The organism is Bifidobacterium apri (genome assembly GCF_009299485.1).
GTDB classification, from domain to species: domain Bacteria; phylum Actinomycetota; class Actinomycetes; order Actinomycetales; family Bifidobacteriaceae; genus Bifidobacterium; species Bifidobacterium apri.
Genome location: NZ_WBSO01000013.1, coordinates 1 through 85,714, shown reverse-complemented (window position 1 = coordinate 85,714; position 85,714 = coordinate 1). Strand labels below are relative to the sequence as shown.

The 85,714-nt window shown below is 59.1% G+C and carries 72 protein-coding genes, 1 tRNA gene and 1 pseudogene; 16 read left to right on the top strand and 58 right to left on the bottom strand.

Annotated elements, in window-relative coordinates:
- Positions 1 to 264: 264 nt before the first annotated feature.
- Positions 265 to 426: a hypothetical protein gene (locus DSM100238_RS09370; protein WP_167511105.1), complete on the bottom strand. Its 162-nt coding sequence runs from the start codon at positions 424 to 426 to the stop codon at positions 265 to 267.
- A gap of 91 nt (positions 427 to 517) precedes the next feature.
- Here DSM100238_RS09370 and DSM100238_RS07720 point away from each other — a divergent pair, with 91 nt between their 5' ends.
- From DSM100238_RS07720 to DSM100238_RS07690, 7 genes are all read left to right on the top strand, one after another.
- Positions 518 to 1,954 carry a UTP--glucose-1-phosphate uridylyltransferase gene (locus tag DSM100238_RS07720; protein ID WP_152356088.1) on the top strand — a complete coding sequence of 479 codons (1,437 nt, stop codon included), beginning with the start codon at positions 518 to 520 and terminating at the stop codon, positions 1,952 to 1,954.
- Between the two features lie 128 nt (positions 1,955 to 2,082).
- Complete coding sequence (locus DSM100238_RS07715) at positions 2,083 to 4,005, top strand: helix-turn-helix transcriptional regulator (protein ID WP_152356087.1); 1,923 nt, start codon at positions 2,083 to 2,085, stop codon at positions 4,003 to 4,005.
- A gap of 42 nt (positions 4,006 to 4,047) precedes the next feature.
- Positions 4,048 to 4,365 carry a hypothetical protein gene (locus DSM100238_RS07710; protein WP_152356086.1) on the top strand — a complete coding sequence of 106 codons (318 nt, stop codon included), beginning with the start codon at positions 4,048 to 4,050 and terminating at the stop codon, positions 4,363 to 4,365.
- A gap of 39 nt (positions 4,366 to 4,404) precedes the next feature.
- Positions 4,405 to 7,005: a DEAD/DEAH box helicase gene (locus DSM100238_RS07705; protein ID WP_152356085.1), complete on the top strand. Its 2,601-nt coding sequence runs from the start codon at positions 4,405 to 4,407 to the stop codon at positions 7,003 to 7,005.
- Positions 7,006 to 7,143: 138 nt separating this feature from the next.
- Positions 7,144 to 7,491, top strand: coding sequence for an RNA polymerase-binding protein RbpA (locus tag DSM100238_RS07700; RefSeq protein ID WP_152356084.1), 348 nt, complete (start codon positions 7,144 to 7,146; stop codon positions 7,489 to 7,491).
- Between the two features lie 228 nt (positions 7,492 to 7,719).
- A complete protein-coding gene (locus DSM100238_RS07695; protein ID WP_152356083.1) occupies positions 7,720 to 8,448 on the top strand; it encodes an HAD hydrolase-like protein in 729 nt (242 codons plus the stop codon).
- 489 nt (positions 8,449 to 8,937) lie between these two features.
- A complete protein-coding gene (locus DSM100238_RS07690) occupies positions 8,938 to 9,303 on the top strand; it encodes a hypothetical protein (RefSeq protein WP_152356082.1) in 366 nt (121 codons plus the stop codon).
- 66 nt (positions 9,304 to 9,369) lie between these two features.
- On the opposite strand, the gene DSM100238_RS07685 is transcribed toward DSM100238_RS07690, so the two are convergent.
- From DSM100238_RS07685 to DSM100238_RS07555, 26 genes are all read right to left on the bottom strand, one after another.
- Positions 9,370 to 9,963, bottom strand: coding sequence for a hypothetical protein (locus DSM100238_RS07685; RefSeq protein ID WP_152356081.1), 594 nt, complete (start codon positions 9,961 to 9,963; stop codon positions 9,370 to 9,372).
- Positions 9,964 to 10,068: 105 nt separating this feature from the next.
- A complete protein-coding gene (locus DSM100238_RS07680; RefSeq protein ID WP_152356094.1) occupies positions 10,069 to 10,710 on the bottom strand; it encodes a MerR family transcriptional regulator in 642 nt (213 codons plus the stop codon).
- A gap of 138 nt (positions 10,711 to 10,848) precedes the next feature.
- Positions 10,849 to 11,283, bottom strand: coding sequence for an FHA domain-containing protein (locus DSM100238_RS07675; RefSeq protein WP_152356080.1), 435 nt, complete (start codon positions 11,281 to 11,283; stop codon positions 10,849 to 10,851).
- A gap of 5 nt (positions 11,284 to 11,288) precedes the next feature.
- Positions 11,289 to 12,110: a DUF881 domain-containing protein gene (locus tag DSM100238_RS07670; RefSeq protein WP_152356079.1), complete on the bottom strand. Its 822-nt coding sequence runs from the start codon at positions 12,108 to 12,110 to the stop codon at positions 11,289 to 11,291.
- Positions 12,111 to 12,115: 5 nt separating this feature from the next.
- The gene (locus DSM100238_RS07665) at positions 12,116 to 12,448 is read right to left on the bottom strand and encodes a DUF1290 domain-containing protein (protein WP_015450554.1); all 333 of its coding nucleotides are present in this window, start codon (positions 12,446 to 12,448) and stop codon (positions 12,116 to 12,118) included.
- Entirely contained in the window at positions 12,448 to 13,437 is a 990-nt protein-coding gene (locus tag DSM100238_RS07660) for a DUF881 domain-containing protein (RefSeq protein ID WP_152356078.1), read from the bottom strand. Before DSM100238_RS07660 ends, DSM100238_RS07665 begins: the two co-directional genes overlap by 1 nt.
- Before the next feature lie 5 nt (positions 13,438 to 13,442).
- A complete protein-coding gene (locus DSM100238_RS07655) occupies positions 13,443 to 14,063 on the bottom strand; it encodes a CDP-alcohol phosphatidyltransferase family protein (protein WP_152356077.1) in 621 nt (206 codons plus the stop codon).
- Between the two features lie 14 nt (positions 14,064 to 14,077).
- Entirely contained in the window at positions 14,078 to 14,929 is an 852-nt protein-coding gene (hisG, locus tag DSM100238_RS07650) for an ATP phosphoribosyltransferase (RefSeq protein WP_152356076.1), read from the bottom strand.
- 42 nt (positions 14,930 to 14,971) lie between these two features.
- Positions 14,972 to 15,235: a phosphoribosyl-ATP diphosphatase gene (locus DSM100238_RS07645; protein ID WP_152356075.1), complete on the bottom strand. Its 264-nt coding sequence runs from the start codon at positions 15,233 to 15,235 to the stop codon at positions 14,972 to 14,974.
- Positions 15,236 to 15,282: 47 nt separating this feature from the next.
- On the bottom strand, positions 15,283 to 15,948 hold the full coding sequence (rpe, locus tag DSM100238_RS07640) for a ribulose-phosphate 3-epimerase (RefSeq protein WP_152356074.1): 666 nt from the start codon (positions 15,946 to 15,948) through the stop codon (positions 15,283 to 15,285).
- A gap of 79 nt (positions 15,949 to 16,027) precedes the next feature.
- Positions 16,028 to 16,927 (bottom strand): prolipoprotein diacylglyceryl transferase, encoded by a 900-nt coding sequence (gene lgt / locus DSM100238_RS07635; protein WP_152356073.1) that lies wholly within the window; start codon positions 16,925 to 16,927, stop codon positions 16,028 to 16,030.
- 245 nt (positions 16,928 to 17,172) lie between these two features.
- Complete coding sequence (gene trpA, locus DSM100238_RS07630; protein ID WP_167511104.1) at positions 17,173 to 18,045, bottom strand: tryptophan synthase subunit alpha; 873 nt, start codon at positions 18,043 to 18,045, stop codon at positions 17,173 to 17,175.
- 2 nt (positions 18,046 to 18,047) lie between these two features.
- Positions 18,048 to 20,141 carry a tryptophan synthase subunit beta gene (trpB, locus tag DSM100238_RS07625; RefSeq protein WP_152356071.1) on the bottom strand — a complete coding sequence of 698 codons (2,094 nt, stop codon included), beginning with the start codon at positions 20,139 to 20,141 and terminating at the stop codon, positions 18,048 to 18,050.
- Between the two features lie 104 nt (positions 20,142 to 20,245).
- Positions 20,246 to 21,832: a chorismate-binding protein gene (locus DSM100238_RS07620; protein WP_152356070.1), complete on the bottom strand. Its 1,587-nt coding sequence runs from the start codon at positions 21,830 to 21,832 to the stop codon at positions 20,246 to 20,248.
- Positions 21,829 to 22,251: a phosphoribosyl-AMP cyclohydrolase gene (hisI, locus tag DSM100238_RS07615; RefSeq protein ID WP_152356069.1), complete on the bottom strand. Its 423-nt coding sequence runs from the start codon at positions 22,249 to 22,251 to the stop codon at positions 21,829 to 21,831. The genes DSM100238_RS07620 and hisI overlap by 4 nt, the downstream gene beginning before the upstream one ends.
- 204 nt (positions 22,252 to 22,455) lie before the next feature.
- The gene (gene hisF, locus DSM100238_RS07610; RefSeq protein ID WP_152356068.1) at positions 22,456 to 23,226 is read right to left on the bottom strand and encodes an imidazole glycerol phosphate synthase subunit HisF; all 771 of its coding nucleotides are present in this window, start codon (positions 23,224 to 23,226) and stop codon (positions 22,456 to 22,458) included.
- A gap of 117 nt (positions 23,227 to 23,343) precedes the next feature.
- Positions 23,344 to 24,540, bottom strand: coding sequence for a dual-specificity RNA methyltransferase RlmN (gene rlmN, locus DSM100238_RS07605; protein WP_152356067.1), 1,197 nt, complete (start codon positions 24,538 to 24,540; stop codon positions 23,344 to 23,346).
- A 102-nt stretch (positions 24,541 to 24,642) separates the two neighbouring features.
- Complete coding sequence (locus tag DSM100238_RS07600; RefSeq protein WP_152356066.1) at positions 24,643 to 25,626, bottom strand: phosphatidate cytidylyltransferase; 984 nt, start codon at positions 25,624 to 25,626, stop codon at positions 24,643 to 24,645.
- 86 nt (positions 25,627 to 25,712) lie between these two features.
- Positions 25,713 to 26,267 (bottom strand): ribosome recycling factor, encoded by a 555-nt coding sequence (frr, locus tag DSM100238_RS07595; protein WP_152356065.1) that lies wholly within the window; start codon positions 26,265 to 26,267, stop codon positions 25,713 to 25,715.
- A 91-nt stretch (positions 26,268 to 26,358) separates the two neighbouring features.
- On the bottom strand, positions 26,359 to 27,099 hold the full coding sequence (gene pyrH, locus DSM100238_RS07590; protein ID WP_152356064.1) for a UMP kinase: 741 nt from the start codon (positions 27,097 to 27,099) through the stop codon (positions 26,359 to 26,361).
- A 207-nt stretch (positions 27,100 to 27,306) separates the two neighbouring features.
- Positions 27,307 to 28,185, bottom strand: a complete 879-nt coding sequence (gene tsf / locus DSM100238_RS07585; protein ID WP_152356063.1) for a translation elongation factor Ts — start codon at positions 28,183 to 28,185, stop codon at positions 27,307 to 27,309.
- A gap of 85 nt (positions 28,186 to 28,270) precedes the next feature.
- Complete coding sequence (gene rpsB, locus DSM100238_RS07580) at positions 28,271 to 29,086, bottom strand: 30S ribosomal protein S2 (protein ID WP_152356062.1); 816 nt, start codon at positions 29,084 to 29,086, stop codon at positions 28,271 to 28,273.
- A 232-nt stretch (positions 29,087 to 29,318) separates the two neighbouring features.
- Positions 29,319 to 29,801, bottom strand: coding sequence for a peptide deformylase (locus DSM100238_RS07570; RefSeq protein WP_152356061.1), 483 nt, complete (start codon positions 29,799 to 29,801; stop codon positions 29,319 to 29,321).
- A gap of 3 nt (positions 29,802 to 29,804) precedes the next feature.
- Positions 29,805 to 31,820 carry an AMP-dependent synthetase/ligase gene (locus DSM100238_RS07565; protein ID WP_152356060.1) on the bottom strand — a complete coding sequence of 672 codons (2,016 nt, stop codon included), beginning with the start codon at positions 31,818 to 31,820 and terminating at the stop codon, positions 29,805 to 29,807.
- Between the two features lie 53 nt (positions 31,821 to 31,873).
- Positions 31,874 to 32,380, bottom strand: a complete 507-nt coding sequence (locus DSM100238_RS07560; RefSeq protein WP_152356059.1) for a hypothetical protein — start codon at positions 32,378 to 32,380, stop codon at positions 31,874 to 31,876.
- Positions 32,381 to 32,509: 129 nt separating this feature from the next.
- Positions 32,510 to 33,631: a GuaB3 family IMP dehydrogenase-related protein gene (locus DSM100238_RS07555; RefSeq protein WP_152356058.1), complete on the bottom strand. Its 1,122-nt coding sequence runs from the start codon at positions 33,629 to 33,631 to the stop codon at positions 32,510 to 32,512.
- A 154-nt stretch (positions 33,632 to 33,785) separates the two neighbouring features.
- On the opposite strand from DSM100238_RS07555, the gene DSM100238_RS07550 reads away from it, so the two are divergent.
- On the top strand, positions 33,786 to 35,003 hold the full coding sequence (locus DSM100238_RS07550) for an NADP-dependent isocitrate dehydrogenase (RefSeq protein ID WP_152356057.1): 1,218 nt from the start codon (positions 33,786 to 33,788) through the stop codon (positions 35,001 to 35,003).
- Between the two features lie 87 nt (positions 35,004 to 35,090).
- Complete coding sequence (locus tag DSM100238_RS07545) at positions 35,091 to 36,572, top strand: substrate-binding domain-containing protein (protein WP_240812405.1); 1,482 nt, start codon at positions 35,091 to 35,093, stop codon at positions 36,570 to 36,572.
- Between the two features lie 178 nt (positions 36,573 to 36,750).
- Here the strand turns inward: DSM100238_RS07545 and DSM100238_RS07540 are convergent, their stop codons facing one another.
- The 7 genes from DSM100238_RS07540 to DSM100238_RS07510 form a co-directional block, all read right to left on the bottom strand.
- Positions 36,751 to 37,146: a M23 family metallopeptidase gene (locus tag DSM100238_RS07540; protein WP_240812404.1), complete on the bottom strand. Its 396-nt coding sequence runs from the start codon at positions 37,144 to 37,146 to the stop codon at positions 36,751 to 36,753.
- Positions 37,147 to 37,720: 574 nt separating this feature from the next.
- Positions 37,721 to 38,185 (bottom strand): tripartite tricarboxylate transporter TctB family protein, encoded by a 465-nt coding sequence (locus DSM100238_RS07535; RefSeq protein ID WP_152356055.1) that lies wholly within the window; start codon positions 38,183 to 38,185, stop codon positions 37,721 to 37,723.
- Between the two features lie 158 nt (positions 38,186 to 38,343).
- Positions 38,344 to 39,870 carry a glutamate synthase subunit beta gene (locus tag DSM100238_RS07530; protein WP_152356054.1) on the bottom strand — a complete coding sequence of 509 codons (1,527 nt, stop codon included), beginning with the start codon at positions 39,868 to 39,870 and terminating at the stop codon, positions 38,344 to 38,346.
- 1 nt (position 39,871) lies between these two features.
- On the bottom strand, positions 39,872 to 44,443 hold the full coding sequence (gene gltB / locus DSM100238_RS07525; RefSeq protein ID WP_152356053.1) for a glutamate synthase large subunit: 4,572 nt from the start codon (positions 44,441 to 44,443) through the stop codon (positions 39,872 to 39,874).
- Between the two features lie 269 nt (positions 44,444 to 44,712).
- Complete coding sequence (locus DSM100238_RS07520; RefSeq protein ID WP_152356052.1) at positions 44,713 to 45,264, bottom strand: hypothetical protein; 552 nt, start codon at positions 45,262 to 45,264, stop codon at positions 44,713 to 44,715.
- 272 nt (positions 45,265 to 45,536) lie between these two features.
- The gene (locus DSM100238_RS07515; protein WP_152356051.1) at positions 45,537 to 46,019 is read right to left on the bottom strand and encodes a flavodoxin; all 483 of its coding nucleotides are present in this window, start codon (positions 46,017 to 46,019) and stop codon (positions 45,537 to 45,539) included.
- A gap of 99 nt (positions 46,020 to 46,118) precedes the next feature.
- Complete coding sequence (locus tag DSM100238_RS07510) at positions 46,119 to 46,874, bottom strand: carboxymuconolactone decarboxylase family protein (protein WP_152356050.1); 756 nt, start codon at positions 46,872 to 46,874, stop codon at positions 46,119 to 46,121.
- Positions 46,875 to 47,459: 585 nt separating this feature from the next.
- Here DSM100238_RS07510 and DSM100238_RS07500 point away from each other — a divergent pair.
- Entirely contained in the window at positions 47,460 to 48,446 is a 987-nt protein-coding gene (locus DSM100238_RS07500) for a YdcF family protein (RefSeq protein ID WP_240812403.1), read from the top strand.
- Positions 48,447 to 48,528: 82 nt separating this feature from the next.
- Here DSM100238_RS07500 and DSM100238_RS07495 read toward each other — a convergent pair whose 3' ends face one another.
- Positions 48,529 to 51,177 (bottom strand): excinuclease ABC subunit UvrA, encoded by a 2,649-nt coding sequence (locus DSM100238_RS07495; RefSeq protein ID WP_376831021.1) that lies wholly within the window; start codon positions 51,175 to 51,177, stop codon positions 48,529 to 48,531.
- A gap of 177 nt (positions 51,178 to 51,354) precedes the next feature.
- Here DSM100238_RS07495 and DSM100238_RS07490 point away from each other — a divergent pair, with 177 nt between their 5' ends.
- Complete coding sequence (locus DSM100238_RS07490) at positions 51,355 to 51,990, top strand: endonuclease III domain-containing protein (RefSeq protein WP_152356049.1); 636 nt, start codon at positions 51,355 to 51,357, stop codon at positions 51,988 to 51,990.
- Positions 51,991 to 52,073: 83 nt separating this feature from the next.
- On the opposite strand, the gene hemW is transcribed toward DSM100238_RS07490, so the two are convergent.
- Entirely contained in the window at positions 52,074 to 53,417 is a 1,344-nt protein-coding gene (gene hemW / locus DSM100238_RS07485) for a radical SAM family heme chaperone HemW (protein WP_152356048.1), read from the bottom strand.
- A gap of 101 nt (positions 53,418 to 53,518) precedes the next feature.
- On the bottom strand, positions 53,519 to 55,399 hold the full coding sequence (gene lepA / locus DSM100238_RS07480) for a translation elongation factor 4 (RefSeq protein WP_152356047.1): 1,881 nt from the start codon (positions 55,397 to 55,399) through the stop codon (positions 53,519 to 53,521).
- Positions 55,400 to 55,637: 238 nt separating this feature from the next.
- Here lepA and rpsT point away from each other — a divergent pair, with 238 nt between their 5' ends.
- Entirely contained in the window at positions 55,638 to 55,898 is a 261-nt protein-coding gene (gene rpsT / locus DSM100238_RS07475; protein ID WP_015450517.1) for a 30S ribosomal protein S20, read from the top strand.
- Positions 55,899 to 56,006: 108 nt separating this feature from the next.
- On the opposite strand, the gene DSM100238_RS07470 is transcribed toward rpsT, so the two are convergent.
- From DSM100238_RS07470 to DSM100238_RS07460, 3 genes are all read right to left on the bottom strand, one after another.
- Positions 56,007 to 56,771 carry a trimeric intracellular cation channel family protein gene (locus DSM100238_RS07470; RefSeq protein ID WP_152356046.1) on the bottom strand — a complete coding sequence of 255 codons (765 nt, stop codon included), beginning with the start codon at positions 56,769 to 56,771 and terminating at the stop codon, positions 56,007 to 56,009.
- A gap of 167 nt (positions 56,772 to 56,938) precedes the next feature.
- Positions 56,939 to 58,066, bottom strand: a complete 1,128-nt coding sequence (locus tag DSM100238_RS07465) for a branched-chain amino acid aminotransferase (RefSeq protein ID WP_015450515.1) — start codon at positions 58,064 to 58,066, stop codon at positions 56,939 to 56,941.
- 224 nt (positions 58,067 to 58,290) lie between these two features.
- Positions 58,291 to 58,935, bottom strand: a complete 645-nt coding sequence (locus DSM100238_RS07460; protein ID WP_152356045.1) for a 50S ribosomal protein L25/general stress protein Ctc — start codon at positions 58,933 to 58,935, stop codon at positions 58,291 to 58,293.
- Positions 58,936 to 59,247: 312 nt separating this feature from the next.
- Here DSM100238_RS07460 and DSM100238_RS07455 point away from each other — a divergent pair, with 312 nt between their 5' ends.
- The gene (locus DSM100238_RS07455) at positions 59,248 to 60,255 is read left to right on the top strand and encodes an alpha/beta hydrolase (protein WP_152356044.1); all 1,008 of its coding nucleotides are present in this window, start codon (positions 59,248 to 59,250) and stop codon (positions 60,253 to 60,255) included.
- 903 nt (positions 60,256 to 61,158) lie between these two features.
- Here the strand turns inward: DSM100238_RS07455 and DSM100238_RS07450 are convergent.
- From DSM100238_RS07450 to DSM100238_RS07440, 3 genes are read right to left on the bottom strand one after another with little or no spacing between them, the layout of a single operon-like run.
- Positions 61,159 to 62,568, bottom strand: a complete 1,410-nt coding sequence (locus tag DSM100238_RS07450; RefSeq protein WP_152356043.1) for an NAD(P)(+) transhydrogenase (Re/Si-specific) subunit beta — start codon at positions 62,566 to 62,568, stop codon at positions 61,159 to 61,161.
- The gene (locus DSM100238_RS07445; protein WP_152356042.1) at positions 62,565 to 62,894 is read right to left on the bottom strand and encodes an NAD(P) transhydrogenase subunit alpha part 2; all 330 of its coding nucleotides are present in this window, start codon (positions 62,892 to 62,894) and stop codon (positions 62,565 to 62,567) included. The genes DSM100238_RS07450 and DSM100238_RS07445 overlap by 4 nt, the downstream gene beginning before the upstream one ends.
- A 4-nt stretch (positions 62,895 to 62,898) precedes the next feature.
- Positions 62,899 to 64,056 carry an NAD(P) transhydrogenase subunit alpha gene (locus DSM100238_RS07440; protein ID WP_152356041.1) on the bottom strand — a complete coding sequence of 386 codons (1,158 nt, stop codon included), beginning with the start codon at positions 64,054 to 64,056 and terminating at the stop codon, positions 62,899 to 62,901.
- 231 nt (positions 64,057 to 64,287) lie between these two features.
- Between DSM100238_RS07440 and DSM100238_RS07435 the strand changes: the two genes are divergently transcribed.
- Entirely contained in the window at positions 64,288 to 66,297 is a 2,010-nt protein-coding gene (locus DSM100238_RS07435; RefSeq protein ID WP_376831023.1) for an AMP-dependent synthetase/ligase, read from the top strand.
- Between the two features lie 182 nt (positions 66,298 to 66,479).
- Here DSM100238_RS07435 and era read toward each other — a convergent pair whose 3' ends face one another.
- The 6 genes from era to DSM100238_RS07405 form a co-directional block, all read right to left on the bottom strand.
- A complete protein-coding gene (era, locus tag DSM100238_RS07430; RefSeq protein ID WP_152356039.1) occupies positions 66,480 to 67,478 on the bottom strand; it encodes a GTPase Era in 999 nt (332 codons plus the stop codon).
- Positions 67,475 to 68,956 (bottom strand): hemolysin family protein, encoded by a 1,482-nt coding sequence (locus DSM100238_RS07425; protein WP_152356038.1) that lies wholly within the window; start codon positions 68,954 to 68,956, stop codon positions 67,475 to 67,477. Before DSM100238_RS07425 ends, era begins: the two co-directional genes overlap by 4 nt.
- Before the next feature lie 74 nt (positions 68,957 to 69,030).
- Entirely contained in the window at positions 69,031 to 69,597 is a 567-nt protein-coding gene (gene ybeY, locus DSM100238_RS07420; protein ID WP_152356037.1) for an rRNA maturation RNase YbeY, read from the bottom strand.
- Positions 69,594 to 70,823, bottom strand: a complete 1,230-nt coding sequence (locus DSM100238_RS07415; RefSeq protein ID WP_240812401.1) for a PhoH family protein — start codon at positions 70,821 to 70,823, stop codon at positions 69,594 to 69,596. Before DSM100238_RS07415 ends, ybeY begins: the two co-directional genes overlap by 4 nt.
- A 10-nt stretch (positions 70,824 to 70,833) precedes the next feature.
- Positions 70,834 to 71,172, bottom strand: coding sequence for a histidine triad nucleotide-binding protein (locus DSM100238_RS07410; protein ID WP_152356036.1), 339 nt, complete (start codon positions 71,170 to 71,172; stop codon positions 70,834 to 70,836).
- 465 nt (positions 71,173 to 71,637) lie between these two features.
- Positions 71,638 to 71,725 (bottom strand) — tRNA-Leu (locus DSM100238_RS07405).
- 179 nt (positions 71,726 to 71,904) lie between these two features.
- On the opposite strand from DSM100238_RS07405, the gene DSM100238_RS07400 reads away from it, so the two are divergent.
- Positions 71,905 to 72,702 carry a 16S rRNA (uracil(1498)-N(3))-methyltransferase gene (locus DSM100238_RS07400; RefSeq protein WP_152356035.1) on the top strand — a complete coding sequence of 266 codons (798 nt, stop codon included), beginning with the start codon at positions 71,905 to 71,907 and terminating at the stop codon, positions 72,700 to 72,702.
- A gap of 109 nt (positions 72,703 to 72,811) precedes the next feature.
- Positions 72,812 to 73,684 carry a TrmH family RNA methyltransferase gene (locus DSM100238_RS07395; protein ID WP_152356034.1) on the top strand — a complete coding sequence of 291 codons (873 nt, stop codon included), beginning with the start codon at positions 72,812 to 72,814 and terminating at the stop codon, positions 73,682 to 73,684.
- A gap of 108 nt (positions 73,685 to 73,792) precedes the next feature.
- On the opposite strand, the gene DSM100238_RS07390 is transcribed toward DSM100238_RS07395, so the two are convergent.
- The 9 genes and pseudogenes from DSM100238_RS07390 to pulA all read right to left on the bottom strand — a co-directional run.
- Positions 73,793 to 74,407, bottom strand: a complete 615-nt coding sequence (locus tag DSM100238_RS07390) for a metal-sulfur cluster assembly factor (RefSeq protein ID WP_152356090.1) — start codon at positions 74,405 to 74,407, stop codon at positions 73,793 to 73,795.
- Positions 74,408 to 74,423: 16 nt separating this feature from the next.
- A complete protein-coding gene (sufU, locus tag DSM100238_RS07385) occupies positions 74,424 to 75,020 on the bottom strand; it encodes a Fe-S cluster assembly sulfur transfer protein SufU (protein ID WP_152356033.1) in 597 nt (198 codons plus the stop codon).
- Positions 75,021 to 75,150: 130 nt separating this feature from the next.
- Positions 75,151 to 76,428, bottom strand: coding sequence for a cysteine desulfurase (locus DSM100238_RS07380; protein WP_152356032.1), 1,278 nt, complete (start codon positions 76,426 to 76,428; stop codon positions 75,151 to 75,153).
- Positions 76,429 to 76,450: 22 nt separating this feature from the next.
- Positions 76,451 to 77,230, bottom strand: coding sequence for a Fe-S cluster assembly ATPase SufC (sufC, locus tag DSM100238_RS07375; protein WP_015450498.1), 780 nt, complete (start codon positions 77,228 to 77,230; stop codon positions 76,451 to 76,453).
- A gap of 1 nt (position 77,231) precedes the next feature.
- Positions 77,232 to 78,491 carry a Fe-S cluster assembly protein SufD gene (gene sufD / locus DSM100238_RS07370; protein ID WP_152356089.1) on the bottom strand — a complete coding sequence of 420 codons (1,260 nt, stop codon included), beginning with the start codon at positions 78,489 to 78,491 and terminating at the stop codon, positions 77,232 to 77,234.
- A 27-nt stretch (positions 78,492 to 78,518) separates the two neighbouring features.
- Positions 78,519 to 79,973, bottom strand: a complete 1,455-nt coding sequence (gene sufB, locus DSM100238_RS07365; protein WP_051616785.1) for a Fe-S cluster assembly protein SufB — start codon at positions 79,971 to 79,973, stop codon at positions 78,519 to 78,521.
- Between the two features lie 249 nt (positions 79,974 to 80,222).
- A complete protein-coding gene (locus DSM100238_RS07360) occupies positions 80,223 to 81,890 on the bottom strand; it encodes a CTP synthase (protein WP_152356031.1) in 1,668 nt (555 codons plus the stop codon).
- A 142-nt stretch (positions 81,891 to 82,032) separates the two neighbouring features.
- Positions 82,033 to 83,562: an alpha-amylase gene (locus DSM100238_RS07355; protein ID WP_152356030.1), complete on the bottom strand. Its 1,530-nt coding sequence runs from the start codon at positions 83,560 to 83,562 to the stop codon at positions 82,033 to 82,035.
- Positions 83,563 to 83,767: 205 nt separating this feature from the next.
- Positions 83,768 to 85,579: pseudogene (gene pulA / locus DSM100238_RS07350) on the bottom strand (type I pullulanase); the annotation flags it as partial.
- Positions 85,580 to 85,714 lie beyond the last annotated feature (135 nt).

The following is an 85,714-nucleotide window of genomic DNA, read 5'->3' as shown; positions in this document are numbered from 1 at the left end:
CGGCGGAGGCGTGGGACGAGCAGATGGAACGACTCGCCGCCCAGGGCGCACCCGTCCCCGGGTACCCCGTACAATCAACCACAACCCACAACACGAGGCAGTGTTGCACTCCAAACTAGAAAACGGGATTGTCTGCCGGATAGGTGCCGGATGCTAGGCTTCGTACAGAGCGGTGCCGCCCGCACTGTCGTGCGCTGTATGCCGGACAGGTTGTCTGTCGGTATCCTGACGACCGGCTGCGTCGCATGTCGTCAGGGCAGCTGTTCAGCCGGTCTGGTCAGTGGCGATTCCATCGTCATCGCTTTGGAAAGAGGCATGCGGATTGCTTTTTTGACCAAAGCGATGACATGACGATATAATCGCGCAGTTGACGATCGGCGTTTCGTCTGCAGCACGCGCATATATGCGTGAAACAGATTCATCCACGAATCCTTCACCTGTATCCGGGTGGCAATGCGCGGACGCCGTTGATATGGGGACTACACTTATGAGCAGTCATGGAAGAAAGGGTTATGACATGACGGCAAACGAACATGCTGAGCATTGCGCGCAAGTGATGCGGGACCATGGCATGAGCGAGATGTCCATCGCACAGTTCGGTCATCTGTACGATGTATGGGCGCAAGGCACCGAAACGACATGGATCCGTGAACACGATGTCGAGCCGTTGCTCGATGTCCCCAGCTTCCATGATATCTACCAGACCATCGACCACGGGAAAGCCGTGCAGGCGTTCGGCAAAACGGCCTTCATCAAGCTCAACGGCGGCTTGGGGACATCGATGGGTCTGTCCTGCGCCAAATCGCTGCTTCCTGTACGCCGGCACAAGGCACGGCAGATGCGCTTCCTGGATATCATCATCGGTCAGGTGCTGACCGCACGAGAGCGGCTGGGTGTGTCATTGCCGCTGACCTTCATGAATTCTTTCCGCACGTCGGCGGATACCTTGCGTGTCCTTGAGTCGAATCCACGGTTCCACCAGGATGACATCCCCGTCGAAATCATGCAGCATCAGGAGCCCAAAATCGATATTGCCACCGGCGAGCCAGTCCGGTATCCCCAACGTCCTGAGCTGGAGTGGTGCCCTCCCGGGCATGGCGATCTGTTCTCCACGCTATGGGAGTCAGGATTGCTTGATACGTTGTGGGATAAGGGCATGAGATATCTGTTCATTTCGAATTCGGATAATCTCGGTGCCCGTCCGTCGCGTACGCTGGCGCAATATTTCGAAAATACCGGTGCTCCGTTCATGGCCGAGGTCGCGGTGCGAACCGAGGCGGATCGCAAAGGCGGTCATCTGGTGCGCAGCCGTGAGACAGGCCGGCTGATGTTGCGCGAGATGAGCCAAGTTCATCCTGACGACCGTATTCATGCGCAGGATATCAGCAGGCATCCGTACTTCAATACGAACAGCATCTGGATCCGCATTGATGCGCTGCGCGACCTGCTCGCGAGCCACGATGGGGTGTTGCCGCTGCCGGTTATCATCAACAAGAAGACGGTTGACCCCACCGATCCTGCAAGCACGCCTGTGGTACAGCTGGAGACGGCGATGGGCGCGGCGATTTCCCTGTTTGATGACGCGATTTGCGTTCAAGTGGACCGTATGCGCTTCCTTCCAGTGAAAACCACCGACGATCTGTTCATTATGCGGTCGGATAGGTTCCACCTTACGGACCAGTTCGAAATGGAAGACGGCAACTATATCTTCCCCAATGTGGAACTTGATCCGCGGTACTACAAGAATATCGATGACTTCAACGAGCGTTTCCCGTATGGTGTGCCTTCTTTGGCGGCCGCGAACTCGGTTCGCATCCAAGGGGATTGGACCTTCGGACAGAATGTGTCGTTCTTCGGCGACGCGGTGCTGCCCGACCAAGGTCGGCCCAGTTATGTGCCGAACGGCGAATTCGTAGGCCCGCAGGGCATTGAGCCTGACGAATGGCTCGGATGATTATACCGCAGGCAAGAATTATCTCTTTTTTCGAGAAATGACCCACAGGAACACAAAAAACCTCTAATATAGAGGAAAGGTGCTTTCCAGCACAGATACTCGAAAACTGTAACGATACGTGAGGACTAATGGCAGAGGGTAGCAACGGGAGACGGCGTTTTTCCGACAAATGGGGCAAGCACGAGCTTGATGTGTTAGCCGTATTGTCATCAGCCTTCCCCCAATGGCTCACTTCGCGCCAGATCGCGCAACGCGTGAAGGCGTATGCGGACTCGTATGGAGAACTGGCTGATCAGGCGGCGAAAGCGGCTTTCGCCAAACAGTTCCAGCGTGACCGCGCCAAACTCGCCGCCATGGGCATCGCCATCGAATCGCGGCAGCCTGAGTATTCGTCAAAATCCGAAGGTCAGGATTTCGCTTCATATCGCTTGCAACTCGGAGACGAACCGCGTGTCCGGTTGCATTTTGAGGCGGATGATCTTCCTGTACTTGCCGCGGCGAATTACCTTGCGCGTTCCATGTCTATTTCATCCAGCGCATCCGATCAGCCGGTCCAGCACACATCGCGTACCGCGCCGCGTGTCCCTCAGACACCGGTTCCTGGTCTCGGCTTGGATTCCATCGCTCCGGGGCTGGGAACCCAGACTTTGCCTGAATCCTTGGTGAAGGTCATCGATTCCCGACGCTTCGCCGCGACTGTGGATGTCGATGGCGAGCGTATCAACGTCGCCTATACGGATTCTGATGATTTGGCCATGTACGTGCTTGAGCATCCCGGCGCATATATCGTCAGTCCGCAAGAGGCTGTCGATGCGTTCAACCGCAGATTGACCGCGGCTACGAAGTTCGAACTTGCCGATTCCGCTCAGAATTCCGAGAGCTTGGAAGTCAACGCCCCTTCGATCAGCCGGCAGGTGCATGAGCCGGGCGACCCGGAAAGCATCAAGGCTCGTCAGAAGAAGATCGGTCCGTCGTTCCAGACGGGCAGTGAGGTCGATCGCAGGTTGAGGCTTATGCTCTTCCTTTCGGCGCATCTTGGCGAGGAGTTCTCGCTGGCGGAATTGGCGGAGCGTTTCATCGGCAAACCCAAGTCTGATGATGAATTGAACAAATACGTCAATATCATCCATAAGGACATCAATACGCTGACCACGGTGTCCGATGACGGTGAGATGGCAGGAAGCCAGTTCTTTGATATCGATTGGCCGCTATTGGACAGCGAGGGGATTGTGTCTGCAACGAATTCCCTTGGCTTGGAGCGTCTTGCCGGCATTTCGCAGCAGTATCTGAGCATGCTGACGGCATCGGTGAGTTATCTGGCCCATTCGTCTCTGCTTCCCGATCAGCAGCGTGATCAGGCGCAGTCGCTGTACTCGCGGTTGCGTCAGCATGTCAAGCCGGGGCAGACTCCATGGCTGAGCCTGACGGGATATGAGCTTGAGCCGCGTGCATTCACTGTAGTGAAGCGTGCGATTTCCACGGATTCCCTGCTTGACATGGAATACACGGACGGTGCGGGCAGGACCCGCCGTAAGCTTGTGGCACCTGCGAAGATTTTCGTGGATGAGGGCGTGTATTACGTCGCTGTGTGGACGGACGTCGCTTCCGCCGCTCCTCACGATGAATCGAAGTTCGTCCAGAAGGATGTCACGATCAACAAGGCGAACGGTCTGCCAAGAGTGTGGCAGGTACTGCGTTTGGCTCGCATTGAGCATGCCGAACTCGTCAAACCGACCAAAAAGCTCGACATCCCGGATGTGCCGGTGAGTGAATTGCGCAAGTGGAGCTTTGATAACGGCACCCAGACCGTGTTTATCACCGATCAGCCTGATTTGCCGTTCACCAAGCGGCTTCCGGGGGCTACGGTAGAGCCTTGTGGCAGCGGTCAGAAGGTCAGGTTGATTGTCTCTTCCGACTCCTGGTTCGTTGCGTTCTGCATCGCTCATGCGCGTCATATCACCGCGGTCGCTCCGGAGACCTTGCGTTCGATGATTAAGGCCCGTGCGGAGCGTGAATTGAGCGTGGACAAACGCGAAGACGACGCTGACTGATAGGCTGGGAAGCTGTCCGTATCCGGTTGACAGGAGGTTTCCATGCAATGGTGGGTTGTTTGGGTTGTGCTTGTCTTGGCATTGCTGGTGTCGACGGGTGTGGGCGTGTGGTATGCGGTACGGCGCGGTTTGGCTGCGTTGCATATGATTTCCTCGCTTGGGGATGCCGTGGGCAGACGGTTTGCCGAGGTGGACGAATCTGCTGATGAATCGCAACCAGAACAGGCGTCGTTCACGGTTCCGCTCCAACATTCCATCGACCGGTACAGTGCTGCGCACGCTCAGGTGATGAAGCGTGAAGCACGCAAGCGGGTACGGCATGAGGCCATTTGGCGCCGTTGGAGTGCGTTCAACGAATAGCGCATCATTTGATTAGTGTTGACATGGGGGAGAGAAGGCATGTCTCGACATTCGCATCACGCTGCGCGTGGACGTGAATCAGATACCGGTCGCAGCGGCAGGGGTATGGAGGATTCCCCATCGGCGCGTTACCAACGGTTCAGGCAGGGGCAGCAGTACAGGAAATCTGCCGTCGCCCGGTTTGCGTCGTCCTTGCCGTTCGATCTTGATTCTTTCCAGATTCAAGCATGTGAAGCTTTGGAATCGGGGGACAACGTTCTCGTTGCTGCGCCTACCGGGGCGGGCAAGACGGTTGTTGCCGATTTCGCCATGTATTTGGCGCACGAGCATCATGTGAAGGCGTTCTATACCACGCCGATCAAAGCGTTGAGCAACCAGAAGTATCATGACTTGTCTGCGATATACGGGCCGGATCGTGTTGGGCTGCTGACAGGGGATACGTCCATCAACGCAGAGGCGGATATTGTGGTGATGACCACCGAGGTGTTGCGGAATATGCTGTATGAGCATTCGAACACCGTGCTTGCGCTGCAATACGTGATTCTTGACGAGGTCCATTATCTTGCTGACCGTTTCCGTGGACCGGTGTGGGAGGAAGTCATCATCCACCTGCCGAAATCGGTTCGCATCGTCGGATTGTCCGCAACGGTGTCGAATGTCGAGGATTTCTCTGCATGGATTTCCTCCGTGCGCGGCTCCACTCAGCTTGTCGTCTCCGAGCATCGGCCGGTGCCTCTTGAACAGCATGTGATGGTGCAAGCCAACGAGCACACGGAACCCGAACTGATTGATCTGTATCGGCGTGACGGCGACGGAGAAGCCACCACTCGGCTGAATCCGCAGCTGTCTAGACGCATCGATCAGCTGGATCATCAAGCGGCGCGAAAGCGTCCTTCGCGGGGCAGGCATCACGGCCGGCATACTGGCGCAGGCGCCGGACGTTCGCCGTATGACGTCGAACGGTTCACTCCACGGCGTGCCGCGGTGATTGACGAGTTGAATTATCTCGGTATGCTTCCGGGGATTTATTTCATTTTTTCGCGCAACGGCTGTGACCAGGCAGTCGAACAGTGCATCAACGCCGGCCTTGAACTTACGACCGATGATGAGGCGATGCGCATCCGTGAAATCGTCGATGAAATGGTCGAAGGTCAGATGAGTCGGGATGATCTCAAGGCATTGCGATTCTCGCGCTTCCGCTTCGCGCTGGAGGAGGGGTTCGCCTCACATCATGCGGGCATGATCGCCTTGTTCAGACAGATAGTCGAACGATTGTTCGAAGAGGGGCTCGTCAAAGTGGTGTTCGCCACGGAGACCCTCGCGCTTGGTATCAATATGCCGGCACGAAGCGTCATCGTCGAAAAACTCGAGAAGTATGACGGCACAGGACATGTGATGTTGACGCCCGGCGAGTTCACACAACTTACTGGGCGTGCTGGTCGTCGTGGCATCGATACGATCGGCCATGCGGTGATTGTCGATCATAGGGGGTTCATCCCGGCGACCGCTGCCGCCTTGTCCAGCAAGCGCGTATACCCGCTGCATTCAAGCTTCAAACCGACCTTCAACATGGCTGTGAATCTCCTGTACTCCAGCAGCTATGAGACGGCGCGCAAGACGCTCGACCAGTCATTCGCGCAATGGGAGGCGAATGAGTCGGCATGGCAGCTCGAATCCCAAATACACACGCTCGAACATGCCTTGGAAGGGTATGAACAGGCGGCGTACTGCGATCGGGGAGATTTCACCCAATTTATGCTGCTGCGTATGAAGCTCAGCGATCTGCAGAAAAACGGAAGACGCGAACTCAAGCATCGCTCGTTCATCTCCCAAGAAGCGCGGAGTCATGCGTTCCGTGATTTGGACAGGCAAATCGCCGAAGTAAAATGGGAACAACAGCATCACCCGTGCGCCGCATGCCCTGATCTGCAGGAGCATCTCAGATGGGGGCACCGGTGGATGAGGGAACGTCGTGAACTCGACCGTGTACAGCGGCGATATGACTCACGGACGGGATCGGTTGCCAGACAGTTCGACCGCATCTGTGACATTCTCGTCGAACTCGGGTATCTCGAACGGCATCAGTCAGATCAAGGAACCGACATTGATTTGACCGCCGGCGGGCGTTTGTTGCGCCAGTTGTATAGCGAACAAGATCTCGTCCTCGCTCAGGCGATTCGCACCGGGCTGCTTGACACCTTGACGCCGCAGCAGCTTGCCGCCGCGTTGTCGGGGCTTGTGTATGAGTCGCGCAGGACCGAGGGTGGAGAGCCTCGTCGGTATCCTGGTGGGTCCACTGGCCCTGTCGCTCACGTGTGCTCGCAATTGCGGGCGATGAGCATGCGTATCAATGCGTTGCGTGAGGATTATGGTCTTGAGCGATTGCCGGATGTCGATTTCGGGATCGTCGATGTCGTGTATGCGTGGGCGGAAGGCGAGCCCTTGGCTGTCATCCTTCACGATGTGGATCTTACCGGAGGCGATTTTGTGCGTAACATGAAACGGCTTGCCGATATGTTGCAGCAGATAGCGTCCGCGCTTCCCGGTGTTCCCGAATACGAGGGCCCATTGTCCACGCGGGCGCATGCCGCCCAGTTGATGATCAACAGGGGAGTGGTGGCGTACTCGGGCGTGGACTGAGTCCAGGAACCGCGGTTTTCGGCTCGGTGCCTTGCATGATTGAGACCACGCAAGGCACCGCGTTCGGGGAATATACGGTGAGTCCGGGCTGTTAGGTAATTTGGATAGTTGATAAACACCTAGGAGGAATGGATCGACATGGCGGAACGCAGTCTGCGCGGTATGAGTATCGGAGCCAAATCACTGGAATCAGACGACAACGTGGATTTTGCAGCCCGTACTGACGTCGCGTATGTGTGCCCGAACGGCCATCGTACGATTGTTCCGTTCGCCGAAGGTGCGGAGATTCCGAAGGAATGGGAATGCCGTTGCGGTCAGATCGCCCATCGTGAGGGTGATTCGGACGCTGAAGCGGACGAAATCAATAAGCCGACGCGCACCCATTGGGACATGCTGATGGAACGTCGTACCGAAGACGAACTTAAGGAACTGCTGGAGAAACGCTTGCAGATGCATCGTGACGGGTGGATCCCGGACTACGAGTAAAGCTGTCGGCTTGCCTGCTGTAGACTTGCCTGTCAGACGTCTACGGTCAACAGTCTGTGCTGAAGTGCCGTGCCATGGAGATCTACCGTGGCACGGCACTTCGCGTATTCGGCACAGATTGGCGCTGACACGCCAAGGTCAGGCATACAAGGCATAATACCAAGTGGGGAGAGGCGTTGTGAAAACGTTTTCCTTTGTCAGCTTCGGAGCATTCGGAGAGAGGACCGTATGACCGTATTGCATTCGCCGCGGCGCATTGTGCTGCTTGACCTTGATGGTACGTTAACTAAATCTGATCCGGGCATCATCGCATGCGTGATCAAGGCGTTCGAGGCGCTTGGCCGTCCCGTTCCCGACGAGGCTGAACTTCACCGGTTCATCGGGCCGGCGATCATCGAGTCGATGCAGCGTAACCATATCCCGGATGACCAGTTGGCCAAGGCCGTTGAGATTTACCGTGATTACTACAACAACAAGGCGGTGTTTGACGATCCGAATCAGCCCGGGAACAAGGTGCCGGGGAAGTTGTACAACACCGTGTATCCGGGTATTCCTGAACAATTGCAAGCGTTGAGAGCCGATGGGTACGTCTTGGCGGTCACGACGTGCAAACCGGAATATCAGGCCAAGCCGATCTGTGAGCATTTCGGTCTCGATAAGATGGTCGATGCGGTGTATGGCGCGAGCAAAGACAATTCCAGGCTCGACAAGGACCAGGTCATCCGGTATGCGTTTGACAATATGGGATTCAACGTTGTACAAGGTGATCGTGCACTGATGGTCGGCGACCGTTGGACGGATGTCGAGGGTGCCAAAGCCTGCGGGCTGGATTGCCTCGGTTGCGGATGGGGATACGCAGAACCGGGCGAACTTGCCCAACACGGTTCGTATCGGATCATCGATCACGTCGATGAACTGCGCGATGCCGTAGAAGATTATTTCAAACCCGGCAAATAGTTGAATTCGCGATCGAAATCTCACGATCGGAAACATTTCGAACAGAACACACATTCGCCCGGATGCCGACAGCTATGCATCCGGGCGAATACGGTATTTGCATGAATGGAACAGGATATCAGGATATTCGGTGCGTGAACCGTTGTTCTCAGTGCAACAGACGACTGCTGTCAGTTGTCCGATAATGTACGTTATGTCAGAATAACAATGACGCCTCTCCCCAAACCGCAATCGTATGGCTCGCCGTACAGTCCGAGGCAGCGCCGCAACACAACCTCACAACACCACATGCAACTATGCGGAGCCCGTGCAACACAGATGCAATTCCAACCATGACGGTCTTCGCCGTATCATGAATGCAGGTGCCAACGCCAGACCATGTGTCTCATATGCCATGATGATGCTCGCCGCATGGGTCGGTTCGGCACAGCACAACGATGTTGGATGACGCGTTGAGAGGTTGATATGGTTTGGTCTCCGCTGGCAATCATGGCGTTGGCATTGGATGCCGGTTATCTGGTGTATGCCATTGCCGTACCCGTGATCCATTATCGGATGCACGACGGAGGCAGGTGGATCTTCTTCAGTGTCCTGCTCTTCCTGCTTGGCGTATGGACCGCATATGGAACCGTGGCATCCCTGCTACCGCAACGCCCTGGCGTGAGTCTGCCCTTGTTCCGCTCGTTCGGTGAACTGTGGGTGTTGTATTGCTTCGTAGGCGGGTCGTTCAGACGATTCAGGAACCGCGGTTGTTTCCCTGATGTCGCACGCGCGTTGATGATATCGGCATACGCGATCAGTGCAATATGTCTCCTGTTGTTCATGCCTGGCTGGTGGATGACCATGCGGTTATGAGCCGAGTGTGGCGATTACCGGGTGGCTTGACCAGCGCTATCCCAGTCCCCCTCTACCGTGGTCTTGCTATGCCAGGTCGCTATCGTCCTTTGCCGTCATGACAGCACGGCGGGTGTCCTCGTTCTCTTGGGCTGTGCCGGTCTGTCCTGCTTGCTCGATATGATCCGGTTTCTTGTCAGCTGCCGGTTTCACCCGGGTGGCTTCGGATTTCGCCGCGCGCGATGCCTGCCGATACATGAACCACAGCTCCAAGGCGATGAGCACAATCAGGATCGCCCCGGAGATTCCTTCGACGCTGTCATACCAGGACAGCATGGTCTTGTCGATGCCGTCAGCTGCTTCGGCCTCCACCACGTATGGAGCCATGGCGAGCATCAGCGAGACAAAATGCAGCGCAATGATGGACTTGCTGACCGGACGAGCGGCCGGCTGAACGGCATCACCGGTATCGTCGGTATCACTGGTATCATCACCTGTTGGCGCCGTGTCGTGTAATGCCCTGCTGTCGAGTGCTGCGGCATGCGCAGCATCCATCGAATGGCCCGACGGATCCTGTGTGTGGGCGTGAGATTCCCGCGAATCCATGGTCAACACCATGACAATCACAGTGACGCAGCACACCAAGGCGAGCAGCCAGAGCATCAGCGGAAGAAAAGACATCAGAACAGGACTCCTTACAGCAACTCATATCGGAACGACGACGGAACGACGACGGAACGGTGATCAAACAACAACAATAGCGTGCCGTGCCATGAACCGAGCAGATCATACATGCACAAGGAACGGATCATAGTCCCCCATGTCGTTGTACGCACTACGTTCTTCATGCCTGAGTTCCAGTTTCTTGCGCATACGGGCCTGCGCAAGCTCTTCAAACGGACCTCCGCTCGGCATGTGCGAAGCGGTGACGGTGCCATCGGGGAACACATCGACATGGGGCTCATATTCGAGACGCTGCTCGATCCCATGCCACAGTGCAGTCACCGAAATGCCGAATACCGCCGTCCCGTTGCCCAGCACATCGCCGATCCTGTCCCCGTCCCTGCATTCGCGGACGTGCTCGCCGTCGCTGAGAATCGTCGTATGCTCCAATTGCGTCGTGCTTCTCTGCATGAGATATCCAATCGCAATGGTCACGTTCTGCAGGTTCACGCCTGCATCCAGCAGCCGTTTCGATACGGCGAGGATCAGCACATCCTTGAATGAGTACAGACGCCGCGAACCGGATCCATGCGAAGCTTTGATGGACGGCTCGACGATTTGTTTCCTCGCCCAATAATCCAGTTGACGGTAGGTGATGCCGGCGACTTTCGATGCGACAGTCCCCCGATACCCGCGTGTCGGCTGGTCGTCGTCAGGAAATGAAAACAGCTCCCCCTGGACGATCATGATGTCATCAGATGACATCGTAGCGTTCGACGCACGAGTACCACGATGGACGGCCATGTCACCTGTGCCTTTCTTGAATCTGTGCGTCGGCATGAGCCCAACCACAGGGTACAACAAGGCGTGATCGAGGAATCTTCGCCGATCACGCCCCCTGTCTCAGGCTTGCCCGGTGTTCCCGAAGAACACAAGCCTGAATTTTCCGATCATGATTTCGTCGCCGTTGTGCAACACTGCGTGATCGACACGTTGACGATTGACATACGTACCGTTGAGGCTTCCTGCATCGATGACTTCGAATGAACCCTGCGTCCTGCGGAATACGGCATGATGCCTCGAGACGGTGGAATCGTCGAGCAGGATGTCAGCATGCGGGTCGCGACCGACCGTCACTTCGTCCTCGTCAAGCAGATACCGCGAGCCTGATACAGCGCCTCGAGTGGAGATCAGCAGCGCTGTTCCGGGCGACAATTTGGTGATGGTATCAAGATCCTCCTGGGTCAGAGGACGGTCGCCGGTCGTGGTAATGGGTATCGTGATGGCAGGCATGCCAATGATGGTCGTTTCGCCTGCGCTTGGAATCGGATCAGTCATACTTGCTATTCTACAGTCTTTGCGTATTGATATTGGGGAACGTTGCGAATCTCGTTGATTTCGACCTTGTCTGATGAGGTGACTTTGACTTTCGCACCGTATTTCACACTGAGTCTGGAGCCGACTCCCCCGGCGATATTCACGGCATTCTGCAGGTTCTGCGGGTCGCCGATGGCCTTGACGGTGTATGGAGTGGTCAATGTCGTGCCGTCGCATATCAATCCTGTTTTCGTGTCGGCGAAATAGGTCGATGTCACGATTCTCACGGAGTTTATTGCCATGACTTCCGCGCCTGCGTTACGAAGCTCTTCGATCAGTTCGAACATGGTCGCGGCGTCGATGCGTTCTTTTGACCCCTTGCTGATGGTGATGACCACGCCTTTGCCCTGTGCCGCCAAGCGACCTGAGAGCAGGCCGCTGGTCTCTTCGTTCTGCTTGGCGATGCGTTCCGCTTCTGCCTGCTTATCCGCTGCTTGTTGCAGTGCGGTGAGCTGGGCGGTCAGTTCGCTTTTGCGCTGTTCGAGATTCTGGACTTGGGAACTGGTCTCGGTGATGAGTCTGGTGAGTTCGTCCTCGCTCATCGTCTCGTACATCGATGTGGTGTTGTTCAACTGGATGGCGTAGCTGAATCCGAGCAGCGCGCACAACAGCAGGACGAGCAGACTGGTCATGAACCGGGTCCGTGCCGCGTTCGCTTGTAGCGAACGCTTTGGTTTCTTCCGCACGACGGGGAACGATCCCGTCTCGGTATGGTCGTTCGCGCTGTCCGCGACACGCTGACGATGGACGCGGCTGAGCAGATCCTGCGGCTCCTTCTTATGACTCATATCGGTTATGCCTTGAAAACGAACCGGCGTATCGCGGACACGTTGGAGAAGATCCGGATACCGAGGACGACGATGACAGCGGTCTGGAGCTGAGAACCGACACCGAGCTGGTTGCCCAACAAGACGAGCAGCGTGGCCGTCAGCACGTTGGAAATGAACGAAATCACAAACACCTTATCGGAGAAGGTGCGCTCGAAATACGCCCGAGCGGCGCCGAGCAACGCATCAAGCGCCGCAACGACCATAATCGGCAGATACGGCTGCAATACCACCGGTATATCGGGTTTCACGAAGATACCGATGACCACGCCAATGATCAGCCCCAATACTGCAGCCATTAGTCCGCCCTTTCCGCGTAGCTGATATCACTTGAGTTCGCCGCTTCCAGTGTAATCGACTTTGATGTACTGATTTGCGGGTAGATTCCCGCCGCTTTCAACGTCGCATACAAGGATTGCTGACTGCTCTCCCCCACAGCGGCCGCCAATGCGTTCCTATCCCCTATTGCTTGGATTTTATAGGGATTCTGTACCTGATTGACACCCACGAGAATCGTTTGCCCTGCGGTGCGCACCGATGTCTGCACGCCCAGACGATAGCCGTTGATCGCGATGGCTTCCGCGCCCGCCTGCCACAGGATTTGGATGAATACCTGCAAATCGGCGTCGGTGACGACACGGATATTCGAACTGCTCTCACGCGGCAACGATCCGGAGTTGGTATCGCTGTTTGCTGCGATAGGATTCGCGATGGTCAATGTAATGCCCGGGCCGGTCACCGGAATGGTGCCGTTCGCCATCTCGTCGTATGTCAGTGTGCTGTCTTTGGTGGTGTTGGCCAGTTTCTTGGACTGGTTTTCGACCTTCACACGCAACGATGAGACATCGCTGTTCAGCGTGTTGAGGTGTTTGGTCTGCTGCGTGAGCTCTTTGGCCAGACTGCTACGTATCTCCTTTCGGGGATCGGTATGCAGAATCTGCACGATGATACTGCCGGAGAAACCTACGGCGATGCAGATGATGAATACGATGACGCGTGTCAGCCAGATGTGCAATGCCGATTTCGGGCGTTTGTCCAGTCGTGAATCAATGAACATCGGATCCATCGGGCGGTTCGTCAAATCGTCGATCAGACGAAGCGAATCATCCTCCAGCTGGGGGCGCCGACGTCTCGGTGTGATGGGCATATCTGGTGCAGACGCCGCGTGGTGAGCGCCTAATGAAGACGCAGATGCGGAAAATACCGCACGCGTGCGCACAGGCGCCGTCTCCTTCGGTACAGGAATGGAGTCCGGCGCCTTGGACGCTTCGTGCAGTGCATCTGCCATGGTGGTCACTGTCCGTTGTCGTTACGAATCAGTTCCAGACCCTGATGCGCGTAAATAACGCCCGCGAGCCAGTACAATGCGATACCCCAGATGCATATCGCCAGGGCGATCAGATGCAGTGTCAGTGTCGCTGGATTGCGCCAGATATCGGCGAAAATCAGCAACACAATCGCCGTCATCAGCAGCGCCGTGCCGGTTTTGCCCACGAAATGAACCGGCAGCGGTCCATATCCGTGTTGGGCCAGCATGACGATGAGAACGCCCATGAGCAGATCGCGTAAGCCGACCACGATCAGCACCCACCATGGAATGACGTGCGCGATGCCGAGTGCGAGGATGCTGCAGAAAATCAGCAGTCGGTCGGCGATGGGGTCGAGAATCTGTCCAAGCTTGCTCACTTGGTTGAACTTCCTCGCGATCACCCCGTCAAGACCGTCAGACATAGCCGACAAGGCGATGACAATCAGCGCGACGACCATCTCGTGCTTGGAAACCAAGACGGCGATCACCGGAATCGATATGATCCTTAGGACGCTGATGCCATTGGGCACGGTGAAAATCACGTCACGTGCCTCGGGGCTGTACTGTTCTCTCGACGTAGTGGAATGCGTGTGCGTACCAGTCATATACACCGGGGAATTCAGATACGTGACGCCTGGAGCGCGGTGACGATGATACCGCGAGCACCGACCTCATAGAGCCGATCCATCAACTGGTTGACCTTCTCGCGCGGCACCATCACACGCACCGCAGACCACTGCTTGTCATGCAGCGGCGAGATGGTCGGGCTTTCGAAGCCAGGCGTGACCTCGACGGCGGCAGCGACCTTCGAAACCGGGATGTCATAGTCCATGAGCACGTACCGTTGGGCGGTCAACACGCCTTGGAGGCGACGGCCCAGGATGGTCAGGCGCTCGTCGTCGTCCGCAACGCGTGGGGAGCGGATGAGAATGGCTTCCGACTGCAGGATCGGGTCTGCGAATACCCTCAGACCGGCATTGCGCAGGGTCGTTCCCGTGGATACGACATCGGCGATCAGGTCGGCGACGCCCAGTTGCACGGAGGATTCGACGGCGCCGTCAAGATGGATGATATCGGCGTGGATTCCACGTGCTTTGAGATAATCATCCACCAATTTGTCATAGGAGCTGGCGACACGCTTGCCGTCGATGTCTTCGAGACGGTTGATGGCCGAATCCGCAGGGGCTGCGAACCTGAAGGTGGAAGCGCCGAATCCGAGCGGCATATGTTCCACGGCTTCGGTGCCTGAATTCAGCAGCAGGTCGCGACCGGTGATGCCGACGTCAATGGTTCCGCGGCCGACATACACGGCGATGTCCAACGGGCGAAGATAGAACAGTTCGATGTCGTTATCAGGATCTTCGACAACCAGCTGCCGTGAGTTGCTGCGCAGACGATACCCCGCCTCCGCGAGCATGTTCCAAGCCGGTTCCGACAGCATGCCTTTGTTCGGCACGGCAATCCTTAACATGGTTTTCCTCCCTATACGCTGAGCTTCCCTCAGACAGGACACTCACAGGTTCTTGTAGATATCTTCCAGCGTGATGCCACGGTCGATCATCATGACCTGCAGATGGTAGATCAGCTGGCTCATTTCCTCAGCGGTGCGCTCTGCGCCCTCATATTCCGCCGCAATCCATGTTTCGCCGGCTTCTTCGACGATTTTCTTGCCGATGAAATGTGCGCCCTTGTCAAGCTCTCCGACGGTGAGCGACCCTGCAGGACGGGTCTGGGCTTTCTCGCTGAGCTCCTTGAACAGTGATTCGAAGGTCTTCACTTGTTTGTCTCCCTGTATTGTCTGTTATGCCACGCAAATATGACCGGTTACGCCCGGTATGCCGCCTGGGCCTTGTCTCGGATCGCCTCGATTGCGGCGGCGGGATCCTCTGCGCCGTATACGGCGGAGCCTGCGACCAGCACGTCGGCACCGGCATCGGCGACGATGTGCGCGGTCTTGGGGCTGACTCCCCCGTCGACCTGTATATGGGTGTCCAGACCGCGGCGGGTGATCTCATCGCGCAGACGGCGCACCTTGCCCATCTGGTTGTCGAGGAACTTCTGCCCGCCGAAGCCAGGTTCGACGGTCATGATCAGCACCATGTCGAATTCGTCGAGAATATCGAAAATCGGCTCGACCGGCTCGGCGGGGCGAACGGCGAAGCAGGCCTTGCAGCCCATGTCCCGCAGCTGGCGGGCAAGACGCACCGGTGCATGAGTGGCTCCCATATGGAAGCTGACGGACGCCGCGCCGAGTTTCGCATACTCCGGAGCCCAGCGATCCGGGTCCTCGATCATCAGATGCACATCGACCGGAAGGTCCGTGACCTCGCAGATACGCTTGACGATCGGTTCGCCGAGCGTGAGATTCGGCACAAAATGGTGATCCATCACATCGACGTGGACGAGATCGGCATTGCTGATCGCTTTGAGGTCACGCTCGAGATTGCAAAAATCGGCGGACAGGATGCTTGGTGCGATTTGAATACTCATAGTACCCATTCTATGGAATACGGCTGACGATGACGAACCGGGAACCGGAAGGTGGACGCGGCATGCCATCCCCGATTGCTCATGCTCGGATCGCGCTGGCTTCGAGCTCGGTCTGGGTTCTCAGGCGTTCCGCAAGCAGTGCGTTGTCTTTTCCACGCCGTTGCAGGATGACGAACGCGATGGCACCGAGGACGAATACCACCATCGAAACCCACACGTTGATTCTCACGCCGAGGAACTCATGGGCGAAATCGATGCGCAACGATTCGATCCATGTGCGCCCGGCGGTGTACCACATGACGTACATGGCGAAGAGCGATCCGCATTTCAGGGTCGTATACGCCTTATGGCCGATCCACACGATGAGCGCGGCTCCGATAAGATTCCAGATCATCTCGTAGAGGAAGGTCGGGTGGAACAGTGTGCCTGTCGGGCAGGTCGAGCCGTCGTAGCATTGCTCCGTGCTGCCGATCGCCGTGCCGGATGTATTGAGCTTCAACCCCCACGGCAGTGTGGTCGGAGCGCCATACAGCTCCTGATTGAACCAGTTGCCAAGACGCCCGATCGCTTGCGCGACCAGAAGACCGGGGGCTACACAATCGGCGAGCAACGCCATCGGGTAGTGCTTGTGGCGGCACCATGCCCAGGCTGCCAGGGCGCCGAAGGCGACGCCTCCCCAGATACCCAGTCCTCCGTTCCAGATGCGGAACATCTCGACCCAATCGCCATGCGGGCCGAAGAACCGTTCGGGCGTGGTGATGATGTGATAGACACGAGCGCCGATGATGCCTGCCGGCACGGCGCACAGGGTGATGTCGAGTATTTGGTCGAAGGTGCCGCCGGCGTGTCGCCACCGGTTTGTGGTGATCCATACCGCGCATACGATGCCTGCGAGAATGCACAGCGCATAGCAGTGGATGGTGACCGGGCCGATGGTGAATTGGGATATCGACGGGGACGGGATATAAGCCAGTGTCATGATTCCTTGATGGTAGTAGACGATGGCGATAACGCGGCGAAGCGTCGGATGCTTCGGCTGGATCTGGGCGGCCGGCGCATCTGTTCATCAGAACAAACTTACTGTTATGCAGTAGTATAAAACAGCAATACAGTGGTCGACGTGGACGGCGATCTCCATCCGCGACGGCGCGAATATGGCAAGGCCCTGCCACCATATGCTGATGACAGGGCCTTGTACTGGCCTGGACGGCGAGCCGGAACGCCTCAGCGTCTTGCGCCGTGGATGCCTTCCGCGAGTTCTTCGGTCTTGGCGGCCAGAGCGGCAAGACCTTCATCCTGCGGCTTCGGCTTACGTGCGGAATCGTCAAGCAGGGTATGCACCAGTGCCGAGCCGACGATCACACCATCCGCGTACCTTCCGACGTTCGCACCCTGCTCAGGGGTGGACACACCGATGCCAACGCAGACATTCTGCGCACCGGCCTCGCGTGTACGGGCGACCAGACGCTCAGGGGACGCGGACATGGTCTCACGTTCGCCGGTGACGCCCATCCTTGAAGCGGCATATACGAAGCCGCGTGCATTCGCCGCGACGATGCGCAACCGCTCATCAGAGGTGTCAGGAGACACCAGGAAGATGCGGTCCAGACCGTGACGATCAGACGCCTCAATCCACTCGCCTGCCTCGTCGGGAATCAAATCAGGCGTGATGATACCGGCGCCGCCGGCATTCTCGAAATCGGTTGCGAACCGTTCGACGCCGTAATGGAAAATGAGATTCCAATAGCTCATAATCAGCGGAACGCCACCCGCATTCGCCACCGTCTCCACCGCTTTGAATACATCGGCAATGCGTTCACCGTTGTCGATGGCGATCTTCGACGCCGCCTGGATGACCGGACCATCCATCACCGGGTCGGAATACGGCAAACCGATTTCCACAGCGTTGACGCCATGGCGCACCATCGTGTCGAATGCCTTGAGTGAGTATTCAGGATCCGGAAAACCATACGGCAGGTACCCGATGAATGCGGGCTCATTGCGCTGCTTGAAGGCATCGAACAGCGCACGCGTCTTGCTGGGCTTGTGGCTGATGCCAAGAGGCTGTCCTGAAGGGGTTGCTACGGGGTTGGTCATTGTCACTCTCCATCTACGCTTGTGCCGTGTGCGCCGTTTGCTTCCAGCGCTTTGCTTTGTTCGTCGGTCAGATAGCCGAACCATTTGCCTGCGGTGGCCACGTCCTTGTCTCCGCGTCCGGAGATATTGATCACAATCACCGGATCGGTATATCCCTTCGCTTTGAGATCGGCAGCCGCCTTGTACGCGCCTGCCACGGCGTGGGAGCTTTCGATGGCAGGGATGATGCCTTCGGTCTCGCACAGGTCCTTGAAGGCGCTCATCGCCTCATCATCGGTCGCATACGAGTACTGCACACGGCCGATATCCTTGAGCCACGCGTGCTCAGGGCCGACGGACGCATAATCAAGTCCCGCAGAAATCGAATACGTGTTCTTCGTCTGGCCTTCAGAATCTTCAAGCAGATAGGATTCAGCGCCTTGGAACAGACCGAGTTCGGCGGCACCCGGGGTCAGACGCACAGCATGCTCGCCTGATTCGATGCCATGCCCGCCGGCTTCGAAACCGTACAGATTGACACGGGAATCGTCGAGGAAGGCGTTCATGATGCCGATGGCGTTGGAACCGCCGCCGACGCAGGCGCAAATCGCATCAGGATGATCGATGCCGTAGATATCCTTGAGCTGCTCCTTGGCTTCTTCGCCGATGATCTTCTGGAAGTCACGCACGATGCTCGGGAACGGGTGCGGACCGCAGACCGTACCGAGCAGGTAATGGGTCGTCTCCACGTTGGTCACCCAATCGCGCAGCGCCTCGTTGATCGCGTCCTTGAGAATACGCGAGCCTTGCGTCACTTCGACGACTTCAGCGCCCAGCAGCCGCATACGGGCGACGTTCAACGCCTGACGCCGGGCATCGATCTGCCCCATGTAGATGCGGCATTTGAGGCCGAGCAATGCGCAGACCGTGGCGGTCGCGACACCATGCTGGCCGGCGCCGGTCTCGGCGATCACGCGCGTCTTGCCCATACGCTTGACCAGAAGGGCCTGTCCCAGCGCGTTGTTGATCTTATGGGCTCCGGTGTGGTTGAGATCCTCACGCTTCAGGAAAACGCGGGCGTTCAAACCGGTTTTGTCGTTCAGCCGCTCTGCGAAACGCGGCGCCTCGGTGAGTTTGGAGGGGCGGCCGACATACTGTTCGTTGAGCCGTTTGAGCTCTGCTTGGAACGACGGATCCGCTTTCGCTTCGTTGTAGACGCGCTCAAGCTCGTCCAACGCTCCGATCAACGCCTCCGGAACGAATCGGCCGCCGTACTTACCGAAGTACGGGCCCTGATGCTGTGACAATGGTGTGGATTCTGAGGCTTTCACGCGTTCTCCTGTCTGTATCAGCCTACGCACCGCCGCGGTATGGTCGTCAGCGGTTGCGACACCTTCACCGACCAGCACCGCATCGGCGCCGGCCCGCGCGTAATCCTCAAGTTCGACACTGCCGAACACGCCGGATTCCGCGACTTTGATCACGCTGTCAGGCAAATTGCCGGCAAGTTCCGTGTACTTGCTGACATCCACCTGAAGATTCTTGAGATTGCGGGCATTGATGCCGATGACCTTCGCCCCTGCTTGACGCGCACGGTCGATTTCCTCACGCGTATGGGTTTCGACCAGCGCCGTCATCCCCAGCTCATGGGTCAGAGCGAGCAACTGGGCGAGACGATCGTCATCAAGCGCCGCGACAATCAGCAGCACCAGATCGGCTCCATGCGCCCTGGCCTCCCAAATCTGGTAGGCATCGGTGATGAAATCCTTACGCAAGACCGGAATATGCACCGCTGAACGAACACGGTCGAGATCATCAAGACTGCCAAGGAAACGACGCCCCTCGGTCAGGACGGAGATGGCGCTGGCTCCCCCGGCTTCGTATTCGCGTGCGAGCGCTGCAGGATCGGGGATATCAGCAAGATGGCCCTTCGACGGCGAAGCGCGTTTGATTTCCGCAATCACCGGGATCGCGTTCGCGCGTTTGAGCCACTGCGTCGCATCGAGCGCCGGCGTCTGTGCCGCTGCGATTCGCTTCAGCTCGTCGAGCGGTGTCTGTTGCGCTCGTATATGCATGTCTTCCGTGGCTCCCGCCACGAGCTCGTCAAGTACTGACATTGTTCCTCCAAAAGTTGTACCGACAAAACTACCGGTATTGTCGTGCAGTTTCATACGGATTCTCGAATGCCGGCGTATGGGTGCGGCCGGCTGCGAACCGGCGGTCATGCCTCCGCATGGTGTGGATCCTCGGGTTGAAGGGAGCGCAATTGTGCGGCGATCTGGATCGCCTCGACACTCGCCTCGGCTTTGTTGCGCGTCTCCTGCCATTCATTGGCGGGTACGGAATCCAGTACGATGCCGGCTCCCGCCTGCACCGAGGCCTGATGGTCGCGGATGAACGCCGTACGGATGGTAATCGCCATATCCATGTTGCCGCTGAAATCGAAATATCCCGCGGTTCCACCGTAAATGCCGCGGTCTGCGGGTTCCAGCTGGTCGATGATATCGATGGCTTTGGGCTTTGGCGCTCCTGAGAGTGTGCCTGCCGGGAATGCCGAGGTGAACACGTCGAATACGGTTTTATCCGGGCTGACGGTACCGGTGACCGTCGAGCAGATATGCATGATGTGGCTGAAGCGTTTGATATCCATCAGGGAGACGACTTCCACACTGTCCGGGACGCATACGCGGCTCAAATCGTTGCGTGACAGATCGACCAGCATGATGTGCTCGCTGCGTTCCTTCGGATCAGCCAGCAGCTCCTGTTCCAGACGCGCGTCTTCCTCCGGGGTGGCCCCGCGTGGACGAGACCCGGCGATCGGGAAGGTCATCGCATGGCCGTTGTCCACTTTGATGAGCGTTTCCGGACTGGAGCCGATGACATTGAAGTCCCTGCCCTGTGCGTCCGTCAAAGCGAAGAAATACATGTACGGGCTTGGATTGAGTGTGCGCAATACACGGTAGACATCGATCGGATCGGCGGGTGAATCAATGTCAAGACGTTGCGAAATCACGACTTGGAACACATCCCCGTCGATGATGTGCTGCTTGGCCCGTTCGACCGCACGCTCATACTGCTCTTTAGGGGTGCGGAACCTCAGCTGTGGCTTGGGAACGCTCGGGTCGAGGATATTGACACGGGATTCGCCCTCCGCCGGGGTGGCTGCCTTGCGTTCCATGGTGTCAAGACGTTCGACAGCGCGATCGTATGCAAGATCGGCTCTCGCGGGGGAATCATCCATATTCACGGCGTTTGCGATCAGCCATACCGATCCGTTGACATGGTCGACGACGGCGATATCGGTGGCGAGAGCCAGAACCGTTTCCGGCTGCCCGGTTTCATCGGGTGCATTCGCGCTGAGTGTGGGTTCCCAGTGCCTGATGGCATCCCACCCGACCGTGCCGACCAGTCCGCTGGTCAGATTCGGCAATCCTTCGACATTGGGCGCTTTGAGCGCTCGCAGGGTGGCGTGAGCGACGTCAGCGACATCGCCGCTCGTGGGGATGCCTTTGGGAACAGTGCCGAGCCAGTTGGCTTTGCCATGGTCGGAACGCAGCTGTGCCATGGAATGTACGCCGATGAAGCTGTAACGGCTCCAAGATCCGCCGTATTCTGCGGATTCGAGGATAAACGTACCGCTTTTGCCTTCCGCAAGCCGCTCGTAGAATCCCACAGGCGTCAGCGAATCGGCGAGCAGTCTGCGTACGATGGGGATGACTCGGTACCCTTGATCAGCCAGTTCGTGGAATTGACGACGGTCCGGCCAGGTTTCGCCCCATCTGAGGTTGCTCACACTGCACGTGCTCATTGCTGCTCCTGTTCCTTTGTGCGATATCCGACCACCACCGGCAACGGACCGCCCTCCTCGAAGCATGACCGCTTGCCGGTATGGCATGCCGCTCCGACCTGATCGACCTCGACGAGGATTGCATCGCCGTCACAGTCGAGGCTCAATCCCTTGACATACTGGACATGACCCGACGTGTCTCCCTTGCGCCAGTATTCCTGTCGCGATCTTGACCAGAAGGTCACTCGCCCGGTGGTAAGTGTGCGCCGGAGGGCTTCATCGTTCATATAGCCGACCATCAGCACATCATGGGTGTCGTACTGTTGGATGACCGCAGCGACGAGTCCTTTGTCGTCACGTTTGAGCCTTGAGGCGATCCTTGGGTCGAGTACGGTGCTGTTATCGTATTGCGGCTGTGGATTATTGCCATTCGATGCCATGGGTTGTCGCTCCCTGTTTGTCTGCTTGTTGTTGGGATGTCCTGAGTGCCAAGCATCGGCGTGGGGATGACCCGTCCGCCGGTGCGGAAAGCGGGGTCTGCGAACCATGAGGACATGATCGGGGCCATATCTGGCTGCAGGGTGCGCGGCCATGACTTTGATGTGCCCGCATGTCCACGATGAATGCCGTGATGCCGAAGTGGGTCAGCGAACCGTATAGCCGGCTTTGCGCAGCTCGGCCTTGACCTCGCCGATGGTCATCTTCCCATAATGGAAGACTGACGCTGCGAGGACGGCGTCGGCACCTGCCGCGATCGCCGGAGGGAAATCCTCCGCCTTGCCCGCACCGCCGCTGGCGATGATCGGTATGGTGACTTGCGAACGCATTGCACGGATCATCTCAAGATCGAATCCGTTTTCGGTTCCATCAGCATCCATCGAGTTCAGCAGTACTTCGCCTGCTCCAAGTTCCTGGGCCCGGCGGGCCCACCAGAGCGCGTCGATACCGGTTGAATGCCGACCGCCCATGGTCGTCACTTCGAAGCCTGACTGGGTATGCTGCTCGCCGCGTTCACGACGAGCATCGACTGAAAGCACCAAGACCTGGCAGCCAAAACGCTGGGAAATATCGCTGATCAACGTCGGATTGTTGATGGCGGCGGTGTTCACGCTGACTTTGTCTGCACCGCACCGCAGCAACTGGTCGACATCGTCAACGGAGCGGACTCCCCCACCGACGGTGAGCGGAATGAACAATTGTTGTGCCGTCCTGTTGACGACATCAAACATGGTGCGGCGATGCCCCGTGGAAGCGGTGACATCAAGGAAGGTAAGCTCATCTGCGCCTTGGCGATAATACTCCGCCGCAAGCTCGACAGGATCGCCGGCATCGCGGAGGTTCTCGAAATGTACACCCTTGACCACACGACCTGCGTCGACGTCGAGGCACGGAATAACGCGAACCGCTAATGCCATGTGCGACTCCTTGTGTGAGGGTGAAGCTTGCCTACACGTCACACCATAGCTGTTGCCCTAGAGCAAATCCGCGGTCCGTCTCACCTAGTGGGCGTGGAACCGGATTTTGCTTGCTTGTCAAGCGGTCTTGCGGTATTTCGCCGAAAGTTGCCCGCATGCCCCGTCGATATCCTGTCCTCGAGTATCGCGCAACGTGGCGGTGATACCTGCACGGTGCAGGATATCAAGGAACTGACGCTCATCTTCCGGTTTCGACGCGGTCCACTTCGACCCCTCGATCGGGTTCAACGGAATGGGATTGACATGCGCCCAATCATCACCATAGTGGTTGAGCCGCTTCGCGAGCAGCCGTGCATGTTCCGCCTGATCGTTGATGCCGCGCATCAGCGCATACTCGATGCTGACCCGGCGTTTGGTCGCCAGGTAGTAGTCGTGGGCAGCATCAAGCACCTGGGTGGTGTTGAATCTGCGATTCATGGGCACGAGTTCGTCGCGCAGCGCATCGCTGGGGGCGTGCAGAGATACTGCGAGGCGCACGGGCAGCCCCTCTTGGGCGAGTTTGCGGATGCCTGGTACGACGCCGACCGTGGAGACGGTGATATTGCGCGCCGAGATGCCGAAACCTTCCGGCGGCATCGCGCTGATCTGTCGTACCGCGCTGATGACGGAACGGTAATTGCCCATGGGCTCGCCCATACCCATGAACACGACATTGCTCAGTCTGCACGGCCCGCCGGCGATTCCACCGTCGCGAGCCGTTTTCGCGGCGATGCGAACCTGCTCAAGGATCTCGCCGGTTGACATGTTGCGCGTCAGACCGAGCTGACCTGTGGCGCAGAAGGGGCAACCCATGCCGCAGCCGACCTGGCTGGAGATGCACAGGGTGGTTCTGCTGGGATACCGCATCAGCACGGATTCAATCATGGCTCCGTCGAACAGACGCCAGAGGGTTTTGATGGTTGTGCCGTCATCGGCGCTCTGATGGGTGACCTCGTGGATGAGTTCAGGGAAGAACGCCTCTTGTGCGGTCGCGCTGAGTTTCGATGGAAAATCCGTGAAGCTTGCAACATCGGTATCGTAATGTGCGAAATAGTGGTTTGCGAGTTGCTTGACGCGGAATTTGGGCATGCCGATTGCCTTCGCCGCTTGCTCACGCTCAGCGGCGTTCATGTCTACGAGGTGGATTGGCGGCTTGCCACGGCGGGCATGGTCCTTGGCGAGCACATCTTTGAAAGCGCCGGTGGTGCCTCCGGGCGTGATGCCGGTTTCCGGGGCCTGCTGTGTGGTGAGGTTGCCGTCATCGTGCGTGGTCAATTCATGCTCCTGTCTGCTTGTTTGACGGTCTGTCTGGATACCGTTATGCGGTGGTGATCATGGCCGGTGCTGGCCGACATGGCTGATGCTGCGGCGGGCGGATCACAAACCCGTAACGTAGAGCAGTGCCATCATGAACGGGGCGGTGAGCAGGATGGAATCGACGCGATCCATCACCCCGCCATGGCCCTTGAGCAGATGCCCCATATCCTTGATGCCGATATCACGTTTGAGCATCGATGCGCACAGGTCCCCGAACGTGCCCACGATACCCATAAGAATGCCCATGACAATCGGCACCCACCAGCGAGAAGCCCACAGGGACGGGTATGTGCATGCGAAGATGGCGAAGGCGCCTGCCATGGCGAACAGAATGGAGCCGAGCAGCCCTTCCACGGATTTCTTCGGCGAAATGCGTGGGGAAAGCTTGTGCTTGCCGAACCAGGCTCCGGCGAACAGACCGCCGGTATCGCTCAACGCGGGCAGGAACACGATCATGATGGCATGCGCGAAGGCATGCCCATGGAACGTCAGCGACAGCGCGATGAACGAGGCGATTAGCGGGATGTAGAGCACGGCGAATATGGAGACCGCCACACTGGTCAGACGGCTGTGCTGACCGGTTGCCGAAGCGTGGTTGAATGAGGATTCAAGCCGCGCGCCTGCGTTCGTCTGCGCAAGTTTCCGCTCGACTTCCATGCTCAGGCGATCGCCGAAGCTGAAATTCGCGGTCGCGCTCAGGGCGACGAGCACAATGGACAGCATAATGCACACCGCCATCGCTGAAACATGCCAAGGCGAATAGTAGGCCGCCAGCAGCGTGATGGTTGAACAGATCCAGAGCATCACCACGGGGATATGCATGCCGGCGATGGCGAAATCGACCCGCAACTCCCACAGGGCGAGCATCATGAACACGACGAGCAGCACCATGAACACATCCATGCTGATCGCCAGGCATGCGATGATGATGGCGATCAGCACGACGGCCGTGGCGATCGCCTGGGGCATATTGCGCCCCGTTTTCTTGTTGATTTCCTCTATCGTTTCGTCAGCGTTGCCGTCATGCTCTAAATGCTTGTCCATCATCGTCCCTTATCGGCCTACCATCGGAAAACGGGCCTCGACATACGCATGCACGGTATGATCGAGGCCCGCCATTTCATAGGTCCTCAGACCTCCATGATCTCCTTCTGCTTGGTTTCAAGCAGAGAGTCAAGTTCGTCCGTGAACTGCTTGGTGATTTTGTCGAGCTCTTTGAGCTGGCGGTCGCCGTCGTCCTCGCCCATGTCGCCGTCTTTGACGGACTTGTCGATGGTTTCCTTGGCCTTACGACGGATGTTGCGCACCGCGACCTTGCCGTCTTCGGCCTTGGCCTTGGCAATCTTCACATACTCCTTGCGGCGCTCCTCGGTCAGCTCGGGCATGGTGGCGTAAATCACGCTGCCTTCACGGCGCGGGCTCACACCGAGATCGGAATCGCGGATCGCTTTCTCGACGGCGTTGGCTTGGGAAGCATCGTAAGGGGTGACCGCCAAGGTGCGAGGCTCCGGAACACCGATGGTGGCGACGGCCTTGATAGGCGTTGGTACCCCGTAATACTCGACGGTCAGGCCGTTGAGCAGCGCCGGGTTCGCGCGGCCGGTACGGATACCGGTGAAGTTCTCTTTGGTGGCTTCGACGGACTTGCCCATCTGTTCCTTGGCTTGTTCGATGACTGTGGCCATGCTATCTCCTTTGGCGGGTTCCTGGTTGAACGACTGGTTGTTCTTCATTGTATCGTCATATGACGTCGAATCGGCACATGACGATACATGTTCAATCGACGAGTGTCGATTGTGCGGTCGACACGAGCGTGCCGAGTTGCTCGCCGAGCAGGGCTTTGGTCACGTTCCCCGGTTCTTCGAGCCCGAACACGCGAATCGGCTTGCGGTTGTCGCGTGCCATGGACAGTGCGGAAGCGTCCATCACCGCGAGGTTGTCGACGAGGGCGCGATTGTAGCTGAGTGTCGCGAAACGCTTGGCATTCTCGACCTTACGCGGATCGGCGGTGTATACGCCGTCCACGCCGTTCTTGCCCATCAGCACCTCGTCGCAATGGATTTCCAAGGACCGCTGGATGGACACCGTGTCGGTGGAGAAGTACGGCATACCCGCGCCTGCGCCGAAAATCACCACGCGGCCTTTTTCCAGATGCCTGATGGCTTTGAGCGGAATGTATGGCTCTGCCACTTGCCCCATGGTGATCGCCGTCTGCACGCGAGTGGCCTGGCCTTCCTGCTCAAGGAAATCCTGAAGCGCGAGGCAGTTCATCACCGTGCCAAGCATACCCATGTAGTCGCCACGGCTGCGGTCGATGCCGGCTTGCTGAAGTTCGGCGCCACGGAAGAAATTGCCGCCGCCGGTGACGATGGCCACCTGCACGCCCTGACGCACTGCGGGAACGATTTCCTGGGCGATACGACGCACCACCTTGGTGTCGATGCCGACCGCTCCCCCGCCGAACGCTTCGCCTGAAAGCTTGAGCAACACCCTGCGTGGCTTATCCGTGCCAGTCATATTTGGGCCTTTCTGTGCCGTCTTATCATTGCCGCCTATCCACTCTAGCGTCGATGAACGACAGACATGTGTATGGCAAGCTTTGGCGGACAGATATCAGATGTGATATGGAAAACCCGCCGTGCGTGCCACATGGCTGTGGTACACGGCGGGTTCGATTCAGCATCCGGGCATCAGATGATGCTCGGGACGGATGGTTGAGAGGACTCAGGCCTCTTCATCACCCTTGCCGACTTCGATGCGGGCGAACGCGATAGCCTTAGCGCCTGCTTCGTCGAAGAGCTTGCCGACGGTCTTGGAAGGATCCTTGACGTAATCCTGGTCCAGCAGCACAGCTTCCTTGTAGAAGGCGTTGAGACGGCCTTCGACGATCTTCGGGGCGATCTTGTCGATGACGGCCTGCGGCTTGCCCTTGGCTGCGAGTTCGTCTGAGGTCTTCTCGGTCGCAATACGGCGCTCGGACTCGAGCACGGTCGGATCGACGTCCTCACGGGTGAGCCAACGAGGGCTCATTGCGGAAATCTGCAGCGCAGCCTCGTGAGCGACCTTCTCGCCTGCCTCGTCCGTGGCGATCAGGGCCACGATGGACGGCGGCATCTCGGCGGACTTGCGGTGCGCGTAGATCTCGACATGCGGGCCGGCGATCTTGGCGAACTGACCGACCTTGACATGCTCGCCGAACAGCGCGGCTGCCTGCTCGATGTCCAGCTTGACATCGCCATCCGCTGTCTTCGCAGCAAGCACGTCGTCCACCGTGTTCGCGTCGGCGGCGATAGCCGCTTCGAGCACAGACTCGGCGAACTCGACGAACTTCGGGGTCTTCGCCACGAAATCGGTTTCGGAATTAATCTCAACGGCGTAGCCGACCTCACCGTCCGCGGTCTTGACGACCTTGGAAGCGATGGTGCCTTCCTGGGCCTTGCGGCCTTCACGCTTACCCGCGGCCGCGATGCCCTTGGCACGGATGATTTCCTTGGCGCGGGCGACATCGCCTTCGGCTTCGGTAAGAGCCTTCTTCACATCCATCATGCCGGCGCCGGTTTCTTCACGCACCTGCTTGATCAGAGCTGCAGTGATAGCTGCCATGTGTTGTCTCCTCTTGATTTTGAAGTGATACCCAGCGGCGGGAGATGGTTGGTCTCCCGCCGCCTAGGATAACAAATGCCGCGAATCAGGCCTCGGGCTCTTCGCTCTTGGCTTCTTCGGCCGGGGCAGCCGGGGCGTCCTTGGTCAGGAGCTCCTTCTCCCAAGCAGCCATCGGCTGCTCGGACTTGTCGTCTGCCTTGGCCGCCTTGCCGGAACGCTCGAGCAGGCCGTCAGCGACGGCGTCAGCCATCAGGCTGGTGAGCAGTTCGATGCCGCGGATGGCGTCATCGTTCGCCGGAATCGGGTAGTCGACCAGATCGGGGTCGGTGTTGGTGTCCACGATGGCAACCACCGGAATGCCCAGCTTGTGAGCTTCGGAGACGGCCAGCGCTTCCTTGTTGATGTCCACGACGAACAGCACCGAAGGGGTGCGGTTCATGTTGCGGATGCCGCCGAGCTGCTTCTCCAGCTTGTCCTTTTCGCGCTCAAGCAGCAGCAGTTCCTTCTTGGTCAGGCCGGAGCCGCGCACATCGGTGAAGTCCATCTCTTCGAGTTCCTTGAGACGGGCGACGCGCTTGGACACGGTCTGGAAGTTGGTGAGCATGCCGCCGAGCCAGCGCTCGGAGACATACGGCATACCGACGCGGGTCGCCTGGTTCTTGATGGCTTCCTGCGCCTGCTTCTTGGTGCCCACGAAAAGCACCGTGCCGTTGTGGGCGACGGTTTCCTTGATGAAGTCGTAGGCGGTGTCAATCAGATCAAGGGACTTGAACAGATTGATGATATGGATGCCGTTGCGCTCCATGAGGATGTACTGCTTCATCTTCGGGTTCCAACGGCGGGTCTGATGGCCGAAATGGAGACCGGCCTTCAGCATGTCGCTCATAGTAATCTGAGCCATGGTACTGCTACCTTTCATTGTCGGTTATTGCCTGGCCATGTGCCACCGCGTGCAACCTGATACCAGGCCGACCGACACGGGGCGTCGCGGACATGACGCGAATTATGCGCCGGTTAGGGAATTGATGCACCTCCGCCGCGCGACTGGCGAAGAAGCTGTGTGGCGCACGGGGCAAAATAATAGCACGGACCGGGGATTTCCCGGTCCGTGCCAACAACAGAGAGATATCAGCTCAGCGTTCTCCGCGCAACTGCCTCATAGCGGCTCTGCGTTCGCTTTTCTCCAGCCTGTCCAGATAGATATGACCGTCGAGGTGATCGGTCTCGTGCTGCAGCATTCTTCCCATGATGCCTTTGCCTTCAAGCACCACGGTGTTGCCATCGAGATCGATGCCGCGGACACGGGCGTAATCCGCGCGCCGCGTCTTGTACCACAGACCGGGCACGGACAGACACCCCTCATCCCCGTATTGTTCGCCCTGCTTGTCTTCGATCACCGGGTTGAGCACATATCCGACCTTGCCCTCGATATTGTATGAGAAGGCGCGCAGACCTACCCCGATCTGGTTTGCCGAAAGCCCGGCGCGGCCCGGATCGTCGACGGTGTCGAGCAGATCCTGGACCAGCCGTCGAATCGCCGGCGTGATGGTGGTGATTTCATCGCACGGGGTGCGCAGGATGGGGTCGGGAATCACTCGAATCTCACGGATTGCCAATTGTCACTTCTCCTCTGTCTTGGTGTTGTCCTCTGGTGTGTCGTCAGCTTCACTCTGCCGCTTGGCACGCAATTCGGACATATTCAACTTGGCTTGGTCAATGGCCTGCTTGACCTTCGGGCTGACGGTTTCGGAAACCTGAGACACCGTTTCCGCGGTCTTATCGAACAGCTTCACTGTCGCGGGAATCGGAGCCGACGGGCCCTTCGGCGTGTAGATGACATGCTCGATGATGTCGTCGTAATGATCGAGCACCTTCTTGCGCACGACTTTCATACTTGGGGTGAGTGTGCCCGCATCCTGGCTGAAATCATCGGGAAGAATCGCGAACTTGCGCACCGATTCCGCCCGGGAGACGGAACTGTTCGCCTGATCGATGTACTGCTGAACAAAAGCCCTGACCGCATCGTTGTCGGCGATCTGGTCCATAGACATGGCGGCGTCCATGCCCTGGTTGTTCAGCCAGTCACGTGTCATGTCCTCATCGAGCGCGATCAGCGCCGCGACGAACGGCCGTCCGTCGCCGATCACCACGGCATGCGAGACAATCGGGCAGGTGTTGATGGTGTCCTCCAGCGGTGCAGGACTGATGTTCTTTCCGCCGGCGGTGATGATGATGTCCTTCTTGCGGCCGGTGATGAACAGGAAACCGCGGTCGTCGATGGTTCCGATATCACCGCTGTGCAGCCAGCCGTCCGGTTCGAGGACTTCGGCGGTCAGCTCAGGCTGCTTGAAATAGCCCTTGAACACGTTCGGACCCTTGATTTCGACTTCGCCGTCATCAAGCGTCCTGATGGCGATGCCCGGACCAGGCCGGCCGACGGAACCCACCTCGTTCGCGTCTTCGAAATTGACCACACAGGGCGCCGCCGTTTCCGTCATGCCATACCCCTGGATGAACGTGATGTCGTCCATGCCGTTGAAGAAATGCGCAAGATCGGCGTTGATAGGCGCTCCACCGCATGCGAGGTACCGCAGATTCGGTCCGAGCGCGGAGCGGATCGACTTGCCGACAGTCGCCATGTAGAACCGATGGCGGATCTGCTCCCCCAGCGAATGATGGATGCGCTCGCCGTTCTCGTCCTTGGACCACTGCGCGAAATGCTTGAACGCCTTGGCGAATACCCGGCCTTGGAAACCGGCTCCGGCTTTCTGGGAAGCGGCGTTGTAGACCTTTTCGAAGACGCGCGGCACGCCGAGCAGATAGGTCGGTTTGAAACTGCGCAGATCGGCGAGCAAATGCTTGGCGGTGGGGATATACCCGACCACGCCTTGCGCACCGATCGCCGTGTACTGGATATAGCGGGCGAAGCAGTGAGCGAGCGGCAGGAACAGCAACAGACGGCTGGGCTGGTAGAGCATCTCGTCGAGGACTTCGTAGCCGTTGTACACGATATGGGTGAAATTGCGGCTGGTGAGCATGGCGCCCTTTGGCTTGCCCGTAGAACCGGACGTATACACGATGGTCGACACGTCATCCGCCTTGACTTTGGCGATGGCAGCCGCAAGATCATCATCCGTGACCGACTCGCCGAAATCAACCACGGCGTTGATCCCATCGGACTGGAAATTGAACACATAGGTCAAATCGGGGCTGTCGCGTCGAATGGCGTCGAGCGTATGGGCGTGGGCCTCGTCGCCGGCGAATGCGATAACCGGCTTGACGTCTTGCACGATGCTCGCAGCCTGCTTGGCGGAATCGGTCTCGTAAATCGGTACGGTGACCGCGCCGATCGCGGCGCATGCGAAGTCGACAATCGCCCAATCGTAGCAAGTGGCGGAATAGATGACCACCATGCTGCCGTGCTTGACGCCGATGCCCAACAGGCCGCGGGCGACCGCGCGGACGCGCTCGTCCATCTCGCGGGCACTGACGGTGTGCCAGACGCGATCGGGTTCGCTTTGCCATTCGGCGATGGCACCGTCCGGATCACGCTGGGCGCGTTTGGACAGCAGTGAGTAAACGGTGTCCTCATCCGTGGTCACGTAGATCGGATCAACAGAAAATTCTTTCAGCATGTGTTTAACTATAGTCCTATGGCTTGCCTGTACACTGTATGTTCGCTGATATGTCAGCCGATATCGGCAAGATAGCAAATCCATCGGCTTGCTTTTCGACGGAAAACGAGCATGGAATGGAACACCGCCGTGCCGATGTCCACATTGATGGTGCACTCCATGAGTTCACTGCTGACCAGAGCGAAGTGAATCCATTTCGGCATCGGCGGCACCTGCCTGATCATGGCGTTCTTCTCATCCTTCAGATTGAGGATGTCATAACATCCCACCAGTTGCCACATGAATTCCAAGCGCTCGACGCATTCCGGCGTCAGGTGTTTGCGCAGCAACGGCGTCACGCCGCGCCCGCGATAGGTATCGGCGAGCATGCAGGCCATGTTGTAGACGAGGAACGCGTATTCCTGACAGAATTTGACGCTGTACGTGTCCGGCGCCTCGGGGAAGAACCCGACGATGCGGACGGGAACGGTCATGCCGAATGAACCTACGGCGATATGTCCCTCCATTCTGGGCAGATTGCGTTCATACCGGTATGTCCACAGTTCGGTGGTGTCGTTCATGTGCTGATCCCCCTTCCGGGCTTCGTTGCCGTCGGCATATGTTGCATGACAAGTTCTAGGGGAACAAAAAAATCCCGCCATGTCAATCGCATGGCGGGATGATGTGGATAAGTGGATAACTTGTCGCGGTCAGCGGCCGGAGGACGTGACCACCACCGAGCAACGCTGGAAATTCTTCACGTCGACATAACCGGTGGACGCCATGGCACGGCGCAACGCGCCGATGAAATTGGTCGTGCCGTCGGCTTGATGGCTGGGTCCGTACAGAATCTCCTTGAGCGGAGCGACCGTGCCGACATTGGTCCGCTTGCCTCTGGGCAGTGTCTGATGCCGCGCTTCGGCACCCCAATGCATACCGTGACCGGGAGCCTGCGTGGCGCGTGCGAGCGGCGAGCCGAGCATCACCGCGTCGGCGCCGAGTGCGAACGCCTTGATGAAGTTGCCTGACGATCCCATGCCGCCATCGGCGATCAGCTGGACATACCGGCCACCGGATTCGTCCATGTAGTCGCGTCTCGCCTCGGCGATATCGGCGATGGCCGTGGCCATCGGCGCCTGCAGGCCAATGGTGTTGAGCGTACCCGACACAGCCCCGCCGCCGAAACCGACGAGCACACCCGCGGCACCGGTGCGCATGAGATGCAGCGCCGCCGTATAATTCGTCGCACCGCCCACAATGACCGGAACATCGAGATCATAAATGAACTTCTTGAGGTTCAGCGGCTCATGATCGGTGGAAACATGCTCCGCGGACACGGCGGTGCCGCGGATGACGAACAGATCCACACCGGCGTCGATAACCGTGGAATACAGCTCCTGCGTACGTTGCGGGCTCAACGCGCCGGCGACGGTCACACCCGCCTCGCGGATCTCATGAAGCCGTTGCGTGATCAGCTCAGGCTTGATGGGCTCGGCATAGATCTCCTGCATACGCCGAGTCGCCTGCTCTTCCGGCAGCGTGGCGATTTCGTCGAGCAACGGCTGCGGATCGTCATACCGCGTCCACAAACCTTCGAGGTCGAGAACGCCAAGACCACCGAGACGACCCATCTCAATCGCAGTTTCCGGGCTCGTCACCGAATCCATAGGAGCTGCGATGACCGGGATGTCGAACTCGTAGGCGTCAATCTGCCATGCCGTGCTGACGTCCTGCGGATCGCGCGTACGACGGGACGGGACGATGGCGACATCATCCAGAGAGTATGCGAGCCGGGCCTTCTTGCCCAGACCGATTTCAATTTCCTGAGACATGGTTTCAAGGCTAATGCGAACTCGTGACGAACGCCGCCGGCATTCCACCAACCGAAAACGTCCAACATCGTGGACGTGCTGACGCATTCGTAACGGGTTTGCGGTATGAATAAGATATCGCATAACCTTCACAACCCCGTGAGGAGGGCAATTCATGGCCAAGATAAAGGTCGAAGGCAAGGTCGTCGAACTCGACGGAGACGAAATGACCCGCGTGATTTGGAAGGATATCAAGGATCGGCTGATCCTCCCCTATCTCGACATCGACTTGGAATACTACGATCTGGGCATCAAGAACAGGGATGCCACCGATGACCAGGTGACCATCGATGCCGCCAACGCCATCAAGAGGGAACACGTGGGCGTCAAATGCGCCACCATCACCCCGGACGAGGCCAGGGTCAAGGAATTCGACCTCAAGAAAATGTGGAAGTCCCCGAACGGCACCATCCGCAATATTCTCGGCGGCACCATCTTCCGCGAACCGATCGTCATCTCGAACATCCCGCGTCTCGTCCCCGGATGGACGAAGCCGATCGTCGTCGCCCGCCACGCGTTCGGCGACCAGTACAAGGCGACCGATTTCAAAGTCGATCGTCCCGGTCGGCTGACCGTCACCTTCACACCTGACGACGGCAGCGAACCCATCGAGCATGTGGTGTTCGACTATCCGGGTGCCGGAGTCGCCCAAGTGCAGTACAACGTGGCGGAATCCATCCGCGGATTCGCGCGCGCATGCTTCCGGTACGGCCTTCAGCGCCACCTGCCGGTCTACCTGTCCACCAAGAACACGATCCTCAAAGCGTATGACGGCGAATTCAAGGACATCTTCGCCGAAGTGTTCGAAACAGAATTCAAAGACCAGTATGCGGCGGAAGGATTGACCTACGAGCATCGACTGATCGATGACATGGTGGCAAGCTCCCTCAAGTGGCATGGCGGATACATCTGGGCGTGCAAGAACTACGACGGCGACGTCCAGTCGGACAGCGTCGCCCAAGGTTTCGGTTCACTCGGCCTGATGACCTCCGTGCTGATGACCCCTGACGGCCAGACCGTTGAAGCCGAGGCCGCACACGGTACCGTCACCCGGCATTACCGTCGTTGGCTCAAGGGAGAGAAGACCTCAACCAACCCGATTGCGTCCATCTTCGCGTGGACCGGTGGCCTCAAGCACCGTGCCAAGCTGGACAACACGCCGGAAGTGGCGCATTTCGCCGAAACGCTCGAAAAGGTGATCATCAAGACCGTGGAATCCGGCCGCATGACCAAGGATCTGGCGATGCTGGTCGGTCCCGATCAGCCATGGCTCGACACCCAAGGTTTCATGGACGCCCTCGATGAGGAGCTGTCCAAGGCGCTCGCCGAATAGCGAAAGCCATTCGTGGAGGTATTGCCCGGGAACGCTACGCTCCCGGGCTTTGCTGTATCCGGTAATGTATAACATGCGTCAGTACGTATGGACGGAAAGGTTGATATGGGATTCCATCGCATCGGCACGTTGAAGGCTTTGGTCGCGTCAGTCGCATGCATCGGCCTGTTATCCATGGGCGCATGCGGCGCGAACAACACACCGCAGCCGACTGATACCGCCACCGCACGTCTGGGATCGGTGGCGATCTTCACCCCGTCCGACGGCATCACCATCTCGCAGCACACTCCGCTCAACAAGTGGGCGAAACTCGTGCCACAGATCAAGGACGAGCTTGTCGAAACGGGATTCGCCGCCAAACAAATCAGCACACATACCGACAGTAATCTCGACAAGCAAAGCCAAGACATCCAAGACTATGTCGTGTCCCGGGCAGCCGATACCGCTTCAACGGCCACCTCGGCGGACACAACCACCACCCTGATTGTCGCGCCGTGCGCGTCAACGGACAGCACCACAACGCAGTATGGCGACTACGTCACCACACCCTTGGACGCGGACGCCTCAAGCAACGCGGACACCGAGGCGGACCAGCGGCTGGCCAGCGCGTTGACGCTTGCGCGCAAATCAGGCATGCATGTCATTGTATTAGCCAATGACATCAGTGGATTCTCACCGGATGTGTTCGTCCAAATGTCCACGGCGCGCAAGATCGGGCAAATCCAGGCGAAGCAACTGGTCAGCAAATTGCAACTGGACTCCGCATCACCATCGAATCCCAAAACCATTGAAGTCTTCCTGCCTGTCGGTTCCGCCAAAGATGAGGACCAGTCCGTCTCCATGGCCTTCGCCAAAGAGGCGTTCAAAGGGATCTGGGATGTGCTCGGGCCGTATTTCAAGTCAGGGGCGGTGGTCAGCGCATCAGACACGCTCAACGCCTCCACGTCGGCGACAAGCTGGAGTTCCGTGGCTTTTACGGCGTCCGACGACAATGACATCACGCAAGAGCTTGATTCCAGATTGCAACCCGATGAAGACACGCAACCCGTTCATATCGACGGTATCATCGCGATGAACGACTACATCGCCTCGGTAATCGTCCAAGAGCTTGATGCGTTGGGGTACGAAGGGTCTTCGGCGGAAATCAACCCCTCGATATCGATTATGGGTATTGTCGGCAATCTCGCCGGTCATAAGGATCTGACCAAATCAGCAGTTCCAGCCCCGGCAGGTTCCCAGCCGTACGTGCCGGCTGACGATGACACCTTGCAATGGCCGATCGTCACCGGATACGGAGCGTACACTGATATGCTCCCCGAGATTGTGAACGGCAAGTTGTGGATGACCGCTCTCGAAGACCGTGCGACGCTGGCGTCCGGCATTGCGAGGGTGAGCAAGCGACTGGCATCCGGTGGGTCAGTCACCACACTGAAATCCGTGAACAAGACCACCATCAACGGCAAATCAGTGCCCACACTCACGCAAGCGCTTATCGCGGTCAGTGCGTCGAATCTCAAAAGCGAACTGATCGATACGGGGTATGTCACCTTGGCCGAGGCGGGCTTGTGACCCATCCGCCATACCGCGTGCGCAGCGCAGGCGATGACTAAGACAATCGCGGCTTGCAGCGGATTCGTTGCGGTTGCGTCTGCGCTGATGCCCGCCTGATGACGACAATCATTGGCTTGATATGTGCGAATACAGCGACAGAACGGCAGCATGCGATGTGTCGGGCGGCAAGCTCATGTCAAACAGGTTTGAGCGCTACCGATCTGGGAAGCACCAACAATGAAGGATCAAGGTATTCACCGGATGCATCCATAACACCCCAATGGACACAGATGTCAAGACAATGATCGGACAATCCTTCCGCGATGAAGCCGAATCGCCGTGATCTGCCGACGTGTTCGCCGACTTCCATCTCGCTGGTCGCGGGTTCGAATGTGGATGTCAGCCCGTCGTCATGCGCGATGCTGACCACTGACTTGCCGGCGACCGTACCACTGAACGCGATGACACCATCATCAGGGGCGATCAGCGGCGTGCCCAGGCTGGAAGCGATGTCCACTCCCCTATGGCCGGAAGACCAACGTGTGGCTGGGCGGTCGAACGCGTTGGTGATAGGAGCGTCGGCGACCGGCATGACCATCCTGGTGCGGCAAACGCCCGCTGATGTGGGCGGATTGATATCTGAGCCATCGCTGTTTCGTATGGGGATTGTGCTGCGCATCGACCCGGTTGCTGCAGACGCCATGATATCTGGTGTCATGATGCTTTGCGAATGCGAAGGTGATGATTGTAGGTCATGGGTTGATAATGTCAAGCTGCTCGCTGTTGTTGCGTTCCGGCATGATGCTGCAGCGCCGGCGATGGCGTACCGGTGCTGTGACGATGCCTGCAGGACCACAGGTCGTGAAGTGCCTGAATGCCAAGACGACGCTGCAAGAAGGCCGACAGATATGACGGCGATACAGATACCCCTGACAAGCCTTGCTGTGGACATAACACTCCCCCTCGATTGGATTATTGTCGTCTTGTCGATGAACCGGTGCGGACCAATGTACCTGCATCGTGTCATGGCAGCCAAGACCCAAGCAAGCAGCTTGCGCACATGTGGTCAAAAGAGGGGAAACGACCATGCCGGCATGTCCGCATATACGGACATGCCGGCATGGGAAGACTCAATCAATCCGGGCAATCACCACGGATACGGTCAATCAGATCGCGCATCCGTTCGCATCGAGATTCGGGTTGTCTTTCGAGTTGCCCGCGACGAAGAACAAGCTGATCACGGCGACGGCGAACACCGAAGCGATGGTGATGATCAGCCACATCGGCACGGATGGAATCCACATGATCACCAGGAATGAAACCGCGCACAGCAGAATCAGCGTCCACGTGATGATGCGGAACACCTGGCGGACCGAATGCGGGGTATGGCTCACCTTCGGATTGTTGAGGGTGATGTCCTCGTCTTCATGCCGTTCCTTCTGCACGTTGGACGACGGCTTCCACTCGCCTTCCTGCTCATGCTCCTCGAGACGGCGAGAACGTTCTTGCAGAGCATACTCATCGACGATGCCTCTGCGGTTGCCGCCCTGTGTCTCGTCGACCTGCTGTGGCACTCCTTTGTTCTGCTTGCTGCGCTTCGCTGCTGCGCGACGCTCTGCTCGGTTCGGCATTTCGCTCCCTTCGCGTTGTTAGGTTATCGGTCACTAGTGTACTCGTCCCGCAAGGATATCATCTCCAGCACAGTGCCGCTGAAGAAGAACCTGAACATGAATGGCGGCTGGAACCGGGGTGCATTGCTCCCGGTTCCAGCCGCCATCAGTGCATGCGATCAGCGGGGCAACATCATCGGCCGTTGGGTCGGCACAATCGGCGCCGGCAATTCGGTCGAACCGGTGAGATACCGGTCGACAGCAGCGGCGCAGCTGCGGCCTTCCGAAATCGCCCAGACGACAAGACTCTGCCCACGACCGGCGTCGCCGCACACGAAGACGCCGTCCTGAGAGGTCGCGAAATCGTTGTTGCGTGCGACATTTCCGCGCTTGTCCAGCTCGACGGGCATCTGCTCCATGATCGAAGAGGTGTCCGGATGCAGGAATCCGACGGAAATCAACACCAGATCCGCCGGAATGACACGCTCGGTGCCGGGTTGGCGGGTGAACGGCCCGTTCTCGCCGGGTGCGACATCCACGATCTTCAAACCAGTCACATGGCCGTGATCATCGGCGAGGAACGCGGATGCGGTAGCGGAGTGTTCCACCGTCACCTTGTCGGCGTCGGCATCTTCGAATTCGACGGAATCCACGTTGTACAGGTATGTGCCGCCCTCCTCCATCGAAGAGGTCTTCTGATAGGTGCGCGCAAACGTCGGCCACGGGGCATTATCCGGCCTGGAAGACGGTTCCTTCGGCATGATCTGCAGGACGGTGACGTCCTTGGCGCCTTGACGAATCGCGGTTCCCAAGCAATCGGAGCCGGTGTCGCCGCCGCCGATGACGACGACATGCTTGTCCTTGGCGGTGATGTCATGCACCGGATCCACGCCGTAGACACGTCGGGTCGCATCAGGCAGGAATTCCATGGCGAAATGAATGCCGTCAAGTTCGCGGCCCGGCAGTTTCATATCTCGTGGGACGGTCGAGCCGATGGCCACCACGACGGCATCATACCGGTCGCGCAGCTCATCCCAGCTGATGTCCTTGCCGATTTCGGTGTTGGTGCGGAATCGGGTGCCTTCGGCTTCCATCTGCTTGACACGACGATCCAGCAGATGCTTGTCCAGCTTGAAATTCGGGATGCCATAGCGCATGAGCCCGCCGATCGCGTCGTCACGCTCATAGACGACAACCGTATGTCCTGCACGGGTCAGCTGCTGGGCGCATGCCAGTCCCGAAGGGCCGGAGCCGACGACGGCGACGGTCATGTCGGTCAGACGCTCCGGAGGCATAGGCTTGACATAGTCCAGTTCCCACGCCTGATCGATGATGGTTTCCTCATCGTTCTTGATCATGGTCGGAGGCTGATGGATACCCAGCACGCATGCCTGTTCGCACAGCGCCGGGCAGATTCTGCCGGTGACTTCAGGGAAGTTGTTGGTCATGGAGAGGCGATTGTAAGCGTCCTCCCACTTCTCCTGACGAACCAGATCGTTGAATTCGGGGATGAGGTTGCCCAGCGGGCATCCGCTCATGCAGAACGGGGTGCCGCAATCCATGCAACGTGCCGCCTGTTGTGTGGTCCAAGGCTGCAGACCGCTCTCCGCATGAACGTCAAGCCAATCCTTGATACGTTCCTCGACCGGACGCTCGGCAAGCTCGCGACGGGTGCGGACCTTCAGGAATCCTCGTGGATCTCCCATATCAGTGTGCTCCTTCCATGACCTGCTCGTACACGTGCTCCCACGCGCCTGGTGCATTGAAGTCAACGTGGTTCTTCTTGGCTTGTTCCATCGCCTTGGTCATGGCGACGAAGTGCTTGGGCGTCACATGCGTGATGCGGGTGCGGGTGTGCTCCCAATCATCCAGCAGGGCTTGCGCGAACGCCGAGCCGGTTTCTTCGGCATGACGCTTGACAAGGCTGTGGACCAGCTCCTCGTCGGCACCCTCCAGCGGCTCGAACAGCAATGCGCCGCTCTTGCGCGCATCCGGGTTGATCTGCTGCATGTCGAGATCCAAGACGTACGCGTTGCCGCCGGAGAAGCCGGCGCCGAAGTTGCGTCCCGTGGAGCCGAGCACCACGACGACACCGCCGGTCATGTACTCGCAGCCATGGTCGCCAACGCCTTCAACCACGAAGGTCGCTCCGCCGTTGCGCACGGCGAAACGTTCACCTGCGCGTCCGGCCACGAACATCTCACCGGAGGTCGCGCCGAAACCGGTCACGTTTCCTGCGATCACGTTGGTATGCGGATCGAAGGTGATGTCATGCTCCGGGCGGATGATCATGCGGCCGCCAGACAGGCCCTTGCCTGCGTAATCGTTGACCTCACCGTAGACGCGGATGGTTTCGCCACGCGGAATGAACGCGCCGATGGACTGGCCACCTGAACCGTGGAAGGTCATGTCGATCGTGTCGTCAGGCAATCCCTCAGCTCCATAACGGCGAGTGATCTCGTACCCGACCATGGTGCCCAGCGTGCGGTTCACGTTGCGGATCGGCATCTCGATGCGGACAGGTTCCTTGTGCTCAAGCGCCGGCTGGGCAAGCTCGATGAGCTTGTTGTCCAGTGCCTTGTCCAGCTCGTGGTTCTGCTCGATGGTCTGATGCAGGATCGTTCCCGGAACGGGACCGGGTTGCATCAGCACATTGCTCAGATCGATGCCGTCGGACTTCCACCGCGCGACCGCATCGTTCTGGTCGAGGCACTCGACATGGCCGACCGCCTCTTCAAGCGTCCGGAAGCCGAGCTGCGCGAGGATCTCACGCACTTCCTGAGCGATGTACATGAAGAAGTTGATCACATACTCCGGCTTGCCGCGGAACCGGGCACGCAATTCAGGATCCTGCGTTGCAATGCCTTGCGGGCACGTGTTCTTCTGGCATGCGCGCATCATCACGCAGCCTTCGGTGATCAGGGCGGCGGTTGCGAATCCGAATTCCTCAGCGCCGAGCAGCGCCGCGATCACCACGTCACGGCCGGTCTTGAGCTCGCCGTCGCATTGGACGACGATACGGGAGCGCAAACCGTTAAGCACGAGTGTCTGTTGCGTTTCAGCAAGACCGATCTCCCACGGCGTGCCAGCGTGCTTGATGGCGTTGAGCGGAGCCGCGCCGGTGCCGCCGTCACTGCCGGAAATCAGCACCACGTCGGCATGGCACTTGGCCACACCCGCTGCAATGGTGCCGACACCGAATTCAGAGACGAGCTTGACATGGACGCGCGCCTTCGGATTGGCCATCTTCGCATCGTTGATCAGCTGCTTGAGATCCTCGATGGAATAGATGTCATGGTGCGGTGGCGGCGAAATCAGTTCGACGCCTGGCGTCGCATGACGGACCTTCGCGATCCACGGCGGAACCTTGGCGCCCGGCAGATGGCCTCCCTCACCCGGCTTCGCGCCTTGCGCGAGCTTGATCTGCAGGTCGGTGGCATGGACGAGGTAATCGCTGGTCACACCGAATCGCGCGGAGGCGATCTGCTTGATACGGCTGTAGCGAAGAGGATCGTTGATGCGGTCGTCTGATTCGCCGCCCTCACCGGAGTTCGACCTCGCGCCGATGGTGTTCATCGCGATGGCGAGCGTCTCATGTGCTTCCTGCGAAATGGATCCGTAGCTCATGGCGCCCGTAGAGAACCGCTTGACGATTTCGCTTGCCGGTTCCACTTCGGAGATGTCGATCGGCTTGCGGGTCTGCTTGAACTTCATGAGTCCGCGCAGCGTCATCAGCCGATTCGAGGTGTCGTTGATATGCGCCGAATACTTCTTGAACAGGTTGTAGTCGCCGCGTTGGGTGGCCTGCTGCAGCAGGAAGATCGCTTCAGGGTCGTTGAGGTGGTCTTCGCCTGTGCGACGCCACTTGTAGTCGCCGCCGGTGCGCAGATTGCGGTGCGGACGGCTCGTCCACTGGTTCGGGTAGGCCACGCGGTGCCTGATCGCCACTTCTTCGGCGATTTCGTCAAGCCCTGCGCCCCCGACACGCGATGTGGTGCCGGTGAAGTACTCGTCGATGACCTCTTGGTTGAGACCAACGGCTTCGAACAGCTGCGCGCCACGGTAGCTCATGATGGTGGAGACGCCCATCTTGCTCATGATCTTGAGCACGCCGGTGGACAGCGCATGCATGAGGTTCTTCACCGCTGTATGGGCATCGACCTTCAGATAGCCTGTACGTGCCAGCTCCTCGACCGATTCGAACGCGAGGTACGGGTTCACGCATGCGGCACCGTACGCGATGAGCAACGCGACATGATGGATTTCACGCACGTCACCGGCTTCGACGGCGAGCGAGACCTGAGTACGTGTGTGCTTGCGCAGCAGATGATGCTGCACGGCGCTCGTCAGCAGCAGGGACGGGATCGGGCCCCAGGTATGGTCGGATTCGCGGTCGGACAGCACAATGAAGTTCTTGCCTTGGGCGATCGCGTCATCGACTTCCTGGAAGATCTCATCCAAGCGTTCCTTCAGAGCCTTGCCGCCGCCTGCGACTTGGTACAGGCCGCGGACGACGAAGGGCTTGTAGAACCCGCCAAGGATCTTGGCTTTGTCCAGACGCTTCAGCTGGGCCATCTGATCGGAGTCGATGACCGGCAGCGGGATGAGGATCTTCTTGGCATGCAGTTCCGTGTCTTGCAGAAGATTCGCTTCCGGGCCGATCGCCGATTCAAGGCTGGTGACGATGCGTTCACGCTCCCAATCCAGCGGAGGATTGGTGACCTGTGCGAATTTCTGCGTGAAGTAGTCAAACAGCATGCGGCTGCGCTTGGACAGGACCGCAGGCGGAGTGTCCGAACCCATGGATCCGAGCGGTTCTTTGCCGGTGTTCGCCATCGGGGCGAGCAGCAGTTTGAGATCCTCTTCGGTATACCCGAAGGCGCGCTGCCTACGCTGAACGGACTGGCCGAAATGGCTGACATGCTCGCGGACCGGCAACTGGCTCATCTCGACGGAGTTGCCTTCGATCCACTTGCGATACGGATGCTGCGAAGCGAGGTCATGCTTGATTTCATCGTCAGGGACGATACGTCCTGCCTTGGTGTCGACAAGGAACATCTTTCCAGGCTCGAGACGACCCTTGGCCACGATATGGTCCTGACTGATTTCTGGCAGGACTCCCGCTTCAGACGCGAGCACCAGATAGCCGTTGTCCGTCAGCTGCCAGCGACCGGGGCGGAAGCCGTTACGGTCAAGCTGGGCGCCCACAAGCGTACCGTCCGTGAACACGATGTCCGCAGGACCGTCCCAAGGCTCAATCAGCGTGTTGTTGTACTCGTAGAACGCTTTGACTTCCGGGTCGAGCGTGTCATCGTTCTCCCACGCAGGCGGCAGCATCATAAGCAGCGCGTGCGGAAGGCTGCGCCCGGCGAGATGCAACAGTTCCAGGCACTCGTCGAAAGTGCCTGAATCCGAATATCCTGGTGTGGCGATCGGCAGCAGCGGCTTGAACTCGCCGAGCAGTTCGGAGCTGAGACGACCTTCACGGGCCGACAGCCAATTGCGGTTGCCTTGGATGGTGTTGATCTCGCCGTTGTGCGCGATCAGGCGGAACGGCTGGGCAAGAGGCCAGCTCGGGAACGTGTTCGTGGAGAAGCGCGAATGCACGATGGCGATGGTCGTCTTCATCCGCTCATCCAGCAGATCGGGGAAGAATCCCGTCAGCTGCATGGTGGTGAGCATGCCCTTGTAGGTGATGGTGCGGGCGGACAAGGACGCGAAATAGATGCCGACCTCATGTTCGACGCGTTTGCAGATGCGGAAGGTCTTGCGGTCGAGGTCGATCCCTGAAAGTTTGTTCTCAGGGTCGGCGACCACCAGCGTCTTGAACGAAGGCATCGATGCCAAAGCCTGCAATCCGAGACCGTCTGGGTTCGTCGGGACGACGCGCCACGCAAGCACTTCGAGGCCTTCTTCGTTGACGATCTTGGCAATGGCTTGCTCCTGTTGGCCGGATGTCGCAATATCGCGATCCAGGAACGCGATACCCGCGGCATAATGACCGGCCTCGGGCAGTTCCACACCGGCGGTCGCGCGCATGAACTCGTCAGGCATGGCCATGAGGATGCCGGCGCCGTCACCGGTGTTCTCCTCAGCACCGACCGCACCGCGATGATTGAGGTTCACCAACACCTCGATGGCGTCATCGACGATCTTGCGTTCGGGACGCTTGTTCAACGTGGTGACCATGCCGACACCGCAGGCATCATGTTCTTGGGAAGGGTCATACATGCCTTCCGGGCGATGAACCGTCAAATCTAGCGGAGCTTTGAACGTCACCGAAACCACCTCTCTTTAGGCAGGACAATGCCTGCGACCCAATACACTGCCCTCACAGGTTACAGCGCAGACAGGTCAAATATCGTTGTTTGTCCATATACCGGCGACCTCAAAAAGTCAAGCCCCACATTCAGATCGGCACGGAATCCTTGTGATGCAGCCACATATCCGAGGCGTGAATCCCCGATGCGCCAGATCAGTCAGTATTAGTAATCGGTGACGTCGAACCGGCGATCCTTGAAGTAGTAATCGCGGTCGGTGCGCGACGACTACTGGCGGTTGTAGTAGGCGATGCCGTCGTCGGGGCGGAAATACGTGCGGATGCAGCCGCGATCCGACACGACCACGAAGTTATTGCCCGACTGCTGGTAGTACACGGTGTCGTCGTCCTCCGACTCGGGCTTGTGCATCGTGTCGGGCGCCTCGACCACTTGCGCGGCGGCCTGCTCGTAGTCCTCGGGCGAGGCGTAGCCCATCTCGCGGCCATGCTTGTCGTAATGCTGGTCGAGGCCACCGACCGTGCAGAACGAGATGTCGGAGGCGGTTGCGGAGCTGCCGGCATCGGCCGGAGCGTCGGAAGTCGCCGCAGCGGTGGCGGACGAATCCGACGGAGACGAGGACACCCACGATTGCGCGATCTGCTCGAGCTCCGGGATTCCGCCCGAGGCCACCGCGGCGACGAGGAAGGCGCCGGCGACGATCACGGCCGCGACTCGCCGCCCCGTATGCCGCTGTGACCTGCCGTGCCTGGTATCATCGTCGGAATCGTTATCGACATCGTCGTCGCGGTTATCGTGCCGGTTCGTGTTCTTCGATGCCATGCTGCGTCCCTTCTTCCTTCTTTTTTATGCTGTCTTCCTATGGTAAGCGCCGCTCCCTACCAAGGGATGCCCGTTGGCTGAGGATGCATTGCACCGCTTGGTTGTAAGTCAACAGCTGCAATCTCAAGGTTCCATCGGCAACCGCGAGCGCGATGGGAAGAGAACACACACGTTTCCCAAACCACAAACCTCCCACTTCGACGGAGAGCGTATCGATCGCCGAAGAGGGAGGTTAGCAGTGTGGAATCATTGCGGGTGCGTGAATCGCCTCGCTACAGCGCCAGGGACTCGAGCCAGGAACGGATGGCGGAATCGGATGCAGAGGATGGGAGGCGTTTGCCACCCAGCCATTGGGCGCCTTTGGCCATGTCCTTGACATCGGATTCATTGCCGAACGAGGAGCTTGACGAGGTGACGAACGCCGCCAGCTTCTTGCCGGTGAAATCGTTGGATGTGAGGAAATCGTCGATCGGCCATGCAGCGACGCCCCACCATACCGGGGCCCCTATGAACACTACATCGTAAGCATCCCAGTCCGGCACGGACGTATCCGCAAGCTTCACCGACTGGCGTGCAGCGGGATCGTTCGCCTCACGGTTGACGCGGCTTTCCGGATTGCGCCAATCAAGGTCCGCCGATGTGTATGGTTGCGCCGCCTTGAGTTCATACAGCGTGGCTCCAGTCGCCTCTGCAATGGTCTGTGCCACACGGCGTGTGCAACCGCTTTCAGTGAAATACACCACCAAAGTCTTCATTTGTTCCTCGATTCTTGAATCACCTGAGTCATGTGACTCGTTTGTGTTGTTGGTCTGAACCGTTCAATCCCGGTCGCAGACTGTCGATAGAACCGCCCGTCATGCCACGAGTGCGTCGTATTCGGCGTCGGTGACGGGCTCAAGCCATTCGTTGCTCATGCCTTCGCCGGGCAGTATGAACGCCAGATGGGAGAACCAGCTGTTCTTCGCTGCGCCATGCCAATGCTTCACTCCGGCCGGCACCTCCACAACGTCGCCTGGTAGCATGCGCTTCGCCGGTTGGCCTTCCAACTGGCACCACCCTTCACCATCGACGCAGATGAGGATCTGCCCGCCGCCACGCGTGGCATGGTGAATGTGCCAGTTGTTGCGGCATCCAGGTTCGAATGTCACGTTGTGGATGGTCAGCGGATCGTCAGGTGCGCTCACCTGCTTGAGGTAGGAACGTCCGGTGAAGTATTGCGCGTAGCCGTCGTTCGGTTCGCCCATGCCGAAGAAACCGCCGTGCTCGTCCTGCTCTGCCTCGTCACGCGTGACATCGGAGGCATACACTTCCTTTGCCATCGAGAATGCCGCCCATGCGTTCGGCCAGCCTGCGTAGAAAGCGATATGCGTAAGAATCGATGCTATTTCGTCGCGGGTCACGCCGTTAGTGCGGGCGGTCTGAAGATGGTATGTGAGCGAGGAATCAGTGATGCCTTTGCCGATGAGGGTGCTGATTGTGATGATGCTGCGCGTCTTAGGCGAGAGCGTGGGGTCGTTCCACACTTCGCCGAAGAGCACATCGTCGTTGTAATGGGCGAACTTCGGCGAGAAATCGCCCAACTGATCGTGTCCTGCCGTTTGCTTGATCATTGTCATCCCCTTGGTAATAGGGCCGAATGCTTACCCTTCGGCCTGTGTGGATTGAGTTGTGTTTGCATTGGGTTGCTACAAATGCGCCTGTGGGCTTGTTTGGACACCGCGTGCGAGGTATTCCGCGGCGAGTTTGGTCGTCACCCCGTTGTTGAGATTGGCTTCTGGATCAATGCTGAATCCGTCATGATGTGGTCTCCTTGTATATCGTCTTGCAATCCGCAGCACAGCGTTCCATGCGGCGCATCTCCCCGGGGTTGGCATCCAGCCCTGTTTGCTTTCGATAACTTCACCGTAGGACTTCAAGTGCACTTGAAGTCAAAGCGCGACACACCGAGAGTGAGAGAAGAAGGCGGAAAGGGGGAAAGCGGGGAGAAAGAGAGGAGATACGGGAAAGGAGATGACAAGAGATAGCGAAAAGGTATGAAATACGATGGAAAGCGAGGAACAGGGAAAGCTCGCCAACAATCGATACACATGGTGGCATGAGCTGCATCACCGCTGACACTACGTATTGAACGCGACCCGCGGCACGCAAGACTGCCCAAGGGCAATCCGCCGCAGACAACCGCTGAAGGACGATCCATGATGAATGAACTCCAGTCCGGGGACCCGCAAGACAACCGACACGATCCTCATTCAACAGGTGGCGCTACCGAAGCTGACACCGACACCACCAGCACCGCCACCGCAACCGGCGCCTCAACCGATGCCAAACCCACAACCACCGAATCCGCCAATGACACCGCCGCGACCGCCACCAACCCAGCCGCTTCGCACATTCACTTCCCTCTGCGCCAGGTGGCGACGGCGATTGTGAGCATCGGCGCGCTCGCCAGCCTGTGGTACGCCCGTACGGTCTACAACACGCACACCGGCACGTCATTCTGGCTGTTCTGGGTGGCTTTTGCGCTCGCCCTTGGCGTGTGGGCTGCGGTGATCTGGTTCCATTGGTGGCGTGCGCTGCCTAATGCGGTGCGCATTCCCATCGGCATTGTGCTATGCGTTGCACTGTGCGGTTTTGGCGTGTCGCAAGCCGCCATTGCTTCTCATATGCGTGACGAAGGCGATCGGAACCTTGATTACATCATCGTGCTGGGTGCTCAGGTCCACCAAGGCTCCCCCAGCCTCGTGCTGCGCTATCGCCTTGACAGGGCCGCCGAATACTTGCGTGCAAACCCTGGCACGACATGCATCGTCTCGGGCGGGCAGGGTCCCAATGAACCGTATGCGGAGGCGCGGGGAATGGCGGATTATCTTGAGCATGACGCCGGTATCGATGCGTCGCGCATCATTGAGGAGCCCGATTCCACCACGACTGTGGAGAACCTGCGCAACAGCCGCACGATCATCGACAGCGCCAGCAACACAGGCAGCGCCAGAAGCGACGTATCCGAGCCATCCATTGGCATCGTCACCAACGACTTCCATGTATTCCGCTCCCTGCACATCGCCCATGACCAGGGGTACACGGATGTGCACGGCATCGCGGCGGGCTCCCCGCGCGACATGCTCCTGAACAACATGGTGCGCGAGTCCTTTGCAGAAGCCAAATATCTGATCAAGCGCTGACTGACTGGCCGCCGTCTTCACCCGCCTCGCCGGCATCGCCCGCCACCAGCCGCCAGTTTTGCCTTGCCAGCTGTGCCCTGCCTCACAGGAACCTGCCGGTGAGGCTGTCGGGGTCGCGGCGGATGTCGTCGGGCGTGCCTTGGGCCACGATACGCCCGCCTTGCACACCTCCGAGCGGACCCATGTCGATGATCCAGTCGGCGTTGTGCATCACGTCGAGGTCATGTTCGATGACGATGACGGTGGCACCGTGGTCGATGAGCGTCTGAAACACGTCCAGCAGCGTGAGCACATCCTTGGGATGCAGACCGATCGTCGGCTCGTCGAACACGAACAGCGAATCATTCTGGGCGCGTCCCATCTCGCTGGCGAGCTTGAGGCGCTGCGCCTCGCCGCCGGAGAGTCCGGGCGTCTGCTCGCCGATTGTGAGATAGCCCAGACCTAGGTCGTGCAGCGTCTGCAGGCGCTGGCGCAGCAGCTTGAGCCCGCGGTTGGAATCGAAGGCTTCGAGCGCCTCGTCCACGCTCATGCGCATGAGTTGCGGCAGGCTGTATTCAACCGCGTCGTCCTTGGCTGCGCCGCCGAACGGGCGTCGTATCGCATCGGCCTGCTTGCCGTAGCGCGACCCATGGCAATCGGGGCAATCCACCTGCACATCGGGCAGGAACTGCACATCGAGCGAAATCTGGCCAGTGCCGTCACATGTGGGGCACCGCAGCCTTCCGGTGTTGTATGAGAAGTCCCCTGCCTTGAATCCCAACCGTTTCGCGTCATCCGTACGCGCGAACGCCTTGCGCAGCTCGTCGTGGATGCCTGCGTAGGTGGCGACGGTGGAACGCACGTTGATGCCGATCGGCGTGGCATCGATGAGCTTGGCATGCCGGATTCCCGGCGCCGAGACGCTCTGCACATGCGCGGGCAACATCACATCGTCCGGATCCGCTGCATCCGCGATCGCTTGGAGTGCCGGCACCAGACTTTCGAGTACCATCGTCGTCTTGCCGGACCCGGACACGCCGGTCACGACGGTGAGCCTGCCCTTGGGTATGCGCACGTCCAACGGATGCACGGTGTGAATGGCGCGGGTGCGCATGGCTATCGTGCCCAGATCGAACACCATGTCCTCGGGCACCACGGGGCGCACGCGTTCCGCAGCAGCAGCCGCACTTCCGTCAGCCGTCGCACGCCCCTCCGACCCGGACTCAACCTGCCGCGCGAGGAACGGGCCGATCACCGACCGGGCATCTCCCGCCAGGTCTCGCACCGTGCCCTGCGCGATCACCCTGCCGCCGTCCGCACCGGCGCCCGGCCCCATCTCGACAATCCAATCAGCATGGCCAAGCACCTGCGTGTCATGGTCCACCAGCGCTACGGAATTGCCGTCGGCAACCAGATCGTCCATCACACCCACCAATCCCTGCAGATTGTAGGGATGCAAGCCGATGGACGGCTCGTCCAGCACGTACAGCACCCCCGTCGTGCGGTTGCGCACAGCACGGGCCAGCTGCACGCGCTGGCGTTCGCCGGTCGACAACGTGGAACCGGCGCGGTCGAGCGACAGGTAGCCCAGACCCAGGTCCATCAAGCGGCGCGCCGTGTCGAGGAACGAATCGCCGATGTTCTTTGCCATCGGGCGCATCTTGGCGGGCAGCGAATCCGGCACGCCCTTGACCCACTCGATGGCATCGCTCAGCGTCATCGCCGTGGCATCCGCCAGCCCGATGCCCCGTAGTCTCGGCGCCCGCGCCGCCTCGCTCAGACGCGTGCCCTGACAATCGGGGCATGTGCCGTCCTTCAGGTATTTGGCGACGCGCTTCATGCCACGCTCGTCCTTGATTTTGGAAAGCGCGTTCTTGACGGTGTTGACGGCGCTGTAGTAGGTGAAGTCAAGCTCACCGTCCTGCTGGGCGTTTTTGCTGACGTAATGGATGTGCTTCTTGACCATGGGCCCGTGGTAGACGATGTCTTTCTCACGGTCGGTTAGATCGCGGAACGGCACGTCGGTGCGCACGCCCATCTCACGGCACACGTCCGTCATGAGCGACCAGATGAGGCTGCCCCATACGACGACGGCGCCTTCGTCGATGGTCTTCGACTGGTCGGGCACGAGGGTGGATTCATCGACGATGTGCGCGATGCCGGTGCCTTGGCAGGTCGGGCAGGCGCCGCGACTGTTGAAGGCGAGGTCCTCTGCCCCGGGCGCCTCGACCTGCGCCCCGCATTCGGGGCAGGTGATCGGCTGCATGGCGGCGACGGCAAGGGTGGGCTCGACGTAATGCCCGTTGGGGCACCGGTGGCTTGCCAGGCGCGAAAACATGAGACGCAGGCTGTTGAGCAGTTCGCTCATCGTGCCGAAGGTGCTGCGGATGCCGGGCACGCCGGGGCGCTGGTGCAATGCGAGCGCGGCGGGCACGTAGCGCACGTCGTCCACGTCCGCCCGTTCTGCCTGCGTCATACGCCGGCGCGTGTAGGTGGAAAGGGATTCGAGGTAGCGGCGTGAACCTTCCGCGTACAGCACGCCGAGCGCGAGCGATGATTTGCCTGATCCGGAGACGCCGGCGATGCCCACGATTGTGCCGAGCGGCACGTCTACGTTGATGTTGCGCAGGTTGTGGACGCGTGCCCCGCGCACTTCGATGGCGGCGGGCTTTCGGGATGGGGTGTGGGCCCGCGCTTGGGCGCTCGTGGGATGTGCGGGGAGCGACTTGTGGTTATCTGACGATGATGGCATCCGGTGTTTGTTCACAGTTACCTCCATGATTGCCGGTTCCATCCTTGCATGGCACCGTGACCGTCCGGAATGATTCAGTGATACGCTCAGCGATATGCTGAACACCGTGAACACAGCGGGGGCCTAATGCATCACTGCGGGCGGCGCTCGTGATAACGCGATGAGACGGGATTGATCATGGAACGCTTAACAGCGCAGCAGGTCTACGACAGACTGGTCGAAGGCTACGGCAAGCCGCGATGGTGGCCGGGCACGCCGTACGAAATCATGGTCAGCGCCGTCCTCGTACAGAACACGGCGTGGACGCAGGTGGAGAAGGTGTTCGCCGCATGGGGTGAACCCGAGCCCGCAAAAGTGCTGGCGATGCCTGTCGAACAGCTGCAGGAGACGATTCGCCCGTGCGGTTTCATGAAGGCGAAGGCGGCGACGATCCGAGCGGTCACCGAATGGTACCGCAGGTATGGCTTCGACATCGAACAGGCACGAACAGCAGACCAGCATCGGCTGCGGCGCGAACTGCTGGGTTTGAAGGGCATCGGCGCGGAAACCGCGGACGCGATGCTCGTGTTCGCGTTGCACAAGCCGTCGTTCGTCATCGACGCCTACACGCGCCGCTTCCTTGACCGCATGGGGTACGGGTTCAGCGACGACCGGCAAATCCGCCGCTTCTTCGAATCCGGCCTGCCCGCCGATTACCGGGTCTACGGGTGGTACCACTGGCTGCTGCTCGAACATGGCAAGAACCATTGCCGCAAGCAGCCGGTGTGCGAAGGCTGCGTGTTCAGCGAGGTATGCCCCGGACGGGCTCTCTGAGCATGCCACCGGCGAAGCCTGAATGGCGTCTCGATTTCCGTGTCACCGGGCGGTATACGGCAGTTGCGCCTTCTATCGGCGCGTCACAGGTAATCGAACAGATGTTCTATGATGAGGTCGTTCAACAACCGGCCGCGTAGCGTGGGCACGGCGATGCACCCTTGACCGGCACGCGAACCGGGCACCAATGTGACCAGCCCTTCGGATTGCAAAGAGACCCACCCTTCATCGGGAATGATGCCCGCGAAACGCGACGTGTCGAAGCCTTCTCGCAAGCGCAACCCCAGCATGAGCGTCTCCTCGCGGTCTTCCTGGGCCGTGATGCCTTCGCAGCCACCCCATGGCACGGTGCCGGCGTTGATCGCATGCGCCCAAGCGCGTGGATGGGCAATGTCCCAAGCGCGCAAGCCGACGGTACCGGTTGCCACCGATATGCTTGAGGTGCCGGGGGCGGCCGCCGCGGTCTTGCGGAATCCGGCGTCATCATGACGCGCAACCGCATCATCTGCACCAAGATCCTTTGACTTGGGATTGTCGCCAGCCCCGCTTTCCAGGCTGCAGCTCGCCACCCCGGCAGCTTCCCTGTCCAACCGGTAATGCGAATGTGCGCCTGGCCCTATACCAGCCCAATCGACGTTACGCCAATACCCCAAGTTGTGACGCGACTCGTAGCCAGGCCGCGCCCAATTGCTGATCTCATACCAGTGCAACCCGGCGTCGGCGAAAGCCTCATCGGCGATTTCGTATTTCGCCGCCTCATCATCATCACTGGGTTGGGGAAGATCGCCGGCGGCGATCATCCGGCCCATCTTGGTGTGTGGGGCGATGGTCAGCGCATATGCGGAAACATGATGCACACCAAGATCTATCGCCGTGCGCACGGATGTGCGCCAATCCTCCAAGCTCTCCCCCGGCGCCCCATAAATCAGATCCACACTGGAACGCAGCCCGCACGCATCGGCCGCCCGCAAGCCAGCCTCCACATTCGCTGGGGTATGCCGTCGGTCAAGGGTAGCGAGCACATGGGGCACGGCGGACTGCATGCCGAACGAAATCCTCGTGAACCCACCGTCGGCAAGCCGTTTGATATAGTTGGCGTCGACAGTGTCCGGATTCGCCTCAGTCGTGATTTCCGCGTCAGGCTCAATCCCCCAGATGCGACGCACCGCGTCGAGCATGGCGACCAAGTCAGCGGCGGGAAGAATCGTGGGCGTGCCGCCGCCGAAAAACACCGTAGCCGCCTTCTGCTCACGGATGTCATGCGCTGCCTGCCACGCACGCACCAGCTCCATCTCGCGAACCGCCATCCGCGCGTAATTGCCTCGAGACGCCCCTTCGCCTAAATCACGAGCCGTATAGGTGTTGAAATCGCAGTACCCGCAGCGCCTCATACAAAAAGGCACGTGGATGTACACCTCGAACGTCATGCCATACCACAATCCACATCATGCCGTCGATCGATTCGTCTCATACGGCGAATCAGACGGCGCTCCCCCAGGCCCGCCGTGTCTGCGGGCCTGCCGTCTACTCAGTTATCCGCTTTCTGAGCGGCGCGAATCTTGTCCTTCGTGTCCCGGTCCGTTCCAGCTTCGCCTGTCGAAAGCGCCGCGATGAACGCCTCCTGCGGCACCTCGACATGGCCGAGCATCTTCATGCGCTTCTTGCCGGCCTTCTGCTTCTCAAGCAGCTTGCGTTTACGCGTGATATCGCCGCCATAGCATTTGGCGAGCACATCCTTACGCAGGGCGCGGATATTCTCGCGTGCAATAATCCTAGAGCCGATAGCCGCCTGAATCGGAATCTCGAACTGCTGGCGAGGGATGAGCTCGCGCAGCTTCTTGGTCATCATGACGCCGTAGGAATACGCCTTGTCCCGGTGCACGATGGCGCTGAACGCGTCAACTTTCTCGCCTTGGATCAGGATATCGACCTTGACCAAATCAGCCGCCTGTTCGCCGTCCTCATGGTAATCGAGCGAAGCATAGCCCTTGGTGCGGCTCTTGAGCTGGTCGAAGAAATCGAACACGATTTCGGCCAGTGGAATACGGTAATGCATCTCAACACGCTCAGGGCTCAGATATTCCATATCGCCCATCTCCCCGCGATGCTCCTGGCACAAATCCATCACCGAACCGATGAATTCCTTCGGCGTGATGATATCCGCGGCGACCATGGGCTCGACGATTTTCTTGATTTTGCCTTCGGGGAATTCGCTCGGATTCGTGACGTGATGCACTGTGCCGTCTTCGGCGGTGACCTCATACGGCACGCTCGGGGCGGTTGAGATGAGATCAAGCCCGAATTCACGTTCGAGGCGCTCGCAGACGATTTCCATATGCAGCAGGCCGAGGAAACCGCAACGGAAGCCGAATCCCAAGGCGACTGAGGTCTCGGGTTCGTAAATCAGCGCAGCGTCGTTGAGCTTGAGTTTGTCGAGCGCGTCACGCAATTCCGGGAATTGCGCGTTGTCAATCGGGAACAGGCCGGCATACACCATAGGTTTGGGGTCGCGGTATCCGGGCAGTGGTTCGCTCGCCGGTTTGATGGCGGATGTGATGGTGTCGCCCACTTTCGACTGGCTGACATCCTTCGCCCCGGTGATCACATAGCCGACCTCCCCGGCGCCCAACGCTTTCGTGGGGGTCATATCAGGGCTGATCACGCCGATCTCGATGGGGTCGTGAGTCATGCCGATGCCCATCATGTGCAGTTTCTCGCGGGATTTCAGTTCGCCGTCAACCATACGGATATACGTGACGATGCCGCGGTAGGAGTCATACACCGAATCGAAGATCAGCGCTCTCGCCGGCGCTTTGGGATCCCCGTGAGGGGCGGGGACATCCATGACGATGGTGTCGAGCAGATCGGCGACTCCTTCACCGGTTTTGCCGGAGACCCGAAGCACATCCTGCGGCTTGCACCCGATGAGACCGGCGATTTCTTCGGCGTGCTTGTCAGGCTCCGCGCTGGGCAAGTCGATTTTGTTGAGTACAGGGATGATGGTCAGGTCGTGGTCGATCGCCATGTACAGGTTGGACAGGGTCTGCGCCTCGATGCCTTGCGTGGCGTCCACGAGCAGCACTGCGCCCTCGCATGCCGCCAGCGCGCGGGATACCTCATAGGTGAAGTCCACATGGCCTGGTGTGTCGATCATGCCGAGGGTGTATTCCGTACCGTCGACGGTCCACGGCACGCGTACCGCCTGGGATTTGATGGTGATGCCGCGCTCCTGCTCGATATCCATGCGGTCAAGGAAACGGTCGTGCATTTCCCGCTGCGGGACGATGCCGGACAGCTGGAGGATCCTGTCGGCGACGGTGGATTTGCCGTGGTCGATATGGGCGATGATGCAGAAGTTGCGGATCAGCGACTGATCGGTAAAGCCGGGTTTGTTGTGCGGTTCAATCACTGAGCGTTCTCCTTCTCCCGTACGTCAGGCGCCGGATGCTTGTCGGTTGGTGGGTTGATGCCGCCCGTGTGCTGTGTGGCGGGTGCATCGCAATTCCAATTGTTCTAGTCTAACGGTTCCACGCGGCAAATACATTCGCCGCGTCGCACTGCTGCGCGTCATTGTCGGCGCGTTATCCCGGTCCCGTGGTATCATAAACGCCTGTATGTCCTTATAGCAACCGTCGTTTGGAGTTACATTGGCAAACATCAAGTCGCAGAAGAAGCGCGTCCTGACCAACGAGAAGGCGCACAAGCGCAACGTGTCGGTGAAGTCCGGCCTGAAGACCGTCGTCCGTCGTACCCGCGAAGCCATCGCCGCTGGCGACAAGGCACAGGCTGAGGAAGCGTACAAGCTCGCAGCCCAGAAGCTTGACAAGGCCGCCGGTGCAGGCGTGATCCACAAGAACCAGGCTGCGAACCGCAAGTCCGGTCTCGCTCGTGCCATCAACGCACTGTGACCTTCTAGGCGCTTGAACCTTTTGAACGCCTGACAGAATCCCACGTTTGGGATTCTCAGTATGAGGGGCGCTCCGCACTGTTCGCGGGGCGCCCCTCAACGTTTTGTTTTACTGCTTCTGTTCATCATCCTGAGACGTACCGGCCTGCGTATGCTCCTCGTGATGGTGATACGAACGGTGCATCGCTTCCGGAAGGGTGACCGCATGCTCCCGCGGCACAGCTCCCGGAAGTTTGATATCGAATTTCACTGACAGTGTGCGCATCAGCACGACAAGGACCACAATGGCCACATCGAAGGCGATCTCCTGCGCGTAGGTGATGACCGCATGCATTTCAAGACGATACGACAGGACCGTCAACAGGCACCCGACCAATGAGGGGAAGGCATACCAGTGGCGGTCGCGGACGACCATCGGCACTTCGTTGAGCAGCGTGTCACGAATAAGGCCTCCGGCCAAGGCCGTGAACATGCCGAGAAACACGGCAGTCATCCCGCTCGTGCCGTACATCAGAGCCTTCTGCGTACCGTTCACGGCGAACAATCCAAGGGCAAGCGCGTCAAGAACGAGCATCGGCCATTTCAACTTATCGACTTCAGGATGAATCACAGCGACGAGCAACCCCGCGGCGAGCGTGGTGAACACCATGTTCCTGTCCGAAATGCCGACAGGAGGAAGCGCCCCAAGCACAACGTCGCGCACCAGTCCCCCGCCCAACGCCGTCAGCCATGTCGTCAGCACGATGGCGAACAAATCGTAATGTTTGCGCACCGCGGCAAGCCCGCCCAGCAGACCGCAACAGAACACAGCCACATATTCGATACCGAGGAAGAAGCCATTGCTTTCGAGTGTGACGGTGACAGTCATGATCATGCCTCCAGGTTGCATGGTGTGGTCGCAGCGGCGGGACACGGGACGGTTCGCGGGCTGATACGCTCGCGGACTTCTTTCTCTATACCGTAACAGGGCGACTCCCCGAAAGGAATCGCCCTGTTACAGAAAGACCGAAACGGTATGGGTTTCAGCCGATGTGCTTGGTCTCAGCAGACCTTCCACATCCAGTTGTGCGGATCTTCGATCTCGCCAAGCTGAATACCGAGCAGCTGGTTGCGCAGCTTCATGGTCAGCTCGCCGGAACCGCCGTCGGCGACGGTCACGTCGATGTCGTTGGACTTGAAGCGCCCAATCGGAGTGATGATGGCGGCGGTGCCGCAAGCGAACACTTCGGTGACCTCGCCGGACTTAATGTCTTCGACCAGCTGATCGAACTTGATCATGCCTTCGACCACATCGTGGCCGTCATCCTGCGCGAGCTGGATGATCGAACGACGGGTCACGCCAGGCAGAATGTTGCCCGTGAGCGACGGGGTCTCCAGGTGACCGTCCTTGTGCACGATGAACATGTTCATGCCACCGAGCTCCTCAAGGTAGGTCTTCGTCGCAGCATCCACGAAGCACACCTGCTCGCAGCCGTTCTTGATGCCCGTGTACTCACCGAGCAGCGAAGCGGCGTAGTTGCCGCCGCACTTGGCGAAGCCCGTGCCGCCAGGACCGACGCGGAACCACTTGTCTTCGATCCAGATGCTGACCGGCTTCACACCACCCGGGAAGTAAGGACCGGACGGGGAGGCGATCACGCAATAATCGACTTCCTTCGGGGCACGCACGCCGAGGAACGGCTCGGAAGCGAACATGAACGGACGCATGTACAGGGTGTACTCGCGGCGGGTCGGCACCCAGTTGGCATCGCGACGAACCAGCGCTGCGACGGAGCCGAGGAAATCATCAATCGGCAGCTCCGGCAGATACAGACGCTTGGCGGAGTTCTGGAAACGCTCGGCGTTCGCATCCGGGCGGAACAGCCAAATCGAACCGTCGGCGTGATGATACGCCTTCAAACCTTCGAAGCATTCCTGAGCGTAGTGCAGCACCGAAGCGCCCGGATCCATCTTCAGCGGACCATACGGCTCGATACGGCGATCGGACCAGCCTTCGCCGTCTGTCCACGTCATATGGGCCATGTTGTCAGAGAAAATCTGACCGAAAGCCGGCTTGTCGATCAGCTCCTGACGCTTGGCGTCCGAAGCCGGGTGATCGTTGGGCAGGACGGTGAATTCGTCGGCGAGCTTGTTGAGTTGCGCGGGATCATGATGTGATTGTTCAGTCATAATAACTTCTTCTTGAATCAACCGTTATCACGGTATTGCGTATGTTGCGCTGGTACTTGTGGCACCGGCTCTAAGGAGTACTCTCGCACAGGTCTGGGACGAATGTGTGAAGAGGTTCACATTATGAAAGAGCCGATTATGGCGGGACCCCGCACAGTGGCGGGGTCCCTGTCTATTCCATACTGCCGGGGCTTTGCGTATCCGCTATAGCGCCCGGCGGCGGATCACTTGTTGTCCGCAGCGGCGTCAGCGGCCGGAGCAGCAGCGGCGTCAGCAGCCGGGGCGGCAGTCGCGTCAGCGGTCTCGGCGGTGGACTCGGTGGCGTCCTCAGGCACCTCAACGGTGACCACGGACTCTTCCGGATCGTCGATGTCGAGCTCAGCGCCTTCCGGCAGCTCAACGTCCTTGGCGAAGACCTTGGTGCCGTCGGTCATGCCGTCAACGTTAATGACGATACGCTCAGGCAGGTTGGACACGTCGGCGCGCACCTTGAGCTCCTGGATGTCGACGAATGCGACAGCAGCGCCCTTCGGGGTGCCTTCGACGAAGACCGGGACCTCGACGTCGATCTTCTCGCCGGCCTTGACCTCGTAGAAGTCAACGTGCTCGACGATACGCTTGACAGGGTTGCGCTGAACGTCCTTGACGACTGCGATCTTGGAGTCGCCGCCGAAGTTGATGGTGAACAGCGCGTTGGTGTGGCGCAGTGCCAGCGTGGTCTCCTTCATCGGAAGGGTGACGAACACAGGCTGGTTGCCGCCGGCGTAGATGGTCGCCGGGATCTTGTTGGCTACGCGCAGACGGCGGGCGACGCCCTTGCCGAACTGGTCGCGGACTTCGCCTTCGAGGGTGATGGTGTTGGTTGCCATATGGCTCTCCTTCATGTTGGGGTTCCAAGAGCGGGATTGTTCCCGATCCAGTGTTGTTTCGGCGCGCCGACGCGCCGATTCCCGAACACCAGAAGGTGCCGTGCCATCAGCCGAGTCGATAACGGAGGCGTGCACCTCCCTCGCCAAAGCGTGGCGAACAAGTCGCCAAAGCAACTCTTCTACTATACACGAGTTCATGGACGAGGAAATCGATCCGTGGACACGAGACCCTGGGCGCCCGTACAGCCTTACGCGCCATTGCCGTGATTTGCGTAGAATAAACATAGTACATAGGCAAGGATCGGAGTCAATATGTCCGCGACCAACAAGTCAACGATTGAGCATATCGGCATCGGCGCGGCGACCACGGCATCCGTTGTCGGCGCCGGTCTGTTCGCTCTCGGGGAGACGGTGTTCCGAGCCGCTTGCGATGTGCGCTCCCCCATGTTCATCAAGCACAACGATCGTGCGGTTGAAGCGATCGGCGAGCAGCTCGAGCTGCAGAACAACGATGAACAGCGTGACGCAGTACGGTGGTTCCAGGCGACGCGGCAGTCATTGACCACGTACAGTGAGGACGGGCTGCGTTTGCACGCCTGGGTGTTGGATCCCGACAGTGTCGCCCCGAAGCCGCATGCATATGCGATATGCTGCCACGGTTTTTGCGGTGAACCGCAGGAGATGGCGAGATACGCGTTGCGGTATGCGCGCATGGGATGCACCGTGCTCCTGCCCGCCCTGCGTGCACATGAGCGCAGCCAAGGCAGATATGTCGGCATGGGGTATCTCGATCGCCGCGATGTGATGCGCTGGATCGATCTTGTGGTCCGAGCCGACCGAGATGCGCAAATCATCTTGCATGGCAATTCCATGGGTGCCGCGGCTGTGATGCTCGCCGCGGCGGAGCCGGATCTTCCGGCGCAAGTTAAGGCCGTGATCGAGGACAGCGGGTACTCGAGCATCAGTTCCGAGATGCGTTTTGTGGCGAGGTCGATGATGCGGTTGCCGCGGGTTGTCGGGTTGCCCATGCTCGGCGTCATGAGCATGATTTGCCGTATGCATGCGGGATTTTGGCTGGCTGATGGGGATTGTGTACGTGCGGCAGGGCGTATTCGGGTGCCGATGCTGTGCGTGCATGGGACTGCGGATCAACTGGTGCCGCATGAGTTCATGGACAGAATCGTCAGCGCGTACCATGGGCGGCATTGCCGGATGCTCAGCGTGGCCGGAGCCGGACACACGTTGTCGTCGGTGAAAGACCCCGATACGTACTGGCGAATGGTGCAGTCCACGGTTGATGAGGGATTGAGTCTGGCGTAACCGCAGGAATCGCCTCGCTGCCTCCCCGTGTTTTCCCCGTCCGCTTGCTTGTTCACATGCGTTCTGCGGGTTATTGGCCAAAATGTGTGTCCGGAAATCGGGTGTGAGGGGTTGTCCTGCCGGGCGTGTCGCGGTTTCGAATCCTCATGCCGCCACTTTCGAACCCGGCCAGAATGTGTGTCCGGAACCGGCGCGGACCCCTTGCGGTGCAAGGCGTACAGGCGATTCGAATGTGCCGGGTCGCGCATGCCATGACATACGTCGCGCGCCTGACGGAAGGCTTCCCGCACTGTCCGGGGCCATACTGCCGGTTTGCGTATGCCCGGGCATGCACGAACCGCAAAACACGGGGCCTCCACTGCCGTTTCCCGCCGATATCCGTTCAGCTTCGCATGCCACGGCATACAGGACGCGCACACGACCAGAGCAACAATCAAGACTCCCACACACCCCACCAGCAGACACACATTTTGGCCTATAACCCCGTTCTGCCGCGTTGGTGCGCACGGATTCGGTCGATTGCTGTCGGCAATGATGCGGGCAAAGGAAAGGCGGTGCCGCATGTCCGCCGTTTGAACGGGCTTGCCGACACCGCCATATCACACACACGAACCGGCTTTTGGCCAGCATCGTCGTTCTGTTGCCGTCACGCTGTCGAACCGCATACACGCGCGCCGCGTATACATGGCGACGGTCTTGTTCCATCGTGTTGACGGCCTTGCGCCTCGTTATGTGATGCTAGCAACCGGTGGCATCCGCCCGCCGCTCATGTCCACATCATGGTCGCATTTTCGGACGTATCCGGGAAAACAGACAACAGAAACGGGTCTGAATCCGCCCGTTGAAAGGCGATACAGACCCGTTTGCGGCAATCCAAGGTCGGTCATCATGCGCGCTGGCGCATCATGCCAACAACTCCTTGACCGCTGCGATCACCGCTTGCAGTCCGGCCTTCGCATCACCGAAGAGCATCTGCGTGTTGTCCTCGAAATACAGCTCGTTCTCAATGCCGGCATAGCCACGGCCTCGACCGCGCTTCATGACCACGACATGTTGGGCTTGATCGACATCGAGGATCGGCATGCCGGACACCGGGGTGCCGGGCCGTCGAGCCGCAGGATTGGTCACGTCGTTCGCTCCGACGACCAGAGCCACATTTGCGGAAGGGAACTGCGGATTGATGTCATCAAGGTCCACCAGTTCGTCATAAGGGACGTTCGCCTCAGCCAGCAGCACATTCATATGCCCTGGCATACGGCCGGCGACCGGGTGAATCGCGTAGGACACCTCCACGCCGTGCTCCTTGAGCAGTTCGCCCAGGTCGGCGAGCTCACGCTGGGCTTGCGCCTGGGCGAGACCGAAGCCGGGGACGAAAATGACCTTCTGCGCGTACACGAGTTGAACCGCAACATCGTCCGCCGTGGTCTCCTTCATGGTGCCTTCCGGACCATCCGTGGCGGCTGAGGCGTTCGCAGCGCCGCCGAATCCGCCGGCGAGCACGCTGTGCAACGGCCTGTTCATCGCCTGGGCCATCAGGATCGACAACGTCACGCCGGCAGCGCCGACAAGGGCGCCGGCGACAATCAGCGCGACATTGTCAATGGCCAAGCCGCTCATCGCCACTGCGGTACCCGTGCATGCGTTGAGCACGGAGATGACCACCGGCATGTCGGCTCCGCCGATCGGAATGACGAAGACCAGACCGTACACCAACGCGAACACCGTGGTGAGCACAGCCCACAGCAGACGTTGCCCCGGCTGCACGCACAGCATCACGAAGGACGCAATGGTCAACACGATGAACAGCACGTTGAGCATTCCCTTGCCGGGCAATGTCAGCTTGCGCAGGAACTTCACGCCTTGCAGCTTGCCTGCCGCGACCAGCGAGCCGGTGAAGGTGACCGAGCCGATGACCACGCCGAGCCCGGCGGTGATCAACACCACCAGTCCCGGTGCCTTGGCGGGAGTGAGGATATCGTTCAGCGCGACGAGCGCCGCCGCTCCGCCACCGACGGTGTTGAAAATCGACACCAGTTGCGGCATATCGGTCATCTTCACCTTTTTCGCGCTGACGACACCGGCCACTGCGCCGATCGCGATACCCAGCAGCAACAGGATGATCGCGATATTCGACCGGAATCCGGTGGCGACCAGGTGCACGAACGCCATGATCACGGCGATCACCATGCCGACCGCGGAGATCTGATTGCCGCGGCGGGCGGTTTTCGGCGAATTCATGAAATGCAGGCCGATGACGAACATCACGGCCGACAGCAGATAAACGAACCAGGCTACGGTATCAATGGCGTTCACTTGCCGGCCTCCTCGTGAGTATCAGCGGTATCCGCAGACTTCGCGGGTTTGGAACTCTTGAACATCTCGAGCATGCGGTCGGTGACCACATATCCGCCGACGACATTCATCGTGCCCAGTACAGCGGCGAGGAATACGAACACATACGCGAGCGGCGAATTCGCTTGCGCGGCGACGATCACGACGCCGACAATCACAATGCCGTGAATCGAATTCGCGCCGGACATCAGCGGCGTGTGCAGCGTCGCCGGCACTTTGCCGATGACTTCGACGCCGATCAGCAGCGCCAACACGAACAACGTAATGGATACAACGAGCGGATTCATGAGGTCACTCCCCTTTCTGTTCGGATGTTTGGGTTTCGGATGCGTCGCGCCCGGCGACTACGAGGGCGTCGTCCAGCTCGTCCCCGGCAACCGTCTTCAAATGGCCGTCGCGCACGAAATGGGACAGCACATCCGCCACGTTGCGTGACAACAGGTTCGATGCGGTGTTCGACACTTCCGAAGCAAGGAACGGTGCGCCGATGATGGTGACACCGCCTTCGGTGGTCTGGGTGCCGACCGTGGACCCCTCGACATTGCCGCCGAGATCGCTGGCCGCGCAATCGACGACGACCGCGCCCCGATGCAGAGCATTGACGCCTGCCGCGGTGAGCAGCACCGGCGGTTTGCGACCGGGGACCTTCGCCGTGGTGATCACGATATCGAACTGGGCGGCTTTCTGGTCGACCGCCGCCTGCTGTGCTGCCTGCTCCTCCTTCGTAAGCTGGCGCGCGTAACCGCCTTCGCCTTGGCCGGCGGAGAAATCAAGCCCGAGATCAAGGAATTTCGCGCCCAGGGATTCGACTTCGCCTTTGGATGCGGGACGGACATCATACGCCGTGACGACCGCGCCCAGACGCCGTGCGGTGCCGATCGCCTGGAGTCCGGCGATGCCGGCGCCCAGCACGAGGACCTTCGCGGGGCGGATCGTGCCCGCTGCGGTCGTCATCATCGGCAGGAAGGACTGATAGGCGTTCGCAGCGACGAGTGCCGCCTTATAGCCCATGACGGAATTCTGCGAAGTCATCTCGTCCATGGATTGCGCTGCGCTGAGCTGCCTGGGCAGACGCTCGATGGCGATGGCGGTCAGCCCCGCCTGAGCCAGAGAGGAAATATACGCATCATCGGTGAACGAGCCGAGGATGCCGATCACCCACTGCCCCGGGCGCATCGCCGATACCAATGAAGCATCCGGGCGCGATACGAACCCGAATGCGTCGCATGTCTTGAGCAGCGTCTCCCGGTCGCATACTTGGGCGCCGGCGCGCTCGTAATCGGCATCGGTATATTGCGCGGCCTGTCCCGCGTCATGTTCGATCAGGCATCCGACGCCTTTCTTGCGCAACCTTGCGACAATGTCAGGTGTCAGTGCCACACGCCGTTCATGCTCGGTCGTCTCATTGAAGACACCGAACTGCACGCCGGCTTCTGGTAGTTCAGCCATAGCAGCCCTTTCTAGCTTCATTACTATTTGCGTACGTGGGTACGGGCACAGTGTACCGTATATCACGGTTCGAGACGTAGGCTGTTCCGCCAGTCGGTCCGACGCTGCCGGCAGCTACGCAACCGTAAGGTGACGATGACGTTATTTTCGACTATCATGACAAGGTTGATAGCTGTAGTGAAGGCCAAGGAGTGAGACGTGTCCCTACTGAATTCCATCAAGGACCAGACCATGAGAGTCACCCGGAAGGCGCTGCGCCTTGGCGGGGATTTCACCCATCCGGTCAGCGACGATCAGCCGGGTGATCCTGACTATGTCGATCCGCAGGACATCGAAGTTGCGGATATGCCGGTCAATCTGCCCAATAGCGCCGAATGGGGGCCAGGATACCCCACGACCACGTTCATCGACCAGAAGACGGGTTGCCTGACATCCACCACCGCCGGCAATCCCCCGCTCGACGACGGTTGGAGCATCTATGACATTTATGCCGACCGTGCCAAGCGTATGGGCGACAAGCCGCTGTATACCTTCAAGGTCAACGGCGAATGGACGACCAAGACGGCGAATGAGTTCCTTCATGAAGTCCGTGTGACGGCCAAAGGGCTGATGCATTACGGCCTGAAGAAGGGTGACGGTGTCGCCTTCATGTGCCGCACCTCCTACGAATGGGATGTCTTCGACGCGGCGGTCATGGCGTGCGGCGGTGTGTTGGCCACCATCTATGACACCGATTCCGCGGAGCAGATCCGCAATATCGTCGATAATTCCGACGCACGCTTCCTGGTCGTGCAGACCACCGACATGCGTGACAAGGCTGACGGCGCTCTGGAGGAATGCCCCACGCTCGAACAGATTTTCTGCTTTGAAACCGGCGGCCTCTATGAGCTGCAAGCCTATGCGGATGCGGTCAGCGACGAGGAGCTTGACGCACGTATCGATTCGGTGAAGAAGACCGACCTGTGCTCGATCGTGTACACATCCGGATCGACGGCAGCGCCCAAAGGCGTGGAAATGACGCATGAGGACTATTGCGCGACCGCGCTCAACCTGCCGGATTACATGCCCGACCTGTTGCACGACGAGAAGAACAGCATCCTGCTGTTCCTTCCGCAAGCGCATTCCTTCGCCCGCGCGATCAATTACATCTGCGTGGCCAGCGAGTTGCGCATCTACATCGCCGAAGGCATCAAGACCATGATCGGGGATTTGCAGGTCTCCCGTCCATCGGTGATGATCGTGGTGCCGCGTGTCCTCGAGAAAATCTACAACGCCGCCTCCCAGAAGGCCGGCCACGGCGCCAAGGGCGTGATGTTCGCGGCCTCGGTGGTCACCGCGCAACGGTATATGAAGGAAGTGAGCGACCAAGGCAAGGCCTCGACGCTCACCCGCATGGAGCGTGCAGCGTATGATCCACTGGTGTACAAGTCGCTGCGGGAAGTGCTCGGCGGCCGTGCCAAGTGGATTGTCACCGGCGGCGCCCCGCTGGATCCGGATCTGCTGGCGTTCTTCCGCGGCGCCGGCATCCCGGTGTATGAAGGCTATGGCCTGACCGAAACCACCGCGCCTTGCGCATTCAACCCGCTGGGCGTGCCGTTCCATGAGGGATCCGTGGGCATCCCGTTCCCCGGCTTCTCTGTTCGTCTTGCCCAAGACAACGAGATCCAGGTCAAGGGCGCATCCGTGTTCCACGCCTACCACAAGAACGAGGAGGCGACCGAGACCTCCTTCACGCAGGACGGTTGGTATGCGACCGGCGATTTGGGTCATCTCGACGACAATGGATTCCTGTATATCGTCGGCCGTAAGAAGGATCTGATCATCACTGCAGGCGGCAAGAACGTCTCCCCCGGTCCGATCGAAGAGACCATCCAGCGCTGCGAATTCGTCTCACAGGCCTTGGTGCTCGGCGACAAGCGCCCGTTCATCTCGGCGCTGATCACCCTCGATGAGGATTCCTTGCGTCCCTGGCTCAAGTCCAAGGGACTCAACGAAGATATGTCCATGCAGGAAGCTGCGAACAATGCCGTGGTGCGCGCAGAAGTCCAGAAGTATGTCGATTTGGCCAATGAAGGCGTCTCCCGGGCAGAGTCTGTGCGCAAGTTCATCATCTTGCCTGAGGAATTCACCCAGGAGAACGGCTTGCTCACCGCTTCGATGAAGGTGATCCGCCCGAAGGTCATCAAGCGGTACTCGACCTTGCTGAACACGCAGATGTATACCAAGCGTAAGCAGCAGTAATTCGCCGAAGCGCGAATGTCGCAAACGCCGGTGGCCCGGTCCCGTATCTGTGCGGGGCCGGGCCACCGGCGTATTCAATAGGTTTCCGGATGTCCTTACAGGCTGGTCATCGATGGGCTATGCCCTCACCGCGGTTTGACGCAGGCAAGTCATCACCTGCTCAGACGCGGTGACGACCTGAATCAGAAGCCGAGCCGTTCGAGCTTCTTGGGGTCGGATTGCCAGTCTTTGGCGACCTTGACATGCATATCAAGCCTCGCCTTCTGGCCGACAATCCGATTGACCGGTGTCCGCAGCTTCTTGCGCACTCTGACCAGATGCTCAGCCTTGTGGCCGATGATGATGGGCTTCTGCGAGTCACGCTCGACATAAATCGAAACCATGACGTGCGCTTTGCCGTCACTGTCGGGGTCATCGGCGTTGGGGTATTCGATGCCGTCGACAACAACCGCAAGCGAATGGGGAAGCTCGTCATCAAGCTCTTCGAGGAACGCCCACCGCACCAGTTCGGCGATGGTGGATTCCGGCTTCTCCTCGGTCAGCTGTTCCGCCGGGTACATTTGTGGGCCTTCGGGCATGTGCTCGATCAGGACATCGCGCACTTCCGAGACATTGTCATGCTCCAGGGCGCTGACGGGGACGATATCGGTGAAATCGGCGAAGGCGTTGACTTGGATCAGCTTCTCCATGAGTTCCTGACGGTTGAGCTCATCGATTTTCGTCACGATGGCGATCAGCGGGATCTTCCACTCGAGCGTACCGTCTTCACGTTTTTTCGTGAATTGGGAGCGCAGTCTGCTGAGAATGCGCTTGTCGCCCGGGCCGATTTCCTGGTCGGCAGGCAGCAGGAACGCGACTTCATCGACGTCGGCGAGTGATTCCTCGACGACATCGTTCAACCGCTGGCCGAGCAGGGTGCGCGGGCGGTGGATGCCGGGCGTGTCGACCAGCACGAGTTGAGCGTTGTCGGTGGTCACGATACCGCGAATCGCTTTACGCGTCGTTTCCGGCCGTGAGGACGCGATGGCGATCTGTGTGCCGACCAGGGCGTTCATCAACGTTGATTTGCCCACATTCGGCCGACCTACGACCGCGACGAAACCCGATCGATAGGCCTGATGCCCTTTCGCGGGTTTTTGCTCGGCGGATTCGTGTCCAGTGGTGGTGTCGCTTTCGCTCATGCTGCTCCTTGTTCGTGGCGGTCCGTGGCGGTGTCTTCATGTCCGCCCGCGGATGGATGGCCGTCTGGTGTTGTCGTGTCGTGTCGGTCATTGACGTGCGGTCCGCCTGATTGCTGTTTGTCACCAGTGTCCTCGCCGGGCTCGACGTGTGCGGGTTCGACGACGATCGTCGACACTTTTTTGCGTCTGCCGGCAGAATCCACGGCAGTCAGACGCAACCCGCGGGTGACTGCCGATGCGCCGACGATGGGAACGCGCCCCAACAGTTTGGTCAGCAAGCCGTATACGGTATCGACATCGTCCTCGTCAATGCCGACTTCGAAGATGTCCTCAAGATCGGCGATGGGGGTTCTTGCCGGCATGCGCCAGGTATGCTCGCCGATTTGCTCGGGTTCGCTGTGCTGCGTGCGGTCATGTTCGTCCTCCAGCTCACCGACGATCTGCTCGATGGTGTCTTCGATGGTGACCATGCCCGCGATGCCGCCGTATTCGTCCACCACAATCGCCACATGCTGGCGGGTCCGTTGCATTTCATGGAATAGATCATCGACCGGCTTGGATTCAGGGACGAGCATGGGGTTGCGGATGATGCTTTCCACATCACGGGTCATGGCGTCAGGATTGAAGGCCGTAGCGCGTACCGCGTCCTTGAGATAGGCCATGCCGACCAGATCGTCGACGTCATCGCCGATGACCGGGACCCGCGAGAACCCGGATCGTGAGCACAGCTGTAAGAAGTCCTGGAGGTTATGCCCGCGCTCGATGCAGATCATGTCGGTTCGTGGCACCATGATTTCGCGGGTCAAGGTTTCGGATAAGGTCAGCACATTGCGCAGCATCTCGGAAACTTCGGGGTCGAAATCGTTGGCTTCGACCAGCCGGTCGATGGTGGCGCGGCCTTGCTCGAGCTGCAACTTCTCAAGCTCCTCGTCATCGGACAGCTCGGACTGTTCACGATGATGCCGTTTGCCGACTTTGTCTCCGCCGACCTTGGCGAATGGGGTCAGCGCGACGGCGAAACGGACGACGCGTACATGCCTGAGCATGATATCCACGGGTTTGACTGCGCCGGCGGAGCGTGGACGGACGAGAATGGAAACCACTCCGATGAGCACGCCCGCTATGATGCCGCTCACCAGTTGGATCCAGAGTACACCGCCGCATAGGGACACGATGCTGGCGACCAGTACGCCGTCAAACACGTTGCACACGATGCGGAAGAACGCGCATGAGCCTGAAGTCGCGAAGCGGTCCGCAATCAGATGCTGGACCTTGTGGATCTTGTCGATTTTCTTCATGCGTGAGAACTGCGTGAGTTCCTGGTCGGTCTGGATTTCCAGGATCCGGTTGTTCAGGCTTGCCCTGGTTACGCGTGATACCGCACCTTCCGCGGCTGCCATGGATAGTGACAGCCATACCAGCAGTGCTGCGACCACAGCGAGCAACGCAATCAGCACCATCGTGGTCGTATCAGGCATTCCATTCCCCCTCCGTCGTGTCAATAGCCGGCGCAGAGCCGACTGCTAAACTGTAATGCAATACAGAAATACAGTTATTGACGATGGTCATCGCCTGCTCCGCCCTTGCTTCCAGACTGGGCATGACTGGCATCGTACAACGCAAGCATGTCTCGTGCCCCTGTAGGCAACACAGCCGGCGGGATATCCACCTGCCGGACCGCCATATAAGTGAGAAGCAACTGACGCTGCAAGCCGAACATCTGACGTTCCTGCTCAGGCGTGACATGGTCGTAGCCGAGCAGATGCAGGATGCCATGGATGGTGAGCAGCATCATCTCCTGCATGGTGCTGTGGCCTGCGGCGAGAGCCTGCTGCCTGGCAACCCACGGGCAGATGACGATATCGCCAAGCACACCCTCCATTTCGGTCGATCCATCGCCAGGACGCAATTCGTCCATCGGGAAGCTCATCACGTCAGTCGGCCCCTGAAGGTTCATCCAGCGTTCATGCAGCTGCGCGATAGGATCGGGATCGACGAATAAAATGGTCAGATCCGATTGAATGCTCACACGCATCTGGCTCATCACCCACACGCCGAGCTGGGAGAAGACCTCCGGGTCGATGTTCCATACGGTTTCATTGGTTACATCAACGCTCATCCGTTGTTATGCTCCTCATGATCGGAATCGTTGTCAGCGGTCTTGGTCTTGCCGGTGCTGCCATCAGCATGGCCGGCATGGTCGGAGTTGTCGGGTTCGACTGTCCAACGCGCGTTGAGGCGTGCCCGCTCGTTCTTTCCACGCTCCCGCCGGCCATGGTCGCCGGCGATGGCGGCATGACGATCATAGGCCTGGACGATCTTCCCGACCAGCGCGTGACGCACCACATCCTGTGAAGCCAGATGAGCGAAGGCGATGCCCTTGATTCCACGCAGGATATCTTCGATCGTCGCGAGTCCAGAACGCGGCACGGTCAAATCGACTTGGGTGATATCCCCCGTGATGACCATCTTGGTGTTGAACCCCAGACGGGTGAGGAACATCTTCATCTGCTGCTCGGTGGTGTTCTGCGCTTCATCAAGAATGACAAACGCGTCGTTGAGCGTGCGGCCTCGCATGTACGCGAGCGGAGCGACCTCAATGGTGCCGTCATCCATAAGCCGGTGCAGCTGTTCACCCCCCAGCATGTCGGACAACGCGTCGTACAGCGGCCTGAGATACGGATCGACCTTCTCGCTGAGAGTGCCCGGCAGGAAACCGAGGTTCTCCCCCGCTTCCACAGCAGGACGGGTGAGAATGATCCTGCGCACCTCCCCATCCTGGAAAGCGCGGACAGCTTTCGCGACCGCCAGATACGTCTTGCCGGTACCAGCCGGGCCTATGGCGAAGGTGATGGTATTGGATTCAATCGTGTTCACGTATGCGATCTGCCCGGGGGTTTTCGGACGGACCGGCACACCGGCGGCGAACGTGATGACACCCGGTACATGAGCGCGGCGTCGATCGTGGTCGATTCTGTTCGCCGAATCGACCACGGCGTTCCGTGGAACCGCGGCCGAGGCACCGAACTTGCGGATATCGTCCAAACGCTGGGCGCGCGGGCCATTGCGTAATGCACGGCGATCCAACAGCCGGCGGACCGTATCGGCGTCCATGGGCGCGGTATACGCCTCGTCAATCAGCGTATGCATGACCTCCTCAGCTTGCGCGGCCTGAGCCTCGGTCTGCTTTGATCTGGATACGATCGCGACCCGATTGCCGCGAACGATGATCGTCAATTCAGGAAACGCCTGCTCGACTACGCGGATGACCTCATCAATCGGGCCGAACACGGCGACGGGATCAAGCTCGGGCGGAACCGTAACAACGCGGGTAGTGGTAGCCACTTGCCGAAACCTACTCCTCGAACTTCTGGCCGGTCAGGACATGGGCATGCACGTGGAAGACCGTCTGGCCAGCATCCTCGCCGGTATTGAACACCAGCCGAAACGCGCCGTGGAAGGCATCGTCGGCGATATGCTGGGCGACTTCAACGATATGAGCAAGTGTGCCCGGGTCTGCTGCGGCAAGTTCAGCGGCATTGGCGTAATGCTTGCGCGGCACGATCAGGACGTGGACCTTCGCCTTCGGCGCGATGTCCTTGAACGCGTACACCGTGTCATCCTCGTACACCTTGGTGCTCGGAATCTCCCCCGCAACGATCTTGCAGAACAGGCAATCATCGGACTGGCTCATACACACTCCTTACCGAATGGGTCGTGGGCATACCGTTCGTACGTCCACGACTCATCATATTGAGCGGTTCGGATAAGGGAACGATCACGAAACCTTGTAGAACACGTAATCGAGAAAGTCCTGATCCTGTGGCGAAAGCGTCTTGGTCACTGTGGCCAAGCTGTGGCTTGTGAGTGTCGGTGGAGGGTCGGGCTTCTGCCGACGCTGAGTGGTGTGCGAGCGTCGGCAGAAGGTTGTGGTTCTGTTTCTGCCGACGGTGAGGTGCCTCTGAGCGTCGGTAGAAGGTTGGGTATGGTGCGTGATGCCGGATTCACTTCGCTGTCGGACACACATTTGGCCTACAACCCCACCCCAACCGAATACCACGGCACCCCCGACTGACCCACCACCGGACACACATTTTGGCCTATAACCCCTGGAATCGGTGTGCATAACAAAAAGGCTCCCGATTGGGAGCCTTACTTGTGTCCGGAGCGGGACTTGAACCCGCACGCCCGTTTAAAATAGGCACTAGCACCTCAAGCTAGCGCGTCTACCATTCCGCCACCCGGACATGTGCCTTGAAGCAACAGAAAGAAACTATAGCACGACGGCAAGCTGAAGCAAATCATATCGCTCTTGGGCGTGTCGTTTTCATCGGATCAACGATCCGTCCGGGCAATCAAGCATGACGCCGGCATCATCATCGCCATGCGTCATGCCGGAACCTGACCCAGTGATAGCCTTACAGACATGACCGATCCGTTGTTTCTGCTGCATCCTGAATCCGACGACGCCCCGGTGAACACCGACTCGTTGCGCGAAGGATGGAACATCACCCTGCCCAAGTCCATCAGACGGCACGCCATTCAAGCCATGCGCCTGCATGATGGCGACACGCTGCAACTCTCCGACGGCCAAGGCCTGCGCATCCACACCACGCTGGTCGATGCCGAACAAGGACAGGCTCAAGTCAACACATTCAGCAAAGAGGAACCACCAGTCACTCGTCTTGCGCTCATCCAAGCGCTCGCCAAAACCGGTCACGACGAGCAGGCGATCGATATGGCCACACAGATCGGTGTCGATTCGGTCATCCCCTGGCAGGCAGATCGGTCAATCGCCAAGTGGAAACAAGGCAGAAGCGATCGCAAATGGTCGCAGACCCTCGACGCGGCGACGGAACAGTCACGGCGGGCATGGCGGCCACAGCTCGACGATTGCATCTCGAGCAAACAACTCATCGCCATCTGCCGGCGCGCCATGGTGTTCGGTGATATCGTCATCATCCTGCACCAGGACGCGAACGCCAACTGGGAACAGATTGAACATGCTGTCGCACATATGGAACAGCGATGCCTCGAAGACGGCAGATCACGCACGGTCAACGTGGTGGTAGGGCCGGAAGGCGGCATCAGCGACCAAGAGGCACAAGCATTCGCCGACGCCGGAGCCATGTGCACGCTGCTCGGACACAATATCCTCCGTGCATCCACCGCAGGTCCGGTCGCCTTGTCACTGCTGTCCCGCGCCATGGGACGATACGCCTGACCTCGCTGGAAACGCCCACCTGCCTACTATGATGCAAGAGAACACATGACAAGCCGCGCCAACCCGGCACAGCAACACAATCGACAATGACAAGGGAGATCCTGTTTCCATGCGGTTGATCCATCTGGAAAGCATCGACGACGAGCGTGTCGCCGCCTACACCAATCTCACCGAGCTCCAGCTGAGGAATCGGCTTGAGCCTGCGAAAGGGCTGTTCATCGCGGAATCACCCAAAGTCATCGACCGGGCGCTCGCCGCTGGCCGTGAACCGATCTCCTTGCTGGTGGAAGAGCCTTGGATCGCCGGGATGCACGATGAATTCGAATACATCGATGCGCATTGGGGAACCGACATTCCCGTCTATGTAGCCAGCCCAGAGCAGCTCAAACGGCTGACCGGATACCGTTTGCATCGTGGCGCGCTGTCCGCGATGAAGCGTTGGCCCCTGCCGGGCGTCGAAGAGGTGTGCCGTGGAGCCCGTCGTATCGCCGTGATGGAGAATATCGTCGATCATACGAATGTCGGGGCGCTGATGCGTTCGGCCGCCGCGCTTGACGTGGACGCCGTGCTGGTGACGCCATCATGCGGTGACCCGTTGTACCGCCGAGCCGCCCGGGTATCCATGGGCACGGTGTTCCAAGTGCCTTGGACGCGTATCGGCGGCGATGATACGCATTTCTGGCCTATCCAAGGCCTCGCGCAACTGCACGACCTGGGGTTCACCACGGCGGCCATGGCGTTGGATGACGACTCCATCAGTCTTGACGAGCTGGTGCGACGACTTGACAACAGCCCATCATCCGCTGATCATATCGACAAACTCGCCCTCATTTTCGGCACAGAAGGCGACGGATTGTCCCATCGCACCATCTCACACGCGGATCTGACAGTGAAAATCCCGATGAGTCACGGTGTCGACAGCCTCAATGTCGCGGCGTCCAGTGCCGTCGCATTCTATGTGACACGGGTAAAACGCCAATAACAACCGTGCTCCTTACGTACGTCAGGACGTAAGGAGCACGGTACCCAGGCGCAAGCGATGGCGCACACGCGCGGAATGCGATGCGCCCGTCTCACTACGATGGATTGTTCAGTATTGCGGCATCGCATCCAGATTGAACCCGATGGCGGCGAGCTGTTCGCGACCTTCGGGCGTGATCTTGTCGACAGTCCAACGGGGTTGCCATGTCCAATCGATGCGGAATTCCTCGACGAGACCGGCAAGAGTGCTTGCGCATTCGTCCTCAATGAGTTCCGTCAGCGGGCATGCCGGCGTGGTGAGGGTCATCGTGATGATCGCGCGCCCCAGATTGTCGATTTCGATGCCGTACACCAGACCAAGGTCGATGACATCGATACCCAGTTCTGGGTCGATCACTTGATGCAACGCCTCTTTGACGTCTTGTGCCGTCGCACGGCCGATATCGTCCACGGCGACCAGCGGGATGTCGTCATCGTTGTTTTCGTCACCGTCATGTTGGCATTCCTGCTTGCTGTGCTTGCCGCACGCGCACCGATCGTCCTGGGAGGCCTCTCCGGATTGGGCCGGGTCGGCGGACGTGTCTTCGGCAGGCTTGCTGAGTGCGCCCAGCAACTGTGGGTTGGCCATGACCTTACGTGCGGCGTTGTCATTGCCCAAAGTTTGGGATACCGTGTCAAAAATCGTGGATTCCGGTTCGGGGACCAGATTGCCCTGATCTGTCATCATGCTCCTTATCGGCTCAGTCGGCTTCGCCGGCGGATGTCTTCTCTTGCGAGGCCAAGGCCTTGGCGACGGCATCTTTCATGCCTTCCCAGCCGAGCAACGCACATTTGATACGCATAGGATACTTCGAAACACCTTGGAACACCACAGCATCGTCAAGCCGTTCGTTCTCGGCGTCATCGGCAAGCCCTTTGCCGCGCGATTCCATCAACTTATGGAAGGTTGCTCCCAGGCTCATAGCCTCATCGACGGTTTTGCCTTCGACAAGATCGGTCATGACCGACAGGCTCGCCTGGGAAATCGAACAGCCATGGCCATCCCACTCGAGCTGTTCGATGCGATGCGGCTCCTCTTTGGACACTTCGACACGGATGGTCGCCTCGTCTCCGCAGGTGGGATTGAACTGGTGGGATTGCCCAGTTTCGCAGTATTCGTGATGTTGATGAACGCTCGCTTCACCCTGATCGAGCGAAGACTCCACTGCGGTGTCGCCTTCTTTGGCTAAATCCGGTGCGAAATGCGCCTTTCCGTGTGGATCGCGCGCGGCTTCAAGAATGACTTCCTGATACATCTGTTCCAAGTCGTCGCCGCTCATGCCAAAATCGTCGCTCATACCTGTTCCCTACTCTCGCTCATATGCTTGCGGGGGCATATCATACCCCCGCAAGCGCGATATCTCCATAACTGATTCGGATACGCCCAGAGCGCGCGCACTTCGCGTATGCGCTCTGGGCGTATGACTGTCAGACCTTGAAGAACGACCGGACCTTGGAGACCGCTTCTACCAACGCCTGTGCGTCTTCGATGCTGTTGTACACACCGGTGGACGCGCGGTTGGAAGCGTACAACCCGAAATGACGGTGCACCGGTTGCGCGCAATGATGCCCTACGCGAATAGCGATACCAAGTGAGTCAATGAACTGGCCGACATCATGCGGGTGGACGCCCTGCACGTCAAACGCCACGGTACCGATACGGTCGACGTTCTCGCGTGGTCCCAGGATACGCACGCCGTCGATATCGCCGAGTTTGAGCAGTTCGGCGGCGATGGTCTTCTCATGGGCCTCGATGTTCTCCATGCCGATCTCGCGCATCCAGTCCGCGGCGACGCCGGCGGCGACGACTTGGGCGACAGGCTGGGTCCCCGCTTCGAAACGTGCGGGCGGAGCCATGTATTCAGCCGGCTTGTCCATCCATGCCAATTCAACCATGGATCCGCCGAAATTGGCCGGCGGCAACGCTTCGAGCAGCTCACGCTTGCCGTACAGGAAGCCCACGCCGGTAGGACCATACATCTTGTGGGCGCTCCACGCGGCGAAATCGACATCCATCGCATGAAAATCAACCTTCAGATGCGGCACAGACTGGCATGCGTCGAGGATGAACACCGCTCCGACCTCATGGGCGCGGCGGACGATCGGCGCGATATCGGTGATGGCACCCGTCGTGTTGCCCACATGGGTGATCGCGACGACTTTCGTGCGTTCGGTGATGACCTCGTCAGCGGTATCGGAACGGATGCGTCCGTCCTCGGCCAGATCGAACCATTTGAGGGTGGCTCCGGTACGGTACGCAAGCTCCTGGAACGGCAGAAGTACAGAATGGTGTTCCGCCTTGGAAACCACGATTTCATCGCCCGGTTTCAACGCGAAACGCTGTGCGGGCTTGCCGCCACGTCCTACACTCGCGTTGCCGAATGCGGTCGCCAGCAAGTTCAACCCGGCGGTCGCGCCGGCTGTGACGACAATCTCCTCTTCGCCTTCCTCGCTGTTGGCGCCGACCAGACGCGCAACCTTGGCGCGCGCCTCTTCGAAGGCCATCGTGCTGCGTGCCGCCAACTCATGGGCTCCGCGATGCACGCCTGCGTTGATGGTACGGTAGAACTCGCTTTCGGCATCGATCACGCACTGTGGCTTCTGCGATGTCGCAGCGGAATCAAGGTACACCAGCGGGTGACCGTGAATGCTCTGATCCAGAATCGGGAATTGCCGGCGGATGGCGGCAAAATCAACATCAGTCATTTCGAACCTTGCCTTCCGCAGCTCAGGCCAGCGCCGATTCCGTGCTGCCTTCCGGCAGGTATTCGTCGTAGCCGTTTTCCTCGAGCTCGTCCGCAAGCTCGGGACCGCCGGTCTTCACGAAATGGCCATCGGCGAAGACATGGACGATATCCGGCTTGATGTACTTGAGGATGCGCGTGTAGTGGGTGACCATGAGAATGCCCAGATCAGTGTTCTCCTTGGCGCGGTTCACGCCTTCGGACACAATGCGCAAGGCGTCGACATCCAAGCCGGAATCGGTTTCGTCAAGGATGGCGAACTTCGGCTTGAGCAGTTCGAGTTGCAGTACTTCCGCGCGCTTCTTCTCACCGCCGGAGAATCCCTCATTGACGGAACGCATCGCGAATTTCGGATCCATGCGCAGCCGCTTCATCGCCTCGTTGAGTTCCTTGGTCCATGTGCGGATTGACGGCGCTTTGCCGTCGACTTCAGTTTTCGCGGTACGCAGGAAGTTGGTCATGGACACGCCCGGCACTTCGACCGGATACTGCATGGCGAGGAACAGGCCTTCCTTTGCGCGCTCATCCGGCGTCTGCTTGAGAATGTCCACGCCGTCAAGCAGCGCTTGACCGGAATCGACCTCGTACTTCGGGTGTCCCGCGAGCGTGTAGGCGAGTGTGGATTTGCCAGAGCCGTTGGGACCCATAATCGCATGGGTCTCCCCCGAATGGACGGTCAGATTGACCCCCTTGAGGATCTGCTTGCGTCCCTCCTTGGTTTCCACAGAGGCGTAGAGGTCCTTGATTTCGAGAGTGTGCTGCATGTTACTTTTCCTCCAATACGGCTTGCATGGCCGCGTTCTCGCCTCGTGCCAGGCGACGGTCGATCACATTCATCAGGTGCTGCGCAATAACGGGTACGCCGATTTCTTCGACAAGTTCGGCGAAGAATCCTTGGACGACCAGTTTGCGTGCTTCAGTTTCGCTGATACCACGGGATTCGAGATAGAACAGTTCCTCATCATCGAATCGGCCGACCGAACTGGCGTGACCCGCACCGACGATATTGCCGTTCTCGATTTCCAGATTCGGCTCGGAATCAGCGATGGCGCCGGGCGTGAGTACGAGATTCCTGTTGAGTTCGTAGGAATCGGTGCCCGGTGCGGTCGGCTCGATCAGCGCGTTGCCCACCCATGTGGAGTGCGCTCCCTTACCGCTCAGCGCGCCCTTGTACACGACACGGGACTTGCATTCGGGGTAATTGTGCACGACCATCGTCCGATGCTCGATATGTTCACCGGGATCGGCGAAGTAGATGCCCAGCATGTTCAAGTCGCCTTGGGAGCCGCCGAAATCCTGGTCCATACGGATGCGCACGACGTCACCGCCAAGCGTCACCACGGAATGCCGCAGCGACGCGCCTGCGCCGACGCGGATGCGATGATTGCCGACATGTTTGGACCCTTTGTCCCATTCCTGCACGAAGGTCGTGGAGATATGCGAATCCGCGCCTGTCGAGATTTCCACGCCTTCGGCGATACGGGCACGGCCGTCATGTTCGACGATGACATCGCCATGCGCGCGATCCTCGGCGACGATGACCAGATGCACTGCGTCAAGGTCGTCGCCTCCACCATGGACGCGCACAAACACCGGCTTGTCGATTTCGCCGCGCAGCCGCACGACGGTCGCTGTGTTGCCGCTCGCCCATTCGACCGCTGACACGCGGTCATTCGGCATGAGCACGGTACCCGAGGGCTTCTCCCCCAGCGCGACCTGCGACACGTCGACATGATCGCCGTCGACGGGCTGGCCATCGGTATCGGTCACTTCGATGCGCGTTTTACCACTCGGTTCGAACACGTCGAAGAACTCTTCGATGCGTTCAATCGGCGTATACCGCCAATCCTCTTGTTTGCGGGTCGGCTGGCTGAATGCGTCCACGTCGAAGGACCGCGGCTCGCGATCCGCGCTTGACGGCATTGCCGCGGGGAAGGCATACGGGTCATGCGGGTCGGCCTTCGGGATGTTGATCTCCGTGTCTGTCGGTTGCGTCTGGGATTGTACGTTCTGCACGTTCTGCATGGTGTTCTGCTCTTGTTCTGCCATGGATCAGCCTACCGATCCTTCCATCTGCAATTCGACGAGCCTGTTGAGCTCAAGTGCATACTCCATAGGCAGCTCTCGGCTGATTGGCTCTACGAAGCCGCGGACGATCATGCCCATGGCTTCCTTCTCTTCGAGACCACGGCTCATCAGATAGAACAGCTGATCTTCGGAAACCTTGGAAACAGTCGCTTCATGTGCCATGGAGACGTCATCCTCGCGCACGTCGACATGCGGATACGTGTCGGAACGCGAGAAATCGTCAACCAGCAGGGCGTCGCATACGACCGATGAGCTCGAACCTTCGGCACCGTCAACGATTTTGACCAGACCGCGGTAGGCTGAGCGCCCGCCGCCTCGGGAAATCGATTTCGCCACAATCGTGGAGCTGGTGTGCGGTGCGAGATGGATCATCTTCGCGCCGGTATCCTGATATTGGCCCTTGCCGGCGAAGCCGAGGGACATGGTGGATGCCTTGGCATACGGTTCGGCGAGGATGCAGGCCGGGTATTTCATCGTGGCTTTGGATCCGATATTGCCATCGACCCATTCCATCGTGCCGCCTTCACGCACATAGGCGCGTTGCGTGACGAGGTTGTACACGTTGTTCGACCAGTTCTGCACGGTTGTGTACCGCACGCGCGCATGCTTCTCGACGACGATTTCGACGATTGCGGCGTGCAGCGAATCCGTGGAATAGATCGGGGCGGTGCACCCTTCGACGTAATGCACGTAGGAGCCTTCGTCCGCGATGATGAGCGTGCGCTCGAACTGGCCCATATTCGGTGTGTTGATGCGGAAATACGCTTGCAACGGGATGTCCACGTGGACGCCCTTGGGCACATAGACAAATGAGCCGCCGGACCATGCCGCGGTGTTCAGTGCGCCGAACTTGTTGTCTTCCGGTGACACGACCTTGCCGAAATACTTGCGGACCAGATCGGGGTATTCCCGGACCGCGGTATCGGTGTCAACGAAAATAACGCCCTGTTTCTTCAGATCATCACGGATTGAGTTGTAGATGACTTCGGATTCGTATTGAGCGGCGACGCCGGAGACAAGACGCTTCTTCTCCGCCTCAGGAATGCCCAGCTTGTCGTAAGTGTTGCGGATATCATCGGGAAGATCTTCCCAACGCTTCGCCTGCTCTTTGAGCGGCTTGACATAATACTTGAAATCATCGGCGTTGAAACCGCTCAGATCGACGCCCCATGATGGCATCGGCTTTTCAACGAAAGCGCGATACCCGCGCAGACGCATGTCCAGCATCCACTGTGGCTCATGCTTGTCCGCGGAGATTGCCCTGACGACATTCTCGTCGATGCCTTTCTTCGCTGCCTCACCGGCGGCGTCGGAATCATGCCAGCCGTAGTTGTAATCTCCGAACTGGCTGATGATTTCGTCGTCCTGTTTGATTTTTTCCTCGTTGACGCGGGAACGGTCAGCCACATACTGGCTCATCTCCACATCCGCCGCGGCGTTTGGTGTGTGTTCGCTCGCCACCGTACGCTGCCTCCATTCATTCGTAGTTCCATCGCTAACCTAACAGACCTGACCGGAAAACACTAGGGATTGTCCGAACTACGCCTCATGCGAAATCACATGATTCCTGCGATGGGCGTGTCGAAACGAATGCGCCTGCACAGTTCGCATGTGCAGGCGCATTCGGCAAGTGCCGCAGTCAGTCAAGCCGACAGCGATTCATGACTGTCAGTCCTGATCGGCCGCCTGATGATCCAGGGCCGCCTTCACCAAACCGGCGAACAGCGGATGCGGGCGCGTCGGACGGGACTTGAACTCAGGATGCGCTTGCGTGCCCACATAGAACGGGTGAACATCCTGCGGAAGCTCCACGAACTCGGTAAGCTCGCCGTCAGGGCTTTCGCCAGAAATCCGCATGCCGCCGTCACGCAGCTGCTGCTTGTAATTGACGTTCACCTCGTAACGGTGACGATGACGCTCGGTCACATGGGTGCTGCCATACAGCTGGGCGACCAAGGAATCCTCCTCGAGATTCGCCGGATAAGAGCCCAAACGCATGGTGTGGCCCATATCGCCGTGGCCGGCGACGATATCCTTCTGCTCTTCCATCGTGGCGATGACCGGATTCTTGCAATCCGGCTCGAACTCGGTGGAATTCGCATCCTCAAGGCCGAGCACGTCACGGGCGTACTCGATGACCATGGACTGCAGACCGAGGCACAGGCCGAGCGCCGGCAAGCCCGTCTCACGAGCGAACTTCAATGCGCCGATCTTGCCTTCGATGCCGCGGATGCCGAAACCGCCAGGAATGACGATGCCATCGACATTGTTGAGCGCAGCCTTCGCGCCTTCCCAGGTTTCGCACAAATCAGCCGCGACCCATTTGACGTTCACCTTGGCGTAATTGGCGAATCCGCCTGCCTTGATGGCTTCGGTGACGGACAGGTAAGCGTCCGGCAGATCGATGTACTTGCCGACGATGGCGACATTCACCTCATGCTTGGGGTGGTGGACGCGCTCGAGCAGATCCTCCCACTCAGCCCAATCGACATCGTGGAACGGCAGACCGAGTTCACGCACGACGTAAGCGTCCAGTCCTTCGTCGAACAGGATCTTCGGGACATCGTAGATGCTCGGGGCATCCACACAATTGACCACGCCTTCAGAATCGACGTCGCACATCAGTGAAATCTTGTCCTTGATGGACTGGTTCAGCGGACGATCGGAACGCAGGACCAGCGCATCGGGCGTGATGCCCAGCTGGCGCAGCATCATCACGGAATGCTGGGTCGGCTTGGTTTTCAGCTCGTGCGCGGCGGAAATATACGGAACCAGCGAAACGTGCACGAACATGCAGTTCTCCGGGCCGAGTTCACGGCGTACCTGACGAGCGGCCTCAAGGAACGGCTGCGATTCGATATCGCCGACGGTGCCGCCGATTTCCGTGATAATCACATCGACATCGTCCGCCGCCTGGGCGCGCATACGGCTCTTGATTTCATTGGTGATATGCGGGATCACCTGCACGCACTGGCCGAGATACTCGCCGGCACGCTCCTTGCGCAGCACGGACTGGTAAATCTGACCGGTGGTGACATTTGCCTTCTGGCTGAGGAAGACATCAAGGAAGCGCTCATAATGGCCGATGTCGAGATCGGTTTCGGCGCCATCCTCGGTGACGTAGACCTCACCGTGCTGGAAGGGGTTCATTGTGCCCGGGTCGACATTGATATAGGGATCGAGTTTCTGCTGAAGAACGCGGATTCCGCGGCTGCGCAGCAGGCGGCCCAAGGACGAAGCTGTCAGTCCTTTGCCGAGGGAGGACACCACGCCTCCGGTGACAAAAATATGCTTGGTGACGTGTTCCGATGCATTGCCATGTTGTCTTCTTACCATGGAACTCCAATCTATCATCTCGTCATGACCCGGCGTGTTTCGTTGTGCACGACAGGACAGGTGGCCGGTTGTTGCGTAACGGGATCGGCTCCTCCCCGATTGCCGCCGTTGATCACAGAGCAATATGGGTTGCGCACACACATCAGTTCCCGTACCAATCCGGGTCGGATGCGTCGCGGGCGGAACCGCCGTGCCAGGTGGACGGCGTGGCGGCTACATGGATCGCTATGGCCGATCCCGCCGGCACAGTCGCATTGAGCTTGCCATCGATGCCGATACGCACCGTCGATGAACAGTCGCCGCTGGCATAGACGTTGCAATACTCACCTGCCGGCATCGAGGTGGCGTACGACACGGCGGCATCGTTTTCCCCATTGTTGATGACGATGTATGCCCGGTTGCCGCGGCCGAAACCGATGACGTTATCGCCGTCGTCATGCCAATCCACCATGCGTGAGGACCCGGCGACGTTATGCCAGCCGATCATGCCCCGGATCGCCGTCCACCGTTGCGTGCAGGTCCAATCCGATCCCGTGCCGCAGGTCGTATCGGGAACGGAGGTCGAGGTGGCGCCTGGAGCGCCGTCATCACTGTTCTCGTATTCATAGCCGGAGAAGATATTCGGCGTGCTGTACGGGTACGCGAGCATGAACGCATTAGCCAGCAGATACGAATTTTCGTCACGGTATGTCAACGTCATGCCGTTGCGTTCCGTATCCCAATTGGTGACGAATATCGCCGCCTGGTCGCTTGGCACGAGATTGCTGGTGATGTCCTTGATCGACTTGGTTCCCCCGACAAGCGAATTGGAGAAGAAAGTCTTGAGCTGGTACGCGTACTGGAATTCCGACACCTGCCCGGAACGCGTGTAGTTCTTCGGCTGGATCGACGCCGCCTCGTTCACATTGCCGATGACCTCTTGCATCCACCAGATATCGTTCAGGGAGCGTCCGGTTTTCTGTGCTACGAGCTTCTTGATGGCGAGGACATCCGTGTTGGAGATGTGTTTGACGGCATCGACGCGGAAACCTGCAACCCCATAGTTGATGAGTTTGGCGAAATACGAGGCGAGTGTGTCTCGTACATGGGCTGAGGACGTGTCGAGGTCTTGCAATCCGGTGACACGGCAATCCTGGACATTCTCTTGATCCGTGTAATTGATGACATCCGAGTCGCAGGAATGGAAATCCTTGGCAGTGTATCCGATAGCAGGGAAATCGCCCTTCGCATCGTATGCGCTGCCACCTGTGCCAGTGCCGCTGCCCTGCCCGACACCGGTGGTGTGGTTGATGACGGCATCGGCGATGATGCCCACTCCTGCCGCCTTGCATGTGGCGATCATGGATTTGAATTCCTGTTCAGTGCCTTCCTTGGAGTCCAACTTGTAACTGACGGGCTGATATGACGTCCACCATTGCGTTCCCTTGATGGATTCCTGCGGCGGGGAGACTTGGACATACGCGACGCCTTCCGGGCCGAATGTCTTGGTGCATTCCTTGGCGATTGACGTCCAGTTTTCCTGGAACGCGGTAACGATGACGTCACTGCGGTAGCTTGCCGGGTCAAAATCGGCGGTGATGCCGGTCGGTGTGCGGAATGTCGCTACAGTCAGCGCGGCGCTGACGACGATGCACAGCACTGCGATCAGGATGGTTCTGATGCGTTGTTTCATGATTCCTCCGTTGGATGGGCTGACAGCATTGTATGACGGGCGGCTCGGTCCTGCAAACGTTCGCAGTCGGCGGTGGACGATAACACCTTGCGGGAGCGCAAAAGCGTCGATGAAAACGACAACGGGTGACGAACGTTGTCTTACGTTCGTCACCCGTTGGCGGGACGCGTCTGATACGAGGTCAGACTATGCGCCGTAGACCGGGCTAGTCACGGTATGCGCCGTGCTTGGCTCTGCGCTCCCCTGCCAGCGACATTGCACCAGCCAAGGCCAGTGCGAGGCACACGAGGATCGCTCCGGCAACGGAAGCGCCAGTCTTGGCGAGATCCGCCGGCTGGTTCGCGGCTTGCGCCGCGGACTTGCCGTCCTGGGGCTTCGCAGCGGTGTTGCCGTTGTCGTCTTTCTGCGACGGCACGAAGGCGAGCACGGTGGCTGACAGCGCCGGAGCAGTGTAGCCGGCATCGGTGATCGCGGCGGTCTTGGCCTTGGATGCATCGGCCGTAACCGTGCCGTCCGAGACCAACAGTTTGTAGTCGCCAGCAGTCAAGCCGGAAACCGTGGAATCGGCATCATTGGCGTTGAGGATGACCACGTACGTGCCGTCATCATCCTTGACCTGATATGCGACTACCCCATCCTTGGCTTGCAAGACCTTGGTGTTGTTCGCAATCTGGTCGTAGTCGGACATGCGGAACGCCGCGACCTTCTTGCGCAGGGCGATCAGACCCTTGACGTACTCGGCATTGGCGCCATAGTTGGCATCGTTGAGCCGATCCCAATCGATGGCGTTGACCGAATCACCGGACTTGTAGCTGTTGCCGTCACCGTTCTTGGTGCGCTGGAACTCCTGGCCGAGCTGAATCTCGGAGATGCCCTGCGACAGGAACACCGTGGCGTCGGCGAGTTCGGCGCGCTTGGTGCGCGTCGCTTCATCGTCGCCAGGAACCGACTTGACGAGCTTGTCGTACAAGGTCATGTTGTCGTGAATCTCCGCATACTGGACCACCTGGGAGGCGGTCTGGTAATGATCCTGCGCATTGCCGTTCCAGCAGGTGGTGGCGCCCTCGTTCGTATCATACGGGCAGCCGAGCATGTTGTGCAGAATCAAGTTCTCCTGATCCTTCTTGCCGGAGACGAAACCGGTGTCGGTGTCGGAGAACACGGAGCCCTTGAGCCCATCACGGATGGAATCGTTGAAGAACGAGACAGTCGAGCCAGTCTTCGTGCCGTTGGAGCCGGTGTTGTCCAGCTCATAGGCATTCGGCTGGATGGACATCTTGGACTTGTCCATCGTGGTGTTCATATCCCAGCCTTCGCCGACGATGATGATACCCGGATCGATCTTGTCGAGGGCGGCACGCACTTCCTTCATGGTTTCGAGATCCTCGAGACCCATGAGATCGAAGCGGAAGCCGTCGACATTGTAGTTCTTCGCCCAATACGTGACCGAGTCGACGATGTATTTGCGCATCATCGCACGCTCGGAGGCAGTATCGTTGCCGCAACCGGAGTTGTTGACCATGGAACCGTCCGCATTGTACCGGAAGTAATATCCCGGAACCGTGAGATTGAACGGGTTCGTGGAAGCGTCGGCGACATGGTTGTACACCACGTCCATGATGACGCGCAGACCGTTCTTATGCAGTCCGTTGACCATCTCCTTGGCTTCGACGATACGCGTGGACGGATCGCTCGCGTTCGAGGAATACGAGCCTTCCGGCACGTTGTAGTTCTCCGGGTCATACCCCCAGTTGTAGTTGGAATCATCCAATGCCTTGGTCTCGTCCACGCTCGCGTAGTCGAACATCGGCTGGATCTGCACGTGGGTGATGCCCAACTGCTTGAGGTAGTCAAGACCAGTCGCCTTGCCTTGCGAGTTGGTGGTGCCTTCCTCCACAACGCCCAGGTACTTGCCGCGATTGGCTTCGGACACGCCGGAATTGGCGTTCTTCGTCAGATCGCGGATATGGGTCTCTGCGATCACCGCGTTGGACGACGAACCGAAGGACGGCATGCGGTTAAAGTCCTTATGGGTTTTCTATTTGCTAGGTGGTTGTAGGTCTATGTTGGTTGCTTGTTGTTAGCATCCACTTTTAGCATCCTTTAGTGGGGTGTTTTTGTAGTGGTAGGTATGTTAACAAAAAAAATAAAT

Excerpts from the sequence above, each read along its gene's own strand:
- DSM100238_RS07720 (WP_152356088.1), top strand. The coding sequence starts at position 518 with ATGACGGCAAACGAACATGCTGAGCATTGCGCGCAAGTGATGCGGGAC.
- DSM100238_RS07715 (WP_152356087.1), top strand. The coding sequence starts at position 2,083 with ATGGCAGAGGGTAGCAACGGGAGACGGCGTTTTTCCGACAAATGGGGC.
- DSM100238_RS07710 (WP_152356086.1), top strand. The coding sequence starts at position 4,048 with ATGCAATGGTGGGTTGTTTGGGTTGTGCTTGTCTTGGCATTGCTGGTG.
- DSM100238_RS07705 (WP_152356085.1), top strand. The coding sequence starts at position 4,405 with ATGTCTCGACATTCGCATCACGCTGCGCGTGGACGTGAATCAGATACC.
- DSM100238_RS07700 (WP_152356084.1), top strand. The coding sequence starts at position 7,144 with ATGGCGGAACGCAGTCTGCGCGGTATGAGTATCGGAGCCAAATCACTG.
- DSM100238_RS07695 (WP_152356083.1), top strand. The coding sequence starts at position 7,720 with ATGACCGTATTGCATTCGCCGCGGCGCATTGTGCTGCTTGACCTTGAT.
- DSM100238_RS07690 (WP_152356082.1), top strand. The coding sequence starts at position 8,938 with ATGGCGTTGGCATTGGATGCCGGTTATCTGGTGTATGCCATTGCCGTA.
- DSM100238_RS07685 (WP_152356081.1), bottom strand. The coding sequence starts at position 9,963 with ATGTCTTTTCTTCCGCTGATGCTCTGGCTGCTCGCCTTGGTGTGCTGC.
- DSM100238_RS07680 (WP_152356094.1), bottom strand. The coding sequence starts at position 10,710 with ATGTCATCTGATGACATCATGATCGTCCAGGGGGAGCTGTTTTCATTT.
- DSM100238_RS07675 (WP_152356080.1), bottom strand. The coding sequence starts at position 11,283 with ATGACTGATCCGATTCCAAGCGCAGGCGAAACGACCATCATTGGCATG.
- DSM100238_RS07670 (WP_152356079.1), bottom strand. The coding sequence starts at position 12,110 with ATGAGTCATAAGAAGGAGCCGCAGGATCTGCTCAGCCGCGTCCATCGT.
- DSM100238_RS07665 (WP_015450554.1), bottom strand. The coding sequence starts at position 12,448 with ATGGCTGCAGTATTGGGGCTGATCATTGGCGTGGTCATCGGTATCTTC.
- DSM100238_RS07660 (WP_152356078.1), bottom strand. The coding sequence starts at position 13,437 with ATGGCAGATGCACTGCACGAAGCGTCCAAGGCGCCGGACTCCATTCCT.
- DSM100238_RS07655 (WP_152356077.1), bottom strand. The coding sequence starts at position 14,063 with ATGACTGGTACGCACACGCATTCCACTACGTCGAGAGAACAGTACAGC.
- hisG (WP_152356076.1), bottom strand. The coding sequence starts at position 14,929 with ATGTTAAGGATTGCCGTGCCGAACAAAGGCATGCTGTCGGAACCGGCT.
- rpe (WP_152356074.1), bottom strand. The coding sequence starts at position 15,948 with ATGAGTATTCAAATCGCACCAAGCATCCTGTCCGCCGATTTTTGCAAT.
- lgt (WP_152356073.1), bottom strand. The coding sequence starts at position 16,927 with ATGACACTGGCTTATATCCCGTCCCCGTCGATATCCCAATTCACCATC.
- trpA (WP_167511104.1), bottom strand. The coding sequence starts at position 18,045 with ATGACCAACCCCGTAGCAACCCCTTCAGGACAGCCTCTTGGCATCAGC.
- trpB (WP_152356071.1), bottom strand. The coding sequence starts at position 20,141 with ATGTCAGTACTTGACGAGCTCGTGGCGGGAGCCACGGAAGACATGCAT.
- DSM100238_RS07620 (WP_152356070.1), bottom strand. The coding sequence starts at position 21,832 with ATGAGCACGTGCAGTGTGAGCAACCTCAGATGGGGCGAAACCTGGCCG.
- hisI (WP_152356069.1), bottom strand. The coding sequence starts at position 22,251 with ATGGCATCGAATGGCAATAATCCACAGCCGCAATACGATAACAGCACC.
- hisF (WP_152356068.1), bottom strand. The coding sequence starts at position 23,226 with ATGGCATTAGCGGTTCGCGTTATTCCGTGCCTCGACGTCGACGCAGGT.
- DSM100238_RS07600 (WP_152356066.1), bottom strand. The coding sequence starts at position 25,626 with ATGGACAAGCATTTAGAGCATGACGGCAACGCTGACGAAACGATAGAG.
- frr (WP_152356065.1), bottom strand. The coding sequence starts at position 26,267 with ATGGCCACAGTCATCGAACAAGCCAAGGAACAGATGGGCAAGTCCGTC.
- pyrH (WP_152356064.1), bottom strand. The coding sequence starts at position 27,099 with ATGACTGGCACGGATAAGCCACGCAGGGTGTTGCTCAAGCTTTCAGGC.
- tsf (WP_152356063.1), bottom strand. The coding sequence starts at position 28,185 with ATGGCAGCTATCACTGCAGCTCTGATCAAGCAGGTGCGTGAAGAAACC.
- rpsB (WP_152356062.1), bottom strand. The coding sequence starts at position 29,086 with ATGGCTCAGATTACTATGAGCGACATGCTGAAGGCCGGTCTCCATTTC.
- DSM100238_RS07565 (WP_152356060.1), bottom strand. The coding sequence starts at position 31,820 with ATGCTGAAAGAATTTTCTGTTGATCCGATCTACGTGACCACGGATGAG.
- DSM100238_RS07560 (WP_152356059.1), bottom strand. The coding sequence starts at position 32,380 with ATGAACGACACCACCGAACTGTGGACATACCGGTATGAACGCAATCTG.
- DSM100238_RS07555 (WP_152356058.1), bottom strand. The coding sequence starts at position 33,631 with ATGTCTCAGGAAATTGAAATCGGTCTGGGCAAGAAGGCCCGGCTCGCA.
- DSM100238_RS07550 (WP_152356057.1), top strand. The coding sequence starts at position 33,786 with ATGGCCAAGATAAAGGTCGAAGGCAAGGTCGTCGAACTCGACGGAGAC.
- DSM100238_RS07545 (WP_240812405.1), top strand. The coding sequence starts at position 35,091 with ATGGACGGAAAGGTTGATATGGGATTCCATCGCATCGGCACGTTGAAG.
- DSM100238_RS07540 (WP_240812404.1), bottom strand. The coding sequence starts at position 37,146 with ATGCCGGTCGCCGACGCTCCTATCACCAACGCGTTCGACCGCCCAGCC.
- DSM100238_RS07535 (WP_152356055.1), bottom strand. The coding sequence starts at position 38,185 with ATGCCGAACCGAGCAGAGCGTCGCGCAGCAGCGAAGCGCAGCAAGCAG.
- DSM100238_RS07530 (WP_152356054.1), bottom strand. The coding sequence starts at position 39,870 with ATGGGAGATCCACGAGGATTCCTGAAGGTCCGCACCCGTCGCGAGCTT.
- DSM100238_RS07520 (WP_152356052.1), bottom strand. The coding sequence starts at position 45,264 with ATGGCATCGAAGAACACGAACCGGCACGATAACCGCGACGACGATGTC.
- DSM100238_RS07515 (WP_152356051.1), bottom strand. The coding sequence starts at position 46,019 with ATGAAGACTTTGGTGGTGTATTTCACTGAAAGCGGTTGCACACGCCGT.
- DSM100238_RS07510 (WP_152356050.1), bottom strand. The coding sequence starts at position 46,874 with ATGATCAAGCAAACGGCAGGACACGATCAGTTGGGCGATTTCTCGCCG.
- DSM100238_RS07500 (WP_240812403.1), top strand. The coding sequence starts at position 47,460 with ATGATGAATGAACTCCAGTCCGGGGACCCGCAAGACAACCGACACGAT.
- DSM100238_RS07495 (WP_376831021.1), bottom strand. The coding sequence starts at position 51,177 with ATGCCATCATCGTCAGATAACCACAAGTCGCTCCCCGCACATCCCACG.
- DSM100238_RS07490 (WP_152356049.1), top strand. The coding sequence starts at position 51,355 with ATGGAACGCTTAACAGCGCAGCAGGTCTACGACAGACTGGTCGAAGGC.
- hemW (WP_152356048.1), bottom strand. The coding sequence starts at position 53,417 with ATGACGTTCGAGGTGTACATCCACGTGCCTTTTTGTATGAGGCGCTGC.
- DSM100238_RS07470 (WP_152356046.1), bottom strand. The coding sequence starts at position 56,771 with ATGATCATGACTGTCACCGTCACACTCGAAAGCAATGGCTTCTTCCTC.
- DSM100238_RS07465 (WP_015450515.1), bottom strand. The coding sequence starts at position 58,066 with ATGACTGAACAATCACATCATGATCCCGCGCAACTCAACAAGCTCGCC.
- DSM100238_RS07460 (WP_152356045.1), bottom strand. The coding sequence starts at position 58,935 with ATGGCAACCAACACCATCACCCTCGAAGGCGAAGTCCGCGACCAGTTC.
- DSM100238_RS07455 (WP_152356044.1), top strand. The coding sequence starts at position 59,248 with ATGTCCGCGACCAACAAGTCAACGATTGAGCATATCGGCATCGGCGCG.
- DSM100238_RS07445 (WP_152356042.1), bottom strand. The coding sequence starts at position 62,894 with ATGAATCCGCTCGTTGTATCCATTACGTTGTTCGTGTTGGCGCTGCTG.
- DSM100238_RS07440 (WP_152356041.1), bottom strand. The coding sequence starts at position 64,056 with ATGGCTGAACTACCAGAAGCCGGCGTGCAGTTCGGTGTCTTCAATGAG.
- DSM100238_RS07435 (WP_376831023.1), top strand. The coding sequence starts at position 64,288 with ATGAGAGTCACCCGGAAGGCGCTGCGCCTTGGCGGGGATTTCACCCAT.
- era (WP_152356039.1), bottom strand. The coding sequence starts at position 67,478 with ATGAGCGAAAGCGACACCACCACTGGACACGAATCCGCCGAGCAAAAA.
- DSM100238_RS07425 (WP_152356038.1), bottom strand. The coding sequence starts at position 68,956 with ATGCCTGATACGACCACGATGGTGCTGATTGCGTTGCTCGCTGTGGTC.
- ybeY (WP_152356037.1), bottom strand. The coding sequence starts at position 69,597 with ATGAGCGTTGATGTAACCAATGAAACCGTATGGAACATCGACCCGGAG.
- DSM100238_RS07410 (WP_152356036.1), bottom strand. The coding sequence starts at position 71,172 with ATGAGCCAGTCCGATGATTGCCTGTTCTGCAAGATCGTTGCGGGGGAG.
- DSM100238_RS07400 (WP_152356035.1), top strand. The coding sequence starts at position 71,905 with ATGACCGATCCGTTGTTTCTGCTGCATCCTGAATCCGACGACGCCCCG.
- DSM100238_RS07395 (WP_152356034.1), top strand. The coding sequence starts at position 72,812 with ATGCGGTTGATCCATCTGGAAAGCATCGACGACGAGCGTGTCGCCGCC.
- DSM100238_RS07390 (WP_152356090.1), bottom strand. The coding sequence starts at position 74,407 with ATGACAGATCAGGGCAATCTGGTCCCCGAACCGGAATCCACGATTTTT.
- sufU (WP_152356033.1), bottom strand. The coding sequence starts at position 75,020 with ATGAGCGACGATTTTGGCATGAGCGGCGACGACTTGGAACAGATGTAT.
- DSM100238_RS07380 (WP_152356032.1), bottom strand. The coding sequence starts at position 76,428 with ATGACTGATGTTGATTTTGCCGCCATCCGCCGGCAATTCCCGATTCTG.
- sufC (WP_015450498.1), bottom strand. The coding sequence starts at position 77,230 with ATGCAGCACACTCTCGAAATCAAGGACCTCTACGCCTCTGTGGAAACC.
- sufD (WP_152356089.1), bottom strand. The coding sequence starts at position 78,491 with ATGCAGAACGTGCAGAACGTACAATCCCAGACGCAACCGACAGACACG.
- sufB (WP_051616785.1), bottom strand. The coding sequence starts at position 79,973 with ATGAGCCAGTATGTGGCTGACCGTTCCCGCGTCAACGAGGAAAAAATC.
- DSM100238_RS07360 (WP_152356031.1), bottom strand. The coding sequence starts at position 81,890 with ATGGTAAGAAGACAACATGGCAATGCATCGGAACACGTCACCAAGCAT.
- DSM100238_RS07355 (WP_152356030.1), bottom strand. The coding sequence starts at position 83,562 with ATGAAACAACGCATCAGAACCATCCTGATCGCAGTGCTGTGCATCGTC.